This is a genomic window from Priestia sp. YIM B13552 (assembly GCF_042787775.1).
Taxonomy (GTDB): Bacteria; Bacillota; Bacilli; order Bacillales; family Bacillaceae_H; genus Priestia; species Priestia megaterium_E.
The window spans coordinates 626,126-741,468 of the sequence record NZ_JBHZOU010000002.1 but is presented as its reverse complement, the minus strand read 5'-3'; the positions used below and the strand labels follow the sequence as shown (position 1 = coordinate 741,468).

At 38.9% G+C, this 115,343-nt stretch carries 124 protein-coding genes and 1 riboswitch (2 of these 125 running past the window's edge); of the genes, 106 read left to right on the top strand and 18 right to left on the bottom strand.

The genetic code is table 11. The features are described from left to right. Positions 1-663, bottom strand: the 5' end (the start) of a protein-coding gene (locus tag ACFX40_RS09850; protein WP_013084983.1) for a peptide MFS transporter. Its footprint begins 669 nt before the window's first position; only the first 663 of its 1,332 coding nucleotides appear in the window; it begins with the start codon at positions 661-663; the stop codon falls past the left edge of the window. 312 nt (positions 664-975) lie between these two features. Beyond that, positions 976-1,128: a YycC family protein gene (locus tag ACFX40_RS09845; RefSeq protein WP_013059130.1), complete on the bottom strand. Its 153-nt coding sequence runs from the start codon at positions 1,126-1,128 to the stop codon at positions 976-978. Between the two features lie 125 nt (positions 1,129-1,253). Here ACFX40_RS09845 and ACFX40_RS09840 point away from each other — a divergent pair, with 125 nt between their 5' ends. Further along, entirely contained in the window at positions 1,254-1,982 is a 729-nt protein-coding gene (locus ACFX40_RS09840; RefSeq protein ID WP_028410665.1) for a glycerophosphodiester phosphodiesterase, read from the top strand. 12 nt (positions 1,983-1,994) lie between these two features. Here the strand turns inward: ACFX40_RS09840 and ACFX40_RS09835 are convergent, their stop codons facing one another. Continuing rightward, positions 1,995-2,246, bottom strand: a complete 252-nt coding sequence (locus tag ACFX40_RS09835; RefSeq protein WP_013059128.1) for a DUF2627 domain-containing protein — start codon at positions 2,244-2,246, stop codon at positions 1,995-1,997. 175 nt (positions 2,247-2,421) lie between these two features. On the opposite strand from ACFX40_RS09835, the gene ACFX40_RS09830 reads away from it, so the two are divergent. The 17 genes from ACFX40_RS09830 to ACFX40_RS09750 all read left to right on the top strand — a co-directional run bounded on the left by ACFX40_RS09830 (position 2,422) and on the right by ACFX40_RS09750 (position 22,975). Next, the gene (locus ACFX40_RS09830; RefSeq protein WP_377254855.1) at positions 2,422-4,491 is read left to right on the top strand and encodes a sigma 54-interacting transcriptional regulator; all 2,070 of its coding nucleotides are present in this window, start codon (positions 2,422-2,424) and stop codon (positions 4,489-4,491) included. A gap of 238 nt (positions 4,492-4,729) precedes the next feature. Continuing rightward, positions 4,730-5,641, top strand: a complete 912-nt coding sequence (gene yqiS / locus ACFX40_RS09825) for a phosphate butyryltransferase (protein ID WP_028410667.1) — start codon at positions 4,730-4,732, stop codon at positions 5,639-5,641. Positions 5,642-5,653: 12 nt separating this feature from the next. Beyond that, the gene (bcd, locus tag ACFX40_RS09820; RefSeq protein WP_013059125.1) at positions 5,654-6,757 is read left to right on the top strand and encodes a branched-chain amino acid dehydrogenase; all 1,104 of its coding nucleotides are present in this window, start codon (positions 5,654-5,656) and stop codon (positions 6,755-6,757) included. Positions 6,758-6,853: 96 nt separating this feature from the next. Beyond that, the gene (gene buk, locus ACFX40_RS09815) at positions 6,854-7,933 is read left to right on the top strand and encodes a butyrate kinase (RefSeq protein WP_377255017.1); all 1,080 of its coding nucleotides are present in this window, start codon (positions 6,854-6,856) and stop codon (positions 7,931-7,933) included. 28 nt (positions 7,934-7,961) lie between these two features. Then, a complete protein-coding gene (gene lpdA, locus ACFX40_RS09810; protein ID WP_028410669.1) occupies positions 7,962-9,383 on the top strand; it encodes a dihydrolipoyl dehydrogenase in 1,422 nt (473 codons plus the stop codon). A gap of 20 nt (positions 9,384-9,403) precedes the next feature. Beyond that, a complete protein-coding gene (locus tag ACFX40_RS09805) occupies positions 9,404-10,396 on the top strand; it encodes a thiamine pyrophosphate-dependent dehydrogenase E1 component subunit alpha (protein WP_013084976.1) in 993 nt (330 codons plus the stop codon). Between the two features lie 12 nt (positions 10,397-10,408). Continuing rightward, positions 10,409-11,392, top strand: coding sequence for an alpha-ketoacid dehydrogenase subunit beta (locus ACFX40_RS09800; RefSeq protein ID WP_013084975.1), 984 nt, complete (start codon positions 10,409-10,411; stop codon positions 11,390-11,392). Positions 11,393-11,407: 15 nt separating this feature from the next. Beyond that, the gene (locus tag ACFX40_RS09795; RefSeq protein WP_028410670.1) at positions 11,408-12,667 is read left to right on the top strand and encodes a dihydrolipoamide acetyltransferase family protein; all 1,260 of its coding nucleotides are present in this window, start codon (positions 11,408-11,410) and stop codon (positions 12,665-12,667) included. A 260-nt stretch (positions 12,668-12,927) separates the two neighbouring features. Continuing rightward, on the top strand, positions 12,928-14,964 hold the full coding sequence (locus ACFX40_RS09790; protein ID WP_377254852.1) for an acyl-CoA mutase large subunit family protein: 2,037 nt from the start codon (positions 12,928-12,930) through the stop codon (positions 14,962-14,964). After that, positions 14,957-17,107 (top strand): methylmalonyl-CoA mutase, encoded by a 2,151-nt coding sequence (scpA, locus tag ACFX40_RS09785; protein ID WP_028410672.1) that lies wholly within the window; start codon positions 14,957-14,959, stop codon positions 17,105-17,107. Before ACFX40_RS09790 ends, scpA begins: the two co-directional genes overlap by 8 nt. A 16-nt stretch (positions 17,108-17,123) precedes the next feature. Next, positions 17,124-18,119 (top strand): methylmalonyl Co-A mutase-associated GTPase MeaB, encoded by a 996-nt coding sequence (meaB, locus tag ACFX40_RS09780; protein WP_098331867.1) that lies wholly within the window; start codon positions 17,124-17,126, stop codon positions 18,117-18,119. A gap of 193 nt (positions 18,120-18,312) precedes the next feature. Beyond that, the gene (locus ACFX40_RS09775; protein ID WP_028410674.1) at positions 18,313-18,750 is read left to right on the top strand and encodes a BrxA/BrxB family bacilliredoxin; all 438 of its coding nucleotides are present in this window, start codon (positions 18,313-18,315) and stop codon (positions 18,748-18,750) included. Between the two features lie 281 nt (positions 18,751-19,031). Next, positions 19,032-19,835 (top strand): transporter substrate-binding domain-containing protein, encoded by an 804-nt coding sequence (locus ACFX40_RS09770; RefSeq protein WP_026106695.1) that lies wholly within the window; start codon positions 19,032-19,034, stop codon positions 19,833-19,835. Positions 19,836-19,866: 31 nt separating this feature from the next. Beyond that, positions 19,867-20,526 (top strand): amino acid ABC transporter permease, encoded by a 660-nt coding sequence (locus ACFX40_RS09765; protein ID WP_013059114.1) that lies wholly within the window; start codon positions 19,867-19,869, stop codon positions 20,524-20,526. Next, the gene (locus tag ACFX40_RS09760) at positions 20,519-21,241 is read left to right on the top strand and encodes an amino acid ABC transporter ATP-binding protein (RefSeq protein WP_028410675.1); all 723 of its coding nucleotides are present in this window, start codon (positions 20,519-20,521) and stop codon (positions 21,239-21,241) included. The genes ACFX40_RS09765 and ACFX40_RS09760 overlap by 8 nt, the downstream gene beginning before the upstream one ends. Positions 21,242-21,401: 160 nt before the next feature. Continuing rightward, a complete protein-coding gene (locus ACFX40_RS09755; RefSeq protein WP_377254849.1) occupies positions 21,402-22,352 on the top strand; it encodes an aromatic acid exporter family protein in 951 nt (316 codons plus the stop codon). A gap of 98 nt (positions 22,353-22,450) precedes the next feature. Then, positions 22,451-22,975, top strand: a complete 525-nt coding sequence (locus ACFX40_RS09750) for a L,D-transpeptidase (RefSeq protein ID WP_028410676.1) — start codon at positions 22,451-22,453, stop codon at positions 22,973-22,975. 75 nt (positions 22,976-23,050) lie between these two features. Here ACFX40_RS09750 and prli42 read toward each other — a convergent pair whose 3' ends face one another. After that, entirely contained in the window at positions 23,051-23,146 is a 96-nt protein-coding gene (prli42, locus tag ACFX40_RS09745) for a stressosome-associated protein Prli42 (RefSeq protein ID WP_149917156.1), read from the bottom strand. Between the two features lie 148 nt (positions 23,147-23,294). Between prli42 and mce the strand changes: the two genes are divergently transcribed. The 12 genes from mce (at position 23,295) to rnz (ending at position 37,465) form a co-directional block, all read left to right on the top strand. Next, on the top strand, positions 23,295-23,720 hold the full coding sequence (mce, locus tag ACFX40_RS09740; RefSeq protein ID WP_377254846.1) for a methylmalonyl-CoA epimerase: 426 nt from the start codon (positions 23,295-23,297) through the stop codon (positions 23,718-23,720). Further along, positions 23,713-25,263: an acyl-CoA carboxylase subunit beta gene (locus ACFX40_RS09735; protein ID WP_028410678.1), complete on the top strand. Its 1,551-nt coding sequence runs from the start codon at positions 23,713-23,715 to the stop codon at positions 25,261-25,263. The genes mce and ACFX40_RS09735 overlap by 8 nt, the downstream gene beginning before the upstream one ends. A gap of 25 nt (positions 25,264-25,288) precedes the next feature. After that, entirely contained in the window at positions 25,289-26,407 is a 1,119-nt protein-coding gene (locus ACFX40_RS09730; RefSeq protein ID WP_013084962.1) for a tripeptidase T, read from the top strand. A 225-nt stretch (positions 26,408-26,632) separates the two neighbouring features. After that, entirely contained in the window at positions 26,633-27,994 is a 1,362-nt protein-coding gene (locus ACFX40_RS09725) for an NAD(P)-dependent oxidoreductase (RefSeq protein ID WP_028410679.1), read from the top strand. Between the two features lie 21 nt (positions 27,995-28,015). Then, positions 28,016-29,296: an NAD-dependent dihydropyrimidine dehydrogenase subunit PreA gene (gene preA / locus ACFX40_RS09720; protein WP_013084960.1), complete on the top strand. Its 1,281-nt coding sequence runs from the start codon at positions 28,016-28,018 to the stop codon at positions 29,294-29,296. Between the two features lie 19 nt (positions 29,297-29,315). Beyond that, positions 29,316-30,734, top strand: coding sequence for a dihydropyrimidinase (gene hydA / locus ACFX40_RS09715; protein WP_377254843.1), 1,419 nt, complete (start codon positions 29,316-29,318; stop codon positions 30,732-30,734). Between the two features lie 33 nt (positions 30,735-30,767). Beyond that, positions 30,768-30,980 carry a hypothetical protein gene (locus ACFX40_RS09710; RefSeq protein ID WP_028410682.1) on the top strand — a complete coding sequence of 71 codons (213 nt, stop codon included), beginning with the start codon at positions 30,768-30,770 and terminating at the stop codon, positions 30,978-30,980. A 395-nt stretch (positions 30,981-31,375) separates the two neighbouring features. Next, positions 31,376-31,567, top strand: a complete 192-nt coding sequence (locus tag ACFX40_RS09705) for a hypothetical protein (RefSeq protein WP_013059103.1) — start codon at positions 31,376-31,378, stop codon at positions 31,565-31,567. A gap of 139 nt (positions 31,568-31,706) precedes the next feature. Then, positions 31,707-33,338, top strand: a complete 1,632-nt coding sequence (locus ACFX40_RS09700) for a PucR family transcriptional regulator (protein ID WP_034276881.1) — start codon at positions 31,707-31,709, stop codon at positions 33,336-33,338. 207 nt (positions 33,339-33,545) lie between these two features. Next, complete coding sequence (locus ACFX40_RS09695) at positions 33,546-35,015, top strand: CoA-acylating methylmalonate-semialdehyde dehydrogenase (RefSeq protein WP_028410684.1); 1,470 nt, start codon at positions 33,546-33,548, stop codon at positions 35,013-35,015. Between the two features lie 93 nt (positions 35,016-35,108). Next, a complete protein-coding gene (locus ACFX40_RS09690; protein ID WP_028410685.1) occupies positions 35,109-36,467 on the top strand; it encodes an aspartate aminotransferase family protein in 1,359 nt (452 codons plus the stop codon). Positions 36,468-36,535: 68 nt separating this feature from the next. Then, a complete protein-coding gene (gene rnz / locus ACFX40_RS09685; protein WP_060746996.1) occupies positions 36,536-37,465 on the top strand; it encodes a ribonuclease Z in 930 nt (309 codons plus the stop codon). A 28-nt stretch (positions 37,466-37,493) separates the two neighbouring features. Here rnz and namA read toward each other — a convergent pair whose 3' ends face one another. Both namA and proI read right to left on the bottom strand, forming a co-directional pair. Beyond that, complete coding sequence (namA, locus tag ACFX40_RS09680) at positions 37,494-38,510, bottom strand: NADPH dehydrogenase NamA (RefSeq protein WP_028410687.1); 1,017 nt, start codon at positions 38,508-38,510, stop codon at positions 37,494-37,496. Positions 38,511-38,647: 137 nt separating this feature from the next. Further along, positions 38,648-39,496: a pyrroline-5-carboxylate reductase ProI gene (proI, locus tag ACFX40_RS09675; RefSeq protein ID WP_013059097.1), complete on the bottom strand. Its 849-nt coding sequence runs from the start codon at positions 39,494-39,496 to the stop codon at positions 38,648-38,650. Between the two features lie 268 nt (positions 39,497-39,764). Between proI and ACFX40_RS09670 the strand changes: the two genes are divergently transcribed. After that, positions 39,765-40,721, top strand: a complete 957-nt coding sequence (locus ACFX40_RS09670) for an MBL fold metallo-hydrolase (RefSeq protein WP_028410689.1) — start codon at positions 39,765-39,767, stop codon at positions 40,719-40,721. A 23-nt stretch (positions 40,722-40,744) separates the two neighbouring features. Then, positions 40,745-41,539, top strand: coding sequence for an SDR family NAD(P)-dependent oxidoreductase (locus ACFX40_RS09665; protein WP_060746998.1), 795 nt, complete (start codon positions 40,745-40,747; stop codon positions 41,537-41,539). A gap of 73 nt (positions 41,540-41,612) precedes the next feature. Here the strand turns inward: ACFX40_RS09665 and ACFX40_RS09660 are convergent, their stop codons facing one another. Beyond that, positions 41,613-41,828 carry a CDGSH iron-sulfur domain-containing protein gene (locus ACFX40_RS09660; RefSeq protein ID WP_028410691.1) on the bottom strand — a complete coding sequence of 72 codons (216 nt, stop codon included), beginning with the start codon at positions 41,826-41,828 and terminating at the stop codon, positions 41,613-41,615. Between the two features lie 130 nt (positions 41,829-41,958). On the opposite strand from ACFX40_RS09660, the gene ACFX40_RS09655 reads away from it, so the two are divergent. After that, entirely contained in the window at positions 41,959-42,297 is a 339-nt protein-coding gene (locus ACFX40_RS09655; RefSeq protein WP_028410692.1) for an iron-sulfur cluster biosynthesis family protein, read from the top strand. Here ACFX40_RS09655 and ACFX40_RS09650 read toward each other — a convergent pair. Further along, positions 42,294-43,205 (bottom strand): alpha/beta hydrolase, encoded by a 912-nt coding sequence (locus ACFX40_RS09650; RefSeq protein ID WP_028410693.1) that lies wholly within the window; start codon positions 43,203-43,205, stop codon positions 42,294-42,296. The genes ACFX40_RS09655 and ACFX40_RS09650 overlap by 4 nt on opposite strands. Before the next feature lie 68 nt (positions 43,206-43,273). Beyond that, positions 43,274-44,170, bottom strand: coding sequence for a hydroxymethylglutaryl-CoA lyase (locus ACFX40_RS09645; RefSeq protein ID WP_028410694.1), 897 nt, complete (start codon positions 44,168-44,170; stop codon positions 43,274-43,276). Between the two features lie 177 nt (positions 44,171-44,347). Between ACFX40_RS09645 and ACFX40_RS09640 the strand changes: the two genes are divergently transcribed. The 4 genes from ACFX40_RS09640 (at position 44,348) to ACFX40_RS09625 (ending at position 47,462) form a co-directional block, all read left to right on the top strand. Next, a complete protein-coding gene (locus ACFX40_RS09640; protein WP_028410695.1) occupies positions 44,348-45,535 on the top strand; it encodes an acetyl-CoA C-acetyltransferase in 1,188 nt (395 codons plus the stop codon). 235 nt (positions 45,536-45,770) lie between these two features. Beyond that, positions 45,771-46,460: a CoA transferase subunit A gene (locus ACFX40_RS09635; RefSeq protein WP_025750456.1), complete on the top strand. Its 690-nt coding sequence runs from the start codon at positions 45,771-45,773 to the stop codon at positions 46,458-46,460. A 20-nt stretch (positions 46,461-46,480) separates the two neighbouring features. Next, positions 46,481-47,149: a 3-oxoacid CoA-transferase subunit B gene (locus ACFX40_RS09630; RefSeq protein ID WP_016765510.1), complete on the top strand. Its 669-nt coding sequence runs from the start codon at positions 46,481-46,483 to the stop codon at positions 47,147-47,149. Positions 47,150-47,213: 64 nt separating this feature from the next. Beyond that, on the top strand, positions 47,214-47,462 hold the full coding sequence (locus ACFX40_RS09625; protein ID WP_016765509.1) for a YqkE family protein: 249 nt from the start codon (positions 47,214-47,216) through the stop codon (positions 47,460-47,462). Positions 47,463-47,489: 27 nt separating this feature from the next. Here ACFX40_RS09625 and ACFX40_RS09620 read toward each other — a convergent pair whose 3' ends face one another. Together ACFX40_RS09620 and mciZ are read right to left on the bottom strand one after the other, a co-directional pair. Continuing rightward, positions 47,490-48,407: an aldo/keto reductase gene (locus ACFX40_RS09620; protein ID WP_098658775.1), complete on the bottom strand. Its 918-nt coding sequence runs from the start codon at positions 48,405-48,407 to the stop codon at positions 47,490-47,492. Positions 48,408-48,500: 93 nt separating this feature from the next. Further along, a complete protein-coding gene (mciZ, locus tag ACFX40_RS09615) occupies positions 48,501-48,665 on the bottom strand; it encodes a Z-ring formation inhibitor MciZ (protein ID WP_013059085.1) in 165 nt (54 codons plus the stop codon). Positions 48,666-48,736: 71 nt separating this feature from the next. Here mciZ and ACFX40_RS09610 point away from each other — a divergent pair, with 71 nt between their 5' ends. The 19 genes from ACFX40_RS09610 to lysA all read left to right on the top strand — a co-directional run bounded on the left by ACFX40_RS09610 (position 48,737) and on the right by lysA (position 63,890). Continuing rightward, positions 48,737-49,288, top strand: a complete 552-nt coding sequence (locus ACFX40_RS09610; RefSeq protein WP_013059084.1) for an NUDIX hydrolase — start codon at positions 48,737-48,739, stop codon at positions 49,286-49,288. Positions 49,289-49,615: 327 nt separating this feature from the next. After that, positions 49,616-50,260, top strand: a complete 645-nt coding sequence (spoIIM, locus tag ACFX40_RS09605; protein WP_028410697.1) for a stage II sporulation protein M — start codon at positions 49,616-49,618, stop codon at positions 50,258-50,260. Between the two features lie 112 nt (positions 50,261-50,372). Beyond that, positions 50,373-50,825 (top strand): ferric iron uptake transcriptional regulator, encoded by a 453-nt coding sequence (gene fur, locus ACFX40_RS09600; protein ID WP_013059082.1) that lies wholly within the window; start codon positions 50,373-50,375, stop codon positions 50,823-50,825. Positions 50,826-51,021: 196 nt separating this feature from the next. Beyond that, a complete protein-coding gene (locus tag ACFX40_RS09595; protein ID WP_013059081.1) occupies positions 51,022-51,249 on the top strand; it encodes a YqzK family protein in 228 nt (75 codons plus the stop codon). Positions 51,250-51,255: 6 nt separating this feature from the next. Next, entirely contained in the window at positions 51,256-52,149 is an 894-nt protein-coding gene (gene xerD / locus ACFX40_RS09590) for a site-specific tyrosine recombinase XerD (RefSeq protein WP_028410698.1), read from the top strand. A 197-nt stretch (positions 52,150-52,346) separates the two neighbouring features. After that, positions 52,347-53,528, top strand: a complete 1,182-nt coding sequence (gene deoB, locus ACFX40_RS09585) for a phosphopentomutase (RefSeq protein ID WP_028410699.1) — start codon at positions 52,347-52,349, stop codon at positions 53,526-53,528. Between the two features lie 16 nt (positions 53,529-53,544). Further along, positions 53,545-54,375: a purine-nucleoside phosphorylase gene (locus ACFX40_RS09580; protein ID WP_098249277.1), complete on the top strand. Its 831-nt coding sequence runs from the start codon at positions 53,545-53,547 to the stop codon at positions 54,373-54,375. Between the two features lie 116 nt (positions 54,376-54,491). After that, positions 54,492-55,658 carry a D-alanyl-D-alanine carboxypeptidase family protein gene (locus ACFX40_RS09575; protein WP_028410701.1) on the top strand — a complete coding sequence of 389 codons (1,167 nt, stop codon included), beginning with the start codon at positions 54,492-54,494 and terminating at the stop codon, positions 55,656-55,658. Between the two features lie 102 nt (positions 55,659-55,760). Continuing rightward, positions 55,761-56,111: an anti-sigma F factor antagonist gene (gene spoIIAA, locus ACFX40_RS09570; RefSeq protein ID WP_028410702.1), complete on the top strand. Its 351-nt coding sequence runs from the start codon at positions 55,761-55,763 to the stop codon at positions 56,109-56,111. Continuing rightward, positions 56,111-56,554 carry an anti-sigma F factor gene (gene spoIIAB, locus ACFX40_RS09565; protein WP_013084935.1) on the top strand — a complete coding sequence of 148 codons (444 nt, stop codon included), beginning with the start codon at positions 56,111-56,113 and terminating at the stop codon, positions 56,552-56,554. Before spoIIAA ends, spoIIAB begins: the two co-directional genes overlap by 1 nt. A 12-nt stretch (positions 56,555-56,566) precedes the next feature. Beyond that, positions 56,567-57,328 (top strand): RNA polymerase sporulation sigma factor SigF, encoded by a 762-nt coding sequence (sigF, locus tag ACFX40_RS09560; RefSeq protein ID WP_272766937.1) that lies wholly within the window; start codon positions 56,567-56,569, stop codon positions 57,326-57,328. A gap of 161 nt (positions 57,329-57,489) precedes the next feature. Beyond that, the gene (locus ACFX40_RS09555; protein WP_028410703.1) at positions 57,490-58,110 is read left to right on the top strand and encodes a stage V sporulation protein AA; all 621 of its coding nucleotides are present in this window, start codon (positions 57,490-57,492) and stop codon (positions 58,108-58,110) included. Then, positions 58,100-58,522, top strand: a complete 423-nt coding sequence (locus ACFX40_RS09550) for a stage V sporulation protein AB (protein ID WP_074677429.1) — start codon at positions 58,100-58,102, stop codon at positions 58,520-58,522. The genes ACFX40_RS09555 and ACFX40_RS09550 overlap by 11 nt, the downstream gene beginning before the upstream one ends. Positions 58,523-58,540: 18 nt before the next feature. Beyond that, positions 58,541-59,002 carry a stage V sporulation protein AC gene (spoVAC, locus tag ACFX40_RS09545; RefSeq protein WP_025750442.1) on the top strand — a complete coding sequence of 154 codons (462 nt, stop codon included), beginning with the start codon at positions 58,541-58,543 and terminating at the stop codon, positions 59,000-59,002. Positions 59,003-59,015: 13 nt separating this feature from the next. Then, positions 59,016-60,047, top strand: a complete 1,032-nt coding sequence (gene spoVAD / locus ACFX40_RS09540) for a stage V sporulation protein AD (RefSeq protein ID WP_098331875.1) — start codon at positions 59,016-59,018, stop codon at positions 60,045-60,047. Continuing rightward, positions 60,035-60,385 (top strand): stage V sporulation protein AE, encoded by a 351-nt coding sequence (spoVAE, locus tag ACFX40_RS09535; RefSeq protein WP_028410706.1) that lies wholly within the window; start codon positions 60,035-60,037, stop codon positions 60,383-60,385. The genes spoVAD and spoVAE overlap by 13 nt, the downstream gene beginning before the upstream one ends. Positions 60,386-60,391: 6 nt before the next feature. After that, a complete protein-coding gene (gene spoVAEA / locus ACFX40_RS09530; RefSeq protein ID WP_028410707.1) occupies positions 60,392-60,958 on the top strand; it encodes a stage V sporulation protein SpoVABEA in 567 nt (188 codons plus the stop codon). Then, positions 60,951-62,432 (top strand): spore germination protein, encoded by a 1,482-nt coding sequence (locus tag ACFX40_RS09525; RefSeq protein WP_028410708.1) that lies wholly within the window; start codon positions 60,951-60,953, stop codon positions 62,430-62,432. The genes spoVAEA and ACFX40_RS09525 overlap by 8 nt, the downstream gene beginning before the upstream one ends. A gap of 138 nt (positions 62,433-62,570) precedes the next feature. Then, complete coding sequence (gene lysA, locus ACFX40_RS09520) at positions 62,571-63,890, top strand: diaminopimelate decarboxylase (RefSeq protein WP_028410709.1); 1,320 nt, start codon at positions 62,571-62,573, stop codon at positions 63,888-63,890. Between the two features lie 51 nt (positions 63,891-63,941). Here lysA and ACFX40_RS09515 read toward each other — a convergent pair whose 3' ends face one another. After that, the gene (locus tag ACFX40_RS09515) at positions 63,942-64,817 is read right to left on the bottom strand and encodes a DUF1002 domain-containing protein (RefSeq protein WP_013059065.1); all 876 of its coding nucleotides are present in this window, start codon (positions 64,815-64,817) and stop codon (positions 63,942-63,944) included. A 388-nt stretch (positions 64,818-65,205) separates the two neighbouring features. On the opposite strand from ACFX40_RS09515, the gene ACFX40_RS09510 reads away from it, so the two are divergent. Then, a complete protein-coding gene (locus tag ACFX40_RS09510; protein ID WP_013059064.1) occupies positions 65,206-65,640 on the top strand; it encodes a peptidylprolyl isomerase in 435 nt (144 codons plus the stop codon). 244 nt (positions 65,641-65,884) lie between these two features. Continuing rightward, on the top strand, positions 65,885-66,238 hold the full coding sequence (locus ACFX40_RS09505) for a GNAT family N-acetyltransferase (RefSeq protein WP_013059063.1): 354 nt from the start codon (positions 65,885-65,887) through the stop codon (positions 66,236-66,238). A gap of 74 nt (positions 66,239-66,312) precedes the next feature. Here the strand turns inward: ACFX40_RS09505 and ACFX40_RS09500 are convergent, their stop codons facing one another. Beyond that, complete coding sequence (locus tag ACFX40_RS09500; protein WP_028410710.1) at positions 66,313-66,834, bottom strand: DUF309 domain-containing protein; 522 nt, start codon at positions 66,832-66,834, stop codon at positions 66,313-66,315. 132 nt (positions 66,835-66,966) lie between these two features. Further along, the gene (locus ACFX40_RS09495; protein WP_170836726.1) at positions 66,967-67,065 is read right to left on the bottom strand and encodes a YjcZ family sporulation protein; all 99 of its coding nucleotides are present in this window, start codon (positions 67,063-67,065) and stop codon (positions 66,967-66,969) included. Between the two features lie 198 nt (positions 67,066-67,263). Here ACFX40_RS09495 and ACFX40_RS09490 point away from each other — a divergent pair, with 198 nt between their 5' ends. The 12 genes from ACFX40_RS09490 to ACFX40_RS09435 all read left to right on the top strand — a co-directional run bounded on the left by ACFX40_RS09490 (position 67,264) and on the right by ACFX40_RS09435 (position 79,032). Beyond that, positions 67,264-68,019: a segregation/condensation protein A gene (locus tag ACFX40_RS09490; protein ID WP_013059060.1), complete on the top strand. Its 756-nt coding sequence runs from the start codon at positions 67,264-67,266 to the stop codon at positions 68,017-68,019. Continuing rightward, positions 68,016-68,588 (top strand): SMC-Scp complex subunit ScpB, encoded by a 573-nt coding sequence (gene scpB, locus ACFX40_RS09485; RefSeq protein WP_013059059.1) that lies wholly within the window; start codon positions 68,016-68,018, stop codon positions 68,586-68,588. Before ACFX40_RS09490 ends, scpB begins: the two co-directional genes overlap by 4 nt. A 118-nt stretch (positions 68,589-68,706) precedes the next feature. Continuing rightward, positions 68,707-69,855: a D-alanyl-D-alanine carboxypeptidase family protein gene (locus ACFX40_RS09480; RefSeq protein ID WP_028410711.1), complete on the top strand. Its 1,149-nt coding sequence runs from the start codon at positions 68,707-68,709 to the stop codon at positions 69,853-69,855. Next, complete coding sequence (locus ACFX40_RS09475) at positions 69,848-70,447, top strand: nucleoside recognition domain-containing protein (RefSeq protein WP_013059057.1); 600 nt, start codon at positions 69,848-69,850, stop codon at positions 70,445-70,447. The genes ACFX40_RS09480 and ACFX40_RS09475 overlap by 8 nt, the downstream gene beginning before the upstream one ends. After that, positions 70,444-70,977, top strand: coding sequence for a spore maturation protein (locus tag ACFX40_RS09470; RefSeq protein WP_013084923.1), 534 nt, complete (start codon positions 70,444-70,446; stop codon positions 70,975-70,977). Before ACFX40_RS09475 ends, ACFX40_RS09470 begins: the two co-directional genes overlap by 4 nt. A gap of 86 nt (positions 70,978-71,063) precedes the next feature. Next, entirely contained in the window at positions 71,064-71,789 is a 726-nt protein-coding gene (locus ACFX40_RS09465; RefSeq protein WP_013059055.1) for a pseudouridine synthase, read from the top strand. 199 nt (positions 71,790-71,988) lie between these two features. Then, entirely contained in the window at positions 71,989-72,510 is a 522-nt protein-coding gene (resA, locus tag ACFX40_RS09460) for a thiol-disulfide oxidoreductase ResA (RefSeq protein ID WP_377254838.1), read from the top strand. A gap of 12 nt (positions 72,511-72,522) precedes the next feature. Continuing rightward, a complete protein-coding gene (gene resB, locus ACFX40_RS09455; RefSeq protein WP_377254835.1) occupies positions 72,523-74,124 on the top strand; it encodes a cytochrome c biogenesis ResB family protein in 1,602 nt (533 codons plus the stop codon). Between the two features lie 32 nt (positions 74,125-74,156). Then, complete coding sequence (ccsB, locus tag ACFX40_RS09450) at positions 74,157-75,335, top strand: c-type cytochrome biogenesis protein CcsB (protein WP_028410714.1); 1,179 nt, start codon at positions 74,157-74,159, stop codon at positions 75,333-75,335. A 349-nt stretch (positions 75,336-75,684) separates the two neighbouring features. Beyond that, complete coding sequence (locus ACFX40_RS09445) at positions 75,685-76,401, top strand: response regulator transcription factor (protein ID WP_013059051.1); 717 nt, start codon at positions 75,685-75,687, stop codon at positions 76,399-76,401. After that, positions 76,401-78,173, top strand: coding sequence for an ATP-binding protein (locus ACFX40_RS09440; RefSeq protein ID WP_060747008.1), 1,773 nt, complete (start codon positions 76,401-76,403; stop codon positions 78,171-78,173). Before ACFX40_RS09445 ends, ACFX40_RS09440 begins: the two co-directional genes overlap by 1 nt. A 169-nt stretch (positions 78,174-78,342) precedes the next feature. Further along, the gene (locus ACFX40_RS09435; RefSeq protein WP_060747009.1) at positions 78,343-79,032 is read left to right on the top strand and encodes a peptidoglycan DD-metalloendopeptidase family protein; all 690 of its coding nucleotides are present in this window, start codon (positions 78,343-78,345) and stop codon (positions 79,030-79,032) included. Between the two features lie 33 nt (positions 79,033-79,065). On the opposite strand, the gene serA is transcribed toward ACFX40_RS09435, so the two are convergent. Next, positions 79,066-80,640: a phosphoglycerate dehydrogenase gene (serA, locus tag ACFX40_RS09430; RefSeq protein WP_060747010.1), complete on the bottom strand. Its 1,575-nt coding sequence runs from the start codon at positions 80,638-80,640 to the stop codon at positions 79,066-79,068. Positions 80,641-80,939: 299 nt separating this feature from the next. Continuing rightward, a riboswitch (FMN riboswitch) is annotated at positions 80,940-81,082 on the top strand. Between the two features lie 154 nt (positions 81,083-81,236). Here serA and ACFX40_RS09425 point away from each other — a divergent pair. After that, positions 81,237-81,812 (top strand): ECF transporter S component, encoded by a 576-nt coding sequence (locus ACFX40_RS09425; RefSeq protein ID WP_013059047.1) that lies wholly within the window; start codon positions 81,237-81,239, stop codon positions 81,810-81,812. Positions 81,813-81,890: 78 nt separating this feature from the next. On the opposite strand, the gene ACFX40_RS09420 is transcribed toward ACFX40_RS09425, so the two are convergent. Beyond that, positions 81,891-82,139 (bottom strand): ferredoxin, encoded by a 249-nt coding sequence (locus ACFX40_RS09420; protein ID WP_013059046.1) that lies wholly within the window; start codon positions 82,137-82,139, stop codon positions 81,891-81,893. Positions 82,140-82,396: 257 nt separating this feature from the next. Between ACFX40_RS09420 and ACFX40_RS09415 the strand changes: the two genes are divergently transcribed. The 10 genes from ACFX40_RS09415 to ACFX40_RS09370 all read left to right on the top strand — a co-directional run bounded on the left by ACFX40_RS09415 (position 82,397) and on the right by ACFX40_RS09370 (position 91,819). Further along, positions 82,397-83,446 carry a YpbB family protein gene (locus ACFX40_RS09415; RefSeq protein ID WP_098249266.1) on the top strand — a complete coding sequence of 350 codons (1,050 nt, stop codon included), beginning with the start codon at positions 82,397-82,399 and terminating at the stop codon, positions 83,444-83,446. 23 nt (positions 83,447-83,469) lie between these two features. Continuing rightward, positions 83,470-84,987: a RecQ family ATP-dependent DNA helicase gene (locus tag ACFX40_RS09410; protein WP_377254832.1), complete on the top strand. Its 1,518-nt coding sequence runs from the start codon at positions 83,470-83,472 to the stop codon at positions 84,985-84,987. Continuing rightward, entirely contained in the window at positions 84,987-85,592 is a 606-nt protein-coding gene (locus ACFX40_RS09405; RefSeq protein ID WP_025750425.1) for a CPBP family intramembrane glutamic endopeptidase, read from the top strand. Before ACFX40_RS09410 ends, ACFX40_RS09405 begins: the two co-directional genes overlap by 1 nt. A gap of 90 nt (positions 85,593-85,682) precedes the next feature. Then, on the top strand, positions 85,683-86,135 hold the full coding sequence (locus ACFX40_RS09400; protein ID WP_272801056.1) for a DUF2663 family protein: 453 nt from the start codon (positions 85,683-85,685) through the stop codon (positions 86,133-86,135). 54 nt (positions 86,136-86,189) lie between these two features. Further along, positions 86,190-86,564, top strand: coding sequence for a hypothetical protein (locus tag ACFX40_RS09395; protein ID WP_060747014.1), 375 nt, complete (start codon positions 86,190-86,192; stop codon positions 86,562-86,564). A gap of 20 nt (positions 86,565-86,584) precedes the next feature. Then, complete coding sequence (locus ACFX40_RS09390) at positions 86,585-87,352, top strand: metallophosphoesterase (protein WP_098331883.1); 768 nt, start codon at positions 86,585-86,587, stop codon at positions 87,350-87,352. Positions 87,353-87,459: 107 nt separating this feature from the next. Next, the gene (locus ACFX40_RS09385; RefSeq protein ID WP_025750422.1) at positions 87,460-88,371 is read left to right on the top strand and encodes a MerR family transcriptional regulator; all 912 of its coding nucleotides are present in this window, start codon (positions 87,460-87,462) and stop codon (positions 88,369-88,371) included. A gap of 127 nt (positions 88,372-88,498) precedes the next feature. After that, complete coding sequence (locus tag ACFX40_RS09380; protein WP_221840795.1) at positions 88,499-89,101, top strand: genetic competence negative regulator; 603 nt, start codon at positions 88,499-88,501, stop codon at positions 89,099-89,101. A gap of 357 nt (positions 89,102-89,458) precedes the next feature. Beyond that, positions 89,459-90,724, top strand: a complete 1,266-nt coding sequence (locus ACFX40_RS09375; RefSeq protein ID WP_377255014.1) for a Glu/Leu/Phe/Val family dehydrogenase — start codon at positions 89,459-89,461, stop codon at positions 90,722-90,724. Positions 90,725-90,847: 123 nt separating this feature from the next. Continuing rightward, on the top strand, positions 90,848-91,819 hold the full coding sequence (locus tag ACFX40_RS09370; protein WP_028410725.1) for a YpdA family putative bacillithiol disulfide reductase: 972 nt from the start codon (positions 90,848-90,850) through the stop codon (positions 91,817-91,819). A 19-nt stretch (positions 91,820-91,838) separates the two neighbouring features. Here the strand turns inward: ACFX40_RS09370 and ACFX40_RS09365 are convergent, their stop codons facing one another. Next, the gene (locus ACFX40_RS09365; protein WP_098433329.1) at positions 91,839-92,810 is read right to left on the bottom strand and encodes an asparaginase; all 972 of its coding nucleotides are present in this window, start codon (positions 92,808-92,810) and stop codon (positions 91,839-91,841) included. A 198-nt stretch (positions 92,811-93,008) separates the two neighbouring features. Between ACFX40_RS09365 and prsW the strand changes: the two genes are divergently transcribed. From prsW to ACFX40_RS09315, 10 genes are all read left to right on the top strand, one after another. Then, positions 93,009-93,659 (top strand): glutamic-type intramembrane protease PrsW, encoded by a 651-nt coding sequence (gene prsW, locus ACFX40_RS09360; RefSeq protein WP_028410727.1) that lies wholly within the window; start codon positions 93,009-93,011, stop codon positions 93,657-93,659. A 146-nt stretch (positions 93,660-93,805) separates the two neighbouring features. Continuing rightward, positions 93,806-94,738 (top strand): spore cortex-lytic enzyme, encoded by a 933-nt coding sequence (gene sleB, locus ACFX40_RS09355; protein ID WP_043976367.1) that lies wholly within the window; start codon positions 93,806-93,808, stop codon positions 94,736-94,738. A gap of 17 nt (positions 94,739-94,755) precedes the next feature. After that, on the top strand, positions 94,756-96,105 hold the full coding sequence (gene ypeB / locus ACFX40_RS09350) for a germination protein YpeB (RefSeq protein ID WP_028410729.1): 1,350 nt from the start codon (positions 94,756-94,758) through the stop codon (positions 96,103-96,105). Between the two features lie 155 nt (positions 96,106-96,260). Then, entirely contained in the window at positions 96,261-96,926 is a 666-nt protein-coding gene (locus ACFX40_RS09345) for a flagellar brake protein (RefSeq protein WP_060747017.1), read from the top strand. A gap of 69 nt (positions 96,927-96,995) precedes the next feature. Beyond that, positions 96,996-97,172 carry a YpfB family protein gene (locus tag ACFX40_RS09340; RefSeq protein ID WP_161968321.1) on the top strand — a complete coding sequence of 59 codons (177 nt, stop codon included), beginning with the start codon at positions 96,996-96,998 and terminating at the stop codon, positions 97,170-97,172. 162 nt (positions 97,173-97,334) lie between these two features. Continuing rightward, a complete protein-coding gene (gene cmk / locus ACFX40_RS09335) occupies positions 97,335-98,009 on the top strand; it encodes a (d)CMP kinase (RefSeq protein ID WP_013059029.1) in 675 nt (224 codons plus the stop codon). Then, on the top strand, positions 98,006-98,593 hold the full coding sequence (locus ACFX40_RS09330; RefSeq protein WP_034276893.1) for a lysophospholipid acyltransferase family protein: 588 nt from the start codon (positions 98,006-98,008) through the stop codon (positions 98,591-98,593). The genes cmk and ACFX40_RS09330 overlap by 4 nt, the downstream gene beginning before the upstream one ends. Positions 98,594-98,755: 162 nt before the next feature. Continuing rightward, the gene (gene rpsA / locus ACFX40_RS09325) at positions 98,756-99,892 is read left to right on the top strand and encodes a 30S ribosomal protein S1 (protein ID WP_377254828.1); all 1,137 of its coding nucleotides are present in this window, start codon (positions 98,756-98,758) and stop codon (positions 99,890-99,892) included. Positions 99,893-99,908: 16 nt separating this feature from the next. After that, positions 99,909-100,958: a type 2 isopentenyl-diphosphate Delta-isomerase gene (gene fni / locus ACFX40_RS09320; protein WP_377254825.1), complete on the top strand. Its 1,050-nt coding sequence runs from the start codon at positions 99,909-99,911 to the stop codon at positions 100,956-100,958. A 179-nt stretch (positions 100,959-101,137) separates the two neighbouring features. Beyond that, on the top strand, positions 101,138-102,352 hold the full coding sequence (locus ACFX40_RS09315; RefSeq protein ID WP_098249260.1) for an MFS transporter: 1,215 nt from the start codon (positions 101,138-101,140) through the stop codon (positions 102,350-102,352). A gap of 30 nt (positions 102,353-102,382) precedes the next feature. Here the strand turns inward: ACFX40_RS09315 and ACFX40_RS09310 are convergent, their stop codons facing one another. Continuing rightward, positions 102,383-102,520, bottom strand: a complete 138-nt coding sequence (locus ACFX40_RS09310) for a YpzI family protein (RefSeq protein ID WP_016765475.1) — start codon at positions 102,518-102,520, stop codon at positions 102,383-102,385. A 120-nt stretch (positions 102,521-102,640) separates the two neighbouring features. On the opposite strand from ACFX40_RS09310, the gene ACFX40_RS09305 reads away from it, so the two are divergent. The 15 genes from ACFX40_RS09305 to aroC form a co-directional block, all read left to right on the top strand. Further along, on the top strand, positions 102,641-103,246 hold the full coding sequence (locus ACFX40_RS09305; RefSeq protein ID WP_028410735.1) for a YphA family membrane protein: 606 nt from the start codon (positions 102,641-102,643) through the stop codon (positions 103,244-103,246). 297 nt (positions 103,247-103,543) lie between these two features. Beyond that, complete coding sequence (gene der, locus ACFX40_RS09300) at positions 103,544-104,854, top strand: ribosome biogenesis GTPase Der (RefSeq protein ID WP_014458340.1); 1,311 nt, start codon at positions 103,544-103,546, stop codon at positions 104,852-104,854. A 17-nt stretch (positions 104,855-104,871) separates the two neighbouring features. After that, the gene (locus tag ACFX40_RS09295) at positions 104,872-105,903 is read left to right on the top strand and encodes an NAD(P)H-dependent glycerol-3-phosphate dehydrogenase (protein WP_028410736.1); all 1,032 of its coding nucleotides are present in this window, start codon (positions 104,872-104,874) and stop codon (positions 105,901-105,903) included. A 315-nt stretch (positions 105,904-106,218) separates the two neighbouring features. After that, positions 106,219-106,422, top strand: coding sequence for a DUF2768 domain-containing protein (locus ACFX40_RS09290; protein ID WP_116073485.1), 204 nt, complete (start codon positions 106,219-106,221; stop codon positions 106,420-106,422). A gap of 24 nt (positions 106,423-106,446) precedes the next feature. Beyond that, on the top strand, positions 106,447-107,169 hold the full coding sequence (locus ACFX40_RS09285) for a hypothetical protein (RefSeq protein WP_028410737.1): 723 nt from the start codon (positions 106,447-106,449) through the stop codon (positions 107,167-107,169). A 229-nt stretch (positions 107,170-107,398) separates the two neighbouring features. Next, positions 107,399-108,877, top strand: coding sequence for a stage IV sporulation protein A (spoIVA, locus tag ACFX40_RS09280; RefSeq protein WP_013059017.1), 1,479 nt, complete (start codon positions 107,399-107,401; stop codon positions 108,875-108,877). A gap of 373 nt (positions 108,878-109,250) precedes the next feature. Further along, on the top strand, positions 109,251-109,523 hold the full coding sequence (locus tag ACFX40_RS09275; RefSeq protein ID WP_013059016.1) for an HU family DNA-binding protein: 273 nt from the start codon (positions 109,251-109,253) through the stop codon (positions 109,521-109,523). A 148-nt stretch (positions 109,524-109,671) separates the two neighbouring features. After that, on the top strand, positions 109,672-110,238 hold the full coding sequence (gene folE, locus ACFX40_RS09270) for a GTP cyclohydrolase I FolE (protein WP_013059015.1): 567 nt from the start codon (positions 109,672-109,674) through the stop codon (positions 110,236-110,238). Between the two features lie 25 nt (positions 110,239-110,263). Beyond that, entirely contained in the window at positions 110,264-110,494 is a 231-nt protein-coding gene (gene mtrB, locus ACFX40_RS09265) for a trp RNA-binding attenuation protein MtrB (protein WP_013059014.1), read from the top strand. 278 nt (positions 110,495-110,772) lie between these two features. Further along, positions 110,773-111,567 carry a heptaprenyl diphosphate synthase component 1 gene (locus ACFX40_RS09260; RefSeq protein ID WP_060745941.1) on the top strand — a complete coding sequence of 265 codons (795 nt, stop codon included), beginning with the start codon at positions 110,773-110,775 and terminating at the stop codon, positions 111,565-111,567. 4 nt (positions 111,568-111,571) lie between these two features. Next, complete coding sequence (locus ACFX40_RS09255) at positions 111,572-112,276, top strand: demethylmenaquinone methyltransferase (RefSeq protein WP_013059012.1); 705 nt, start codon at positions 111,572-111,574, stop codon at positions 112,274-112,276. 81 nt (positions 112,277-112,357) lie between these two features. Beyond that, positions 112,358-113,323, top strand: coding sequence for a heptaprenyl diphosphate synthase component II (gene hepT, locus ACFX40_RS09250; RefSeq protein ID WP_028410738.1), 966 nt, complete (start codon positions 112,358-112,360; stop codon positions 113,321-113,323). A 115-nt stretch (positions 113,324-113,438) separates the two neighbouring features. After that, on the top strand, positions 113,439-113,888 hold the full coding sequence (gene ndk / locus ACFX40_RS09245; RefSeq protein ID WP_377254821.1) for a nucleoside-diphosphate kinase: 450 nt from the start codon (positions 113,439-113,441) through the stop codon (positions 113,886-113,888). 206 nt (positions 113,889-114,094) lie between these two features. After that, positions 114,095-114,877 (top strand): CheR family methyltransferase, encoded by a 783-nt coding sequence (locus ACFX40_RS09240; RefSeq protein WP_028410740.1) that lies wholly within the window; start codon positions 114,095-114,097, stop codon positions 114,875-114,877. A 134-nt stretch (positions 114,878-115,011) separates the two neighbouring features. Then, positions 115,012-115,343 carry the beginning of a chorismate synthase gene (gene aroC / locus ACFX40_RS09235; RefSeq protein WP_377254818.1) on the top strand. It continues 841 nt past the right edge of the window, so the window shows 332 of its 1,173 coding nt (coding positions 1-332); the start codon lies at positions 115,012-115,014; its stop codon lies beyond the right edge, outside the window.

Sequence of the window (115,343 nt, the reverse complement as noted above, 5' to 3'; positions counted from 1 at the left end):
AGATGCCGCTGCGTGAACTTTTCCTGTAGGCTCTTTCCCGATATCACCTAAGTAGCGATTAGCCAGTAGGTTAAATAAAATTTGTCCAACAACCATTCCGATAGCTGCTGTTAAAAATCCGTATTTGTAACTCATTAATCCAACAACTAACGGTGCGAAAAATGCACCAAAGTTAATACCCATATAAAAAATGGTAAAAGCACCGTCACGGCGAGGATCATTTTCTTCATAAAGATCTCCGACCAATGTGGAGATATTTGGTTTGAAAAATCCGTTTCCGATAATTAATAAAGCAAGTCCGATATACAAAGCGGCTACACTTTGATGAATGAAGATGGAAAAATTCCCGAGTGCCATAATCACACCACCGATAGTGATGGCTAGCCTTCTTCCGAGGAAGCGGTCTGTTAAATATCCGCCAATCATCGGCGTAATGTAAACAGCACTAGTGAATGTTCCATATAAGCTCAGTGCAGTTGCTTTATCTACCCCTAGTCCACCTTGAGCAGCGGTAGCAGTTAAATAAAGAACCAGAATGGCTCTCATTCCATAATAACTAAATCTTTCCCATGCCTCAGTAGCGAATAATAAGTACAGTCCAGGAGGGTGTTTTTTCCTAGACCCATTTGGCTGCTGATTTTCGTGTTGTACAGCTGCTTGCATAATGAAGTCCCCCTAAATTTTTCTCATACTATTTAATTCTTTTGTTTGAATTGATCAAAAAATCAGAATATAAGTACTGGAATAAATATAATGTCTTTTTATTTTAGTAGAAAAACAATAATTTCGTCAATGAAATTATATGGAAAAATCAAAAAATAATTAAATATACACAAAAAAGTATTAAATTACTTATTTAAAAGCATTTTTAAAAATACATTTATATTATTAAATATTCTAATATATGTTATAGGGAATGAAATGAGAAGGTAATACTATTTTTGGAAATGAAAATTCAAAAGAAAAAAGGATCTGTTATTCAGATCCTTTTTTATCTTCGCTCGCATTTAATTCAGCAAGTTTCTGCAGCAAAATATGCTGAGGCATATGCATTAATTGCTCGAGGGGGATATTTAATTGTTCCGCTAATTTTACGGCTGTATCCGGTGAAATTTGCAGTGGTCTCATACACAACAACCTCCTTTTGCATATAAAGTAATGAAAGTAAAAAAAGTATAAACAGTAAATTCGTGCTTTCACTATTAAGTAATGCTAAAGTTAATAATAAGTGATAATAGAGGAGTTGAGCAAGTATGTTTGTAATAGGTCATCGCGGCGCAGCTGGAACGTTTCCTGAAAATACGATGATTTCCTTCAAAGAAGCAGCGAGAGTTGGAGCACATGGAATTGAACTTGATGTGCATATGACAAAGGATGGAGAACTTGCTGTAATTCATGATGAAAAAGTAGATCGAACGACGAATGGAAAAGGGTATGTAAAAGATTTTACGTATCAAGATTTAAAAAAATTAGATGCGAGCTATAAGTTCAAAAAAAAGTATGGAGTATGTAAAATCCCCACGTTAAATGAAGTAATGGAGTGGGCTTCAAGTGAAGGAATTAGCGTAAACATTGAGTTGAAAAACAATATATTTGACTATCCATACTTAGAAATGAAAGTCTTGGATTTAATTTATTTATACAAGATGAAGGATCGAACGATGATTTCATCTTTTAATCATAACAGCTTAGCCCGAATTGGTTCTCTGGATTCTACGATTGAAACAGCTATTTTATATTCTTATCCGATGTATGAGCCTTGGGTATATGCGCAGCATCTTGGCGCAAAAGCTCTTCACCCTAATCAGCGTACCGTTAATGAAGTAAATGTAGCGGCTTCAAAAGATTGTCAAATTCCAGTGCGACCTTACACAGTAAATGATGTAAAAGTAGCTGAGCAGCTTCGAAAATATGGATGTGAATCCGTTATTACCGATTATCCAGAAAAAATGGTGAAGCAATTTGGAGGACGCTTTTCGTAAAAAAACATCGCATTAATGCGATGTTTTTTTATCTTTTTGAAATCTGTTTTGAACTTTATTTCGCTTGCGGTCTCTGTGCAGAATAAAGCCGGCAACAAATCCAAGGCCGATTAAAAATAATAGAAGCCCGACTGAAAATTGCAAAAATAAAGAAGGGAACGGGGATTGCAGGATGCCAAAAATCATATCTCTCATAAGTTTAATGCCATAGCCAGCGAGTATACCGGGAATAAGTAAGATTAGCAGTGCGATAATTCGAACCATAAATGCTCCTTTCGCTTCTCTTTTTTAAAATGAATGCGTTTACATTTCGAAACCGTTATACTTGAATCATAAAAGAACTAAATAAATTGTCAAGAGCGTTTCTTTTTTTATATGATAGGTATATGCAATATTTTGCACGGGATATGTACATATTAAGTAGAAAAGGTGAAAAAATATGCAAAATGTGTTGATCGTTGGAGGAGGAAAAGGCGGATTAGCTCTTCTGAAAATCTTGTTGGAAACAGAATTTATGAAAGTGATTGGTGTAGTAGACGTACGAGCTAATGCGCCGGCTGTTTTGCATGCGCAAGAACAAGATATTTCAACCGGAATGAATTGGGAGCCTTATATGACAAAGCAGCTCGATGTCATTGTTGAAACAACAGGTAAACAAGGCGTCTTTCAACAATTGCAAAGAAGCAAACCCGCTGATGCACTGGTAGTGCCGGGATTGGTTGCTGAAATTATGGCAAATCTGATGGAGGAAAAAGAAGAGTTAATTCAGAGGTTAAAGCAAGAATCGTATAAATATGATCTTATTTTTAACGCAGCTCATGATGCGATGGTCGTGATTGATAGGAATGGATATATTACGCTATTTAATCAAAGTGCCGAGCGCTTGACGAACTTTTCACACAGAGATGTAATTGGCAAGCATCTTCATGAAGTCATTCCAAATAGTAAACTTATTGATGTTCTTCATACAAAAACGATTGATCAAAATAGTGAATTTGTGTTAGATAGCGGACGCAAGGTAATTACGACTAGAATACCAATACTCGACGAGAATGGAGAGCTGTTTGGGGCCTTTTCCATTTTTAAAGATATTACGGACGTTGTCGGATTGGCAGAAGAAGTTACGAACTTAAAAGAAGTACAAACTATGCTTCAAGCTATTATTCAATCTTCTGAAGAAGCTATTTCGGTTGTCGATGAAGAAGGAAGAGGGATTTTAATTAATCCTGCTTATACGAGAATTACGGGTTTAAAAAAGACGGATATTATTGGTCAGCCCGCGACTGCTGATATCTCTGAAGGAGACAGTATGCACATGAAGGTGCTGCAAACAAGGCGTCCTGTTCGAGGTGTAAGAATGAGGCTAGGTCCGAGTAAAAGAGACGTGGTTGTCAATGTTGCACCCGTTATTGTCGACGGGAAATTAAAAGGCAGCGTTGGCGTTATTCATGATATGTCTGAAATTCAAGAGCTTACAAATGAACTCAAAAGAGCGCGTCAAATTATCCGAACGCTTGAAGCAAAATATTCATTTGCTGATATCATTGGGCAATCTGAAGAGTTTCAGTTAGCAATTGAGCAGGCTAGACTTGCTGCTAAAACACCAGCTACTGTTTTGCTTAGAGGTGAATCTGGGACGGGTAAAGAGTTGTTTGCACATGCGATTCATAATGCGAGCAGCCGAAAATTTAATAAATTTGTCCGGATTAACTGTGCTGCGCTTTCTGAGTCTTTGCTTGAAAGCGAACTTTTTGGGTACGAAGAAGGAGCTTTTTCCGGGGCAAAAAGAGGCGGGAAACGCGGCGTTTTTGAAGAAGCCAATAACGGTAGCATCTTTTTAGATGAAATCGGGGAGCTCTCAGCTCATATGCAGGCTAAGCTGCTTCGGGTGCTTCAAGAAAAAGAGCTTATTCGCGTTGGAGGAACGACTCCTATTCCGGTGAATGTTCGCGTTATTGCAGCTACGAATGTGAATTTAGAAAAAGGAATGGCTGATGGAAGCATCAGACAGGACTTGTATTATCGGCTAAACAAAATTCCGATTCACATACCTCCTCTTCGGAAGAGAAAAGAGGATATTGGTGCGCTTGTTACACACTTAATTACAAAAATTAATCAAGATTACGGCCGGCATGTTGAAGGAGTAACAGAGCGGGCTTTACAGTCATTAAGATCATACGACTGGCCAGGAAACGTCAGAGAGCTTGAAAATATATTAGGCAGAGCGATTATTTATATGCACTATACAGAAACAATGATTGATTCTGTTCATCTCCCTTCACTTGAAGGTAAGGGCAAAAAAGAAAAAAATCAGGTGAATGAAGAGGTAGTATTCGAAGGGAAGACTTTAGCGCACATGATGGAAAATTACGAAGCGGAACTTATTCAAAAAGTGCTGCTTGCAAACGAATATAACCGAACGAAAACAGCAAAACAGCTCAATATTTCGCTGCGTTCTTTGTATTATAAGTTGGAAAAATACAATCTTGCAAATAACAGCATGCAATAAAATGCATGGTGTGCAATTTATTGCATATAAATAGAGAGGTATTCTTTTTTTCTATTTGGTGTTAGAATCAATAAAAAATTTTTTTTGTGCGTAAGAACCGATATAAGCAGCTATATTATGTAATATATGCAGTGGATGGCACAAATCTTGCATGTATTTTAGGTGACTGCATAAACGCGCAGTATGCTCTTTAAAACGGAGCAAAAGAAAGAATGAAAAAGGAGAGGTCGAACATTCCATGACTCTTGCTACCATCTTATCTCGGGTTGCTAAGCAGTCTTCTTTGACTGTTGCTGTTGCTGCAGCTGAAGACTTAGAAACAATTGAGGCAGTGTATGAAGCTGTGTCAAGGGAAGTTTCTGAATTTATTTTGTTTGGCAATGAAACGACAATTAATGAATTATTCAGGCAGTACCGCCCATCCTTACTCACTCATAAGGCTGTGACGGTCGTACATACGGAGTCCGTTTTAGAAGCGGCTCAATTGGCTGTGCGTTCAGTTCAGCAAGGTCAAGCTCATATCGTAATGAAAGGGAATTTATCCACATCGCTTATTTTAAAAGCTGTGTTAAATAAAGAGCATGGTTTGCGTACGGGAAATGTTTTATCACATGTAGCTGTGTTTGACGTTCCTCACTATGACCGTCCGATTCTTGTAACAGATGCAGCTATGAATATTACGCCGTCTCTGGAAGAGAAAGTTCAAATCATTCAAAATGCGGTGAACGTTGCCCACTCGATTGGGATCGAGATGCCAAAGGTAGCTCCTATTGCAGCGGTTGAAGTTGTGAACCCTTTGATGCCTGCAACAGTAGAGGCTGCACTTCTTACACAGATGAACCGCAGAGGACAAATTAAAGGCTGCGTTATTGATGGACCTTTAGCACTCGACAATGCCATTAATATAGAAGCAGCCAAGCAAAAAGGCATTCAAAGTGAAGTTGCCGGTCAAGCAGATATATTACTCGTTCCAGCAATTGAAACAGGGAACGTCTTATATAAATCCCTCATTTATTTTGCTAAAGCAAAAGTTGGAGCTATTCTAGCGGGAGCAAAAGCTCCGGTCGTCTTAACATCCAGAGCAGATTCATCAGAAAGTAAATTATACTCACTGGCGCTTGCTATCAGCGTCGCTCAACAGAATTCTTAGGAGGCACTAACAATGAAAATTTTTGACTATATGGAAACATACGATTATGAGCAGTTATTATTTTGCCAAGATAAAGATTCAGGCTTAAAAGCCATTATTGCGATTCACGATACAACAATTGGACCAGCCCTAGGCGGTACGAGAATGTGGACATATGAATCAGAAGAGGCTGCAATTGAAGATGCGCTTCGTTTATCACGCGGAATGACTTATAAAAATGCAGCAGCAGGCTTGAATTTAGGCGGAGGGAAAACGGTTATTATCGGAGATCCTCGCAAAGACAAAAATGAAGCGATGTTCCGTGCATTTGGTCGCTTTATTCAAGGATTAAATGGTCGATATATTACAGCAGAAGATGTGGGCACAACGGTAGAGGATATGGATATTGTATATGAGGAAACGGATTATGTAACGGGTGTATCTCCTGCTTTTGGTTCATCAGGCAATCCATCACCAGTCACAGCCTACGGTGTATACCGAGGAATTAAAGCAGCAGCAAAAGAAGCATTTGGAACAGATATGCTTGAAGGAAAAGTAGTAGCTGTCCAAGGCGTAGGAAACGTAGCATATAATTTATGCCGCCACCTTCACGAAGAAGGAGCGAAACTTATTGTAACGGATATTAATAAAGAAGCTGTTCAGCGTGCGGTAGAAGAATTTGGTGCGCAAGCAGTAGACCCGAATGATATTTATGGTGTAGAATGTGATATCTATGCTCCTTGTGCACTCGGAGCAACGATTAACGATGAAACGATCCCTCAAATAAAAGCAAAAGTTATTGCAGGGGCAGCTAATAATCAATTAAAAGAAACGCGTCATGGTGATTTAATCCATGAATTAGGCATTGTATATGCACCGGACTATGTTATTAATGCAGGAGGCGTTATTAACGTAGCTGATGAGCTAGTTGGATATAACCGTGAGCGTGCGCTGAAAAAAGTTGAAGGTATTTATGATAATATTGAAAAGGTAGTTGAAATCTCAAAACGAGATGGCATTCCAACCTATCTAGCAGCAGATCGCTTAGCTGAAGAAAGAATTGAAAAGCTGCGTCGTTCACGCAGTCAATTTTTACAAAATGGACAGCATATTTTAAGTAGACGTCATACGCGCTAATGTTTGAGCTGAAGGCTAGGCAAAAGGAATAAATGAAATCCTTTCGACCTAGCCTTCGTTTATGAGAATGATAAGGTAGGAGGACATTTGTTGGATATGCACGAATATCGAATGCTGATAATAAATCCGGGTTCAACGTCCACGAAAATTGGCGTGTTTCACAACGATAAACCAATTTTTGATCGAACAATCCGCTACGATTCACAGCAAATGAATCAGTTTGAGACGATATATGCACAGTATGAGTTTCGTAAAAACTCGATTTTAGAGGCACTTGATGAAGAAGGGATTAATTTATCTAAATTAAGTGCAGTATGTGGAAGAGGAGGGCTTTTACGCCCGATTGAAGGCGGCACATACGAAGTAAATGAAGCTATGCTCAAAGATTTAAAAGATGGTTATGCCGGCCATCATGCTTCAAATTTAGGCGGGATTTTAGCGTTTGAGATTGCGTCTGGATTAAATATTCCAGCGTACATTGTTGATCCAGTGGTGGTAGATGAGCTAAGTGACATCGCTCGTATCTCAGGAACTCCTTTTATGGAAAGGAAAAGCATCTTTCACGCGCTGAATCAAAAATCGGTTGCTCGAAAAGTGGCTAAAGAAATGAATAGCACATACGAACAACTGAACGTTATTGTTACCCATATGGGTGGAGGCATTACAGTCGGAGTTCATCAAAACGGAAAAGTAATTGATGTGAACAATGGCCTGCACGGTGACGGTCCTTTTAGTCCAGAGCGCGCTGGCGGTGTACCGGTTGGTGAATTAGTTCGTCTTTGCTTTTCAGGTCAGTATTACCGCGATGAGATTATGAAAATGCTTGTAGGAAAAGGCGGGCTTGTCGGTTATTTGGGCACATCTGACGTGCAGAAAGTCGAAGCGCTAGTGAAAAATGGAAACGAAAAAGCTAAGCTTATCTACGAAGCAATGGCTTATCAAATTTCGAAGGAAATTGGAGCTGCCAGTACGGTATTGCATGGAAAAGTAGATGCCATTATTTTAACGGGAGGCATTGCTTATTCAAAAGCGTTTGTTGAGCTGATTATTAATCATGTAAAGTGGATTGCAGATGTCATTGTTTATCCTGGAGAAAATGAGCTTCAAGCGCTAGCTGAAGGGGCTCTCCGAGTGCTTACAGGTGAAGAAGAAGTGAAGGAATATAAAGGCGCTTAATAGCGTTTGCAGAAAGGTGTGAAGCAGTGTGGCAAAAGAATATGATTTGGTCATTCTCGGCGGTGGAACCGGAGGGTACGTAGCAGCTATTCGTGCCTCTCAGTTAGGTCTATCAGTAGCGGTTGTGGAAAAAAATAAGTTAGGCGGCACATGCCTGCACGCAGGGTGTATCCCAAGCAAAGCTTTACTAAGAAGTGCAGAAGTCTATCAAACGGCTAAGAAAAGCAGTGAATTTGGCGTAGAAACGTCCAATGTACTATTGAACTATGCACGTGTACAAGAACGAAAGTCAGAAATTGTTTCACAGTTACATAACGGTGTTAAACAGCTAATGAAAAAAGGTAAAATTGACGTGTATGAAGGAATTGGACGTATTTTAGGACCTTCTATTTTTTCTCCTATGCCAGGAACCATCTCCGTCGAATTAAAAAGCGGTGAAGAAAACGAAATGCTTATTCCAAAGAATGTAATTGTCGCAACCGGGTCTCGTCCTAGAACATTACCTGGTTTAACGATTGACGGAGAGAAAGTAATCACTTCAGATGAAGCATTAAAGATGGAAACACTTCCTGCTTCTATTATTATTGTGGGAGGCGGCGTCATTGGAATTGAGTGGGCGTCAATGCTCACAGATTTTGATGTTGATGTAACGGTTGTGGAATACAGCGATCGTATTTTACCAACAGAAGATCAAGATATCTCCCGTGAAATGACGAAGCTTTTAAAAGCAAAAGGAGTTACCATTATTACTTCTGCTAAAGTAATGGCTGATACACTGTCTATTGATGGTCAGGTGAAAATTTCCGCTCAAGTAGGAGACGATATGCAAGAATATGAAGCAGAAAAGCTGCTTGTATCTGTAGGGCGTCAAGCGAATGTCGAAGGAATTGGTCTCGAGAATACTGATATTGTAGTAGAAAACGGTGTGATTGCCACGAATGATTTTTATCAAACGAAAGAATCTCATATCTACGCAATTGGAGATGTGATTGGCGGACTGCAGCTTGCACATGTAGCTTCTCACGAAGGAATTGTAGCTGTGGAGCATTTACATGGTGACAAGCCTTTGAAGATTGATTATACAACAATCTCTAAATGCGTATACAGCAGCCCGGAGGCAGCAAGTGTAGGATTAACAGAACAAGAAGCAAAACAGCAAGGATTTCAGCTGAAGGTTGGAAAGTTTCCGTTTAAGGCCGTTGGAAAAGCTCTTGTATATGGAGAGGCAGAGGGATTTGTTAAAATTATTGCCGATGCCGACACAAATGATGTTCTTGGTGTGCATATGATTGGACCTCATGTGACGGATATGATTTCTGAAGCGGGTCTTGCAAAGGTATTGGATGCTACACCATGGGAAATTGCTCATACCATTCATCCTCATCCTAGCCTTTCAGAAGCGATGGGAGAAGCTTCATTAGCTGTAGATGGAAAAGCGATTCATTTTTGATGATTAAAGGAGGTTTAAACATGACAAAAAACCGTCATGAATCATTAGGATTAACTGATGAACAAGTACTTGAAATGTACCGCACTATGCTGCTTGCAAGAAAAATTGATGAGCGTATGTGGCTATTAAACCGTGCAGGGAAGGTGCCTTTTGTTATTTCATGTCAAGGTCAAGAAGCCGCTCAAGTTGGCGCAGCTTTTGCCTTAAACAGAGAGAATGATTACATATTACCTTATTACCGCGATCTGGGTGTTGTACTAGCATTTGGAATGACCGCGCGCGATTTAATGCTTTCTGGGTTTGCTAAAGCAGAAGATCCAAACTCAGGAGGTCGTCAAATGCCAGGTCACTTTGGACATAAGGAAAAGCGAATTGTAACAGGATCTTCTCCAGTTACAACACAGGTGCCTCATGCAGTAGGAATCGCTTTAGCAGGACGATTGGAGAAAAAAGACTTAGTAACGTTTGTCACGTTTGGAGAAGGATCTTCTAACCAAGGAGATTTCCACGAAGGCGCGAACTTTGCAGGTGTTCATAAGCTTCCTGTTATCTTTATGTGTGAAAATAACAAGTATGCGATTTCTGTTCCGGTTGAAAAGCAGCTAGGATGCGCAAAAGTATCTGATCGTGCGATTGGATATGGTATGCCAGGCTACACAATTGATGGAAACGATGTCCTTGAAGTATACCGAGTGGTAAAAGAAGCAAGAGATCGTGCATCCAGAGGAGAAGGGCCTACTCTTATTGAAACTGTTTCAGAGCGTTTGACTGCCCATTCAAGTGATGATGATGATCGTGCATATCGCGGAGCAGAAGAATTGTCTGAAGCTAAAAAGAGCGATCCGCTTGCGTACTTTGCGACTTATTTAAAAGAGGTTAACGTGTTAACCGATGAACGAGAAAAGCAAATGCTTGATGATATTATGAACATCGTTAATGATGCAACAGATTATGCTGAAAACGCTCCTTATGCAGAAGCGGAATCGGCTTTAAAATACGTGTACGGTGAGTAAGGAGGAGAACATATGCCGGTTATTTCATATATTGATGCAGTAACAATGGCCATTCGTGAAGAAATGGAAAGAGATTCCCGCGTGTTTGTATTAGGAGAAGACGTAGGGAAAAAAGGCGGCGTATTTAAAGCAACCAACGGACTGTACGAACAGTTTGGGGAAGAAAGAGTTATTGACACACCTCTTGCAGAGTCTGCTATTGCAGGCGTAGGAATCGGAGCGGCAATGTACGGCATGCGTCCGATTGCTGAAATGCAATTTGCTGATTTTATTATGCCTGCAGTCAATCAAATTGTGTCAGAAGCAGCAAAAATTCGCTATCGTTCTAATAATGATTGGAGTTGTCCAATTACAATTCGAGCTCCTTACGGCGGCGGAGTTCACGGCGCTCTTTATCATTCTCAGTCTGTTGAAGCACTGTTTGCCAATACGCCAGGGTTAAAGATTGTGATGCCTTCTACGCCTTATGACGTAAAAGGATTATTAAAAGCAGCTATTCGTGATGATGATCCAGTTCTTTTCTTTGAGCATAAGCGTGCGTACCGTTTGATTAAAGGAGAAGTCCCTGAAGATGATTATGTACTTCCGATTGGCAAAGCAGATGTAAAGAGAGAAGGAGACGACATCACGGTTATTACATATGGTCTTTGTGTACACTTTGCTCTTCAAGCTGCTGAAAAACTGGAAGCAGACGGTATTTCAGCACACATCTTAGATTTAAGAACGGTCTATCCGCTTGATAAAGAAGCTATTATAGAAGCAGCATCTAAAACAGGTAAGGTTCTGCTTTTAACGGAAGACAACAAAGAAGGCAGCATTATGAGCGAAGTAGCAGCTATTATTGCTGAACACTGCTTATTTGATTTAGATGCGCCAATTCAGCGCCTTGCTGGCCCTGATGTTCCAGCTATGCCGTATGCACCAACAATGGAAAAATATTTTATGGTGAATCCAGATAAAGTAGAAAAAGCAATGAGAGAATTAGCTCAATTTTAAAAGGAGTTGTATCAATTGGCTATTGAAAAAATTACGATGCCGCAGCTCGGTGAAAGTGTAACAGAGGGTACAATTAGCAAATGGCTCGTTTCTGTTGGAGATCACGTAAATAAGTACGACCCGTTAGCTGAAGTCATGACGGATAAAGTAAATGCTGAAGTGCCTTCTTCTTTTAGTGGAACAATTAAAGAGTTAATTGCAGGTGAAGATGATACTTTGCCTGTAGGAGAAGTGATTTGTTTAATTGAAGTAGAAGGAACTGTACCTCAAGAAGAACAGAAAACGTCTGATAAGACTGTAGAAGAATCAGCGCCAAAAACAGCGGACAGTCAATCCAATAAAAGCCGATACTCTCCAGCTGTTATGCGCCTGTCGCAAGAGCATAATATTAATTTAGATGCCGTGACAGGAACAGGAGCGGGCGGCCGCATTACGAGAAAAGATATTTTAGCTGTTATCGAAAAAGGCGGAGCTGCTGAAGTGAAAGAAACACCTGCATCAACAGTTCAGCCAGAAGCACCTGTAGCAGCAGCTGCTCCAAAAACGCAGCAGCCCGCGCCGGTTGTGTCCGCAGCAGGAGATCAAGAAATCCCTGTTACAGGCGTGCGCAAAGCTATTGCAGCAAATATGCTTCGCAGCAAGCATGAAATTCCACATGCATGGACAATGGTTGAAGTTGATGTAACGAACTTAGTTTCTTATCGTGATGCATTAAAGACGGAGTTTAAACAAAAAGAAGGTTTTAACTTAACGTATTTTGCGTTCTTCGTAAAAGCAGTGGCTCAGGCTTTAAAAGAATTCCCTCAAATGAATTCAATGTGGGCAGGGGATCGTATTGTTCAGAAAAAGGACATTAATGTATCGATTGCTGTTGCAACAGACGATGCTTTATTTGTGCCGGTTATTAAACAAGCCGATGAAAAGACAATCAAAGGCATTGCGCGTGAAATTACCGAACTCGCGCAAAAAGTTCGTACGGGTTCATTGAAGTCTGAAGACATGCAGGGCGGAACGTTTACTGTTAACAACACAGGCTCATTTGGTTCCGTGCAATCAATGGGGATTATTAATTACCCTCAAGCGGCTATTTTACAAGTAGAATCTATTGTAAAACGTCCGGTTATTATTGATAATATGATTGCTGTTCGAGATATGGTTAACTTATGTTTATCACTTGATCACCGCGTGTTAGACGGCTTGGTGTGCGGCAGATTCTTGGCAAGAGTTAAAGAGATTTTAGAATCTACGTCTAAAGAGAATACGTCCGTCTATTAAAAAAGAGGCTGGCGCAAAACTGTTTTAGCTGAAGGAAGATCCGAACGATGAATTGAGATTCTTGATAGAGAATCCCACTCGTTCGGATTTTTTTATCGTGATGGTAAATGTAGGGTAATTATGTCCCCGTCTCGTTTTATTTTGAAGCAATGATTGAACAATTTGTAAAAGATGTATTAAAATAAAAGAAGAATCATCAAACTTCAAAGTGTAATCATCTAGGTCTAGCAGGCAGCTATTAACTGTAAAGGGGCATGGAAATGAAAACAAATACATTATCATTTCATGAATTTACACGTACACCTAAAGAAGATTGGGCACAGGAAGTTAGCAAAAACACCGCGCTCCGCTCAAAAGAAACGTTAGAAAACATCTTTTTGAAACCGCTTTATTTTGAAAGTGATACGGCACATTTAGACTACTTGCAGCAGAGTCCGGCGGAAATAGATTGTTTAAGAGGAGCCGGTAAAGAATCATACATACTAGGGGAATGGGAAATCACCCAAAAAATCGACTTACCTTCTATTAAAGAAAGCAATAAACTTCTTTTACACAGTTTGAGAAATGGACAAAATACGGCCGCTTTTACGTGCAGTGAAGCAATGAGGCAAGGAAAAGACATTGATGAAGCAACTGAAGCTGAAGTAGCCTCAGGCGCTACAATTTCTACTTTAGAGGATGTTGTTCATTTGTTTCAGCATGTAGCTCTTGAAGCTGTGCCTTTATTTTTAAATACGGGATGTACATCCGTTCCACTTCTTTCGTTCTTAAAAGCATACTGTGCTGATCATAACTTTGATATGAGACAGCTGACAGGTACGGTTGGAATGGATCCGCTCGGCACCCTTGCTGAATATGGAAGAGTTCCACTTTCTACTCGAGATTTATACGATCATTTAGCTTACGCAACGCGTTTGGCTCACAGTAATGTTCCAGAGATCAAAACGATCATTGTATCAAGTATTCCTTACCATAACAGCGGTGCAAACGCTGTTCAAGAACTAGCTTATATGCTTGCTACAGGAGTGCAGTATATTGATGAATGCATAAAACGCGGTTTGTCCTTACATCAAGTTTTACCTCATATGACCTTTTCGTTTTCAGTTAGCTCACATTTATTTATGGAAATATCAAAACTTCGTGCTTTTCGCATGCTTTGGGCAAATGTGGTTCGTGCTTTTGATGACACGGCCGTTTCAGTGCCGTTTATCCATACAGAAACGTCACATCTTACACAGTCTAAAGAAGACATGTATACAAATGCATTAAGGGGCACGGTTCAAGCATTTGCTTCTATTGTAGGAGGAGCCGATAGTCTGCATATTGAACCATATGATTCCGTCACATCTTCATCTTCTCAGTTCGCTCATCGCCTTGCCCGTAACACTCACTTAATTTTGCAGCACGAAACACATATATCAAAAGTAATGGATCCTGCCGGAGGCTCTTGGTACGTTGAAGCTTACACACATGAATTAATGACAAAAGCTTGGGAGTTATTTGGCAACATTGAAGACCACGGCGGAATGGAAGAAGCTTTAAAACAAGGGCGAATTCAAGATGAAGTTGAACAAATGAAAGTAAAAAGACAAGGGGATATAGAGTGCCGCATTGAGCGCTTGATCGGAGTCACACACTATGCTCCTAAGCAACAGGATGTATCTCAAGAGATAAAAAGCACGCCGTTTAAAAAAGAAGAAATAAAAATGCGTAAATACAGTGACCAGAACGCTTCGGAATTTTCATCAAACCTTTCGCTAGAGGACTATACAAAGCTAGCATCTAAAGGGGTAACAGCAGGGTGGATGCTAAAACAAATGGCGAAGCAGACACAGCCTGACAGTATTGTGCCGCTCACTAAGTGGAGAGCAGCAGAGAAGTTTGAAAAAATACGGGTTCATACAAAGGGGATGAGCATTGGCATTATGGAGCTCACAGATCCTAGCAGCCGTAAAAAAGCTGAGATTGCCCGGTCTTTATTTGAAAGCGCAGGCTTTGCGTGTGAAACAATTAAAAACATAGATTCCTATGTCGAGATAGCAGATTGGATGAATGAACAAGAGCACGAAGCATATGTGATCTGTGGAAGTGATGAACTCGTGGAAAAGCTCTTAACGAAAGCGATGACTTATTTTGAGGAAGATTCCGTTTATGTGTACGTAGTAGGGGAAGAACATGTATCACGCAAAACGCAGTGGCAGCAAAAAGGTGTAATGAGCGTCATACATCCTAAGACGAATGTTATTCAATGCGTTAAGAAGTTATTATGTGCTTTGGAGGTAGAAGTTCATGTATAAAAAGCCTTCTTTTTCTAATATTCCATTATCATTTTCAAAGCAGCAAAGGGAAGATGACGTGGCTCAAAGTTCATTCACTGCCTTTCAAACAAATGAACAAATTGAATTAAAATCAGTATATACAAAAAAAGACAGAGATAGCCTCGACTTTATTCACTTTGCACCTGGTGTCCCACCGTTTGTGAGAGGACCGTATGCAACGATGTATGTGAATCGGCCTTGGACGATTAGACAGTACGCAGGATACTCAACGGCGGAGGAAAGCAATGCCTTTTACCGCCGAAACCTAGCTGCTGGACAGAAAGGGCTGTCTGTTGCTTTTGACCTCGCTACCCACCGCGGCTATGACTCTGATCATCCAAGAGTTGTTGGAGATGTAGGGAAAGCAGGTGTGGCAATTGATTCAATGATGGATATGAAGCAGCTGTTTGAAGGGATTCCGCTTGATCAAATGTCTGTGTCGATGACAATGAACGGGGCGGTGCTTCCTATTTTAGCTTTCTACATCGTAACAGCTGAAGAACAAGGCGTAAAAAAAGAAAAGCTGGCTGGAACGATTCAAAATGATATTTTAAAAGAATATATGGTGCGCAATACGTATATTTATCCTCCTGAGATGTCAATGCGAATCATTGCGGATATTTTTAAATATACAGCGGAGTACATGCCGAAATTTAACAGTATTAGTATATCAGGCTATCATATGCAAGAAGCAGGTGCTCCAGCAGACTTAGAGCTTGCTTATACGCTTGCAGACGGACTTGAATATGTACGAACCGGCTTGAAAGCGGGGATTACAATTGACGCATTTGCTCCGAGGCTATCCTTTTTCTGGGCAATTGGAATGAACTATTTTATGGAAGTAGCGAAAATGAGAGCAGGAAGGCTGCTATGGGCAAAACTAATGAAGCAGTTTGAGCCGGATAATCCTAAATCTTTAGCTCTTAGAACGCATTCTCAAACGTCCGGCTGGAGCTTAACGGAGCAGGATCCATTTAATAATGTTATTAGAACATGCGTCGAAGCTCTGGCTGCAGTATCAGGACATACGCAGTCGCTTCATACAAACGCACTGGATGAGGCGATTGCTCTTCCAACTGATTTTTCAGCTAGAATTGCCCGAAATACGCAGCTTTATTTACAAAATGAAACGGAGATTTGTTCCGTTATTGATCCTTGGGGAGGCTCTTATTATGTGGAATCATTAACGAACGAATTAATGATAAAAGCGTGGAAGCACCTTGAAGAAATAGAGCAGCTCGGCGGAATGACAAAAGCAATAGAAGCAGGCGTACCTAAAATGAAGATAGAAGAAGCCGCTGCGCGCAGACAAGCAAGAATAGATTCGCAGGCAGAAATTATTGTAGGTGTGAATCAGTTTGAGCCGGAGCAAGAAGAACCGCTTGATATTCTTGATATTGATAACACAGCAGTTCGAATGAAGCAGCTGGAAAAGTTAAAGAAAATACGCAGTGAACGTAACGAACGAGCGGTAATCGAAGCGCTTAATCGACTTACCAATTGTGCCAAAACAGGTGAAGGGAATCTCCTTGCTTTTGCGGTTGAAGCTGCGAGAGCTAGAGCTACACTAGGTGAAATTTCAGAAGCTATTGAGAAAGTGGCTGGAAGACATCAGGCTACTTCTAAGTCAGTCAGCGGGGTATACAGTGCGGAGTTTGTGCATCGAGATCAAATCGAAGAAGTTCGAAAGCTCACGGCTGAATTTTTAGAGGAAGAAGGAAGGCGCCCAAGAATTTTAGTCGCAAAAATGGGGCAAGACGGTCACGACAGAGGATCGAAAGTGATTTCAACAGCCTTTGCTGACCTTGGATTTGACGTTGATATCGGTCCTTTATTTCAAACGCCTCAAGAAACAGCAAGGCAAGCTGTAGAAAACGACGTACATGTGATTGGCATAAGCTCTTTGGCAGCCGGGCATAAAACGTTACTGCCGCAGCTTGTTGAGGAATTAAAGAAATTAGAGCGCGACGATATCGTTGTTATTGTCGGAGGCGTTATTCCTAAACAAGACTACTCATTTCTTTTAGAACACGGCGCTTCTGCAATCTTTGGACCTGGAACAGTAATCCCAAAAGCGGCCGTTTCCGTTTTATATGAAATAAAGAAACGGTTAGAAGAATAGTTGGTGAAGACAATTGGTGAAATTAAAAACGGTACAAGATTATAAACAAGGGCTGCTTGAAGGAAAAAGAACAGCGTTAGCTCAAGCCATTACTTTAATTGAAAGTAAAGCGCCGAAGCATAAAGTACTAGCACAACAGCTGATTAAAGAAATCTATCCTCATACGGGGCATTCAGTGCGCATTGGTTTTACAGGCGTACCCGGAGCAGGAAAAAGTACGCTGATTGACAAATTTGGTTCGTACCTATGCAAAAATGGCCATTCCGTTGCAGTTTTGGCAGTCGATCCAAGCAGTACCTTGTCTGGAGGAAGTATTTTAGGAGATAAAACGAGAATGGAGCTTCTTACCAAACAAGAGAATGCTTTTGTCCGTCCTTCACCTTCTCAAGGAACGCTTGGAGGTGTTCATCTTAAAACGAGAGAAGCCATTTTTCTTTGTGAAGCGGCTGGGTATAACATCATATTTGTCGAAACGATGGGCGTTGGCCAAGGTGAAATGATTGTAAAAGAGATGGTAGACTTCTTTGTTCTTCTTGCTTTAACTGGAGCAGGAGATGATTTGCAAGGAATTAAAAAAGGGCTGCTTGAGTGGGTTAATTTGATTTGTGTAAATAAAGCAGACGGGGATAACCGCCTAAAAGCAGAAGTGACTGCAAAAGAATACGAAAGCATCATCGGTTTCCTTCACGGTCATTCTGGAGGATGGAACCCACAGGTCATCACAACTTCTGCTTATGAAGAAGTATCATTCCAAGACTTGTGGAAGATAATTTGTGACTATAAGGAATGGATGAATAAAAATGATCTGTTTTATACAGTAAGGCAAAAGCAAATGAAGGCATGGTTACAAGCAAGTGTTAATGAATATTTACAAGAATCATTTTATGAACATCCTTTAGTTAAGCAAACGTTAGGGGATGTTGAAAAACAAATGATGACGGGAGATGTCACGATGGCTGAAGCTCTCGAACACTTGATTAAAACCTACCGGCAGGCGATGAAGGAAATATAAAAAAGGATCCTGCATTTTATGCGGATCCTTCTACACTAGGGAGTTAAGAGTATGGTTTTCTAGCTATAAAAATAGTATCACCATTTCTTTTCTTGTTTAATCTTGATTACCAAGAAAAAATGAGTCAAAGCAATCGCCTTTTTAGTTTTCGTTTGCTATGATAAAGAATAGATAGCAAAAGGGAGGTATGAAAATGAATATCGATTTTAACTTGTTTATGAACGACGTTGTTCGTCAAGCCCGCAAAGAAATTACAGCTGCTGGTTATACAGAATTAACGACGGCTGAAGCGGTAGATGAAACGTTTAAAAAGCCTGGTACAACGCTTGTAATGGTGAATTCAGTTTGCGGTTGTGCAGGAGGTATTGCAAGACCTGCTGCAGCGCACTCTGTACATTATGATAAACGTCCAACAAACTTGGTTACAGTATTTGCTGGGCAAGATAAAGAAGCAACTGCACGTGCACGCGAATACTTTGAAGGTTATCCGCCTTCGTCTCCATCTTTCGCTTTATTAAAAGACGGAAAAATTATCACAATGGTAGAGCGTCACGAAATTGAAGGCCACGAGCCAATGTCAGTTGTGATGAAGCTGCAAGAAGCATTCGAACAGCACTGTGAAGAAGTGTAAGAGAGAAGCCGTTTTGAACGGCTTCTTTTTTTATGCGTTTTTTTACCTATCTGTATGCAGGCTTTCTAGAGAGTGGAAAATGTTAAGAAAAGGTATTTTCAAATAGTGAAACTTATATTTAAAAAAGATATTGCATATTTATAATGTTGTGTTAAAATACATTTATATGAATATATATTTAAATTTCGACATTTACTTGCAATAGCAAAAAACTTATTTCATAATATTATTAATTTTTAAAAAATAATGTAAGGAATAAACTAGGGGGAACGAAGATGAAATTGAAGAAGTGGTTATCGGTAACGGCAATTGGTCTTTTAACAGCAGGCGTTTTAGCTGCATGCGGAGCAGGAGAAGGAACGTCTAATGGCGGAGCAAGCAGCGACGACAAAGATAAAAAAGTACTAGTAATGGGAACATCAGCAGATTACCCACCATTTGAATATATTGATACGGCAAAAGGTGATAGTGAAGCAATCGGATTTGACGTAGATTTAGCAAAAACAATCGGTAAAAAGTTAGGTTATGACGTACAGGTGAAGGATATGGAATTTGGCGGATTAATTCCAGCTTTACAATCTAATAAAGTCGATTTAGTTTTAGCGGGTATGACGCCAACTGAAAAGCGTAAAAAGAACGTGGACTTCTCAGACGTATATTATGAAGCAAAAAACATGATTGTATCGAAGAAAGATGCGCCAATTAAAAATGCAGAAGAACTAAAAGGAAAAACAGTCGGTGTACAAACTTCTTCTATCCAAGCAGACGAAGCAAAAGAAATTGCAAAAGAAGTTGACGGAGTAAATGTAACAACGCGTGACCGTATTCCAGAACTAATTCAAGAAATGAAATCAAATCGTATCGATGCAGCAATTATTGAAGATACAGTAGCTAAAGGGTATGTGAACAAAGACAAAAGCTTGCAAATGTCTGATACAGGACGTCCAGATTCAAGTAAAGGATCAGCAATCGCATTTCCTAAAGACAGCAAGCTAACGAATGACTTTAACCGTGAATTAAAGAAAATGAAAGAAAACGGTGAATTAGATAAATTAATCGTTAAGTGGTTTGACGACCAAAAATAAGAATGATAGTTAGAGAGGAATGGAACTAGGCATGAATTTGGATTTTTCGCAAATCGTGCCTTCTATGCCTTATATTTTAAAAGGGATAGGGGTAACGATACAGATAGTCCTAGCTTCAGCAATTTTAGGGTTTGTGCTGGGAGTTATTTTATCTTTATGTAAAATCAGCCGCAATAAACCTCTTCAATGGTTTGCGGATGCATATACGTCCGTGTTTCGCGGAACACCGCTTGTACTGCAATTATTATTAATATACTTTGGATTACCTCAGCTGCTCGGGTTTGATATTGCCCCGTTTCCAGCGGCCGTTGCTGCGTTCGGGCTAAACTCTGCAGCATATATATCTGAAATTATTCGCGCTGGTATTTTAGCTGTTGATAAAGGACAGCGTGAAGCGGCATTAGCGTTAGGAATTCCTTATCGCCGCATGATGGGACAAATTATTTTGCCACAGGCACTTAAAAATATTTTACCTGCTTTAATGAATGAGTTCATTACATTAACAAAGGAATCAGCTATCGTTACAGTTATTGGAGCACTCGACATTATGCGCCGTGCTTACATTGTAGGTGGAGAAAAATTCGCCTACCTTGAACCGTTAATTTTTGCAGGGTTGATTTATTATGTAATGGTAATGGGCTTAACGCTCCTTGGTAAAGCAGTCGAGAGGAGAATGAGAAAAGGTGATTAACGTTGAAAATTTACACAAATCATTTGGCAATAATGAAGTTTTAAAAGGTATTTCAACTACGATTAAGGAAAAAGAAGTCGTAGCTGTTATTGGCCCTTCTGGTTCTGGTAAATCTACTTTTTTACGCTGTATGAACCTGCTTGAAGAACCGACGAGCGGAGTAGTTTCAATTAACGGTCAAGTGATTACAGATAAAAAAACAAACATTATGCGTGTGCGTGAAAACGTAGGAATGGTATTTCAGCATTTTCACTTGTTTCCACATATGACAGTGCTTGAAAATTTGACGTATGCTCCGATGACGGTAAAAGGCGTGTCAAGAGAAACGGCTGTTGCTAAAGGCAAAGAATTACTTCAAAAAGTGGGACTTGCTCAAAAAGCCAACGAGTTTCCAAGTCGCTTATCGGGCGGTCAAAAGCAGCGTGTAGCTATTGCCAGAGCACTGGCAATGGAACCGAAAGTGATGCTGTTTGACGAACCAACATCAGCATTGGATCCAGAGATGGTAAAAGAAGTACTAGATGTAATGAAGTCGCTAACAGAAACAGGAATGACGATGGTCATTGTAACGCATGAAATGGGATTTGCACGAGAAGTAGCGGATCGTGTGCTGTTTTTAGACGGCGGTGTGCTTGTTGAAGATGCGCCTCCGGCTGAATTTTTCTCAGCGCCTAAAAGCAAGCGTGCTAAAGATTTCTTAGAAAAGATTTTATAATAAAAAAAGTGCAGGAAGAGTACGATCTTTTCTGCACTTTTTTTATTGAAATTTATATGGTACAGCAAGATTTAAGGTTGTGTTATTTTTCTATTCGTGTTAATAAAGAATAGAGTATTTTATCACACTAAAAAGAAACTAACATGTAGGAGTCTAGAAAATGAAATTTAAAATTGGGTACCGGACAATTAAAACAGCCGTCGGTACATCACTGGCTATTATTATAGCTCAGTTCTTTCACCTTGAGTTTTTTGTATCAGCTGGAATTATCACCATTTTGTGCATTCAAAATTCAAAGAAAAAATCGTTGCGAAGTGCAAGCGATCGTTTTATTGCTTGTTCTTTATCCATTCTATTTTCATTTATATTCTTTGAAGGGATTGCTTATCATCCACTTGTTATAGGACTGATGCTGCTTTTGTTTATCCCGGTTACGGTTATATTCAAAGTTAATACAGGCATTGTTACAAGCTCCGTTATTTTGCTTCATATTTACTCCAAAGGCAATATGACATGGGGAATCGTTTTTAATGAACTTGGCTTAATTGTAATTGGGATAGGTGTTGCCCTGCTTGTGAATTTATACATGCCAAGTTTAGATCAAGAGCTTCGCACGTATCAGCAAGAAATTGAAGAGAATTTCCGGTCGATGTTAAAAGAAATTGCCCTATATCTCAGAACCAATGACAGCAGTTGGGACGGTAAGGAAATTGCAGATACGGTAAAAATTTTAGAAAAAGCAAAGAGCCTTGCGTTTCGTGATGTAGAAAATCATTTTGTGCGTGGGGAAAACTATTATTACCGCTATTTTAAAATTCGTGAAAAACAGCTTGAAATTATTGAGCGAACGCTTCCTCTCATTACCGCTATTGATTTAGTGGTAGAACAGCGCTACATGATTGCCGATTTCATTGAAGAATTAAGTCTATCCATCCACCCCGGTAATACAGCAAAATTATTTTTAGCCAAACTTCAGCATTTACGAGAAGCTTTTGCAGAGATGCCGCTTCCTAAAACGCGGGAAGAGTTTGAAGCGCGTGCCGATTTACTGCACGTAGTCAAAGAAATTGAACAATATTTGGTTATTAAACAAACCTTAAAAATAAGTTAAACAGCATGCATGTTGTTTATCTTGCTTACGAACACTAAATAAGACAAGAGAGATCTCTCTTGTCTTTTACTTAGGACTAACGTAAGGTGGTGGATTACGTGCATGTGTTTGCTTTTATCCTTTTACTACTATCTCCGGTTTGGCCATTAGGAGAAAATCCGTTGCCAAATGATCCTTATATTATTATTAATAAACAAAGCAATGAGCTTGCTTATATCCAAAATAAAGAAATTAAACAAATTATTAAAGTAGCAACGGGGAAAACAGTTAATCTGACGCCCGAAGGGGAGTTCACGGTAACAGTAAAAGCTGTTAATCCTTATTATCGGAGAAGTAACATTGAAGGAGGCGCTCCTCAAAATCCTCTAGGTGTAAGATGGATTGGGTTTGATGCAAGAGAGACTGACGGACGTATTTATGGCATTCATGGTACAAATCAGCCGGGTTCCATCGGTAAATATGTATCGAATGGCTGTATTCGCGTAGAAAATCGTGAAGTAAGCCATTTATATGATCAAGTCCCGTTAGGTACAAAAGTGTGGATTGTATCTACAGATCAATCTTTTGAAGAGTTAGCCGCTCAAAAAGGCATTGTGAATATACAGCAAAAGACTGGTGACTAGTCACCAGTCTTTTTTATATGTTTGCATTGCACACAGAAACGGCAGTGCAGCTATGTTTTTAGTCATCAGTCCCGATTAAAACCACATGGCAAGTCCCGCTAAAAGCGTAGATATTAACATGACAAGAAGCATTAAAAACACAATGGTTTTTTGGATTTTCTTATTAGACATACAACCAAAGTCCTCCTACACGTTTTTTTCTTATTTTACATGTCTTCCGCTGCTTAGACAAGCAACTTTCTGTAGATACGCGAGCAGGAGATTTCTTTTGTTTTCAAGAATATGTGTAAATGAAAACGCTTTTTTAAGAGGTGAGAAAGTGATAAAAGGAATTGAACACATAGGAATAGCTGTAAAATCAATTGAAGGCAGCCTCCCGTTTTATGAAAAGGTATTAGGACTGTCTCTATTAAAAGTAGAAGAAGTAGAAGAACAAGGAGTAAAAGTTGCTTTTATTCAGTGCGGCAACGTAAAAATTGAATTATTAGAGCCGCTCTTTGAAGACAGTGCGGTCGGCGCGTTTATCAAAAAGAGAGGTGAAGGTCTTCATCATGTTGCTTTAGGTGTGCGCACGATTGAAGAACGGATTAACGAGTTAAAGGAAAAGGGTGTACACATGATTGACGATGTTCCGCGAAAAGGCGCAGGGGAAGCATCCATTGCTTTTTTGCATCCAAAGTCAGCAAACGGTGTTCTTTATGAGCTCTGTGAAAAAACACTAGAGGAGGAGAAGAAACATGGTTGACATTTATGATAAGTTAAATGAATTGTACGATAAACGCCGAAAGATCGAGTTAGGCGGCGGAGACGAAAAGATTGAAAAACAGCACCATAAAGGAAAACTAACGGCACGCGAACGAATTGAAATTCTTTTGGATGAACATACATTTGTCGAATTAAATCCGTTTATTGAACATCGGTGTGCAGATTTCAGTATGAATAATCAAGTAGGACCAGGAGACGGGGTAGTAACAGGTTACGGCAAGGTAAACGGTCGCTCAGTCTACTTGTTTTCGCAAGATTTTACAGTATTCGGAGGCGCGCTAGGTGAAATGCATGCTAAAAAAATTGCGCACGTAATGGACTTAGCGGCTAAAACAGGCGTGCCGTTTATTGGCTTAAATGATTCAGGGGGAGCTCGTATTCAAGAGGGCGTCATGTCTCTTGATGGATACGGTCATATTTTTTATCGAAATGCCATTTATTCGGGTGTCATGCCTCAAATATCTGTTATTATGGGTCCCTGTGCAGGCGGAGCCGTGTACTCACCGGCGATTACTGACTTTGTTTTTATGGTAGAAGAAACAAGTCAAATGTTCATTACAGGACCAAAAGTAATTGAAACGGTAACGGGAGAAAGCATTTCCTCTGAAAATCTTGGAGGAGCAGCTGTTCATAACGAAATTAGCGGTAATGCCCATTTTAGAGGTGCAACAGAACAAGAGGTGCTAGAACAAGTACGAACGCTCTTAAGCTATCTTCCTCAGTCTAGCCAAGAGCAGCCTCCTTTAGCCTCAAAGGCAGAGTCTGATCATTATCGTCCGGATTTATTAGACGTTGTCCCGTTTGATGCCGTGCGCCCTTACGATGTGCGTCAAGTCATTCACCAAGTAGTGGACGAGCACTCATTTTTTGAAGTGCAAAAAGACTTTGCAAGAAATATTGTCATTGGTTTTGCCCGCATAGATGGAAAAGTTGTCGGACTTGTGTGTAACCAGCCTAAAGTAATGGCAGGCAGTTTAGATATTAACTCCTCAGATAAAGCAGCAAGGTTTATTCGATTTTGCGATTCATTTAATATCCCACTTATTACATTTGAAGATGTTACAGGTTTTTTCCCAGGTATCAAGCAGGAACATGGCGGAATTATACGTCATGGTGCTAAAATTTTATATGCATACTCCGAAGCTACCGTTCCGAAAATCACGGTGATTTTGCGAAAGGCGTACGGAGGTGCATACGTAGCTTTAAATAGTAAATCGATTGGAGCGGACCTTGTGTATTCGTGGCCGAATGCAGAAATCGCTGTTATGGGTCCTCAAGGTGCTGCGAATATTATCTTTGCAAACGACATTCGAGGTAGCGAAAACCCAGATAAAACAAGACACGAAAAAATTGAACAGTATCGCGAGAAATTTGCTAATCCTTACGTAGCGGCAAGCGCTGGAATGGTGGATGATGTTATTGATCCTAGGGAAACGCGAATAAAATTAATACAAGCGCTTGAAATGTTGCACAATAAAAAGGAAGAGCGTCCAGCAAAGAAACATGGTAACATACCATTGTAGGTTATTTTTGGAGGGATTACATATTATGATTAATGAACAACGAATCGTTGATTTATTTATTGAATTAGTACAAGTAGACTCAGAAACAAAGCATGAAGAAAAAATTGCTGTTGTACTAAAAGAAAAATTTACCGCATTAGGCGTCGAAGTAGTAGAAGATGATGCCAAAGAAAAAACGGGTCACGGAGCCAACAACTTAATCTGCACACTGCCAGCTACAAAAGAAGGCGTAGACACAATCTACTTTACGTCTCATATGGATACAGTCGTACCTGGAAACGGTATTAAACCATCTATTGAAGATGGCTATATTAAAAGTGACGGCACGACAATTCTTGGAGCGGATGATAAAGCAGGCTTAGCAGCAATGCTAGAAGCCATCACCGTATTAAAAGAAGAAAACATCGCGCACGGCAAAATTGAATTTATTATTACAGTAGGAGAAGAATCTGGCTTAGTGGGCGCTAAAGCTCTTGATTCTAGTCTCGTAACGGCAAAATTCGGCTATGCTTTAGATAGCGATGGCAAAGTGGGAGACATTATTGTTGCTGCGCCGACGCAGGCAAAAGTAAATGCAACAATTTATGGAAAAACAGCTCATGCAGGTGTAGCTCCTGAACGAGGCGTTTCTGCTATTACGATTGCTTCAAGAGCCATTTCTAAAATGCCCCTTGGACGTATTGATGAAGAGACTACAGCGAACATTGGACGTTTTGAAGGTGGAACGCAAACGAATATCGTATGCGACCGCGTCGATATTTTAGCAGAAGCTCGTTCATTAATTCCAGAAAAAATGGAAGCACAAGTAGCGAAAATGAAAGAAGCGTTTGAAACAGCTGCACAAGAAATGGGCGGACGTGCAGAAGTGGATATTAAAGTGATGTATCCAGGCTTTAAATTTGGCGATGGAGATCATGTTGTCGAAGTTGCTAAAAAAGCCGTGGCTAATATCGATCGTCCTTCACGCCTGCTTCAAAGCGGAGGCGGAAGCGATGCAAATGTAATCGCAGGCTTTGATATCCCAACAGTAAATCTAGCAGTTGGTTATGAAGACATTCATACAACAAATGAAAAAATTCCGGTAGAAGAACTGGTGAAGACATCTGAACTAGTAGTGTCGATTATTAAAGAAGTAGCAAAATAATAGTTGCAGCCTTGCTTTTATATAAAAGCAAGGCTTTTTACATAGTGAATAGTAAATAGTCTGAATTTTTTAACATAATGTATAATGAAGAAAAGACGGTCGTTTTGTACAATAAAGTTAGTAATACATTTTACCAAAGTAGAAGTTGAAAATAACGTATATAAAAAATATGTAAGCGCTTTCAATTTGAGTTTTATCAACAGATATCCTTGGGAGGTTGATGCAATGCGATCACAGGAAAGTTTGCAGTCCATCATTCAAAACTTTAATGAAGTAGAAAAAGGGTTGTCAAATAGAGAAGCAGTCGAAGAATCTAATCGATGTTTGTACTGTTATGATGCACCCTGTATTCAGGCATGCCCTACAGGAATTGACATCCCGACGTTTATTAAAAAAATTGCATCGGGCAATTTAAAGGGGTCTGCCGAAACGATTATGTCTTCTAATCCCGTAGGAGCAAGCTGTTCGAGAGTTTGTCCAACCGATGAACTATGTGAAGGAGCGTGTGTGCTTAACCACTCAACCAAACCAATTATGATTGGAGATTTGCAGCGCTACGCAACGGATTGGGCTATTCAAAATGAACAGGTGCTGTTTGAGAAAGGAAGAGCAAACGGTAAAAAGGTAGCAATTGTTGGTGGAGGTCCGGCTGGTCTCTCTGCAGCAAGAGAACTGGCCCGATTTGGGTATGACGTAACCATTTTTGAAGCGGAAAAACAAGCAGGAGGGTTAAATACATATGGAATCGTGTCGTTTCGTCTTCCTCAAGCGATTTCATTCTGGGAAGTTGAACAAGTAAAAAGCTTAGATGTAAAAATTAAAACAAACGTAAGAATTGGAGAAGATATTCTTCCAAGCGAATTGTTGCAGTCGTATGACGCGGTTGTATTAGCTATTGGTATGAGCAAGGTGCCTTCTCTACATGTTGAAGGTGAAGAGCTAGACGGTGTGTATGATGCGATTGATTTTGTGAAAAAAACGAAGTCGGAAGCATTATCAACAGAATTTGTGGGTAAGCGTGTTGCCGTCATTGGTGCGGGAAATACTGCGATTGATGGTGCTACGTGTTCCGTGCGCTTGGGGGCTGAAAATGTTCAAATTTTATACCGTCGTACACGAGAAGAAATGACGGCTTATGATTTTGAATTTGAATTTGCGAAACAAGATGGTGTTGAATTCCGCTGGTTAACGGCTCCTATACGAATTATTGGAGATGAAAATGGTAAGGTGAGCGGGATTGAATGTGTAAAAATGACTCTAACAGATCCAGATGCAGACGGCCGAAGAAAGCCTGTTCCTGTTGAGGGTTCAACGTTTACCATTCCAGTCGATGCTGTTGTTAAAGCAATTGGTCAAGAACGGTACCTGTCTTTGATTCAACAATTTCAGGTGCATCATGAAGACGGAGTTGTCTTAATTAATCAAGAGACGTTTCAAACATCCAATCCAAAAGTATTTGCTTGCGGAGACGTTATTTTTGGTAAAGGGCAAGGAGAAGCAATGGTTGTGACCGCTGCTCAGCAAGGAAAACAAACGGCGTTAAATATTCATATGCAGTTAACAAAAGAAACAATGGAAACAGCTTAAAATCAGGAGGAGGAGAAATCTATGGCAGATTTAACAACAAATTTAGCAGGTATTCAATCACCAAATCCGTTTTGGCTGGCATCCGCACCGCCAACCAATTCAGGTTATCAAGTGCAGCGTGCATTTGAAGCAGGATGGGGAGGCGCAGTTTGGAAAACGCTTGGTGATCCGATTTTAAATGTTTCCTCTCGATTTGCTGCCGTTGGCTTCAACGGTCAGCGCGTAGCCGGCTTTAATAATATTGAGTTAATCACCGATCGTCCGCTTGAAGTTAATTTGAAGGAAATCTATGAAACGAAAAAGAAGTTTCCTAACCACGCAATTATTGCCTCTCTTATGGTAGAGCCTCAGCAAGAAAAATGGCATGAAATTGTCAAAAAAGTAGAAGACGTAGGAGTGGATGGATTAGAGCTGAACTTTGGCTGTCCTCATGGAATGGCAGAACGAGGAATGGGTGCTGCCTCTGGGCAAGTCCCTGATTTAGTTGAAAAACAAACGTATTGGGCTAAAGAAGTTGCCCAAACGCCGGTCATTGTTAAATTAACCCCAAATATCACAGATATCACCGTTACAGCAGAAGCAGCGGTTCGAGGCGGTGCTGACGCTGTGAGCATGATTAACACTATTAATAGTTTAGCAGGAGTAGACATTCATTCATGGAATACGATTCCACACGTAGCAGGAAAAGGCGCTCACGGAGGTTATTGCGGCCCGGCTGTTAAGCCGATTGCATTAAACATGGTTGCTGAATGTGCAAGAAGTCCGTTTATTAACGTTCCAATATCAGGTATGGGAGGCGTTTCGAACTGGCAGGAAGCCGTCGAATTTATGCTCATGGGTGCTACAGGTGTGCAAGTATGTACAGCGGCTATGCATCACGGGTTCCGCATTGTAGAGGATATGATTCAAGGTCTCAATTATTATTTGGATGAAAGAGGAATCGAAAAAGTAAGTGATATTGTAGGGAAAGCCGTTTCAAAATATTCCGACTGGGGCAACTTAGATCTCAATTATAAAGTAGTGGCCCGCATCGATCCGGATACGTGTATTAACTGCAACAAGTGTCATATTTCTTGTGAAGATACTTCTCACCAATGTATTGATATGCTGAAAGATCCTTCAGGGAAATCTTATTTAAAAGTACGAGAAGAAGATTGTGTAGGATGTAATTTATGTTCGATTGTATGTCCGGTGGACGGGGCTATATCCATGGTTGAATTACCAAATGAACAGCCTCCAATGACGTGGAATGAACGCCAAGCTGCTTTACAAGCGACGGCTGCACAGCGATTAGACGTATAAAGACAAAGGGGATGAAGAAATGAAGAAAATCGTTAAAAATGGTGTGGTAGTCACAGCAACAGATACGTATAAAGCCGATATTTTAATTGAAAATGGAGTTATTTCGGCAATTGGCTCGGCATTTGAAGAGCAAGGCTGTGAAGTGATTGATGCAAAAGGCAATTATGTATTTCCAGGAGGGATCGATCCTCATACTCATTTAGATATGCCGTTTGGAGGCACCGTTACAAAAGATGACTTTGAAACAGGTACAAGAGCAGCAGCTTTTGGAGGTACGACAACTGTTATTGATTTTTGCTTAACCAATAAAGGCGAACCGCTGCAAAAAGCGATCGGCACATGGCATGGAAAATCAAAAGGGAAAGCGGCTATCGATTATAGCTTTCATCTAATGATTGGCGAAATCACGGAAGATGTATTAAATGAGCTTCCTACAATTATTGAAAAAGAAGGAATTACTTCTTTTAAAGTATTCATGGCCTATAAAAATGTTTTTCAAGCAGACGATGCTACCCTTTATCAAACGCTAGTGCAAGCTAAAAAACTAGGGGCGCTTGTGATGGTACATGCTGAAAATGGAGATGTGATTGAGTATTTAACGGCAAAAGCACTAGAACAAGGACAAACTGATCCTATCTATCATGCACTGACTCGCCCTCCAGAAATAGAAGGAGAAGCTACGGGAAGAGCCGCGGTGCTAACGGAACTGGCTGACTCACAGCTCTATGTTGTTCACGTGTCGTGCGCTGAAGCGGTTAAAAAGATTGCTGAAGCAAGGGAAAAAGGCGTAAATATCTGGGGTGAAACGTGTCCGCAGTATTTGACGCTTGACCAAACCTATTTAGAGAAACCGAATTTTGAAGGAGCAAAATACGTATGGTCACCGCCTTTACGTGAAAAATGGAACCAAGATGTTTTGTGGAATGCTTTGCGTAATGGCGACTTGCAAACGATTGGATCTGATCAGTGTTCATTTGATTTTAACGGTCAAAAAGATCTGGGGAAAGGAGATTTTACGAAAATTCCAAACGGAGGACCTATTATCGAGGATCGCATGAGTATTTTATTTTCAGAAGGAGTAGTGAAGAAACGAATTAATATCAATCAGTTTGTTGATATAACATCAACAAAAATTGCTAAGCTGTTCGGACTGTACCCGAAAAAAGGAACAATAGCGGTTGGCGCAGACGCGGATCTGCTTATATTTGATCCATCTGTTGAACGTACGATTTCAGCAAACACGCATCATATGGCAGTCGATTATAGCGCATTTGAGGGAATGAAAGTCACAGGTGAGCCGGTTTCAGTACTTTGCCGCGGGGAATTTGTCGTAAAAGATAAGCAGTTTGTCGGTCAAAAAGGCTACGGACAATTTACAAAACGAGCAAAGTTTAATGAGTCAAACACGGCTAACGAAGCTGAAAAATTAATGTTATAAAAACAGATGTAAAAATAGATCGGAGGCAGGGAAATGTCAAGTTACCATGAATATATGGCAGAGCGAGAAAAGATTGATTTTTTGCTGCAAAAAGGATTCAAAATAACGGCCGTAACAGAGAATCTAAGCGGGGCGTTTGTGACGTTTGAACGCAACGAAAATAACCAAACCGAACAAGAAACGCTTCATATATTGACGGCGGATGCTAGAAAATATTTTTCATCCGTACTGATTCAACAAGTATAAAAATGGAGGCTAGGACAAAATTATTTTAGCTGAAGGAAGATCCGAACGATGAATCGTTCGGATTTTTTTATTGGTAGAGTGAACGTAGATTCCATATATATAAGCGCTTTCAAATGTTGATTGGAGTAATTTAATTATGTTTCAATCTCTTTATTTGTTTACTAATACCTATAAGTTTTTTACTATATTGGCTGACAAAAGTGATCCGTTTGTGTGTTTTTTTCGTTTTGGATGTGAAACAAAATAACTAGATATTATCCATTCACTGTATTACAGTTGTTACATTTCGTTTACATCGAAAGAGAAAAGGTTTAGTTATCTAGTAAATTGTAGTAAATATTAGAGTAGAACGTTTTCAAACTAAATCTATTAAATACGAAAAGGGTGTGACACCGATGGATCAAGCTACGCAGTGTATGACACAAGAAGAAACAAAAATTATTGATAAATTAAAAATGGAAATGTTAAATGCAGTGTCACTACAAGATTTGCGTTTTTACAAAAAAGAAATTCACCGAATTAAAGAACAAGCGGTTAAACGCCACGGTTTTTTTAATAAATTACAGCAAACAGCTCAGAAGCTGTAACGATCCATTATCGTTACAGCTTTTTTCATTTCTTTCATTAAATATTTTATTTCTTCTAAATATTTAATATAATGTAAGAAGATATAGCTTTTGTTCTACACATATGCGAAATACGCGTTAATGATCCAGGAGACATGATGTGAAATTCGCTAGGGGCGGTGTTGACTTGAAATCATATTTAACAGTAACAGAGATTTTAACAAGGAAACATTTTGTAAACTGTGAAGTAATAGCTGGAGAGAAAGGGCTTACTAATTCTGTTAAGTGGGTGCACGTGATGGAAGTGACGCGCATTAATGAGCTGCTAAAAGGAAACGAGCTCATTTTATCGACAGGGGTAGGCTGGGGAGAAGATCCTCAATCTTGTTTATCATTTCTTCAGCAATTAATTTCTTGTAAGGCATCAGGACTGTGTATTGAACTTGGCACTTATACTTCTAAGATTCCGCAAATTGTCATTGATAAAGCGAACGAATGTGATTTTCCGATTATTTTATTTCACGAGGAAGTTCCGTTCGTTGAAATTACGCAAGATGTTCACTCGCTTTTAATTAATCAGCACTATCAAATGATTTCCGATTTAGAACAGTATTCTCATAGGCTAAATCAGCTGCTGTTAACAGTTAATGATCCGGCCCTCATCTTACAGTGTTTATATGAATCTACGGGGCTTCTTGTCGGCCTTAAAGTTTCAAATGAATTACTTACCTTTGCTCCGGAGATGGACTTGCTCAAACAGCAGCTTCTACTTCATTATATAAGCAGGGAAAATGAAAGTCCGCATTTTACTGAGCAGCCTATTCATTTATTAGGACAAGATTATGCTCAGCTGTATGTTGCTTCTATAAATGAAGCGTTAACAGAACTTGAAGTGCTCACTGTTGACCGAACGGCGACTGCACTTGCTCAGCATTTTTTGAAGGACCTGTATGTCGAAGAGAAAAAAAGAGTAGATGAAACCGAATGGATGACAAAATGGATGAACGGAGAGTTAACTCTTGAACAAATAAAAGACTCTATGCACGAAGTGTGTTCAGATTCGCCTATTCGCGGAGGTGTCGTTGTTTGCTGTAAGTGGCAAAGGCGGGAGAAGTTTGATCGAACGTATTTTAAGCTGATCTTGCGAAGCATTTTTGAACAAGAAGGCTTTCACTTATTAGTCTCCGAGCGAAATCGCGAAGTATTATTTATTCTTTTGAACAAACGAATGGTTAGCACATGGAGAGAGAGATTAGAAAACAGCCTTCATCGCTGGATGAATCAATATGAATCGGATGAAAATTCAAAGAGGAACGCCATTAGCTTTATCGGAATTGGCCAATACTGTGAACAGCTTGACTGCATGCATAAAAGCTATGAAACGGCTAAAGAAACAATTTCGATTCAAGAAATGCTGCAAAAACAAACCATTATTCATTTTTATGATGATTTGCATATGTACCGGATTATTTCGCTTTTACATCAGCATGAAGACTTACAGGAAGTGGTGTTTGAATATCTGCAGCCCGTTATTACATATGATGAAACGTATAATGCAAAACTCATGGAAACATTAAAAATTTATTTAGCATGCAACGGATCTAAACAAGAGACGGCTAAGCGTTTATACATTGTCCGGCAAACGCTGTATCACCGTATCGAAAAACTAGAAAAGCTGCTGGGTGAAGACTTTATGGAGCCGGAAAAACGACTGGCAATTGAGTTTATGATTATGGCATATGAATATTTGTTTATGATGAAAAAGTCGCGCGCGGAATTTATAAACGGATAAGTAAGCAGCTGGAAACAGCTGTTTTTTTATGTTGAGGCTGATTTTACTATATGTTCATTTTAGTTCATGCTTTCTCCTAGTTCACTGCGCAAAATGTGAAACGAGAATCTAGAGTTGTTTCACATTTTGTCTAATGCAACCACCATTTATTTATTCAATAATAAAGGTAGATTTGTCATTTCTTATTTTTTGAGGAGGCCAAGCGATATGTCAGTTGTGAATAATGATACGCAAGTTTTAAAAAATTACGTGGGCGGAAAATGGGTTGATACGGCAGGGGGAAAATTTGGAGAGGTAATTAACCCATCGACGGGCGAAGTCATTGCAAAAGTACCGCTTTCTACAAAAGAAGACGTAGCCAATGCGGTGGAAACAGCTCAAAAAACATTTGAAACATGGCGTAACGTTCCTGCTCCAAAACGAGCAAGATTAATGTTTGCGTTTCAGCATTTACTAGTTAAGCATCATGAAGAGTTAGCTAAATTAGTTGTACAAGAAAACGGCAAGGCTTTCAAAGAAGCTTACGGTGAAGTACAGCGCGGTATTGAATGCGTGGAGTTTGCCGCGGGTGCTCCTACTTTATTAATGGGGGAATCATTAAATAACATAGCGGAAGAAATTGATTCTGAGATGTTCCGTTTTCCACTGGGTGTCGTTGGCGGCATCACACCTTTTAACTTTCCGATGATGGTACCGCTTTGGATGTTCCCTCTTGCCATTGTATGTGGAAATGCGTTTGTATTAAAACCGTCTGAGCGAACGCCGCTTTTAGCAACGCGACTTGCTGAACTTTTTACAGAAGCAGGAGCACCGGATGGATTATTAAATATTGTGCACGGGGCACACGATGTTGTGAACGGATTAATAGAGCATGAAAAAGTTAAAGCGATTTCATTCGTCGGATCGCAGCCGGTAGCAAAATATGTTTATGAACAAGCTGCTGCTCAAGGGAAACGAGTTCAGGCTTTATCTGGAGCTAAAAATCACCATGTTGTGATGCCAGACTGCGATATGGATAAAGCGGTATCACATATTATCAGCTCGGCTTATGGAAGTGCCGGCCAGCGTTGCATGGCGTGCAGCGCCGTGGTCGTCGTGGGTGAAAAAGGCGATGAATTCGTCGCAAAATTAAAGCAAAAAGCAGATGAATTAATTATGGGAAGCGGATTTGATGATGAAGTGCTTCTAACGCCTGTGATTCGAAAAGAGCACCGTGATAAGGTGCTGGATTATATTGAACTTGGCATGAAAGAAGGAGCGGAACTCATTCGTGACGGACGTAAAGAAATGGATGAACATACAGAAGGCAATTTCTTAGGAGCAACAATTTTTGACCGCGTAACTCCTGATATGACCATTGCTAAAGAAGAGATTTTTGCACCTGTACTCAGCTTGCTTCGCGCTGACACATTAGATGAAGCACTTCGCTATATGGAAAAATCCCGTTTTGGAAATGGAGCAACGATTTATACAAAAGATGCAAAAGCCGTGCGTCAATTTAGAGAAGAAGCAGATGCGGGTATGCTCGGTATTAACGTAGGAGTACCTGCTACAATGGCCTTCTTCCCATTCTCCGGTTGGAAAGACTCTTTTTACGGAGATTTGCATGTCAACGGCAAAGACGGTTTGAACTTCTTTACACGTAAAAAGATGGTTACATCACGCTTTGACTTTTAACATATAGATGAATATAGCAAGTGGCTTCGGCATTTTGTCGAAGTCTTTTCATACAGAAAAAAATACCGCGCTAGCGATTTGGGAGTGGATAAGATGGTACAGGTCAGTCAAAATGAAAAAGATCTGCGTGCAAAAGATGAGCAGTATGTATGGCATGGAATGAAACCATACAGTCCGGATGCAACAATGGTTGCTACAAAAGCAAAAGGTGCTTGGATTACAGATGAACAAGGAAATCGCTATTTAGATGCAATGGCAGGGCTTTGGTGTGTAAATACCGGGTATGGACGGGATGAGTTAGCGCTCGCAGCCTATGAGCAGCTAAAAGAACTGGCTTATTTTCCACTCACTCAATCTCACGTACCTGCTATCAAACTGGCAGAGAAGCTAAATGAAATGCTAGGTGATGACTATGTTATCTTCTTTTCAAATAGCGGATCTGAAGCAAATGAAACGGCTTTTAAAATTGTGCGTCAGTACCATCAGCAAAAAGGAGAGCATTCTCGCTACAAATTTATTTCGCGTTACCGAGGGTATCACGGAAATTCAATGGGCGCACTAGCAGCAACGGGTCAAGCTCAGCGTAAATATAAATATGAACCGCTTGCCCCTGGCTTTATTCACGTGGCCCCGCCTGATTCGTACCGAGGGCAAGATGACTACGATGCACCGAAAGAAAATCTTCAATCTGTAAAAGATATTGACAACGTTATGACGTGGGAGCTAAGTGAAACGATTGCCGCTGTTATTATGGAGCCAATTATTACAGGAGGAGGAATTCTTTTACCGCCTCAAAATTATATGAAAGGCGTAAAAGAAACGTGTGAAAAACACGGTGCACTTTTAATTGCAGATGAGGTTATTTGCGGCTTTGGACGTACAGGAGAAGCCTTTGGTTTTATGAATTACGATGTAAAACCAGATATCATTACCATGGCAAAAGGAATTACAAGCGCATATCTTCCGCTCTCTGCAACTGCTGTTAAAAAAGAAATTTATGAAGCGTTCAAAGATAGCGATCAGTACGAGTATTTTCGCCATGTTAATACATTTGGAGGAAGCCCGGCTGCGTGTGCACTGGCATTAAAGAATTTAGAAATTATGGAAAGAGAAAATCTTTTTGACCGTTCTAAACGGCTCGGAGCTTACGTATTAAGTGAGCTAAAGCCGCTTATCGATAGCCACCCATACGTTGGAGACGTAAGGGGTAAAGGGCTTTTAATTGGAATTGAACTTGTAGCTGATAAACAAACGAAGGAACCGTTAGACGTTAATCTTGTAAATGAAGTGATTGCTAAATGCAAAAGCAAAGGAGTGATTATTGGGAAAAATGGAGCAACGGTGGCCGGCTATAATAATGTTCTCACGCTCTCACCGCCGCTTAACATTGAGGAAAGTGATATTGAGCTGTTATTAGCTACTATTACGTATGCGCTTGACAGCATCAAATAGGTAAGTTTGCAAAAAGCCTGTATAATATACTTACAGGCTTTTTGTGCGTGTGAAGGAGGAAGTAGAAAATGGAATTGTTATTTTTAGGGACGGGTGCAGGAGTACCGGCGAAACAGCGGAATGTTTCATCTCTTGCGCTCGAACTTTTGCAAGAAAGAGGGGCGGTGTGGCTTTTTGATTGTGGAGAAGCAACACAGCATCAAATTTTACATACAACCGTTAAACCGAGGCGAATTGAGAAAATTTTTATTACGCACCTTCACGGTGATCATATTTACGGATTGCCTGGACTCCTTGGAAGCCGTTCGTTTCAAGGCGGAGAATCGCAGCTTACTGTATACGGGCCAAAAGGAATTAAAGAATTTATTGAAGTCACGCTGGCTGTAAGTCAAACTCATCTGCAATATCCTCTAGAGGTTGTTGAAATAGAAGAGGACAGTGAAAGTGGAACGATTTTTGAAGATGAAACTTTTTCAGTGGAGTTTGGCAAGCTTGAACATGGCATTTTATCTTATGGATATCGAGTTGTCGAAAAAGATTTGCCAGGATCACTGGACGTTCAGCGTTTAAAAGAGATGAATATTCCCCCGGGGCCTCATTATCAGCAGTTAAAAGAAGGGAAAGAAGTAGTATTAAAAGATGGGCGTATAATCAATGGTCAAGAATTTGTAGGAGAGGCTAAAAAAGGGAAGGTCATCACGGTTTTAGGAGATACAAGAAAGTGTATGCAAAGTGTTCAGCTTGCTATGGATGCGAATGTATTAGTCCATGAAGCTACTTTTTCAGCGGGAGACGAGGAGCTTGCTTACAACTATTTTCATTCTACTGCAAAAGAAGCTGCTGAAATTGCTAAAACAGCATCTGCCGAGCGTCTTATTTTATCTCATATTAGTTCGCGTTACCAAGGAGACGCAGTCAGCCAGCTAGCAGAAGGAGCAAAAGAAATTTTTCCGAATACCGACATAGCAGAAGACTTGAAGCGGTTTACGATTTCATAAAAAAAGACGAGGATATCCTCGTCTTTTTTTACCATCCGCGTTCGTACTGAACGGGTGCTGAAATTGTTTCATTTAGCTCTTTTGCCGCCGTGCGCGGGAAGTACGGATCGCGCAGAAGTTCGCGCGCAACAAAAATTAAATCAGCGCGTTCGCTTTGTAAAATCTCTTCTGCTTGTCGTCCAGTTGTAATTAGCCCAACAGCGCCTGTATCAATATTAGCTTGCTGCTTGATTTTATCTGCAAACGGCACTTGATAGCCAGGGTATACGTTGATTGGAGCGTGTACTAGAGCACCGGAACTAACGTCAATTAAGTCGACGCCTTGTTCTTTCATCCATTTTGCAAATACAACGTGATCATCGACTGTTAATCCGCCTTCTGTATAGTCAGAAGCAGAAACACGGACAAATAAAGGGCCGTCCCACTCTGTTTTCACAGCTTCAATAATTTCCTTTAAGAAACGATAGCGGTTTTCAGCGCTGCCGCCATATTCGTCGCTGCGCTTATTGCTTAGCGGCGATAGAAATTGATGTACTAAATAACCGTGTGCCGCATGAAGCTCGATAATATCAAATCCAGCTTCTTTTGAACGTCGAGCGCTTTCTTTAAAGGCAGAAATCGTTTCATGAATTTGTTCTGTGGTCATTTCCACAGGTTTTTTACTTTTATCATCAAAAGCAATAGCGGAAGGAGCATAAATATCGCCTTCAACAGTTGCTTTACGTCCTGCGTGTGCAAGTTGAATAGCAGTTTTTGCACCGTTTTCTTTTAGCTGTGTCACAAGTTTCGTTAATCCATCTTTTTGTTCATCATTCCAAATTCCCAAGTCTTGAGCTGAAATACGACCTTGTGGCACGACAGCTGAGGCTTCAACCATAATGAGACCTACTTGTCCAACCGCACGAGTTGTGTAGTGAACCATATGAAAGTCAGTTATTACGCCGTCTTCCTTTTCACATGAATACATGCACATTGGTGACATTACAATTCGGTTTTTTAATGTTACATCTTTCACTGTATAAGGTGAAAATAGTTTTGTTGTCATTTGGTTTAACCTCCAATTATTTCGATACTCTAAACAAAAGTTATTATATCACCGCATTGAATTTTCTTTCACATAATCTGCTTATCCATTTTTAATCATAAAAAAACCTCTTTCTTTTTTTAGAAAGAGGTGAACCTTTACGAACGTTTACTCGAGATTTTTTCGTCAATCGTATCTCCTAAATATTTGGAGCGAATTGTAGCTTGTTCAATACACTGCATCATGGCTTCTTGGAAGTTATGAGAAATAAGCTGTTCGATTCCTGCTTCTGTTGTGCCGCCCGGACTCATCACTTCTTTTCGAAGTACGGCTGGCGTTTTAGGTGACTGTTTCAGCATTTCTGCAGCACCGATAAGAGTTTGAAGAATTAGTTCATTTGACACTGACGTATCCAAGCCTTGTTTTTCAGCTGCTTTTTCCATTGCTTCTACTAGATAGTAGACATACGCTGGGCCGCTTCCAGATAGTCCTGTTACAGCGTGAAGCTGCTCTTCCTCTACAGTTGTAACCGTACCAATCGTTTCAAATAAAGCAGTAGTAACGTTCATATGCTCTGCTGTAGCAAACTTGCCGGGTGCAATGGCTGTAGCCGATAATCCAATAGAGGCCGATGTATTTGGCATAGCTCTTACAACCGCTACTTCTTGGTCAAACAAGTTTACAATTGTGGCAGTCGATACACCTGCTAAAACAGAGAGAACGAGGTGGTGGGGACGAATATAAGACTTAATCGTATCGATGCTTTCCGCTACGTCTTTTGGTTTAATAGCAAGCACGACGATATCGCTTTTTTCGATTAACAAGGCATGATTACGCGTAATGTTAATTTCATAGGCGTTTCGAAGTTCGTGAAGTCTTTTATCGTTGCTATGATTTGTTACGGTGATTTGATTGGGGCGAAGCTTTTTATCTGACAGCAGCCCTGAGATCATGGCTTCAGCCATTGATCCAGCTCCAATAAAGGCGATGTTTAGATCCGTTTTCATTAAAAGTTCCTCCAGTCATTTGCTATCCAATGAAAACAGATACTGAGATTTCAGTATCTGTTAAAGGCTTGTGTTTGTGTATCTCTTCTTTATAAAATGCATAGTTATCTAAAGATATGAATAAAACTTCACTATATTTCTGTCATTATGCAATGAAAAAGAGAGGGATGTCAATGTAATTTTCAGAAAACGAATGCAATTGTATAAATAACAGGGAAAATCGTGTAAACTTAAAAGAAAATGCGATGGTAAAGGAGCAAAAATACAGATGAATGAGCAATTATATAAAATTGTGCTGCCTACTCCTTTTGCGGTAGGAGATGTGAATGTTTTTGTTATAAAAGGTCAGACCGTTACGCTAATCGATGCTGGTATTAAAACGGAGGCAGCGTGGTCTGTATTTAAAGAAAAGCTTAATGAAATAGGATTAAAACCAGATGATATTAAGCAAGTTGTCCTAACTCATCACCATCCTGATCACGTAGGAATGCTTGATTTTTTTGATAAAGATATCGCCATAGTCGGTCATGCAAAAAATCAGCCTTGGATCTCCCAAAATCCAGATTTTTTTGAGTGGTACGATGCGTTTTTTGAAGACCACTTTATGAAAGCCGGCGTAGATGAAAGGTTTCGCCCTTATTTAAAACGTTTAAAAGCATCAATGAAGTATTCATGTCATCGTTCTCTTACAACTTCTGTGCAGGAAGGAGATTACATTCCGGGCCTAGAGAGTTGGAAAGTACTTGAAGTACCAGGTCATGCTCAAAGCCATATTGCATTATACAATGAAAGAACAGCGGTTATGATTGGAGGAGATTTATTGTTAAAGCATATTTCATCTAATCCGCTTATTGAACCTCCTATGAAACCAAGCGGCGAGCGACCTAAAACGCTTCTTCAATATAATCATTCATTAAGACGTCTGCTTGATTTAGAGATAAACTGTATCTATACAGGTCATGGAGATGAAGTGTTACGTGTTCGCGAACTTGTACAAGAGCGGTTACAAAAGCAGAGCGACCGAGCGGATAAAGTGCTTAGCATGATAAAAGAACGTCCTCAAACAGCGTTTGATATTTGCAAACAGCTATTTCCTACTATTTATGAAAAAGAACTAGGGCTAACTCTTTCTGAAACAATTGGTCAGCTCGATTTTTTAGAAGACGCAAATAAAATCAGTACACATGAAAAAGAAAGTACGCTTATTTATTCTGTGTGCTCTTAACTTATAAAAAAGGTGTGTTATATTTGAAATCCTCGTTAAAGAACCAACATGTCGTGATTACAGGCGCTTCAGGAGGTCTTGGAGAACATTTAGCTTACGAAGTGGCTAAAAGAGGGGGCGTCCCCGTTTTACTTGCACGTACAGAAGAAAAGCTGCACCGAGTAGCTGAGCAAATTAGTCAACAGTATGGGATTACCTCTTACATATACAAAGCTGACGTAGCGAACGTAGAGGAAGTCAAAAGAGTGGTTCAGAAAATGATGAGTGAAATTAAGCGTGTTGATGTCCTGATTAATAATGCAGGCTTTGGTGTATTTGAAGAAGTGAAAGAAGCATCGATTAAGACCATTGCCTCAATGTTTCAAGTCAATGTTATTGGATTAATTGCATGTACACAAGAAATTTTAGCTTATATGCTAAAAGAAAACAAAGGACATATTATTAACATTGCTTCTCAAGCAGGCAAACTTGCGACGCCTAAATCCAGTGGCTATTCAGCTTCTAAACATGCCGTGCTAGGGTTTACCAACAGCCTGCGAATGGAATTAGCGAAAACAGATATCTATGTAACGGCAGTGAATCCAGGTCCTATTCAAACCAACTTCTTTTCAATAGCAGATCAATCAGGAAACTATGAAAAAAGCGTAGAAAAGTTTATGTTAACCCCTCAATACGTAGCTGAAAAAACGGTCAATATTATTGGAAAACCAAAACGAGAAGTCAACTTGCCTAAGTGGATGAATATAGGCTCGAAGATGTATCAGCTTGCCCCGGGGATCGTAGAAAAATTGGCAGGGGATGCGTTTAATAGAAAATAACCTGTGCTTTAACCACAGGTTATCAAAGTTTTTTGTTAATGGTTTCGTTCAGTAAGGCTGTAATTCTATAAATCTACTGCTCGTCCAAAACTTTTGCAGCGCGCACACAAGAGTCGAATTTTCCTTTATGATTTCCGTCGCAAAAGGGCATCTTTTGCGACTGGCCACATCGGCATAGTGAAAATGTCGGCTTTGTTTCAAATTTGTTGCCGTCTGCATCAATTAATTCAACGTCTCCAGTGACACGGAAAGAACCGTTATCCATTACTTTAATTTGTACTTTTGACATAAAAAAACCTCCTTTTTGTACACATCTATATGAATCGCCAGAGTTTAATGAAAGCGAGATGTGTATTATACTCATTATATAAGCAATTTTCGTTTGTTTATACAATTAGTTTAAAAGGAGTTAAAGGAAAATGAATATTACCTTTACTGATAAAGCGATAGCAAAAGTACAAGAAAAGTACGGGAAAGATTCTTCACTATATTTAAAATTAAAATACGATACGGATGGATGCGGCTGTGTTGTGAGCGGCGTAACGACGCTATGGATTGTTGATGAAAAAGAGAGCGATGATGTAACCATTGAGACGAATTTTGTTCCTGTTCTTGTCGAAAAAACAAAGCAAGTATTTTTAGATGATAATATGACGATTGACTACAATGAAAGTGCATATGCGTTTATGCTAAAATGTCCTTCTCAAATTTTAAATCCGCGCATGTCATTTATCGATAAAACAAAAGAAGCGCTTTAAAGCGCTTCTTTTTGTATTTTTTCTAAAAATGATTCAATAACTTGTTCATATTCCTCTGGATTATCAGCATACGAGCGGGCATGAGTGCCTACAGGTGCTAAATACATCCGTTTTTCTCCCATTTTTTTGGCATGCAGCTGCTCCGTCATTTTAGGAAGAATATAGTCATCTTCTCTGCTGTGAATAAACAGAACAGGATGTTTGATTTGATTTACGACTGAAATAGGTGATACGTCTTTAAATGAGTAGCCTTCTCGCCATTTTAAAATAATATTAGCTGCTGGCATCACAAGCTGTTTTGGTAAGTGGAAATCTTGTTTTAAGCGATAGGCAAGAAGTTCTTCCAAGTCAGAAAAAGGGCAGTCGACAATATAAAAATCAGCTCCGTCTTCCATTCCAGCATACAAAAGAGTGGTCGCAGCTCCCATAGATTCCCCGTGAATCCCGAGGGAAATAGTTGAACCGAATTGTTCTTTTACCCAATGAACAACGGATTGAAGGTCTAGTTTTTCATAATAGCCGTAGCTCGTTGTTTTCCCTTCAGACTTGCCGTGGCGGCGGTGATCATAAAGAACGACGTTCCATCCAAGCTTTAGAAAAAGCCGAGCATATTTCATAGAGTTGAGTGAATGAACTGTAACTCCGTGCGAAAGAATCATAAATCGGTTGTTTTCGTGTTGTTTAATAACGGTCCCAGCTATGTTATAGCCTAGAGAAGAAGGAAGCACAAATGCTTCTTTAGGAAGAGTGCTATAGACTTTCTCATCATAAAAGCCATCTTCCGTATCGCGGTCAATAATAACTTTGTCGGTCTTTTTACGGATGTACATCATTTGATTTGTAAAAAAGATGCCAAGAGCGGCAAATGCTCCGAAAATACTTCCTATTAATAATAGCCATTTTTTCATGATTAGCGGCTCCTTTTGTTAATATAGCTATTATTTATTATAGCATCGCTCTCATAAAAACCTAATTTTTAACGCTGTGCAAACAAAGAGTATTGCTTGCTTTCAATCGGTCTTGAAATGTGAGGAGCGATAAAAGCGACCGCTTCGAGCAGCTTTTCTTCATTAATAGAAGTGGAAATACCCATTTCATGAAGCATAAAGACGAGATCTTCTGTAGCTACGTTTCCCGTTGCTCCCTTAGCGAATGGGCATCCACCTAACCCCCCAGCCGATGAATCGAACCTGTTAATACCGGCTTGCAAAGCTGCATAGATATTTGCAATGGCTAATCCTCTCGTATCGTGAAAGTGCGCAGCCAGTAGCGTGTGGGGAAAGTTTTGTTTTAATTTCGAAAAAAGTGAAAATACATCTTTAGGGTTTGCCATGCCAATTGTATCAGCAACGCTTAGCTCATTAACTCCAGCCTCCACAAAGCTTTCGCAAAGGGCCAGCACGTCGCGTTCATGTATTTTTCCTTCATACGGGCAATAAAAGGCGGTGGAAATGCAAGTTCGAATAAAACATTCTTGCTGCTTGAGCTGCTGAATGAGAGGAAGCAGCGTTTGTACAGCTTCTTTGGTGTTTTTGTTAATATTTTTTTGATTAAAGGTATTGCTTACGCCAATAAACAGCGCAACGGAGCGGCAATTAGCTTGCAGTGCTTTTTCCAAGCCTTTTTGGTTTGGCACAAGTACAATGTTTCGGCACGTATCAGACTGAAATGTATTTGCAACAGTAGAAGCATCTTTCATTTGAGGAACCCATTTTGGAGAAACAAAGGATGTAATTTCGATTTCGGATAGTCCAGCTTCTTTTAATTTTTTGATAAAATTAATTTTTTTTTCAGTTGGAACAAAATTTTTTTCGTTTTGAAGTCCATCTCGTGGACCAACTTCTATAATTGTTACTTTTTCAGGAAATCCCATAAACCGCTCTCCTCCCACATTGTAAACGCTTACTAATATTCATTTTAATTCTAAAAAATTAAAATTCAATAAAAATTATAAATTTTTACAAAAAAAGAGGAATTTCGCAAGCGATGTCGAAATTAATACAGGTGACAGTTAATCACAGTAATCAAACAGTAAGGAGAGGTTTTCGACATGGGTCAAACAGAAGTAGTCATTGTAAGCGCTGTACGTACAGCAATCGGCAGCTTTGGGGGAAGCTTACAAAATGTATCCGCAACAACTTTAGGTGGTACTGTAATTAAAGAAGCTTTAAACAAAGTAGGGGTATCAGCAAACGAAGTAGATGAAGTTATCATGGGAAATGTCCTACAAGCAGGTTTAGGACAAAATCCAGCACGACAAGCAACTTTAGCAGCAGGTTTACCTGAAACTGTTTCAGCATTAACCATCAATAAAGTATGCGGATCAGGACTAAAAGCAGTACATCTCGCTACACAAGCGATTCTTGCTGGGGATGCTGATGTGATTGTTGCTGGTGGAATGGAAAACATGAGCCAAGCACCATACTTATTAAAAAATGCACGCAACGGGTTTAAAATGGGCGACCAAAAAGTAGTTGACAGCATGATTCAAGATGGATTATGGTGTGCATTTAACGACTACCATATGGGCGTTACAGCTGAAAATCTGTGTGATAAATATGAAATTACTCGTGACGAACAAGATGCGTTTGCAGCTTCAAGTCAGCAAAAAGCAGAAGCAGCTATTCAATCTGGTCGTTTCAAAGATGAAATCGTACCAGTAGAAGTGCCTGGAAGAAAAGGTCAAGTAACTGTTTTTGAACAAGATGAGTTCCCACGTGCAGGCACAACGGCTGAAAGCTTAGGGAAACTACGTCCAGCCTTCAAAAAAGACGGTTCTGTAACAGCTGGTAATGCATCTGGTATCAATGACGGTGCAGCGGCAGTAGTGGTAATGAGCCGTAAAAAAGCAGACGAGTTAGGCCTAACACCATTAGTGTCAATTAAAGGTAATGCAACTGCGGGAGTAGACCCAAGCATTATGGGAATCGGTCCTGTAAGCGCAGTGAAAAAGGCGCTTGAAAAAGCTGCTGTTTCATTAGAAGATGTTCAATTAGTAGAAGCAAACGAAGCATTCGCTGCACAGTCAATCGCTGTGGATCGTGAACTTCAATTTAATCATGATATTTTAAATGTAAACGGTGGAGCAATTGCGCTTGGACATCCTATTGGTGCAAGTGGTGCACGTGTCCTAGTTTCACTTATTCATGAAATGCAAAAACGCGACGCAAAACTTGGGTTAGCAACGTTATGTATTGGCGGAGGCCAAGGCGTTGCAACAATCGTTGAACGTCCTTAATTTGATATAGTTTTAACAAACATTAAAGCTATATCACAACGCCACAGATTCCAAACATACAGCTTTGGAACTCGTGGCGTTTTTGTTTTTCCTTTAATTTGTCTAGTAATATAACTTTTTTGACAAAAAAATGATTAAATTATAATTTTCAGTTATATATATATTTAAAAAGAAATAAAAATCTTTTATAATAGATTAGAAAGCGTTTTCAAAAATAACGAAGGGGTGGTTATGTATGAAACAAGTACATACGTCGTTTAAAGAAGCGGTGAAAGATATTCACGACGGTGCTACGATTATGGTCGGTGGTTTTGGTTTATGTGGAATTCCGGAGAATTTGATTTTAGCGTTAGTTGAAACAGGGGTAAAAGATTTAACCGTAATTTCAAATAACTGCGGCGTAGACGACTGGGGACTTGGACTGCTTCTGAAAAACAAACAAATTAAAAAGATGATTGGTTCTTACGTGGGAGAAAATAAAGAGTTTGAAAGACAAGTATTGTCAGGAGAAATTGAAGTAGAATTGCTGCCTCAAGGCACGCTAGCTGAAAAGATTCGCGCCGGCGGAGCGGGCATACCTGCATTTTATACACCAGCGGGAGTGGGAACACCCATTGCTGAAGGAAAAGAAGTTCGCGTGTTTGAAGGAAAAGAATATTTACTAGAAGAGGCGTTAAAAGCTGATTTTAGTTTGGTTAGAGCTTGGAAAGCCGATCATATGGGGAACTTGGTGTATAACAAGACAGCGCGCAATTTTAGCCCAATGATTGCAGCAGCAGGAAAAGTGACGATAGCAGAAGTAGAGGAACTTCATCCAACAGGCTCACTCGATCCAAATATTATTCACACACCTAGTGTATATGTTCAATCGTTAATTATTGGTGAACAAGAAAAACGTATTGAGCGTTTAACCGTTCAAAAATAACAAAAGGGGAGAGATTTTTCATGATTGAAAACGGCGTGAACGTGAGAGAGCGAATTGCAAAACGTGCTGAAAAAGAAATTTTGGACGGATTTTATGTAAACCTTGGAATTGGTATTCCAACGCTTGTGGCTAATCATATCTCAGATAATAAAACGGTGGTGCTTCAGTCCGAAAACGGTTTGTTAGGCATTGGACCATATCCGAAAGAAGGAGAAGTAGATCCTGATTTAATTAATGCAGGTAAAGAAACCGTAACGGCGACAAAAGGCGCCTCTTACTTCGATAGTGCTGAATCGTTTGGAATGATTCGCGGAGGGCATATTAACATTGCGATTTTAGGAGGAATGGAAGTCTCAAAAACTGGTGACTTGGCAAACTGGATGATTCCTGGAAAAATGATTAAAGGAATGGGCGGTGCAATGGATTTAGTTCATGGAGCACAGCGCATCATTGTTATTATGGAACACGTGACGAGAAAAGATGAGCCTAAAATCTTAAATGAGTGCAGCCTCCCTCTGACAGGAAAAGAGGTAGTGGATCGTATTATTACAGATCGAGCGGTCATTGATATTACGGCAGAAGGTCTAAAGCTTGTTGAAGTAGCGAAAGGCTATACGGTAGAAGATATTCAACAATCTACAGAGCCAACTTTAATCATTGATGAACATGTAAAACTAGATGCATTTTGATTTTTGGTAACAAAAGCAAGAATATGATACAATATCTCTCAATTAAAGTAGCGGGGGAATTGTGATGGCTAAAAAAAAGCAAAAACAATCAGCACAAAAACAAAATGATCAGCTTAGTATTAAAGATCAGCTAAATGATAGCTTATTAAAACAGCTTCAAGCTAAAAAACAGGCGCTTTCTTTAAAAGAAGAAGAGCAGAAAGAAACAGAACGTAAAGAAGCTGCTCGAATTCGAAAAGAAAAAGAAAAAAATAAGTCGTTTGAAGAACTGTTAAATGAAAGTGATTTGAACTGGTCTGAATTTAAAAAATAAAAGCGCCTTTATCGGCGCTTTTATTTTTTAACGGTGAGCTTCGTATTGATTTGCTTTAAAGATCGATTGCAGCTTGCTGATTTCAGTAGGCTGAAGCGGGGAAGCCTCGACAGCTTTGATGTTTTCACGAAGCTGTGAAGAAGAGCTTGCTCCTGCTACAACCGAGGCTACCGTAGGATTAGCTAAACAGTATTGAAGTGCCGTTGAGTTTAGCGAGTGAGTTGGTCGTACGTGACAAAATTCTTCTATCGTTTTTGCTAATTCCGTACCGCTATAATCTAAGTAGCCCTTGCCCTCGAATGCAGCAAGCTTTTGCTCTCCTTTTTCGGTTAGCAGCCCTTTGGCTACTGGACCTCTCGCTACAACGCTAATGCCGTTATCATGTAAAAGCGGAAGTGCACTTTCTTCAGGACGTCTGTCTAACAAGCTGTATTGCATCATGACGCTGACAATAGAAGAATTTTGCACATACTCTCGAATCACATTTGGGCGAATAGATGAAATACCATAGTAGCGAATGACGCCTTCTTGTTTTAATTCTTCAAATGCTTCAATCGTTTCCTCAATATTGTCTTCAACAGTTCCTCCGTGCAGTTGATATAAATCGATGTAATCTGTTTGAAGACGGCGCAGGCTTTCTTTTACTTCGTCTTTTATGTAAGCTTTAGACGGATCCCACGTCCAGCTGTCTTTTGCATCATTCCAGCGATTCCCCACTTTTGTGGCTAAAATAATATCATTTCTGCGTTTTTTTAGGGCTTGTCCCACAAACTCCTCGTTTAAGCCAAAATCATATAAATCTGCTGTATCGAAATAATTAATGCCATATTCGAGAGCTTCATCAATCATATTGACAGCGTGTTTTTGTTCCGTTCCAAGAGACATGCACCCTAAACCTAATGTACTGACAAGCAAGTCTGAAGTACCTAAGCGTCTTTTTTCCATCTATGTCACTCCTTATTTTTTACTTGTTTCTATCTATTGTAGCGCTATGATAGAGGGAAACTCAAATAAGAAGATTAGAAAACTGCAGCACAATTAGTGTCTGCAGTCTGCTTGTTTGTAAGAATTGAAATTTTGAGAGATAGCGTTCGTCCATTCATCAACATACTGAAATTGTTCACCGTATTCTTTTAACTTTTGTTTGATTTCCCATGCTTTACCAACCAAAATGATTTGCTTCTCGTGAACATAAACTTTCATTTTTTCTACCTCCCAAGATTCGTATGATAGAATATATGTAAGAGTCAAAAAAATAGAACGAGGTGTAGAAAATGGATCATTTAACAGAAAAAATGCTGTCTTCTGAAAAGCTGTTTGGAGGCAGAGTGATTGATTTGTACTTAGAAGAAGTAGAGCTTCCAAACGGAAAAACGAGTACAAGAGAAGTAGTTAAGCACCCTGGAGCCGTAGCTGTCATTGCATTAACAAGCGATCATAAAATGGTTATGGTCAAACAGTATCGCAGGCCGATGGATCGTATTTTAGTCGAAATTCCAGCCGGCAAGCTAGAAAAAGGAGAAGAGCCGATTGTGACAGCAAAACGTGAGTTAGAAGAAGAAACGGGCTATACGACAGATTCGCTTAGCCATATTATTTCTTTTTATACATCACCAGGTTTTGCGGATGAGTTGGTGCACCTTTATTTAGCGGAAGATTTAAAAGTGATGACCACCAAAGCAGAATTAGACGAAGATGAATTTGTTGAAGTAATGGAAGTTACGGTAGATGAGGCCCTTACTCTTATTCAAAACAAGGAAATTTATGATGCAAAAACAGCCTATGCCGTGCAGTACTTACAGTTAAAAAGCGGATTAGGAGAGTAAGAGAGTTTTTTCTTTTACATACGAACGGCAATCTAGCAATTTAGAGGTTTACATTGAAACGTCATTTGATGTGAGAAAAAACAGGCATGCGTATATCTCTAACTTAAAAAAATGTGTGACAACCATATCTTAGTTTAAGGAACATCCGAACGATGAATAGAGATTCTTGATGGAGAATCAAATTCGTTCGGATTTTTTTAAGGTGATGGTGAATGCAGATTTCATTATGTCTCATTCTCTTTTTTTATTTGATAGATTCAAAAGATTCTTGGCATAGTTTTTGTACTCTATCATACACTCTATTAAGCGATTAATAGGAGGAAGACGATGAGAAAAAAACAATTGCCATTATCGTATGCAAGACATTTTCAAGAAAACAGTTCTATTTATTTGTTTGTGACCGTGCTGTTTTTAATGGGAATCATTTTTGGGGCTATTGTTGTAAATAGTTTGACGCTTGATCAAAAAGAAGACCTGTATTTTTATTTAAACCGGTTTTTCGGACAGGTAAAGAGTGGAGAAGTAGCAAGCAGCGTTGAAATGTTTCAGCAAAGTTTTTTTCATAATGTTAAATACTTAGGGCTCATTTGGATATTAGGAATCGCCATTATTGGTTTGCCTGTAGTGTTAATTCTGCTGTTTTTAAAAGGAATGGTGATTGGTTTTACCGTAGGCTTTTTAGTCAATCAAATGGGACTCTCTGGTTTTGCGCTATCTTTTGTATCTGTTATGCCGCAAAATATCTTTCTCATCCCGGCGTTTCTAATCTTGTCTGCAGCTTCCGTTGCCTTTTCTTTGAAGCTTGTGCGGCAGCAATTCTTTAAAAAAGCAGCGGAGCCAATTTCCGCATCCTTTTTACGCTATGGCGGCACGATGATTGCAATGATATGTTTGGTTGCCTGTGCGGCTACAGTTGAAGCCTACGTATCACCTACTTTAATGAAAAGTGTAATGGCTCTATTAAATAAATAAGAATAAGTATTAAGTAAAAAGAATTCTTTTTTCTTATTAATAATAACTTTATTTTGACACCCTCGACACATCTGATATAATGGATTAGTGAATGGCGAGGGAGGGAATAATTATGGAAAGTCGAATTGAGCGAATTAAGCAGCAGTTGCACTCAGCTAGCTATAAATTGACACCTCAACGTGAGGCGACTGTAAGAGTACTTCTTGAACATGAAGAGGATCATTTAAGTGCCGAAGATGTATATCTCCTCGTCAAGGAAAAGTCTCCGGAAATTGGATTGGCAACTGTTTATCGTACGTTAGAATTGTTAACTGAACTTAAAATTGTTGATAAAATAAACTTTGGCGATGGCGTTTCTCGCTACGATTTAAGACAAGAAGGAGCCGCACACTTTCATCATCACCTTGTGTGTATGGAATGTGGATCTGTGGACGAAATTCAAGAAGATTTGCTTGAAGACGTTGAAGAAATTGTGGAAAAGCAATGGAATTTTAAAATTAAAGATCACCGCTTGACATTTCATGGCATTTGCCATCGCTGTCAGGATAAAGAAGACAAGCAGTAAAAGCCTTTTCCCTAATGGAGAAGGTTTTTTGTTGTACATAAATAGAAAAAAATAACGAGATTACAAGCTACATGGTTTTATAGAAAGAAAGGAAATGACCAGGAGAGCACTCAGCGTGTAAAGGCAAGAAACATGTATAAAACCTGTCCCAATTGGCATATCTTCTAATAGAATCAAAAATTGGAGGAATTGTTTCATGAAATCATGGGCTGAAATGGTATATAATACATGTAAAGTATTTATCTTATTTACCGGGTTTACTCTTTTGTTTTATTTTGGAATGATATGGGTATCTCAAGAGTATCAAAATTATAAACGTTATGATGAGCCGTCGGGTTCAGCAGTTAAGGTCATGCAAGCAAGTGTGAACAAAGATCAGACGTGGCTAGAGCGTTTATTTATGTTTTATCAAAACGGGGAGTAGAGGCTATTGAATGATCAAATTCAAGATTTTATTCATTATTTAGTAGTAGAGCGGGGACTGGCGAAAAATACGATTGACTCATATGAGCGAGACTTAAAAAAGTATGCTCAATATTTAGAGCATGTAGAGCAGCTGAAATCATTTAATGAAGTAACAAGACTTCACATCGTTAATTTTCTGAAATATTTAAGTGATCAGCAAAAGTCATCTAAAACGATTGCGAGACATGTGGCTTCAACTAGATCCTTTCATCAATTCTTACTAAGAGAAAAAGCAGCGGATACAGATCCATCCGTTCACATTGATACTCCGCAGCTTGAGCGCAAGCTGCCAAAAGTGCTAAATGCAGAGGAAGTAGAGGCGCTGTTAAATGTGTTTGATACTTCGACGCCTTTTGGCGTGCGAGACAAAGCGATGCTTGAGTTGCTTTATGCTACTGGAATTCGTGTGTCTGAACTCGTTAACTTAAATATTGATGATGCACATTTGACGATGGGATTTATTCGTTGTATCGGAAAAGGGAATAAAGAAAGAATTGTCCCTATCGGAAGGTTGGCAACGGAGGCAATTGAAGAGTATCTACAGCATAGCCGGAGTGTTTTAACAAAGCAAAAGGAACAGGACAAAGCACTTTTTGTTAATCATCACGGAAGGCGTTTAACAAGGCAGGGGTTTTGGAAAATATTAAAAAAATTAGCTTCTGAAGCAAAAATTGAAAAAGAATTAACTCCTCATACGTTACGGCATTCGTTTGCTACTCATTTGTTAGAGAACGGCGCGGACTTGAGAGCTGTTCAAGAAATGCTCGGGCATGCGGATATTTCGACCACTCAAATTTATACACATGTTACAAAAGCACGTTTAAAAGATGTATACAATCAGTTTCATCCGCGAGCGTAGGAAGATTCCAATGTCCAGTGAGTTCATAGACATTGGTTTTTTTGATTGAAAACACTTTCATTCATGTGTACAAAAAAATAAAAAGCGTCTATACTAATAGAGAGGTCAGACTTCTGACCAATAAGAGAAGATGGTTAAATTATTTCCAAACGGGAATTTTATAGAGAATAAATAAATTGATATTTGGAGGGAATAAAATGGCGCATACATATAAACGCGTATTTTTAATTGTCATGGATTCAGTAGGTATCGGTGAATCGCCGGATGCTGAAAAATACAATGATAAAGGTGCTGATACGTTTGGTCATATTGCAGAGCACTGCAACGGTCTTCATATGCCCAATATGGCTAAGCTTGGCCTAAGCAATATCCGTGAAATTAAAGGAATCGATAAAGCCGAAAAACCGTTGGCTTACTATACAAAAATGCAGGAAGCTTCTGCAGGAAAAGATACAATGACAGGCCATTGGGAGATTATGGGTCTTAATATTGATACGCCTTTTAATGTATTTCCAGACGGATTTCCAGAAGAGCTGATTTCACAATTAGAAGAAAAAACAGGTCGGAAAATCATTGGGAACAAACCAGCGTCTGGTACAGAAATTTTGGATGAGCTAGGAAAACAACATATGGAAACAGGTGACTTAATCGTCTATACGTCAGCAGATTCTGTTTTGCAGATTGCTGCTCATGAAGAAATTGTTCCAATTGATGAATTGTACAAAATTTGTGAGATTGCTCGTGAATTAACGCTTGATGATCCATATATGATTGGACGTGTTATTGCTCGCCCGTTTTTAGGTGAACCAGGTAACTTTACACGTACATCCAATCGTCATGACTATGCATTAAAGCCTTTTGGACGTACAGTAATGAATGAATTAAAAGACAATAACATCGATGTTATTGCTATCGGTAAAATTTCTGATATTTACGACGGAGAAGGGGTAACAAAATCTCTTCGTACCAAATCGAATATGGACGGCATGGATAAGCTAGTTGATACATTAAACATGGACTTCACAGGCTTAAGCTTCTTAAATTTAGTTGATTTTGATGCTCTCTATGGTCATCGCCGTGATCCACAAGGATACGGGCAAGCGCTTGAAGAATATGATGCACGCTTAGAAGAAGTATTTGATTTATTAAAAGAAGATGATTTATTGATTATTACAGCTGATCATGGAAATGACCCAGTTCATCATGGGACAGACCATACGCGTGAATACGTGCCGCTTCTTGTGTACAATAAAGGCATGCAAGAAGGAAAAGAACTTTCTATTCGTCAAACGTTTGCGGATATTGGCGCAACGGTAGCAGAAAATTTTGGCGTAGCAATGCCTAAGCATGGAAAAAGTTTTTTAAAAGAGCTGAATTAAGCAGGGGGAATGGAGTATGAAAAAAGAATATATCGAAAAAGCAGCAGCATATATTAAAAATCAATCAGCTGTTACACCAACAATTGGACTTATTTTAGGTTCTGGGCTAGGGGTATTAGCTGACGAAATTGAAGGCGCGGTAAAAATTCCGTATAACGACATTCCTGAGTTCCCGGTTTCAACAGTTGAAGGTCACGCAGGTCAATTAGTAATAGGTACTATTCATGACGTACCAGTTGTAGCTATGCAAGGACGTTTTCACTTTTATGAAGGGTATGCCCTTGATAAAGTAACATTTCCAGTGCGCGTAATGAAAGAAATCGGTGTAGAAACGTTGATTGTAACGAATGCAGCGGGCGGAGTGAACGAATCCTTTAATCCAGGAGACTTAATGATTATTTCTGATCATATTAATAACTTTGGAACCAACCCTTTGATTGGACCTAATGACTCTGATTTTGGAGTAAGGTTCCCGGATATGTCAACTGCTTACTGCAAGGATCTTCGTCAATTAGCGAAGAAAGTAGGAGCTGATTTAAATATCGCCTTACAAGAAGGTGTATATGTAGGAAATACAGGTCCAACATATGAAACGCCTGCTGAAGTACGCATGCTTCGCATTATCGGGGGAGACGCGGTCGGCATGTCTACAGTGCCGGAAGTTATTGTCGCACGCCATGCAGGTATGAAAGTACTAGGTATTTCTTGTATTTCTAATATGGCAGCTGGCATTTTAGATCAGCCGTTAAATCATGAAGAAGTGATTGAAACGACTGAAAAAGTAAAGCAGCAGTTTTTATCTCTTGTAAAAGAAGTAGTAAAGCAGCTTCCAGCTTATCAACAATAAGAAGAAAATATGACTTCAAGCATCGAGAATTTCTCGATGCTTTTTTTATTTGGTTTAGTATAAATCGATTATACCTTGGAAAAAATAGGTTGTATAAAGAATGGAGGTTTGTGGAGATGAAGCGAACTATTGTAAAGTTACTCGTTGTCATATTTTTATTTCCACTTATGACGCAACCTGTTTTAGCCGCAGAAAAAAAGAATTCTGAGCTTGCTGACAGTGCTAGGTCAGCTATTTTAATTGAACGGGATACAGGAAAAATTCTATACGAAAAAAATAGTAATCAAGAACTTCCCCCTGCCAGTATGACTAAAATTATGACAATGATTTTAATTATGGAGGCTTTGGATAAAGGGAAAATTACCTTAAAAGATAAAGTGCGGGCAAGTGAATATGCCGCTTCAATGGGGGGCTCACAAATCTTTTTAGAGCCCGGAGAAGAAATGACGGTAAATGATTTGCTAAAAGGGATTGCGATAGGTTCCGGTAACGATGCTTCTATGGCAATGGCTGAATATTTAGCTGGATCAGAAGAAAAATTTGTAGCAAAGATGAACCAAAAAGCGAAAGAGCTTGGTTTGACTCATACAAAATTTCAAAATCCGACAGGCCTGCCCGTAGAAAATCACTATAGTACAGCTCATGATATGGCCATGATGGGCAGAGAGCTGCTAAAGTATGAAAAAATTATTAACTATACAAGTAAATATGAAGCTTATTTACGCACGGATACAGATAAGAAGTTTTGGTTAGTAAATACAAATCGCTTAGTGAAGTTTTATCCCGGCGTTGATGGACTCAAAACCGGATTTACAGGTCAAGCTAAATATTGCCTAACAGCTACCGCTAAAAAGGGAAATATGCGTGTGTTAGCGGTTGTATTCGGTGCAAGCACGCCAAAAGATCGCAATAATCAAGTAACCAAAATGTTAGATTACGCGTTCAGTCAATATACAACGAAGCCTTTATACAAAAAAGGAGACGTCATTACCAAGATAGATGTAAACAAGGGTAGCGAAGATCAGGTAACAGCTGTTACGTCCGAGCCTATTTCTGTTTTATTGAAAAAAGGAAATGCAGCCAAAGATGTTAAAACAGAAGTGAAAATGAACGAGAAGTTAAATGCGCCTATTCAAAAAGGCGACAAAATTGGAACGTTGACCATTAAGAAGGATAACAAAGTAGTTAGTTCTTCACCACTTCTTGCAAAAGAAGATATCGATGCTGCTTCTTGGTGGAAGATATTCAAACGTACATTCTCTATTTTCTCTCAAACATCTTAAACAGCTAAATGTGACGAAATAGAACTAGTTTTGTCGGTGAGAAGGATTCTATTCTGTCGGCAGCGAAAGACTGACTATAAGATTTCCGAGGAGGTTTGTATAGTGAGTCTTTCGATTGAATTGGAATTCAAACAAGATGTCTTGTTGGTTCGATTAACTGGAGAATTAGATCATCATGCGGCAGAAGAGCTAAGAAGCAAAATCACCGAAGCGATAGAGAAGGAATCTATCAGCCATTTGATTTTAAATTTACAGCATTTAACCTTTATGGACAGCTCTGGCTTGGGGGTTATTTTAGGGAGATACAAACAGGTTCATAATAACGGCGGGGAAATGGTTGTATGTGCTATTTCTCCTGCCGTAGAACGTTTGTTTAATATGTCAGGCTTATTTAAAATTATTCGTTTTGAACCTAATGAAGAAAACGCGCTTCAAAAATTGGGGGTGGCATAATGAAAAATCAAATGAACCTCCAATTTTCCGCGCTTAGTCAAAATGAATCGTTTGCCCGCGTCACGGTAGCATCATTTATTACGCAGTTAGATCCAACAATGGATGAGCTAACAGAAATTAAAACAGTCGTATCTGAAGCAGTAACAAATGCTATTATTCACGGCTACGAAAGCAATCCGGATGGTGTGGTATACATTTCTGTGACGCTTCATGAAGATGGTGTAGTCGAGCTGATGATTCGTGATGAAGGAATTGGTATCGATAACGTGGATGAAGCCAAACAGCCTTTATACACAACGAAGCCAGATCTAGAACGTTCTGGAATGGGTTTCACCATAATGGAAAACTTTATGGACGAAATTCGAGTGGAATCAACTGTATTAGAAGGTACGACCTTATATTTAAAAAAGCACTTAACAAATAGTAAAGCGCTATGTAATTAAGGAGACTTGCCAATGGATGTGGAGGTCAAAAAAAATAAAAACGAACCGTATTTAAAGGATCATGAAGTTAAAGACCTCATCAAGCGCAGTCAGCAAGGTGATCAAATTGCACGAGATACAATCGTCCAAAAAAATATGCGGCTCGTTTGGTCGGTTGTTCAACGTTTTATTAACCGCGGTTATGAGCCCGATGATTTATTTCAAATTGGATGTATAGGGCTATTAAAGTCCGTTGATAAATTTGACTTATCGTATGATGTTAAATTTTCAACATATGCTGTTCCAATGATTATTGGTGAAATTCAGCGATTTATTCGTGATGATGGCACGGTAAAGGTTAGCCGTTCTCTGAAAGAAATGAGCAATAAAATACGTAAAGCAAAAGACGAGCTTTCCAAATTACTTGGACGCGTCCCTACAGTCGTTGAGGTTGCAGAACATTTGGATCTCACTCCTGAAGAAGTAGTGCTAGCTCAAGAAGCTAATCGTGCTCCTTCGTCTATTCACGAGACCGTCTATGAAAATGATGGGGATCCAATTACCCTTCTTGACCAAATTGCTGATCATACGGAAGCGAAGTGGTTTGATAAAATTGCCTTAAAAGAAGCAATTGAAGAACTTGATGAGCGTGAAAAGCTCATTGTCTATTTGAGGTATTACAAAGATCAAACTCAGTCTGAAGTGGCGGCAAGGCTGGGAATTTCTCAAGTTCAGGTATCGAGGCTTGAGAAGAAAATCTTAAAACAAATGAAGCTGCATATGAATGATACGTAATACTTAAGAAGCAATCCGTTTTGCTATTCAAAGAAGAATAGTGAAACGGATTGCTTTTTTTATTTGGTAATTAATGGTCTGTTCAGAAACGTGAATTAGAAAATTTAAGAAAATCCATACTACTCGTACAGGGAGATAATGAATCGTAAGGTGTGATATGAATGGAAAACGTTCTTTATCTTAAAATGAGGCATCGTATTCAAGTAAAACCTGATGAGGCTGTAAATATTGGACAATTAGCAATGGTTATAGCAGGAGATTCTGTTCAAAAGCAAATTGAAACGCTAGTTGTATATCAAGTAAGTATGAGTGATCGAAATATTATCATTGTTGATTTAATGAAGGTAATTGAAAAAGTTACCTCTCAGTATCCGCATTTAGACATTCAGACGATTGGACCCGCTCAAACGATTGTAGAGGTCGTGTATAAAAAGAAACAATATTCCTTTTTGTTTTTTCTAGCTGTTTGGTTTCTTCTCTTCATCGGAGCTGCTTTGGCAATTATGAACTTTCACGAAGATGTGAGTATGAAACAAGTACATCAAAAATTGTTCTATATGCTGACCGGTCTGAGAGACAAGCAGCCTTTGCTGATTCAAGTGCCTTACTCTATCGGTTTAGGCTTGGGAATGATTCTGTTTTTTAACCATGTCTTTAGAAAACGAATTAATGAAGAGCCTAGTCCTCTCGAAGTCGAAATGTTTAATTACCAGCAAGACTTAGATCAATACGTCATTATGCACGAGAATAAAGAAAGTATGAAAAAAATTGATGATCATTAACATTGTGATGACCATTGTAATTGGACTTGCGGGAGGACTGGCTGCAGGTGCTGGGTTTGTAGCATTTTTGACGGTGCTGGGCATTATTCCGCGTTTGATGCAGCTGACCAAAACCATGAAATATATTCAAGCATATGAATGGGGAGTAGTAGGGGGTGCTGTTACAGGCGGTTGGTGCAGTCTTCATCAATACACGTGGCAGTTTCCTGTGGTGTTCATTATGATCATAGGTCTAACGAGCGGTATTTTTATTGGAATGTTGGCAGCAGCGTTAACAGAAGTGCTTAATGTATTGCCGACGTTAACGAAACGAATAGGAATGGAAGGCAAGCTTATTTTATTGTTAATGGCCATTGTACTAGGCAAAGTATGCGGATCATTATTTCATTGGATTTATTTTGTTAATCAATAAGAAAAGGATGTATGTAACATGGCAAATAATCAAAAATTAAAAGATAACTATCAAGAAAGCATTAAACCATTTCAGCCTAAACCTTCATATGTGGCAAATTGCCTAAAAGCCTTTTTGGTAGGGGGAATCATTTGTACACTAGGACAGGCAATTCAAAATTTCTATATTGCATTTTTTGACTTTAATGAAAAAAATGCAGGTAATCCTACCGTTGCAACTCTTATTTTAATATCTGCGCTCTTAACCGGGTTTGGGATATACGATCGTATTGGTCAATTCGCAGGTGCAGGTTCAGCCGTTCCTGTTACGGGTTTTGCCAATTCCATGACGAGTGCAGCGCTTGAACATCGAAGTGAAGGGATTGTTCTTGGAATTGCGACGAACATGTTCAAACTGGCTGGAAACGTCATTGTATTTGGAACGGTTTCGGCTTACGTTGTAGGAATCATTCGCTACCTTTTTAAAACTTATTTGCTATGAAAAGAGGGGGATTATGAGAAAAACTGGGAAGCAAACGTGGGTTTATGAAAATCCTATTTATATTAACGCCACGGGAACAGCTGTAGGACCAAAAGAAGCAGATGGACCGTTAGGAGAAACATTTGATATTACACATAAAGATTTGCACTGTGAAGAAGACAACTGGGAGTTGGCTGAAAGAAGGCTGATGACGGAGTCCATTGATTCCTGCTTGCAAAAAATAAATTTATCCTATGAAGACGTTGATTTGTTTTTGGCTGGAGATTTATTAAATCAAAACGTAACGGCTAATTTTGTAGCCCGGCATAACCAAATTCCATTTCTATGCATGTTTGGCGCTTGCTCCACATCGATGGAAACACTTGCAACAGGAGCAGCTCTTGTAGATGCAGGGTTTGCTAATCGTGTTATTGCATCAGCGAGCAGTCATAACGCAACGGCTGAGCGCCAATTTCGAAATCCTACCGAGTACGGAGGACAAAAACCAGATACAGCAACGGCAACCATTACGGGAGCAGGGGCAGCGCTGGTCTCGAAAGAAAAAGGTATTGTGCGTCTGACGTCTGCAACGATTGGTCGGGTAATGGATTACGGGATTAAAAATGCAAACGACATGGGTTCTGCTATGGCACCAGCTGCTGCAGATACCATTCAAAGACATTTGGAAGACTTAAACGTTGCTCCAAGCGAGTATGATCTTATTTTAACAGGAGATTTATCTGGTGTAGGAAGTCCAATCTTAAAACAGCTGCTCAAGGATGAAGGCTACGATATATCAACCAATCATAATGATTGCGGATTAATGGTATACCGCCCTGATCAAAATGTATTTGCAGGAGGAAGCGGCTGCGGCTGCTCGGCCATTGTCACGTATGGGCATATTTTAAATGAATTAAAATCAGGAAACTTAAAAAAAGTGTTTATGGTAGCAACAGGAGCTCTTTTAAGTCCAACGATGATTCAGCAAAAAGAGTCAATTCCAACAATTGCTCATGGCGTCGTCTTAGAACATATTAGGGAGGGGGATGATCAATGGAGTATGTAATAGCTTTTGCTGTAGGAGGAATCATTTGCGTTATTGGGCAGCTGCTGCTAGATCTTGCTAAGCTTACTCCAGCACATGTTATGAGTTCATTTGTAGTTGCAGGAGCGATTTTAGATGGATTTGGTCTTTATGATAAGTTAATTGAATTTGCTGGCGCCGGAGCGACGGTTCCAATTACAAGCTTTGGTCATTCTTTGCTGCACGGAGCGATGAAGCAAGCGGATGACCATGGACTTATTGGAATTGGGATTGGGATTTTTGAACTTACCTCCGCTGGAATTTCAGCAGCTATTTTATTTGCTTTTATTATCGCGTTAATCTTTAAACCGAAAGGATAAAAGATTATGAAAAAAAGAAGGGTCATTATTGTAACCGATGGGGACGAATATGCACGCAAAGCAATTGAGCATGTAGCTAAATCGGTTGGTGGCAGATGCATTTCGAGGTCATATGGAAACCCTACTACGTTAACAGGCAGTCAAACGGTAGAGTTAATTCTTCAAGCACCATATGATCCCGTCTTTGTGATGTTTGACGATAGCGGTTTCTTAGAGGAAGGGCCTGGGGAAGTTGCTTTGCTCCATGTAGCAAAGCATCCTCAAGTAGAAGTTCTTGGAGTGATTGCCGTTGCATCACGTACTCATCAAAGCGAATGGACAAGAGTGGATGTGACCATTGATCGTTTTGGGGAAATATCGCATTACGGAGTGGATAAAAGCGGAATTCAAGAGTTAGAAGTCGGACGAATTAATGGAGATACAGTTTACTGCTTGGATCAGCTTGATATTCCCTTAGTTGTAGGAATAGGGGATATCGGCAAAATGGCTAGGATGGATGATGTTAAACTGGGATGTCCTATTACAGAAAAAGCAGCAAGACTTATTTTAGAAAGGAGTGGTTCGTTTGGATAAGCTAGCAGAGCAGAAAACAGCTATTTTTTCGAAAGTACAAAAAAACGATCAGTGGTTCAAAGAAAATGCTAGTATGAACACAAGTTTTGATGTGGGCGTGCGTAAACTGCTTATTTTGGATCGAGAAGTTCACGTTTACTATGTAACAGGACTGTGCGATAGTTCATTTATTATTGAAATTACAAAAGTGCTCGTTCAAATTAATGATAATGAAGTTGAACGGGCAAAGCTGAAGGATATTGTTGAAAACCGTCTTATTCATCAGCAAGTCAAGCCTCTAAAGACGCTGGATGATGGAATGGTGTCGGTTTTATCAGGACTGCTATTCGTTTTAATTGACGGTGAAGAAGTTGGCTTTGAAGTCGATGTGCGTACATATCCTGGCAGATCCCCTGAAGAAGCCGATACAGAGAAAGTAATTCGCGGAGCAAGAGATGGATACACTGAAAACATCATTATCAATACAGCGTTAACAAGAAGACGAATTCGTGACGGAAGATTTCGTTTTGAAATTATGAAGGTAGGCGAACGATCAAAACTGGACGTAGCGATTGGGTACATAAATGGCGTAGCTGATCCAGGGCTGGTTAAACTGATAAAAGATGAACTTGAAGCAATTGATATAGATGGTTTGCCGATGGCTGACAAATCAATTGAAGAGTTTTTAGTCAAACAAGGAATTAATCCTTTTCCAATGGTACGTTATACAGAACGTCCGGACACAGCAGCAGCTCATGTACTAGAAGGGCATGTAATCATTATTACCGATACGTCTCCAAGCGTTATTATTACGCCAACTACGCTGTTTCATCACGTACAGCATGCAGAAGAATACAGGCAGTCTCCTTCTGTAGGAACGTTTATTCGCTGGATACGTTTTTTAGGAATTCTAGCTTCTCTTTTCTTATTACCGCTATGGCTATTATTTGTACTTGAGCCAGACTTGCTGCCGTCAAAACTGCAGTTTATTGGACCAAACGAAGCAACAAATATTCCAACTGTTGTTCAAATTTTCTTAGCTGATTTTGGGATTGAATTTCTGAGGATGGCGGCGATTCATACGCCGACGCCGCTTGCCACGGCGATGGGCTTGATTGCCGCCGCGCTTATTGGGCAAATTGCTATTGATGTAGGTCTCTTTGTTCCGGAGGTTATTTTGTATGTGGCTATTGCAGCAATTGGTTCGTTTGCAACGCCAAGCTATGAGTTAGCAGTAGCAAATAAAATGCTGCGATTGTTTCTGTTAATTTTTGTGGCGGCCTTTCATACTCCAGGGTTTCTTATTGCAACAACGTGTATCATTCTCTATATGGCGCGATTAAAATCGTTGAATACGCCTTATTTGTGGCCGTTTCTTCCATTCAACCCGCAGGCTTTATGGCAGATTATCATTCGCACACCGGTTCCTGGAGCAAATCCGCGTCCTAGTATTGTACATCCGCAGGACAAAGACCGCCAGCCTGCAAAACCTTAAACAAAATATGTGGTTGAAACCTGTATGAAGATGTGATAGATTTGTTTTAAATATGGAAAATAATAAATATTTAGACAGTTAGCAGCGAATTGCCGTTAACTGTCTTTTTTACACTATACACAGGAACGGGGTCTAAACATGTTTTTACACGGAACAAGTCGCATAAATAAGCAGGGTCATCTTGAAATTGGTGGAGTTGATACGGTTGAATTAGCATCAAATTTTGGGACACCCCTTTACGTATATGACGTGGCTTTAATTCGGCAGCGTGCTAGAGGATTTAAAGAAACATTTGAAAAGCATGGGGTAAAAGCACAGGTCGCTTATGCAAGCAAAGCTTTTTCTACAATTGCCATGGTCCAAGTCGTTCATGAAGAAGGTCTTTCGTTAGACGTTGTTTCGGGAGGAGAACTGTACACGGCTTTAGCAGCTGACTTTCCGAAAGAACGGATTCATTTTCATGGAAACAATAAAAGCCGAGCAGAACTAGAAATGGCTATCAAAGAAGATGTAGGATGTATTGTAGTTGACAATTTTTATGAGATTTCATTACTTCAGGAAATAACGGAACAGTATCAAAAAAAGATGCCTGTTCTTCTCAGATTAACACCCGGAATTGAAGCTCATACACATGATTATATCTTGACAGGGCAGGAAGACTCGAAGTTTGGGTTTGATCTTCAAAACGGTCAAGCAGACGAAGCTGTGCGTCTTGTACAAAATAGCAAGGGGCTAGAACTTTTAGGTATTCACTGTCATATAGGATCTCAAATTTTTGAAACAACCGGATTTATTATGGCGACTCAAAAGCTTTTTGCAAAAATGAAAGAGTGGAAACAACGTATAGAATTTGTTCCGCAAGTATTAAATTTAGGCGGGGGCTTTGGTATTCGTTATACGGAAGAAGATCAGCCTATTCCTGTTTCGCAGTATGTGGAAGTTATTATAGAAGAGGTCAAAAAGCAGTCTAAACAGTTAGAGGTAGAAATTCCTGAAATTTGGATTGAACCCGGCCGCTCTCTTGTAGGAGATGCTGGAACGACCCTGTATTCAATTGGTTCTCGTAAACATGTGCCTAATGTACGTGAATATGTAGCGATTGATGGAGGAATGAACGACAATATCCGTCCGGCGCTGTATCAAGCGAAATATGAAGCGGTCATTGCCAATCGAATGAATGATGAGAGTGATGAGCTTGTATCTATTGCGGGTAAGTGCTGCGAATCGGGGGATATGCTGATGTGGGATGTACATCTTCCAAAAGCAAACCCAGATGATTTATTAGCGATGTTTTGTACAGGCGCATACGGTTATTCTATGGCAAGTCACTATAACCGTTTGCCAAAGCCAGCTGTCGTGTTCGTAGAAGATGGAGAAGCACAGCTAGTCGTAAAACGCGAAACGTATGAAGACATTGTAAAAAATGACGTGAAATACAAAGTGACGGTAAAAAAGTAACGAGTGATTAACGTAAAAAAAAAGAGCCTCTTGTTCAAGAGGCTCTTTTTTTTATGAGAATAACGATTTAATAGCATTAATAATATCAACAAAGAATTGCTTTAATTTATCAAGAAATGATTGGCCTTCTTCTGACTGAAGAAATGTTGTTACTTTTTCCTTTGTCGCGGAAAGTTGGTCTTTTACTTGATTCCAATCGATGTTCATATCTTTTAAACGATTGAAAAAATCAACAAGTGTATTAAGCTCTGAATCTGTTAATTTAATACCTAAATCATCAGCCACTCGCTGAATTAACGTGCGTAAATCATCCTTTGTTTGAGGATTTTCTTTGGCAATTTCTTCTTTAATCGTTGCCATAAACTGCGCTGCTTTTTCTTTACCGATTTTTTCACCAAGCTCAGATGTCTGGACCATCTCTTCATTGGCTGCTTTTTTTACTTCTTCTGGGATTTTTTGATCTGTTTGAACTTCATATGCTTTCATAATACCTGTTAAAGCAGCTGTACCAGATACTTCAAATGGAGCGGTAATCTGGATTTTTGCATCTTTAACGCCGGCGGTCATCAAAGCATTAATATACATGTCGTCTGTAATACCATTAATATTTTGAGTTGATACGCTTAAACCTGAATCTTTTGAACCAAGGGTAATACTAGAAGATGAAATAGCACGAGATCCAATAGTAGCCTTTGGAATAAAGTCACCTAAATATTCATGCTCTTCTTGGTTTGTCACGGTTACTGTTTGAGCATTGCTTGGTGCATCGAGGTCATTTAATACCTGTTGCTTCTGAGAGCTGGTTAAGTCCTGACCTAATGTAATAATAACATCGCCCGGCGCAGCATCTGCAAAACTTTTTAAGGGTGCGGTTAGGAATAGAAGAAGACCTAATGTCACCATCATTGCTTTTATCGTTAATTTCAAACCTTTTTCCTCCTTTAATCCCATACTTGCCCTATTATAATACGGGCAGGTCTGAAGTAACAGAGTCAATTCATCATTTTCCCATAAATCAGTCTAGAGGCGTAGATTTCTATATGAAATGAAATCTATGTATCTCTATCACTGTATTAGACGGATGATACTATAAAAAGTTTCATCTCACAACTACTATTTTTTATTTAGAGCCCTACGAGAAGAAAGTGAAGAAGTGCATTCATTGAATTCATGAGCTTGTTTGTAGTAGAATAGAGTGAGTTTATAAATGTAAGTGTTCTACTCTAGGTGGCACTTACAACTTTTACGTTTTGCCGCTTTGATAGGGAAAACAGAGCCTATAGCGGTACTAATACATATATTGGAGGTCATTTATATGAAAAAAGCAAGTATTCTAATGGAAAATGGCGAAAAAATTCTAATCGATTTATTTCCGAACGAAGCACCAGGAACAGTAGAAAACTTTGAAAAGTTAGCTAATGAAGGATTCTACAACGGCGTAACGTTCCACCGCGTTATCCCTGGATTTGTTTCTCAAGGAGGAGACCCAACTGGTACAGGTGCTGGCGGCCCTGGCTACTCAATTAAATGTGAAACAGAAGGAAACCCTCACAAACATGAAGCGGGTTCTCTATCAATGGCACATGCTGGTAAAGACACAGGCGGCAGTCAGTTCTTTCTTGTTCATGAGCCACAGCCTCATTTGAACGGTGTTCACACTGTATTTGGGAAAGTAACAGAAGGACTTGATACAGTGTTAAAAATGAAAAATGGCGACGTAATGAAAGAAGTAAAAGTCTGGGAAGAATAAGAGCATATTGCTATAAATGGATATTAGCTGATAAAACGTCATAACAACCTTTTACAGGGGGTTACGGCGTTTTTTCTTCGCGCAACAGCTCAAAAAGCGTAATAGATTAGGTTTCTCATACACGCATGACATAGGACAAGCTTTTGTGTAATATTGCTATTTACTTATAAATTTTGTATGATAAAAGCAGTAAAAAACGCAGCGCATTAATTTGTAGGAAAGTTTGAGGACGAGGGAGAATCGTATGCTTATTCGCTATAAACGAAACTATGAAAAAATTGCCATGGGTCTTCTATCGTTTGTACCTACGGAAAAAGATTTAAAAAAACTTCAACAAACGATGAAAGAATATGAGCAAAACGAACATTGGCAGCTGTATCTTTGGAAGCAAGAAGAAGATATTATTGGGATTGTTGGCATTTCCATGCTCGATAAAAGTTTGATTGAGGTTCAACACGTCAGTGTAAACCCTTCACACCGCCAACAGGGTATTGGCAAAAAAATGATTAAAGCTCTTAAAGAAATGTATACGACTGCACAAATTAAGCCGAGTGAAATCATCGCTCCGTTTTATGAAAAGTGTCAGGCGGATGAATAAAAAAAGCATGATTAGGCGAGGTGTGAAAGCTTCTTTCACATCTTAGTCATCATAAAACAACAGGTAGCTTCTAGCTACCTGTTGTTTTGTTTTGCCAATAAGTTCGCTTGTCTTTCCGCAATCACATCTGACCGATCTCGCGTGCTGTGACGATGAACAATCGCATCATTTTGCAGATTAGAAGCTGATAACCAGACAAGCTGTTTATCAGTGCTTCTTTGTTTGCAAGCCCGTAATAATGCTGGATCTTCAATGGGCAAGTTAATACTTTTATATGGCTGATAGGTATCGGTTAAAGCTAATTGTTTGCGAAGAAGTTTAAGCAGTGAAGGATAATTAAGTCCAAGCTGTGCAATATTTTCTTCTTCCTTCGTTAAAATTGCCAGCGCCTTTTGCATCGTTCTTTTGGCTCCAGCGAAATTTTGGCGTCGATGATGATAGAGTGAAACAGCAATTTGAATAAGGCCAACCCAAATAATATTGCGGCGTCCTCTTTCGTCTTTTTTCCAGTGTTCTTCTAGCAGTTCATGACATTCAAAGTAATCCCGGTCGCCATGAAAATGAACTAAATAATCAATATAGGCTTGTGAATACAATCTTGTTCCCTCCTGGTAAGACTCTATATGTAGTGTATCACAAAAATTAGCTATTCATCAGCGCGGTGCCTTTAAAGAGACAAACGTGCTCAAGGTATGGCGAACACGTTTGTTTTTATTCAATATGTGTGGTTAGAAGCGTAAGCAAGAACAACCAACAATAATTAATAAAATAAACAGTACAACAATTAAAGCGAAACCGCTACCGTATCCACAAGATTTTTCACCCATGCGAGTTCCTCCTTCAGCCATTTCAAAATCTTATTACCTTGACATCATATGTATGTTTAAACTTTTTGTATGGGCAAATGACCTATTTTTACGTTAATTTGTATTGGACATGTGTCTATAATCCTCTATACTAATGATAGTAACGTTATATAAAGCAGCAGAAATGATAAGCAATTGAAAAGTGTTGGTGAGATAAAAGTGGAGTATAGTGTAAAAGTAGATGCGTTTGAAGGACCTTTAGATCTTCTTCTGCATTTGATTAACCGATTTGAAATTGATATTTACGATATCCCAGTAGCGACAATTACTGAGCAATATATGATGTTTATACATACAATGAATGAGCTTCAGCTAGACGTTGCCAGTGAATATCTAGTCATGGCAGCAACTTTGCTTCAAATTAAAAGTAAAATGCTTCTGCCTACGTATGAAGAAGATATGGATGAAATTGAAATGGTCGATGAAGAAGATCCGCGTGAAGAATTGATGCAGCGCTTAATTGAATATCGAAAGTTTAAAGAAGCGGCTGTAGAGCTTCAAAAGCTGGAAGAAGACCAAAGTCATGTGTATACAAAACCTCCAAGTAATGTGCAAATAAATGCAGAAGAACGTACGCAGCCTCAGGATGAAGGATTGGATATATCACTGTATGATATGCTAAGTGCTTTTCAAAAGTTGATGAAGCGAAAGCAAAACAAAAAGCCTATGCAGACGAAAATAGCAAGGCAAGACATTCCAATTGATAAGCGCATGAGTGAAATTGTGAATGAATTAAAAGCCTTTAAAGGGAAAAAAAGTTTTTATCAGCTGTTTCCTTATCAAGAGCGTGATCATATTGTTGTAACGTTTTTAGCTGTGCTGGAATTAATGAAAGAAAATGAAATCGTTGTGGAACAGCAGCACAATCTAGACGAGCTTTATGTATCGTATCGAGAAAGGAATGAAGAGGAATGACAACGAATAATCTACAGGCTATTATTGAGAGCTTACTTTTTGTTTCTGGTGATGAAGGTCTATCCATTAGCCGGTTAGCTGAGATTATAGAAAAGCCTCATGAAGACATTCAAGGTGCTCTGGAGAGCTTAGAGCAAGAGTGTAAGTTCAGAGGAGTTACACTTGTTGAAATAGGAGGGGCCTATCAGCTTGTTACAAAAAAAGAGTATGCACCATATATTGAGAAGCTCGTAGAAGCTCCTGCTAATCAATCGTTATCACAAGCAGCGCTTGAAACGTTAGCAATTGTAGCGTATAAGCAGCCAATTACAAGAGCTGAAATCGAAGAGATTCGCGGAGTGAAAACGGAAAGACCTCTTCAAACTTTAATTGGAAAGGTTTTATTAAAAGAAGTGGGACGAGCGGAAGGCGCAGGTCGGGCCATCTTATACGGAACGACAAAAGAATTTTTAGGCTATTTTGGTCTTAAAAGTATCGAAGAGCTGCCGCCGCTTCCAGAAGATTTATTACAAGAAGGAACCGATCAAGAAGCAGATTTGTTTTTCCAATCGTTTCAAGAAATGAAGTGAAAATGTAAAAGAACATAGAGTTTTTTCTATGTTCTTTTTTGTATGGACAAATCTTTTCATTCATAACCAAAAAAGACGAGCATAAACTTGTACAAACAGGTAGAGGGACGGGGATGACATGAAAAGAAGCAAAAAAAGTATCATCTATCTATTTATTGTATTGCTATGTCTCAGCGGTTGGCCTTCCACATCATCTGCAGCGGGGAGCGTAAGTGCTCATAGTGCTATTTTGATGGAACAGAAATCAGGGAGAGTATTATATGCTAAAAATGCAGATCAAGTTAGCCGAATTGCTAGCATTACAAAAATTATGACAGCAATACTGGCGATTGAATCTGGCAAAATAAATAAAACAGTTACCGTTAGCCACAGCGCAGTTGGTGTTGAAGGTTCTTCTGTGTATTTAGTTGAAGGTGAAAAAATAAAATTAAAAGATTTAGTATATGGCCTGATGCTTCGTTCAGGTAATGATGCTGCTGTAGCTATCGCAGAAGCCGTTGGAGGAAGCGAAGATGGATTTGTTTATTTGATGAATAAAAAAGCAGAAGAAATTGGCATGACAAATACAACATTTAAAAATCCGCATGGATTAGACGATCATGAAAATCATCGCTCAACAGCGCACGATATGGCTCTGCTCATGCGCTATGCAATGAATAATAAAATTTTCAAAGAGATTTCAGGAACAAAAGTCTATCGAATGAAGCATCCTGAAGAGAAATGGGATCGAGTGTGGAAAAACAAAAATAAACTGCTGACAACACTGTATGCATACTGTACTGGCGGAAAAACAGGGTATACAAAATTAGCAAAACGAACGCTTGTAACAACTGCTACAAAAGATGGAATGGATTTAATCGCCGTAACGATTAATGCCCCAGATGATTGGAACGATCACATTTCCATGTATGAAAATGCATTTGATAAATATGATATGACCAGTTTAGCTGCAAAAGGCGAGTTGGCAGATATAAAAGATTCTTTTTATAAAGATCAGCTGTATATTAAACGAAATGTTGTCTATCCGCTCACCAAGAAAGAACAAAGCTCTGTAGAAGTGAAAACAACGTTGATTCAGCCTAAAAAGCAGTGGAAAGAAACAGGAGAAGTTCCAAATGTGGTAGGAAAGCTCGATATTTATAGAAGTGGAGAGACGATTGACAGTGTTCCAATTTATTTCGAAAAGCAGTCCGAGCAGCAAAAAGGTTTCTTTGATAAAGTGAAGCGATTAATGTTTATTCAGTCTGGAGCCAAAACAGATGGTTAATATTATTTGGATGCTGCTGACCATTATCGGAATTGTTTTTGCGATTATAAATGGAAAAATTGGTGATGTAAACAAAGCAATTTTTCAAGGAGCAGGCGAAGCAGTGACCATCAGCATTGGGTTAATCAGCGTGCTGGTCTTTTGGTTAGGGATGATGAATATTGCTCAAAGTGCAGGGCTTCTCGACAAGTTAGCGAAACTGTTTCGACCCATCATTACAAGACTTTTTCCTGATGTTCCAAAAGATCATCCGGCCCTAGGGTACATATTGTCCAATATGATGGCGAATATGTTTGGACTCGGGAATGCGGCAACTCCTCTTGGCATTAAAGCGATGGAGCAGCTTAAAAAGCTAAACGGCGATAGAGACGAAGCAAGCCGTTCTATGATCACACTTTTAGCACTTAACACCACCAGTTTAACACTTATACCAACCACAGTTATTGCCATTCGGATTACGTATAACTCGGCTAATCCTACTGAAATTGTCGGTACCACGCTTTTAGCAACTGTTGTAGCTACGATAGGAGCTATCATCATTGATCGCTTCTTTTATTATCGACGTACACGAAAAGGAGGAAAACGAAAATGACTATGCTTAATCAAGTATCATTGATGTTTATTCCTCTTATTGTAGGATGCATTTTACTTTATGGGACCTATAAAAAAATTCCTACGTATGAAAAGTTTGTAGAGGGAGGGAAAGACGGATTACAAATTGCTTTTTCCATCATTCCTTACTTAGTCGGCATGTTAGTGAGCATCTCTATTTTTCGAGCTTCAGGAGCGCTTGATTTTTTCTTATCTGTTTTAAAACCTATGCTGCAAGCAGTCGGCGTTCCGGCTGAAATTGTACCTTTAGCTCTTATCAAACCGATATCTGGAACGGCTGCTCTTGGTATCACGACGGATTTAATTTCTACATACGGACCTGATTCTTTTATCGGTCGTTTGGCATCGACCATGCAGGGAAGTACAGATACCACATTTTATATTTTAACGGTTTATTTCGGAGCGGTTGGCATTAAAAAAATGGGAGATGCGCTGAAGGTTGGTTTACTGGCAGATTTGGTAGGAATTATTGCCTCAGTTGTCATTGTAATCCTTGTGTTTGGCCGGTAAGAAATCGAAAATTCTACCTCTGAGTGGCAAATAGACTTGTGTATTACTTCGTAAACAAGTAAGATGTTACAAGAGGTGAAGTGTTAATGGAACGATTACAAAAAGTGATTGCTCACGCAGGTGTAGCATCAAGACGTAAAGCTGAAGAATTAATCGGCCAAGGCCGAGTGAAAGTAAATGGAAAAGTTGTAAGAGAATTGGGCACGAAAGTAGGTCCTAACGATAAAATTGAAGTAGACGAAGTGCCGGTAGAAAGCGAAGCGCCCGTTTATTTTATGTTATACAAACCAAGAGGCGTCATTTCAGCTGCTAACGACGACAAGGGAAGAAAAACAGTCGTTGACTTCTTTCCACATGTAGAAGAAAGAATTTATCCGATTGGACGTCTGGACTATGATACGTCGGGTTTACTTCTTTTAACAAACGACGGTGAATTTGCCAATCAGCTAATGCACCCTAAATTTGAAGTGGACAAAGTGTATGTGGCTAAAATTAAAGGAATTCCAAGTCGTGAAAAAATCAGACAGCTGCAGCGCGGTGTGATGCTTGAGGACGGAAAAACAGCACCAGCTCGTGCGAAAGTTCTTTCTATTGATAAAAGCAAGCAGACGGCAATTGTGGAATTGACGATTCACGAAGGGAAAAATCGTCAAGTACGTCGTATGTTCGATGCAATCGGACATTCTGTCTTAAAATTAAAACGTGAGCGCTACGGACCTTTAGATTTACGCGGATTAAATGCAGGAGAAGCTCGTGAGCTTACAGCGCATGAAGTCAAACAATTATATTCAATGTCTCAAACAGGTAAGTAATTTTCACTTACCTGTTTTTTTTTATGAAAAATGTCGTGAATTAGAAAAACAAGCAAGGTTTTTTGAAAAAATGTCGAACTTGTAGAATGAGAGGAAGACTTCACAGAAACGTCGAAATATTATCGGAAAGCCACTACCAAAAAAATGATATAATGGTAGAAAAAAAGCGTATTGAAAGCGGTTAAAAGGAGTTCGTGCCATGAAAAAAAAGCGCTTGATTATTCGAACAGTGATATTAGCAGTTTTGCTGTGCGCGGTTGGATATACCCTTTATGCTCAATTTTTTGCTGATAAACAAAAGGTATCGGTAGGAGATAAGGCACCTGACTTTATATTAAGAGATATTAATGGAGAAACTCATCAGCTATCAGATTACAAAGGTAAAGGAGTTTTTTTGAATTTTTGGGGAACTTGGTGCAAGCCCTGTAAACAAGAGATGCCTGCTATGGAAAAGCAGTATGCAGCATATAAAAAGCAAGGCGTTGAAATTTTAGCTGTTAACGTTGCAGAAACGAATATAGCGGTAGAGCAGTTTGCTAAACAATACGGGCTATCGTTTCCAATTTTGATGGATAAAGATTCACAAGTTTTGGGTGCGTACGGAATAGATCCTCTTCCGACTACATTTTTAATTGATAAAAACGGAAAGATTGTAGACAGCTTTATTGGCGGGTTGGAAGAATCTAAAATAAAAGAATATATGGAAGAAATTAAACCATAGGGAGTGTTGACAATGAAACACGTGAAATGTGAGTGTGGACACGTTAACCCGCATGGTACGATTTTGTGTGAAGCCTGTGGTAAGCCGATTGCAGAAGAAACGACTGATAAATTAGTAGATATGCGTTATGAAGGAAGCGCAAGGCGATCGCAAACGTACAATAAAACAGTTATCGATAAAGTATGGAATTTTTTCTCTTCTGTAAAGGTAGGCATTTGGATCATTATTGTGACGCTTGTTGCGTCTGCAGTCGGAACCATTTATCCTCAAGAAGCTTACATACCACCTAATGTGACAGCCGATGAGTATTATCAAAAGGAATATGGATGGACAGGAGAGCTTTATTATAAGTTAGGTTTTCATCATTTATATGAATCATGGTGGTACTTGCTTTTAATTGCTGCTTTAGGAATGTCGTTAGTCATTTGCAGTTTAGATCGAGTAGTGCCTTTGTACCGAGCTCTAAAAAAGCAGAGTGTAACAAAACATCCAAACTTCTTAAAAAGACAGCGTTTATATAGCATTTCATCATCGTGGACGGATCAAGATTATGAACATGTAAAAAGCATGCTCAAAAAAAGAAGATACTCTATTCGTGAAGAAAACGGCAATCTGCTGGCTGAAAAAGGACGCTTCTCAAGATGGGGTCCATACGTTAATCATATCGGTCTCATTATCTTTTTACTAGGTGCTATGCTTAGATTTGTACCAGGTATGTATATAGATGAAGTTCTTTGGATCCGTGAAGGTGAAACAAAAGTTATTCCTGGGACGAACGGAGAGTATTTTTTGAAAAACCATCGTTTTACTGTTGAAACGTATGATAAAGATAGCGAAAGCGCCGTGTTTCAAGAAGCAATCGATCGTGCAGGGAATAATAAAGTAGCCAAAAAATATGAAGCGGATGTTAGTTTGTATAAGCGCGAAGGAAAGCTTATACCGGGAGCAGATCCAAAGTTAAAGAAAATAAAAGATTCAGAGATTCGTGTGAATCAGCCGCTTAAGTTTGAAGGATATGCCATGTACCAAGTGGATTTTAAGTTAAATGAATTTAGCTCTATGTCTTTCCATTTAACAGATAAAAATGCAAATAGAAACGTTGGTTCACTTACAGTAGATTTACATAATCCAAAAGAAACATATAATTTAAAAAACGGATATAAAGTCAAGCTCATGAGCTACTTTCCAGACTTTTTCTTTGATGATGAAGGAAATCCAAATACAAAGACCAGAGTGCCTAACAATCCTGCTTTTGTATTTAAAATGATTACGCCTCAGCATAAAAAAGGGGAAGTTGCTTTTGTTGGAATTAGAGAGAACTTGGAGCCGCTAGGAAATAACGATTATAAAATGACCTTTGCTGGTGTGGAAACGAAAAATGTAACAGGGTTAACCGTTCGCAGAGACTATACGCTTTGGTTTTTAGGAATTGGCGGAGCCATCTTTATGATTGGTGTAATTCAAGGGATGTATTGGAATCATCGCCGCATGTGGATTCAAAAAGTCAATAATGAGATATGGTTGGCCGCACATACAAATAAAAACTGGTATGGGCTTAAAAAAGAACTAAATGGTTTATTAGAATCAACATCTCTTACACAGCTGAAGGACTAAAATGATAAAGAAACAAAATAGGAGGAAAAAGCATGGATTACGCGAGTATAAGTAGTAATTTACTGTATGTGGCGTTTATTGCTTATTTAGTTGCAACCTTTTTTTTCGGAGGAGCTATTCGAGATAAGCGAGCAGCTCAAAAGAAAACAAAGTGGGCAACGTTTGGAATTGCGGTTACCATCATCGGCTTTATTGCACAGATTGGCTACTTTATTACAAGGTGGATTGCATCAGGCCACGCTCCTGTTAGTAATTTATTTGAATTTACGACGTTTTTTGGCATGATGCTTGTTGGCGCATTTATTGTTATTTACTTTATTTATCGTCTTAGCATGCTTGGACTTTTTGCATTGCCGGTGGCTCTTTTAATCATTGCCTATGCAAGCATGTTTCCAACTGAAATTACGCCGCTGATACCGGCTCTCCAAACGAATTGGCTGCATATCCACGTTACAACCGCAGCTACCGGTGAAGCCGTGCTTTCCATTAGCTTTGTTGCAGGATTGATTTATTTAATCAAAACGATTGACCAATCCAAGCGAAATAAAAAAGCATTTTGGCTGGAATTCATCCTGTATACGCTTATTAGTACGCTTGGGTTTGTAGCGGTGACGCTGGCTTTTAATGCGGCTCACTACGAGTCATCATTTAATTGGGTTAATAAAAGTGGAGAACAAGAGCAAGTCGTATATCATATGGTTCCGCTAGTGGGACCGCATCAAAGTGAGTGGACAGATGGGAACGATATACAGCCACTTATTGATATGCCCGCTATTATCAATGCTAAAAAATTAAATACGGTTATTTGGTCGTTAGGCGGTGGCTTTGTATTATATTGGCTGATTCGTCTTATTTTACGGAAGCGAATTGGAGCCGCGCTGCAGCCGCTTGTGAAGCAGGTAAACAGCGACTTGCTTGATGAAGTAAGCTACAGAGCAGTGGCGATTGGATTTCCTATTTTTACACTAGGAGCACTTATTTTTGCTATGATTTGGGCTCAGATGGCCTGGACGCGCTTTTGGGGGTGGGACCCTAAAGAGGTGTGGGCGCTGATCACCTTTTTATTTTACGCCGCTTTTCTTCATCTTCGGCTGTCGAAAGGGTGGCACGGTGAAAAATCAGCTTGGCTGGCAGTTGGCGGGTTTGCCATCATTATGTTCAACTTAGTGGCTGTGAACCTAATTATTGCAGGTTTACATTCATATGCGTAACCTTTAATAATAGAATAGAGGCTGAAATGAAGATATTTTAGTTGAAGGAAGATCCGAACGAATGAGATTCTTGATGGAGAATCTCATTCGTTCGGATTTTTTCATTGAGATGGTGAACGCAAGGTTCGTGTATGTAGGTGCTTATAGCCTTGAAACAAGCGATCCCTACTAGCTTCTTTATTTTATTTATTCAGCTGTAGATTACATGGATTTCGTTGCGTCTCAGCCTCTTTTTGGTAAAAAAAGCTGTTTTTCGTAAAGGTGTTCACGAATTGTCACATTGTTTGGGTATCATAAGTAGAACTCGCCGGTTTTTTTTTGTACACTAAGACTAGGAGGTTGAAAATACATGCAAAACGAACAAAGATTACTGCTAGTAGACGATGAAGATCGCATTAGACGATTGTTAAAAATGTACTTAGAAAAAGAAGGATACATCATTGAAGAAGCAGCCGATGGGCATGAAGCAATCGAAAAAGCGTTACACATAGATTATGATTTGATTGTATTAGATTTAATGATGCCCGGCATAGATGGTATTGAGGTTTGTAAACAAATTCGGGAGAAAAAAGCAACTCCTATTATCATGCTTACAGCTAAAGGGGAAGAAGTAAACAGAGTCCAAGGATTTGAAGTAGGTACAGATGATTATATCGTTAAGCCATTTAGCCCAAGAGAAGTGGTTCTTCGCGTAAAAGCACTGCTTCGACGTTCTTCTCAAGCAACGTTTATTCAGCCAGAAACGAGCGTGAAAAATCTTATTGTCTTTGATCACTTAACGATTGATAATGATGCACATCGCGTTACAGCAGACGGAAAAGAAGTTAACTTAACTCCAAAAGAATATGAATTATTATGCTACCTTGCAAAAACGCCAGATAAAGTATATGACAGAGAGCAGCTGCTGCGTGAAGTATGGCATTATGATTTCTTTGGAGATCTTCGTACGGTAGATACGCACGTCAAGCGTTTGCGTGAAAAGTTAAATCGTGTATCGTCACAAGCGGCGAAAATGATTGTAACCGTATGGGGAGTAGGGTATAAATTTGAGGTTGAAAATAACTGATGTTTTGGAGAAGTGTAGTTGGTAAACTATGGTTTACTATCCTATTGCTCGTCACGCTTGTTTTATTTATTTTGACTATTTTATTGCTTCAGTTTTTTGAAAATTATCATGTTGTAGATGCAGAAAACCGTTTAACTAAAACGGCTGCTAAAATCTCTACCATTGTGCAGGAAACGGACGATGAAAAACTAGGACTATCCATTGCTCGTGAACTTGCAGACCAAGCAAGTGTAGTTATTGTTCAAGACAAAGATTTTTATTGGCATTCCACACATCCTGATAAAGAAAATAAGAAAGCTATTTCGGCCATTGTTAAACAAAACGATCAGCTAAATCAAGTGGTTGAAAAAGGTAAAGTAATACGGGAAAAAATGTACATGACCACAAAGAAAGACACGAGTGATGAACCTTTAATGTTTGTTGTCGGTGTACCTTTAATGAAAGATAACAAACCGACAGGCGGCGTTTATTTGTATCAATCTCTTTCTGAAATTGAAGAACCCGCTCAATATACGACTAAGTTCATTTTATTGGCTGCAGGTATTGCTATTATTTTAACTACTATCTTTGCTTTTTTCTTATCCACTCGAATTACAGCGCCTCTTAGAAAAATGAGGCAGGCGGCATTTGAAGTAACAAAAGGCAACTTTGATACAAAAGTACCTATTTTAACTCACGATGAAATTGGAGAGTTAGCGATTGCTTTTAATCAAATGGGCAGGCAGTTAAAGTTTAACCTCAATGCGCTTAATCAGGAAAAAGAGCAGCTTTCAAGTATTTTAAGCAGTATGGCAGACGGTGTTATTACGTTTAGTAGAGACGGATCGATTTTAATTACCAATCCCCCAGCGGAGCATTTTCTTCAGACTTGGTATTACGAGCAGGATGTCAACAATCAGCAGGTGCCTGAGCTTCCAGCAAACGTTGTCCATTTGTTTCAAACGGTAGTAGAGACTGAAACGGAGCGAAGTGCAGAATTGAAAATTCAAGGGAAAACGTGGGTCATTTTAATGTCACCGCTCTATAATCAAACGAAAATTCGCGGTGCTGTAGCCGTACTACGGGATATGTCTGAAGAGCGTAAACTTGATAAATCGAGAAAAGATTTTATTGCAAACGTGTCTCATGAATTGCGTACACCTATTTCTATGCTTCAAGGTTATAGTGAAGCTATTATTGACGACATTGCAAGTACGGATGAAGAAAAGAAAGAAATTGCACAGGTGATTTATGATGAATCACTCCGTATGGGCCGGCTTGTAAATGAACTTTTAGATTTGGCGCGAATGGAAGCGGGACATGTGCAGCTTCACTTAGAATCTGTAGCAATGGTTGAATTTACAGAACGTGTTTTGCGTAAGTTTCAAGGATTAGCTAAGGAAAAACATATTAAACTGTCTCTTAGTGGAAAAATAGAAGATGAATTTGAAGCGATGATTGATTCAGACCGTATGGAACAAGTGCTGACAAACTTAATTGATAATGCTATTCGTCATACGGATGACTACGGAGAAGTAAAGCTGCATCTTGATAAAAGTCAATCCGAAATCCATCTTTCTGTTCAAGATACAGGAGCAGGCATTCCGAAAGAAGATCTTCCATTTGTATTTGAACGATTTTATAAAGCGGATAAAGCCAGAACGAGAGGGAAGTCAGGAACTGGTCTTGGGCTTGCAATCGCCAAAAATATCGTGGAGGCACATCAAGGGATCATTGCGGTTGAAAGTGAATTAAATGAAGGAACAACTTTCTTTATCAAATTGCCAAAGTAAAAACATGCTAAATAACAGTTTGTTCGGCTGAAATAATAAGAATAACAAAGAGATGTGATTCTCCACTGAATCACATCTCTTTATTTTTTCTATAAATAAGTCTAAAAGAGAAGGAATTGGCATATAGTATGTTTTGTGTGCAATGATCTACATAGGAGGTTCTTTCTTCATGATTGACGTGTTAAGAAGAATATTGGTTGTATTAGTAATGGGATTGTGTATAGGTCTTTTATTTTTGGGCGGGCAAATGGTAAAAGCAGAAGAGAAGCAGTGGGAGTGGCCGGTTGAAGGAGTCTTAACTGATATATTTGGTTCACGTCACGCCAAACACTTTGGAATTGATATAGCAGCACCTGTTGGTACACAGGTGTATGCTGTTGCAAAAGGAGTGGTGAGCCGCTCTTATTATTCAAATACATACGGACAGGTTGTTTTTATCAAACAAACAAATGGATACGAAACGGTCTATGCTCATCTAGAGGAACGTTTTGTTACAGAAGGAAATCGTGTAGCCGCAGGTCAAAACATTGGACGAGTTGGCAATACAGGGCGATCTTCAGGTGCACATTTGCATTTTGAAGTTCATCAAGGAAGTTGGAATCCGGATAAAACCAATGCAGTAAACCCACTTGCCAAATTGGACAATCAAAAACTATTGGCATACGTAAAAAGCGATTTAGCTGCCACGGTTTTTCAGCAGTTACATCAGACTTCTGATAACTGTATTCTTATCCATCAAGGAGATACATTATCTGAGCTCGCAGTCAAATATGAAGTAGATATGGATCAGCTAAAAAAGTGGAATCATTTAGAAAATACGATGTTAAATGCAGGACAAGTATTAAAAATAAGTCCATAAAAAAAGAGCCGCTCAGGCTCTTTTTTCTCAATGTCACAATTCAATACGCTGTATGGTCACAATTTCGCTTGTTTGTTTTAACGAAGCAATGACAGAATCATCTAAAAGTTTATCAAACGTAAGCATCATAATGGCTTCTCCGCCTTTTTGCTTACGGCCCACTTGCATGGTAGCAATGTTAATACGTAAATCTCCAAGTACTTTCCCTACATTTCCAATAACTCCGGGCTGATCACTGTGACGGATATAAAGAAGATGTCCTTCCGGATAAAAATCAATATCAAACGAATCAATATTAACAATTCGAGGTCCATAGCCGGCTATATAGGTACCCGTAATGGTAAATGTACGCTGTTCGCCTGTTACAGTAACGTCAATCATATTGGAATATCCTTGCGTATCTTCCGATGTTTTTTCACCAAATGTAATTCCTCGTTCTTTGGCAATCATAGAAGCATTGACTTCGTTAACAGGTGAGTCGATACGATGAGTTAAAAAGCCTGATAATAAGCTCCGTGTAATATAAGTGGTTTCCAAATCCGTCACTGTACCTCCGTAGGAGATAGAGATATGCTGAACAGGTTCTCGCATGCATTGAGATAAAATAGCTCCCATTTGTTTAGTAAGGCTCGTAAACGGCTGAATTTTTTCAAAAACTTCTTTAGAAAGCGTCGGTAAATTAATGGATGAGCTTACAGGATTACCTTCTAGAAAACGCAAAACGTCATGTGCCACGTCTTCAGCAACGTTAAGCTGGGCTTCTTTTGTAGAAGCTCCTAAATGGGGAGTTGTAATAACTTGATCAAAATGTAACAAAGGGTTATCAATCGGCGGCTCAACTTCAAATACGTCAATAGCTGCACCTTGAACATGGCCAATTTCTAAATAATGAACTAAGGCTTTTTCATCAATGATCCCGCCGCGTGCGCAGTTTAATAAAAACACGCCCTTCTTTGTTTTGGCTAACGTGTCATGATTGAGCAATCCCTTTGTTTCTCTCGTAAGCGGAGTGTGCACGGTAATAACATCCGCTGCTGCTAGTAATTCATCCAGGGATAATAGTTCTACGCCTAGCTTTTCAGCTCGGGAAGATGTTAAAAAAGGATCGTAAACGTGAACGCTCATATTGAAGGCTTTTGCGCGTTTGGCAAGCTCTGAGCCAATTCGTCCAAATCCGATAATGCCCAGGTGTTTGCGATTAAGCTCTGTTCCAACAAATGCTGAGCGGTTCCATTCGCGCGCTTTAACTGAAGCATTACCTTGGGGAATATGCCGAAACAAGCTAGCCATCATAGCAAATGTATGTTCCGCCGTTGAAATGGTATTTCCGTTCGGCGCATTAATAACGACAACCCCTCGTTTGGTTGAGGCTTCAATATCAATATTATCGACACCTACTCCAGCCCGGGCAACAATTTTTAAATTCGGCATTTTTGCCAGCAAATCCTCTGTAACCGTCGTAGCACTCCGTACTAAAAGCGCATCGTACGTATGCAAATCATTCTCAACTTCTTCAACTTTTTTTCGCGTAAGATTCACATGAGGAGCTTCAAGTAGTGGAGCAAGACCTTCATTGCTAATTGAATCAGCTACTAATACATTATACATGACGTGAACATCTCCCTTGGATTTTACTATCATCAAATATTTGATAATTTACCATGTTAAAAAAATTGTGTCAATTATCTTTTTCAAACTTTACGATTAGTTATCAAATACACTATTATAAACGTAAAATTGAAACTATAAATATGTCATAATGCTGTTGGTTATGCACTTATTTCCTTATTTTTCATATAAAAACAGTAATGAAGTTTATAAAATACATCAATTTAATAGGAATTAAAGAACTTCTTTATTTACTTTTAATTCGAGATAACATATAATAAATTCATAATTAAATATTGGTCTATCTTCGGGGCAGGGTGAAATTCCCGACCGGCGGTAAAAAACAAATTGTTTTGAGCCCGCGAGCTTATATGTAATACATACGAGCAGATTTGGTGAAATTCCAAAGCCGACAGTACAGTCTGGATGGGAGAAGGTGGAGGTTCAGCGTTCAAAACCTAATGTGATGAACGTTTATTAAATATGCCTGCCATGTCTCCTCTCAACGAATCATTTGTTGGGAGGTTTTTGCGTGGGGATATAAAGTTGAACCTTTCTTCTTTGAAGAGTGGATCACAAAGAAGGAGAGAGGCAAGATGCAACAAAGTAAGAAAACTCAAAAGCTGGTTGTACTAGGAATGTTAAGTAGTATTGCTTATATTTTAATGATGATTAATTTTCCAATTCCTGGATTACCTCCGTTTTTAACAATTGATTTTAGCGAAATTCCTGCACTCGTAGCAGCACTTGTATTTGGACCGATGGCTGCTGTTATAGTAGAAGGAATAAAAAATTTATTGAATTATTTAATTCAAGGAAGTGCTACAGGGGTTCCAGTTGGTCAAGTGGCGAACTTTGTGGCTGGTTTACTGTTCGTTCTTCCTGTATCATACATGTTCAACCGATTTAAAACGGCTAAAGGCGTAACGATAGGTTTGGTTACGGGTACGGTGGTAATGACGGTACTCATGGCTGTCTTAAATTATTATGTCTTCTTACCAGCGTATACAATCTTCTTACAATCGCCAGAAATGTCTAGTGAACAAGCACGTCAATATATCGTTGCAGGTATTTTGCCGTTTAACTTAATAAAAGGAGCAGCAACAGGGGTTATCTTTGTCTTATTGTTTTCAAAAATGAAGCAATGGATCACGCGTCGCATTGCTGTTTAATTCAATCGCTCTCCCGGGGAGAGCGATTTTTATATATAAAAAAACCTGCAGCATGTACACTACAGGTTTGCTCCACACTTATTCGAATTTATTAGCATCGCCTTCGAATTTTTCATCCGCTACGCGAATTGAATCCGTAGGGCAGCCTTCCATTGCATCCATCATATCATCTTCTAGATCTTCTGGAATTTCTACTACACCTTGGTTATCATCTAATGTTACGAATGCAATACCTTCATCATCATAATCATAAATGTCTGGTGCTGCTGCTCCGCAAGCGCCGCATGCGATGCAAGTATCTTTATCAACAATTGTATATTTTGGCATAACAAGACCTCCTGTAAAGTGTTCGAAAATTTCTCATTATATAATCTCTTCGCGAATCAAGAGTGAAATTTCTCCTTATTCATTGTAAAATGATTTATAAAACTTTTCAATAGAAAAGTCACTGAGAATGCTTATCAAATCAAGGTTTCTTCACTTACCCAAACGTTTTGATACATAAAGGAAAGAGCTGAAAAGCCTTTATCTCACATGCTATTGGTCACTTTTGGTACAATGAATGAGAAAGGAAGTTGACACCTTTGAATTATATTCAAGTTAGCATTTTATTTTGTATAAAACAGTTAAAAGGTGAGCGAACCGCCTATGGTATTTATCATTTATTAACAGGTAAAAAGTCAGCTCAAACGATTCAAGACGGAAAAATTTTTGGAATTTCGTTTCTTTTTCAGTCATTTGTTTACTTAGATAAACGGTCTTTTGAAACCTGCGTTGCATATTTAAAAGAACAGCAGTATATTGAAGAAACTGAAAATCAAAAGTATGTGATGACAGATAAGGGACAAGCACGCCTTGAAGATGAACTGACGGCTCGACCCTTTCATCCAGCTTTAGACGGATGGAAATTCGCAAGCAGTACTCAATTATTTTTAGCAAGAATCACTTTGTTCATTCAGACCTTATCAAACCTACAGTATTTTCAAAAAGGGTTTTTACCCATTTCCAAAAATCCTGAGGTCATTCAATGGGTCAAAACGTATATTATGTCTCAAAAGCAAACGCGTCAAGAGTTAGCCGCCGAGCTATTCGAAGAGCTCCGAACGTGCTTGAAAGGTTGTACGGAACGGGACGCGTCTCTTTTTGTTTTGCAGCTGACTGGATACCAAAGAGTAGGCTTTACAAAAAATCAGTTAGCATATCAATATGAACTCGATGAGCATTATGTTCATATTCAACTGTTAGGGGTTATTCACCATATCATTGAAAAAGTGAGTAAAAATAATGAACGCTTTCATGTACTTTCTTCTTTTTTACGTGATCTATATTTAGAATTGCCTTTGACAAGCTCGACGTTAAAAACGTATAGCTGGCTTCAAAAAGGCAAGACGCTTGAAGAAATTGCTTATATAAGGCGTTTAAAAGAAAGTACCATTGAAGATCATATTGCAGAATTAGCTCTATTTGTTCCATCTTTTTCAATCGATGCATACGTATCGCCTAAGCAGCAGGAAAAAATTATCGCAGCCTTTGAAGGTTTACGGACAAATAAATTAAAGGTGATAAAAGAAGAAGTAAAAGACGACGTTACCTATTTTCAGATTCGTCTCGTATTAGCAAAACATTTTACCTGATACTAAAAAAAGTGGTGTTTGATGTGAAGATAGAACAACTTCTACAGAAACAATTCGGCTATAGCCAATTTCGACTAGGACAAAAAGAGATTATTCAAGATATTTTAACAGGTCATAATGTGTTAGCGGTTCTTCCTACAGGAACAGGGAAATCATTGTGCTATCAGCTCCCAGCTTATTTGTTGAACCGACCGGTGCTGATTGTATCTCCTTTAATTTCACTGATGGAAGATCAAGTTCAACAACTAAAGGCAAGCGGAGAAAAGCGAGTTATTGCCTTAAATAGTTTCCTACAACAAGAAGAAAAACAACGAGCGCTAAAAAATTTAGCTTTTTATCGTTTTATTTATGCATCTCCTGAAATTTTGCAAAATGGTTTTGTAGTAGAAGCATTAAAGCAGGCAAAGGTAGGCCTTTTCGTTGTGGACGAGGCGCACTGTATTTCTCAGTGGGGACATGATTTTCGTTTAGATTATCTACAGCTAGGAGATATATGGAAGGAACTTGGCAGTCCGCTATGTCTGGCACTAACGGGAACTGCGACTAGGGAAGTAGTGGAAGATATTAAGCGCTACTTATCGCTTCCTGCTGTCAACGAGCACATCTATTCCATGAATCGAAGTAATATTGCGATGAAAGTTGATTTTGTTGCAAGTATTGAAGAAAAAAAAGAGAAGTTACTGATGTACGTTAGTGAACTGCAAGGTCCGGGAATTATCTATTGTTCCAGCCGATCTTGGACAGAAGCATTAACACAGCTTCTAAAGGAAAATGGGATACAGCGAGTGCAGTATTACCACGGAGGAATGGAACCGAATGAAAGAATGCTTGTTCAACAGCAATTTTTAGAAAATCAGCTTGATATCATTTGCTGCACAAGTGCATTTGGAATGGGGGTTAACAAATCGAATGTTCGGTTTGTTATTCATTTTCATACACCTACGCAGCTAGAAGCATATGTACAGGAAATTGGAAGAAGTGGACGCGATCAGCGAAACAGTATTGCGATCTTGCTTTATGCTGAAGGAGACGATAATTTTGCTCATTCTTTACTTGAAATTGAGCTTCCTTCTTCAGATAGCATCTTATACTGCTTGTCGTATTTACGAAACCATGATCAGGCCATTCCTTTAAAACAAGTAGAGTCTCACTTTCTTTATACAGTGGGTGTTCAAGAAACACATTGGCGATTTATTCGTTATTATTTGTACAGAGAAAATGTAGTGAAAAATGAACATGTTGAACCCTGGAAAATTCCTGAATCGCTGCATGAAACGATTGTTGCTGCTGTAAATAAACGTCTTCGAAACAAACATGACAAGTATCGTGCGATGAAGGGGTTTATTGAGACAAAAGAATGCCGTCGTCACGTGCTGCTTGGCTATTTCGATGAAACGGGAAAATCAGAGCTTGAGAACTGTTGCGATTGCTGCGGCCTGGATTTAGAAAACTATAAAGAAACAAATGGTGAGCAGGAGCAATGGACATTTCAAGGCTGGGAATTAGAATTAGCTCGTTTGCTTCGTCAAGGAGAGATATAATGGCAAAATCACAGCAAGAGCTTATTTCATCCATGACAGATGCAGAGCTAGTTAAAAATTTATATGTAACACAGCTGCTCATCTGCTTCATTGCTTTAGGCATCGGTTTTTTCACATTCGATTCATGGAATTCCTTTTTGCAGTTTTTTCAGCTGGATTGGTCTTCTATTTTATTGTACGGGGGAGGAACAGCTCTCTTGGTAGTAGGAGGAGATATACTTCTAATGAAATGCGTACCTGAGCATTTATACGATGACGGAGGGATCAATGAACGTTTATTTGCTAATCGTTCTGTTCCTCATCTGATCCTTATTTGCCTAATCGTTGCATGTTCAGAAGAAATATTATTTCGAGGGGTTATACAAGTTCAGTTTGGCCTCTTTTGGGCGAGTATTGTATTTGCACTCGTTCACATTCGATATTTAAAAAAGTGGTTTCTTTTTATTTCGGTTGTGTTTTTAAGCTTTTTAATAGGGTTACTTTTTTGGTGGACTGAAAATTTGTATGTCACGATTTTTACTCATTTTCTCATTGATTTTTTATTGGGCCTGCAGATACGAAAATCAAAAGGGGAATCTGCACAGCCAGAAGAACTAATTCAGTAAAGTTAAGGAAACAGCCATTATTTTCAGTACTACCCACATAATCTTTTATGTTCCCTCATATGTTGTACTAGCATACGAGGGGGTGGAATGATGGAAAACAAAGTGATAGACTTTGAAAGCGATGAAACACTTCAATATATATTAGCGAGCGTTATTAAAAGAAAAGAGACAGTTAATAAGCTGAAAGCTAAAGAGAAAAAATGGAAGCTTTTGTTTTTAGCCAGTGTAACGGCTGTTATTAGCTACTTTTTTTTCCTATTTCAAAGCGATTTTTTTACGACGTTTAGCGAATTTTTTTCATTTTTGTTAGGCAACATGGGACATTTGATGTTTCTATTGCTTACCGTCTCACTTTACTTTTATACTGTACAGCTGCAGAAAAAAAGCGAGAAAGCAGAAAAGACTTTCCAAGATTTGCGCTGTGAGATTATTAAAAGAAGCAAAGAGCTATGGGCGACGCCTGAAACATGGGAGCACCGAAAAGAAACGTTCCGCTGGATGCAGTCAACCTATGGAATTAATTTATATCATGAAAACAAATAGAATCGCATGAAAAAGCCTCTTTTTACATAGAAGTTTAGTGAAGGGGGTTTTTTTGTGAGGGATTGGTTTAACTTGCTGGCTGCGTGGTTATGCAGTTATTATATCAGCAGTTTAACGGCTGTAGGCTCAAAAGCTTCGTTAACCTATTTACTTATTCAAATGATTTTACATCCGTTAGATGTGTTTAGTGTTATAATCTTGTTTTTCACGGCTCTTTTTTGTCTGTCGACGGCAGTTCGTAAAGTGTTTCTGCAAAGTCGGTTGCTTCTAAAAGGCTATAAGGTAAAATGGCATGAATACCTTGTTTCATGTCTATGTGTGATAGGAATTTTATGGTTAAGTGCAATTGCGCTTTATCAAGTAGTAGGTTTGTTAACAATTGCGATAATTTATGCCCTTTCTTCTTTAAGAGAAACACATCGGGTATAAAATGAAAAGAAGGAGAATATATGGTTATTCTTTTAATGGTTTTAGCGTTAGGCATAGGCTTGCTGATTTTTATGTTTTCAGAAGCCCATCGTACACATGTGGAAGAAAGAACGATTCATTTATCAAGATTTCCTGAAAATCAGCAGCCTTTGCGCCTGTTTTTTATATCAGATATACATAAGCGAACAGTTTCGTCGAAGCTGGTGGAAAAAATACCGGGCGAAGTAGATTTTGTGATCATAGGCGGTGATTTACTAGAAGGAGGAGTCCCTTTATTACGGGCTCGTCAAAATATTCAACAGCTTAAAACGCTAGGACCCGTCTATTTTGTGTGGGGAAATAATGATTACGAAGTAAGTCAAATGCAATTGAAGCAGATGCTTACAGATGAAGGAGTTATTGCCCTTAAAAATGAGCATGTCTTTGCCGTTTCTAAAGATGGTACTACATGCCACTTTGCGGGGGTAGATGATTTATCAGAAGGTCAGATGAATCTAAAAAGAGCTGTTTCTTCCATTGAACCTGAGCAGCTTACCATTCTTCTAAGCCATAATCCTGATGTTATCTATTATGTAGATGAAGAATCAAAAGTAGATTTAATTTTGAGCGGGCATACACACGGGGGACAGATACGCTTATTTAATTTGGGTATGTATGAATTAGGAGGACTGAAAGAAAAAAGAAAGATTCCTCTTTTTGTCAGTAACGGATATGGTACAACCTCTTTGCCTCTCCGTTTACAAGCTAGAGCTCAAACGCATTATATCACTTTAAAAAGGAAAGAATAGCCTTGAACAAACTCTTTACATAGCATATACAAATTTTACACACAGGATAACTTATCCTATAATTCAATTAATAGATACAGTTCACGAAGAGTAGTTGGAGGTTACGTATGGCTCACGAAGGGAAGTATAATATTAAAGCCATCTCAAATATGGTCGGAATCCAGCCGGGAACTTTGCGCGCATGGGAACGACGCTATCAAATTTTAAATCCTGTCCGCAACGATTCGGGGCATCGGTTATATACAGAGGAAGATTTGCGGAAATTAAAATGGCTCACGGAAAAAGTGAGCGGAGGTTTTACCATCAGTCAAGCGGTTTCGCTATTAGAAACGGAAAGCAGTACAGTAGGAACGTTTGAAGAAGAAGGAGAAGTAGATTCCCCTCAAAAAATTAGGGATGAGCTGTTAACGATGCTTTTATCTTTTGAAGAAGGAAAAGCACAGGATTTAATTAATCATGCTTTTAGCCTGTATTCGGTAGAAAAAGTGGTTATTGATATTTTGGGTTCTCTACTCGTGACGGTTGGAGACATGTGGGAAAAAGGGCAAATCACAAGTGCTCATGAGCATTATACGACTCAAGTATTAAAAACGCGTATCAGCATGATTTTTTATTCGCTGCCTTCAAATGGCTTATTGCCTAAAGCGATTGCTGTATGCGGACCTAATGAGACACATGAAGTGGGACTCCTAGTTTTTACGCTATTTTTACGCCGTAAAGGGTTTGAGGTTATTTATTTAGGAAGCAGCATTGAAGATAAAGATGTTGAGTTAATTGTTAAAGAAGTAGACCCAACGTTTTTATTTATGTCATGCACAATGATGGAAAATGCCGAGAAAACACTAAATTTGACGAACCAAATGATAAAGAAATTCCCGCATCTCAAAGTAGGATTAGGCGGTTATGTGTTTGATGGTTTAGATAGCAAAAGAAAAGGCGAGGCTCAGCCGTTTATTTTAGGAAATACAAAAGAAGAGTGGAACAGCTGGCTAACAAAAAAATTAGCAGAAATTGATTGAGAATAGCTTGTCTTTCCTATCATAAACCTGTAAACTCGTAAGTAAACATCACGAACCGTTTTCCAAAAAATACATATACTGCATTATCGAACCATGTGGTTATGAGTGCAAGCGGGGAGGGACGCTAATGAGGCTTGAACGACTAAACTATAATAAGCTAAAAGTTTTTTTGACCTACGATGATTTAAAAGAAAGAGGGTTAACAAAAGAAGATCTATGGACAGATACATTCAAAGTAAAACAGCTTTTTCGTGAGATGATAGAGCAAGCTTCTCAAGAACTGAACTTTGAACCTACAAATTCTCTTTCTGTAGAAGTTTTTTCACTTCAAGCACAGGGAATGGTTGTATTTGTGACAAAGCAGTATGAAGAAGAAACCAGCTACGGTGAGTTCAATGAAGACGAGTTCGAGGACTTCATTGAAATGCAGGTCATGCTAGATGAAAGCGAAGACATGTTTTTTGAGTTTGATTCATTTGAAGATGTCATTCAGCTGACCAAACGCATGTCAAACTTTTACGATACGGATAGCGTGCTCTATTCATTTGAAAAACGTTTTTACGTGCTGTTGGATTATCACATGCTGTCACCGGCTGAAGTTGGGAATATGATTGCGGTTTTGGCGGAGTATGGAAATCCCTCTACAATTACAAAGCACCGCGTAAATGAATATGGAAAAATGTTAGTAGAAAAGAGAGCTTTGGAGTATATTAATTCTGTCTTTTCTTAACTGTTTAATTGAAATAATTACACCCGTGAAGGATAAAGCACTTTTATTAAAATAAGAGTGGCTGCACTTTCAGCTTGTACAAAGTTGTTGAAAGTGTTCTTTATCACCGGGTGTTTTTTATTTTTTTAAAACGATTAAAGCATACTAGAAAAGAGGCAGACTTAAAACATTGTAGCATACCTTGCAAAGTTATTGGAAGCGTTTTCTTAGAAGAACACAAAAAATACTAAAAGTTCGATATTTTCCTTTGCAATGTAAAACTAAGGGTGTATACTATGTCATGAAAGAAGCACCATTCAATTAAAAACGAATAATTTTCGATACATTTTAGGAGGTTTACAGATGGTAGCCGACAAGATGCAAGACAGTAAAAATAGTCAAGAAGAGAAGCATGATGTTTTAAAATCTACACAAACAGTGATACATAAAGCGTTAGAAAAACTAGGCTATCCTGATGAAGTGTATGAACTATTAAAAGAGCCATTACGAATGATGACAGTAAAAATTCCTGTTCGTATGGATGACGGATCAGTTAAGATTTTTACAGGTCACCGAGCGCAGCATAACGATGCAGTTGGTCCTACGAAAGGCGGAATTCGTTTTCACCCAAACGTAACTGAAAAAGAAGTAAAAGCTCTATCTATATGGATGAGTTTAAAATGTGGAATCGTTGACCTTCCTTACGGTGGAGGAAAAGGTGGAATTGTTTGTGATCCTCGAAATATGTCTTTTGGAGAATTAGAGCGTTTAAGCCGCGGATATGTTCGTGCGATTAGCCAAATTGTTGGACCAACAAAGGATATTCCAGCGCCGGATGTGTTTACAAATTCACAAATTATGGCTTGGATGATGGATGAATACAGCCGGATTGATGAATTTAACTCACCGGGCTTTATTACTGGAAAGCCCCTTGTCTTAGGTGGTTCACACGGCCGTGAAACAGCGACTGCAAAAGGAGTAACTATTTGTATTCGTGAAGCAGCGAAAAAACGAGGCATTGAATTACAAGGTGCACGGGTAGTAGTACAAGGGTTTGGAAATGCAGGAAGCTTTTTAGCTAAGTTTATGCACGACGCTGGCGCTAAAATTGTAGGGATATCCGATGCGTACGGAGCGCTGCATGATACTAACGGTTTAGACATTGATTATTTATTAGATCGACGCGATAGCTTTGGTACAGTAACGAAATTATTCAATAATACAATCAGCAATAAAGAGCTGCTTGAACTTGACTGTGACATCCTAGTTCCAGCTGCGATTGAAAATCAAATTACAGAAGAAAATGCCCATAACATTCAAGCGAGTATTGTAGTAGAAGCAGCAAATGGACCAACAACTCTTGAAGCAACGCGCATCTTGTCAGAGAGAGGAATTTTATTAGTTCCAGACGTTTTGGCCAGTGCCGGCGGTGTAACAGTCTCTTATTTTGAATGGGTGCAAAATAACCAAGGTTATTATTGGACGGAAGAAGAAGTAGAAGAAAAGCTTGAAAAAGTAATGGTTAAATCATTTAATAACATCTACGAAACCTCTACAACTCGAAAAGTCGACATGCGTCTAGCTGCTTATATGATAGGCGTAAGAAAAATGGCAGAAGGCTCTCGTTTCAGAGGCTGGATTTAAAAACAGAACAGCAGAACAATTGCGTAAATAGAAAAAATCTCCTATCATTAATGAGGAGATTTTTTTGTTTTACACTGCGTTAAAATAAAAAAAGGTGCGTTTACAACTGAAGGAGTGACAGGCATGAAGAAAGAAAAAGTAATTATTGTTGGGGGAGGACCATGCGGCCTTTCAGCGGCTATTGAGCTTCAACATACAGGTATTGATGCCCTTGTAATTGAAAAAGGAAATATCGTGAATGCCATTTATAACTATCCGACCCACCAAACGTTTTTTAGTTCGAGTGAAAAACTAGAAATTGGGGATGTCCCTTTTATTACGGAAAATCGTAAGCCTGTGCGCAACCAAGCTCTTGCTTACTACCGAGAAGTGGTGAAGCGCAGGCAAATTCGAATTCAGCCGTTTGAACGTGTCTTGCAAGTAGACAAACAAGCGGAAAACCAATTTATTGTCACAACATCTAAAGAGACGTATGAAGCGGAGAATGTCATTATAGCTACGGGCTATTACGATCATCCTAATTATATGAATGTTCCTGGTGAAGAGTTATCAAAGGTATTTCATTATTTCAAAGAAGCGCATCCGTACTTTGATAAAGATGTAGTCGTTATAGGCGGAAAAAACTCTAGCGTCGATGCAGCTCTGGAATTGGTGAAGTGTGATGCAAGGGTGACGGTTATTTATCGTGGCTCAGATTACTCCCCTAGCGTAAAACCTTGGATATTGCCTGAATTTGAGGCACTGGTTCGAAATGGAACAATTGGGATGCATTTTAATGCTCATGTAACGAAAATAACGGATGAAACGGTAACATATGAGCAGGAAGGGAAAGAATCTACGATTCGTAACGACTTCGTTTTTGCGATGACTGGCTATCATCCTGATCATTCGTTCTTAACAAAAATGGGTGTGGAATTAGATGCTGAAACAGGCCGCCCTTCTTTCAACGAAGAGACAATGGAAACAAACGTGGAAGGAATTTATATCGCTGGTGTGATTGCTGCAGGAAACAATGCTAATGAGATTTTTATCGAAAATGGACGTTTTCATGGAAAATCCATTGCTTCTCATATTATCAACAAAAACAACGCATAGGCTTCTATGCGTTGTTTTACTAATGATTAAATAGCTGCTGCAGCTCATCATGATTCGTTGTTACTTGGAGAGCAACTAACAGTTTAATGCGTGCTTTAGGACCATTTAAGCCATTTGAAAAAATAACGCCCATCTCTTTCAACTGCTTGCCGCCGCCTTCATATCCATATACATCTTGAGCAATTCCATTAAAACAGCGAGAAACGAGCACGATGGGTATCTTTCGCTTCAAAAGCAATTGAATGCCTGGAATTGTGAGAGGGGGTAGATTTCCTTGACCGAGGGCTTCAATTACAAGTCCATCAACATTCATTGAAGCCACTGCTTGAAACAAGTGGTCGTCCATACCTGCATAAGCTTTTAATAAGGTGATTTGTTTATCTATTTGATTAACAGGATAAAATTCATGTTCTGTAGGCATGTGGTGAAAAGATACGCCGCGTTTTGTAATTAATCCTATTGGTCCATACTGAGGACTTTGAAATGTCGCCACGTTGCTTGTGTGGGTCTTGGTCACATTTTCAGCGGTATGAATTTCATCGTTCATCACAACTAAGACACCTTTTCCTTTTGCACCGTCACTAATAGCCACCCGAACCGCAGATATAAAATTATAAGGACCGTCTGAACCAATTTCATTGCTTGATCTCATGGCTCCAGTTAAGACAATTGGAATATCTGTATGCACTGTTAAATCTAAAAAATAAGCGGTTTCTTCCAGGGTGTCCGTACCGTGAGTTAACACGACTGCATCAATTTTGCCTTCATTAATTTTATCGCGTATTTTCTTTGAAAGTATAAGCATTTCCTTAGGAGTAATGTGAGGAGAAGGCAGATGAAATGCTTCTTCTACGATTGCATTGGCCATACCTGAAACAGATGATGTTGAGCGGTGAAGCGGGTTTTGAATATCTGGTGTTACCGATCCAGTTGCCATGTCTTCTTTCATAGAGATTGTGCCGCCGGTGTGAAGAATATAAACAGTTTTCATAGAGAGCTCCTTTCAATTTTTCATATAAGTATGATACATTTTTTGGTATACTTGTTTAAGGTCTTTGTTAGGCTTTGTAAATCGACAGCAAGTTATGTGAGCATTTACATATAAAGATAAGGACATTATAGACGGAGATTTTCATCCTAAAGATAACATGTTACTATTAAAAAAAATAGAGGAGATGAGGCGCTATTTATGTTGGCGATTGTATCTGCAGGCATTGCGCCAGGATTGGCATTGTTAAGTTTTTTTTATTTGAAAGATGAATATGAAACTGAGCCTATTTCAATGGTATTAAAAACATTTATTTTTGGAGCAATGCTTGTTTTGCCAATTATGTTTATTCAATATGTATTTGGTGAAGAACACGTTTTTCAATCACCTTTTCTTCAAGCATTTTTTACGACAAGCTTTTTAGAAGAATTTTTCAAATGGTTCATTTTATATTTCACGATTTATCAGCATGTGGAATTTGATGAGCATTATGATGGAATTGTTTACGGAGCAGCTGTTTCATTAGGTTTTGCTACCGTTGAAAATATTTTATATTTATTTGCAAATGGTTTAGAATCAGCGCTAGGAAGAGCCTTTTTACCTGTATCTAGTCATGCTTTATTCGGCGTCATTATGGGGTATTATTTAGGGAAAGCAAAGTTTTCTGAAGGAAAGGAAAAAACGAAGTGGACGCTGTACTCCGTATTTGTGCCGCTCATTTTACATGGAACATATGATTATATTTTAAAAACAATGGATCATTGGGTATTTATTATTATTCCATTTATGATTTATTTATGGTGGCTGGCATTAAGAAAAGTAAAAAAGGCCAAACAGCCATCGATTGTCTAGGCTCAGCTTGTAAATCTTTTTTGAGAGATTTATGAGCTGAGTTTTTTTCATTTCGGTAAATTTTGCGCATCTTGTATAAAAAAACAACCTTTACAAAAAATACTCCTATCATCTTATCAGTTACATACGATGTAGGAGGTTTTGTCATGTTATCATTTCGATGTTTTAAAAAGTATGCATGTCTCATATGCATATGTTCATTTATTGCAGCGTCCGTGGTGAGTCCAAAGGCCGCTCACGCGTTTTCAAATCAAGTCATTCAACACGGAGCAGTTGGAGATGATGTTATTGAGCTGCAGTCGAGACTTCAGTATTTAGGTTATTATAACGGGAAAATTGACGGTGTATTTGGATGGAGCACATACTGGGCACTGCGCAATTTTCAATATGAATTTGGCATTAAAAAGATTGACGGTTTAGCAGGCTGGCAAACAAAGATTAAATTAGCCAACGCAACAAAATATCACGAAAACTATGTGAAAAATCAAATTAGAAAAGGGAATAAGTTTACGCACTATGGCGGTCAGCCTCTTGATCAACAGTCTAAAGGAAGCGGTAGCAGTGGGAAAAGCAGGGGGAACAATGGTCAGCAAAAAGCACAAAGCGGATCTTCTCAAGCAAAAAAACCTGCCAGTCAGCCGCAGCGTAATACGTCTAAAGGAAATTCTGAACAACAGAAAGAAAAAGCACAAAAGCCAACAGCGGTGAATGTACCAAGCGGCTTTTCACAAAATGATATTCAGCTCATGGCAAATGCCGTGCATGGTGAAGCACGGGGTGAACCATATAATGGCCAAGTAGCCGTAGCGGCCGTTATTTTGAACCGAGTTAACAGTCCGTCATTTCCAAATACAGTCGCTGGAGTTATTTTTGAACCGCGTGCATTTACTGCCGTAGCAGATGGACAAATCTGGCTTGAACCCAATCCAACATCTAAAAAAGCGGTTATGGATGCGATTAACGGATGGGATCCTACTGGGAATGCGATTTATTACTTTAATCCGGATACAGCAACAAGCGCATGGATTTGGTCACGTCCTCAAATTAAGCAAATCGGGAAACACATTTTCTGTCGATAAAGAGAGGTGAAGGAAACATGATTCGCACAATTTTAATTGTATTATTAGCTATTGGTGTTGTAGGTGTAGGGTATTGGGGGTACAGCGAACATCAAGAAAAAGATGCTGTGCTGCTTCAAGCCGAGAATACGTATCAACGAGCATTTCATGATTTGTCATATCAGCTAGATTTATTAAATGATAAAATCGGTGGCACGCTCGCCATGAGTTCGAGAGATCAGCTTTCGCCCGCGCTTGCAGAAGTATGGCGTTTAACTTCTGAAGCTCATAACAATGTAGGACAGCTGCCTTTATCGCTTTTACCGTTCAATAAAACAGAAGAGTTTCTTTCAGATGTTGGTGACTTTACGTATAAAGTGGCGGTAAGGGATTTAAGCAAATCCCCCTTAACAGATAAAGAGTATAAAACGTTAAATTCGCTTTATGATCAGTCAGGCGAAATTCAAAATGAAATGCGCCAAGTACAGCATCTAGTCATTGATAATAACTTGCGCTGGATGGATGTTGAGCTAGCCTTAGCGACAAAAGAAAAGCAAGGGGACAATACGATTATTGACGGATTAAAAACCGTTGAAAAAAGTATGGATTCTTTTGCCGAAACAGATTTAGGCGTTATGAATGCAACGAATGAGCAGGAAAAAAACGCTTTTCACCAATTAAAAGGTAGAGAAGTTAGTGAAGATGTTGCAAAACAAGTGGCGCGTTCGTTTTTGAATTTAAAAGGAAATGAACAAATTCATATTGTAAAGAGCGGAAAAGACGCTGATTATGAGGCGTACAGCTTAACCATTACAGATCCAAAGACTAAACAAGAGACGTATATGGATATTACACAAAAAGGTGGATATCCGCTTTGGGTGCTCGAAGATCGAGATATTAAAAAACAAAATATTAGTTTAAACGATGCTATGAACAAAGCGAATAAGTTTTTAAAAGATCATCGTTTTGAAAGCCTAGTGATGGCTGAAAGTGCTCAATACGATAACATGGGAGTCTTTACATTCGTAGAGCAAACGGAAAGCGGAGTTCGGATTTATCCGGATTCAGTTAAAATGAAAATGTCTTTAGAAGATGGATCTGTGATTGGTTTCTCAGCTAAAGACTTCTTATTAAAACATCGTACGAGAGATATTCCAAAACCTAAAATTTCGAAAGAACAGGCAAAAACCAAGCTGAACTCGAACGTAAAAGTGATGGAAGACCGCTTGGCAATTATTACGAATGATTTAAACGAAGAAGTGCTATGCTATGAGTTTTTAGGGACAATAAAAAATGACACGTATCGAATCTTTATCAATGCCGATACGGGTTTTGAAGAAAAAGTCGAAAAACTGCAAAACTCAGAACCTTTATATAATGAAGTGTAAAGTTGATAAAAACCGGTGTCTATAGACACTGGTTTTTGTGTTTTTTAATATTTTATTGAGTCTAAATAACTAATTTTTATTTACAAAATAAACATATTTGACTATGTTTGAATAAAGGGAAAAAGTGTATATAGTGGAACTGAAGGAGAGAGAAGATGATAAAAGCGGGAATGAGGTTGACGTTAGAGAGCGGGCACAGAGAGTCTACATTACAAAAAACATATCGATGTAAGGTAGTTGAGTTTACGGAAGAAGTGATTTATATTAGCTATCCGCTAAATGAAGAAACGCAGCGAAGTGCTTTTTTACTAAAAGGTACAAAATTGTTTGCCACGTTTATTGGATACGATCAAAATGTATATACCTTTCCAACTGAAGTAACAGGGCGTGAAATAAAAGGCATGCCTGTTGTGAAGCTCTTTTACCCGGGCGATAAAAAGTTAAAATCGATCCAAAGAAGAAATTTTTTCCGTGTGCCGCTTACAGTGAAGGCGGTGGTAGAAAGTGAACAAGAACAGCAGAACGTAATGGAAATCATGACTAAAAACATCAGTGCAGGTGGAATAGCCGGCTCCTTCCATCACTCGCTGCTTTTTAATGAGAAAGATTCGGTTGTTGTACGATTAAGTCTTCCTAATCGTGAGGGAGCTTTGCTGCATCTTGAATTAAAAGGGGAAGTTGTACGAATTACCGCCCCGACTTCTTGTAAAGTAGGTCAGCTATCTATTAAATTTATGGGTATGGAAAAACAAACGAAAGAAATGATGATTCGTTATACCTTAAAGCGTCAGCTCGACCTAAGAAGAAAAGGACTTCTTTAGCGTATAAAAAAAACTTCTCTTTCCTAAACTGTAAGCAAAGGTATTACTTCTTACAAAAGGAGAAAAAAGGTGAATCGAGTAGAACGAATTTTAATTAAATTAGTGGTTATTCAATTTGTATTTTTAATAATTGCTCAATGTATTTTACTATCTAGCAGTCACAGTACATATTTCTCAAAGGTTATTCAGTATGAGGGAGTGAGCAAAAATAATTTTAATAAAATTATTGAAACATTCGACCAGTAGTCGGACGTATGGTAGAATAACTAGGAAAGAAACATGCAGTGAACACCAGGCAGGAGAAGACCCCCTGCTCTTTTTTTCGTTTATAAACGTTTCATATAAAATGGCTCATTGTATAAAAGATGAAAGTGGTTTGTTCCTGTTTTGAAATTAAGGGAGGCACTTATGGAAAAACAAATTTCAATCGCAATTGACGGTCCTGCAGCTGCTGGGAAAAGTACAGTGGCAAAGATTATAGCAGAAACCTTATCATATATTTATGTTGATACAGGAGCGATGTATCGTGCTCTAACGTATCAAGCGCAGAAAAACCAGGTAGATTTACAAAATGAAGAAGAGCTATTGCATTTACTTAACGAAACAGTAATCGATTTAAAGCCGTCTGAATCTGGACAGGTAGTCATCTTAAATGGACAGAATGTTACAAGTGAAATTCGTTCCGCAGAAGTAACTAACTCTGTATCCATCGTAGCGAAACATCGTGCAGTTCGTGAAGAGATGGTAGCGAGACAGCAGGGCCTTGCTAAAGATGGAGGCGTTGTAATGGATGGACGTGATATCGGTACACACGTGCTTCCTCACGCAGAAGTTAAAATCTTTTTATTAGCGTCTGTGGATGAAAGAGCACAGCGACGCCATGACGAAAACATAAAAAAAGGTTTTGAATCAAATTTAGAACGTTTAAAAGAAGAAATTGCCCGCAGAGACAAGCTGGATTCTGAGCGCGAAGTAGCACCTCTTAAAAAAGCTGAAGATGCAATTGAAATCGATACAACTTCCCTATCGATTGAAGGAGTTGTAGAAAAAATACTTTCTATTACAAAAGAAAGGATTGGATGATTTTGAGCTTTTATATGTTTGCACGTGCCATTGTAAAAGGCATTTTAACACCAGTTTATCGTTATGAAGTAATCGGTGCAGAAAATATCCCTTCAGAAGGCGGAGTTTTGCTTTGTTCAAATCATATTGACAACTTAGATCCGCCTACTGTAGGTGTGACATGTCCAAGGCCTATTTCGTTTATGGCAAAAGCAGAGCTGTTTAAAGCACCTTTTCTGAAGACGGTTCTGCCAAAGTTAGAAACATTCCCCGTAAAGCGCGGGATGGCAGATCGTGAAGCTTTGCGCCAAGGGTTAAAGATTTTAAAAGAAGGAAAAGTGCTTGGATTATTTCCAGAAGGAACAAGAAGTAAAGATGGAAAATTAGGAAAAGGAATGGCTGGAGTAGGCTTTTTTGCTTTGCGTTCAAAAGCAGCTGTTGTTCCTTGTGCTGTTATTGGTCCATATAAGCGTTTTGCAAGGTTAAAAGTAGTGTACGGACCGCCAATTCAGATGGATGAACTTCGTGAACGAAAGGCATCAGCCGAGGAAGTAACCGAAGTTATTATGAAAAGCATTGGTGAATTAATTGAAAAATATCAATAGTTTGTAACCTTATGACTTGACAAAAGATTCTATTTATTAGAAGTTAGTAACAAAGAGAGTTTTTTCTATACAGAGCTATATACAATAATGATGAGCTAAAAGAGTGAAGAACTCTTACAAGGGAATACATATTGTAGATGGATATTGGAGGAGGAAAAGACGATGACAGAAGATATGAATCAAGTAGAGGTAACGTCATTAGAAGTAGGGGAAACAGTAAAAGGTACTATTACAAAAGTAGAAGAAAAGCAAGTGTATGTAGATGTACCTAACAGCAAACTAGACGGTATTATTCCAATTAGTGAATTAGCGAGCTTACATATTGAAAAAGCAGGGGATGTAATCCAAGAAGGTGCCGAAGTCGAAGCGAAAGTAATTAAAGTGGAAGACGATGTGCTTGTGCTATCTAAACGGGCTGTAGATGCTGAAAAAGCATGGGACGGTTTAGAAGCAAAACTTTCTTCAGGTGAAGTGTTTGAAGCGGTAGTCAAAGAAATTGTCAAAGGCGGATTAGTAGTAGATATTGGTGTAAGAGGGTTCATTCCAGCTTCTCTTGTTGAAACTCATTTCGTTGATGATTTCGCAGAATATCAAGATCAAACTCTTACAGTCAAAGTAGTGGAATTAGATAAAGAAAAAAATCGCGTGATCCTTTCGCATCGTGCAGTTGTAGAAGAAGAGCTTGTACAACAAAAAGAAAATGTTCTTGAGTCATTAAAAGAAGGTCAGGTTTTAGAAGGAACCGTTCAGCGCTTAACAGACTTTGGTGCGTTTGTAGATGTAGGCGGAGTAGATGGGCTAGTGCATATCTCTCAGCTTTCACATACGCGTGTAGAAAAGCCTTCAGACGTAGTAGCTGAGGGAGATACTGTGAAAGTCAAAGTATTATCTGTTGACAAATCAACGGGTCGTGTTTCATTATCTATTAAAGATACGTTAGAAGGTCCATGGTCCAACATTTCTACGAAGCTTCGCCAAGGTGATGTAGTAGATGGAACCGTTAAAAGACTTGTATCTTTTGGAGCTTTTGTGGAAGTTCTACCTGGAGTAGAAGGACTTGTACACATTTCTCAAATTTCACATAAGCATATCGGGACACCGCATGAAGTGCTTTCTGAAGGCGAAACAGTGACGGTGAAAGTACTTGATGTGAATGAACAAGAACGACGCGTTTCGTTAAGCATTCGTGACCTTGAGGAAGAAGAGCAAGAAGATTACGGTGACTATGAATTACAAGAAGAGTCAAAAGGCTTCCAATTAGGTGATATGATTGGAGATCAATTAAAAAAATTAAGATAAGTAATGGTGATGATTTGTGAGCAGAGCAAAACGTAAAATTGATCACATTCATCATGCGATTCAAACGGGACAGCATCGGCTGCATGGGCTAGATGATATTCGCTTCGTTCATAATAGCTTACCAAATACAGGTGTGCACGATGTTCATATTGATACAAAAATTGGCGAACTTTTGTTAAGTTCGCCAATTTTTATAAATGCTATGACGGGCGGAGGCGGACAAGAAACGGAACGGATTAACCGTTCGTTTGCTCAAATTGCTCATCATGGTCAATTAGCAATGGCCGTTGGATCGCAGATGGCTGCGATTAAAGATGAAAAGGAAGAACAATCATACAGAGTAGTGCGTCAAGAAAACCCTAACGGAATTATTTTTGCCAACCTAGGCAGTGAAGCTACAGTTGAACAAGCTAAAAAAGCGGTTGATATGCTTGAAGCAAATGGACTTCAAATTCATTTAAATGTTATACAAGAACTGGTCATGCCAGAGGGAGATCGTGATTTTACCGATGCATTACGTCGTATTGAACGCATTGTCCGAGAAGTAACCGTTCCTGTAATTGTCAAAGAAGTAGGTTTTGGGATGAGCGCTCAAGCAGTGCAAAAACTTAAAGATGTTGGTGTTGAAATCGTTGATATTGGTGGGTACGGTGGTACCAATTTTTCGAAAATCGAAAATGAAAGACGAGCAAAACATTTTCACTTCTTTAATGATTGGGGAATTTCCACAGCAGCTTCTTTAGCGGAAGTATCTCAGCACGTAGAAGGTATGTCCATTATTGGTTCAGGAGGTATTCAAACCTCTATGGATATTGCTAAGTCTATTGCGTTAGGAGCTTCTGCAACGGGAATGGCAGGATATTTTCTATCCATTTTAATGAAGTCTGGTTTAGAGGCAGTCGTAGAAGAGATAGCCGAGCTGCATGAGGAGTTAACGTTTATCATGGCTGCGCTAGGAGCAACTTCTATTGCTAAACTTCAGCAAATGCCTCTAGTTATTACAGGGGACACCCATAGCTGGCTGACTCAGCGAAATGTTTCCATAGATACATTTAATAACAGATGATAAAAAAGCATGCAGTTAACTGCATGCTTTTTTATTTCTTTAGAAGATGAATGATCGCGTTCTCATTAAAAAAACAAAAAATGTTGGCAGAAGAAGTGACAAAAAGCATGAAATCCCAAACGTTAGCCACTTATAATAAGTTAAATAAACAGAAAAATCAGAAAAAAAGAGGTGGCGTAATGAAAAAGGGACATCCTATATTTACAATTTTTCTTTTCTTTTTAGGCTGGGTTTTCATGTATGCAGATCGTAATATTTTATCTCCAGTTATGGGAGATATCGGTGCGCAGTGGGACCTTAATAAAGCTGAACTTGGGCTAATGTCTACGGTATTTTTTGCAGCGTATGCAGCTATGCAAATTCCAACGGGTTTTTTGGCAGATCGATTTGGTCGCGTTAAGATCTTAGTAGCTGGATACATCTTGTTTGGAGTTGCCACATTTTTTACAGGACTTACAACTACTTTCGGTATGTTCTTACTCATGCGGGCGCTGACAGGACTTGGAGAAGGAACGTATTATGGTTCACAATACGGAATTTCTTCAAGTATCACGTCTGAACGATACCGAGGTCTAGTGTCGGCGCTCATCAATAGTGGAATGGCTTTTGGTATATCGCTTGGTTTTATCGGTTCTACATACATTACATATACGTTAGAAAAAGACTGGCAGTTTACTTTTTACTTATTTGCTATTCCGACTATAGTAATAGCTGTTTTAATAGCTTTCTTTGTAAAAGATAAGCAAAGGGATCAAGAAAAAAATTCGCCAAATAAAGAAACAAAGCAGTCGCTAAAAGTATTATTTACAAAAAATCATATTTTCGTATACATTTTAATCTTCTGCTCTCTTTACGGATTTTTTGGGATGCTGACGTGGCTTCCTTATTATTTGCAGCACTCGCGCGGCTTAGAAGGGTCTCAAACAGGCATCATAGCATCTTTAGTACCGTGGGCGTCTATTCCAGGAGCAATCTTCTTTGGATATATATCTGATCGAATTGCAAATAAAAAAGCATTAATTGTGAGTTTGTCAGTAGCGGGCGCTTTATGTCAATTTTTTATTCCCTATACAGAGAGCTATTCTTGGCTATTAACCGGCTTAATTGTGTACGGTCTGATAGGGAAATTAGCATTAGATCCGATTTTGATTTCGTATATGGCAGATATTACTCCATCGTCCATGTACTCTAAAGTGTACGGTTTTTTCAACTTCAGCGGCATGCTGTCATCGATCTTTGCACCTTACATTACCGGATATTTTGCAGATAAACTTGGAAGTATGGAATTTGGATTTTATTTGTCAGGAGCACTATTGTTAGTGGGAGGAGTTCTCTTTTTGTTTACAGGAAAGAAAGAACGTTCCTATCCTGTTTCACATCCAGTTTTAAAATAAAAAATGCGCTGACTTAGTCAGCGCATTTTTTTATTTATGATCATTTAACTCGCGCGCTTCTTCAGGACTTTGCAAGCTGGTGGCTCCCGGATAGTGAAGTCCTTGATCACGGTCAGATTCAACTCGTTTTGATTCCTTTAATTTTTTCTCTTGACGATCTTTTCCCATTTTATATTCCCTCCTTTTTTCTGATAGGTTGTCCAAAATAAGGGGTTCTATTCTAAAACTCCGATTAAGTTTGCCAAAATTGATACATACTGATGACAGGTAGAGGAGGTGCCATATTCAGTGGACGGAATTTTCTTTTATTGGCTTTCGTGGATGGGATGGATTGTTGCGACTTTTCTTATGCCCAAAACACCTAGGCGTTGGAAGGTAGCAGCCATTATATTAATCAGTATACTCCTAAGCGGAATGAACATGCATACGGCTCAGTTTTCATGTAGCTACACCGCTTTGTTTTTAGTGGGGGTAGCGTGTATTTATGCTTCAGGCTACAGCAGGTTTCAGCAGTTATATTATGTTATTGTATGCGGCATTATAATAATTGCCTATGCTGGTTTTTGTTTACTTGAGCTCTATGATCCTGTGTGGATTTTTATTGATCGTAAGTGGATTTTGACTGGACTTATCTTATATATTTGCTTTATGGTGATTAAAGATGCTGAAAAAAGATTCGCAGCGATCATTTTAGGTGTAGTTGGAGGAGATTTTTTATACGCAGTTGTCATTCGAGATATTGCATCTTATGAAGTAGGGTCTCTTCGGACGCTCGACGTTTTAGCAACAGCAGTAGGAGCTATGTTTATTTGGGAGATGCTGGTTTATTTCTCTGCTTATTTAGATTTGTACGTGCTGAAGTCTCACAGGCAAAAGCAAAGTACTTACAAATAGAAGAAGAGATTTCGTAAAATTATATTGTTGTTACCGGTGATTTTTGATAAAATTGTTTGATTGAAAGAGTAATGCTTATTCAGCGGATAGGCAGTTAATCAGCTTGGTGTAAAATAGAGCTGATAAAAAGCCTGCTTTATCGCTTATGATCGATTAGTAGAGGTCATGCCACGCTGCATGGCCTCAATTTTTGAAAAACGAATGATCTTATTTATTTGTACATGTAGATAAATACCTTTAGTCGATTAAAGACTGGTTGCCTATACATAAAAAAGATCAAGGAAAGGGAAGAATCGTATGCCAAAACCAATTATTGCGATTGTTGGTCGTCCCAACGTAGGAAAATCAACAATTTTCAACCGAATTGTAGGAGAGCGAGTATCTATTGTAGAAGATATTCCGGGTGTAACTCGTGATCGTATCTATAGTTCAGGTGAGTGGCTGAATTTGGACTTTAATATTATTGATACTGGCGGTATTGATATTGGAGATGAGCCATTTTTAGAACAGATCAAACAGCAGGCAGAAATTGCAATTGATGAAGCGGACGTAATCATTTTTCTAGTGAATGGACGCGATGGAATTACTGCAGCTGATGAAGAAGTGGCGAAAATTTTATATAAATCCAAAAAGCCCGTTGTCCTAGCTGTTAATAAAGTAGATAATCCTGAAATGAGAGAATTAATCTATGATTTCTACGCACTAGGATATGGAGAACCGTTCCCAATCTCAGGAACGCATGGTTTAGGTTTAGGTGACCTGCTAGACGAGGCAGCTAAGCACTTTCCAAAAGAAAAAGACGAAGATTACGGAGAAGAAGTCATTAAATTTTCATTGATTGGTCGTCCTAACGTAGGAAAATCTTCATTAGTTAATGCTCTTCTAGGTGAAGACCGTGTTATTGTCAGTGATCTTGCCGGCACGACACGCGATGCCATTGATACAAAGTTTACAAAAGAAGATCAAGAATATGTTGTTATTGATACAGCTGGAATGAGAAAACGTGGAAAAGTGTACGAGAGTACTGAAAAATACAGCGTACTGCGCGCATTAAAGGCAATTGAACGCTCAGATGTTGTCTTAATTGTATTAAATGCTGAAGAAGGTATTATTGAACAAGATAAGAAAATTGCTGGTTATGCACAAGAAGCTGGAAAAGCTGTTGTCATCGTTGTGAACAAATGGGATACAGTAGAAAAAGATGAGAAAACAATGAAAAAATTTGAAGAAAATATACGTGAGCATTTTCAGTTCTTAACATATGCTCCAATTGTATTCCTTTCAGCTAAAACGAAAAAACGTACGCATACGCTATTGCCAATGATTGATCTTGCAAGCGAAAGCCATGCGGTGCGTGTAGAAACAAGCATCTTAAACGATGTGATTATGGATGCAGTAGCAATGAACCCTACGCCTACTCACAACGGCAACCGCTTAAAAATCTATTACACAACTCAAGTAGCGATCAAGCCGCCAACTTTTGTTGTGTTTGTAAATGATCCTGAGCTAATGCATTTTTCATATAAGCGTTTCTTAGAAAATAAGCTTCGTGAAGCTTTTGGATTCGAAGGAACTCCAATTAAAATTATTGCAAGACCAAGAAAATAACAGAGGATGTGATCGGCGTGGAAAGAATAGCTGTACTAGGAGCAGGAAGCTGGGGAACTGCATTAGCTTTCGTATTGGCGGAAAATGGACACGATGTTCGCATTTGGGGACATAGACAACAAGTCATTGATCAAATCAACGAGACGCATCAGAATGAAAAATATTTGCCTGGTGTAGAGCTTCCTCATCAGATTAAAGGTTTTACGTCATTAGAAAAGGCAATAGAAGGTGTTGAAACCCTTATTTTAGCTGTTCCAACGAAGGCCATTCGTGAAGTGTTGCAGCAGCTAAAATCCCTTACCGATGAACTATTTACAATTGTTCACGTAAGTAAAGGGATTGAACCGGATTCTCTTTTACGTATATCTCAAATGATTCAACAAGAAATTGATACAAAAGACATCGTTGTCTTATCAGGTCCGAGTCATGCTGAAGAAGTAAGTAGAAGGCAGCCGACAACCGTGACGTCAGCTTCAGCAAATATACAAGCAGCAGAAAAAGTGCAGGATTTATTTAATAATCAGCAGTACTTCCGTGTTTATACAAATCCTGATGTGATTGGTGTGGAAATTGGGGGAGCGTTAAAAAATATTATTGCTCTTGCTGCTGGTATCACGGATGGACTTGGATATGGTGACAATGCGAAGGCCGCTCTTATGACTCGTGGCTTAGCTGAAATCGCTCGTTTAGGTACTGTGCTTGGTGCCAATCCTCTGACGTTCTCAGGTTTAACCGGGATTGGAGACTTGATTGTAACGTGTACAAGCGTTCATTCTCGAAATTGGCGCGCTGGTAATCTTCTTGGAAAAGGCAAAAATTTAGACGAAGTATTAGAAAATATGGGAATGGTTGTAGAAGGTGTACGCACGACGAAAGCAGCTTACCAGCTATCTCAAAAATATGACGTGAAAATGCCGATTGCTGATGCTTTATATAATGTACTGTTTAATGATGTGAAGGCAAAGGATGCAGTAGACGCCCTTATGTCTCGTACTAAAACACATGAAATGGAAGATTTAGCGAATGTTTTAGGAGAAAAATTAAATTAAGTGCAAAGAAATATGAAAAAATAGGCAATTAGTGATACCCAAAATCATTTACTTGCATAAAATAACGTGTAAATAAAGATGAGTAGAACTGTTAGTGTGGGAATATTTAGTTATGGTCGAAGCGAAGAGCCCCCTTCGCTTCGATTTTTTTTATGCGAAAAAGCAGGAATTTGTCAATTTAATAGGAAAGTAATTACTATAGACCATGAATCGATGGAAGATAAATAAATAGTAAATTTAGAAAGTTCTATCAATATCCGTCTTAACTATAAGTCCTTATGTTATAATAACGGTGAAAAAAGGAGTGGATGCAATTTGTCGCCAGGTTTGTTAAAGATGTGGATTTCATTGGGTTCCATTGTATTTATGTTTATTTCGGTATTTTCTATTTACTTTAGTCGTTATAAAATTACGAACCGCGTTGGTAAAATTGTACTCGCTTTCATTGCCTATTCGCTCATGATTGTAGCAGGTCTTATTATGGTAATTGTTGTATTCAGCGGTCCGACAGATGCTTAATGTACATATGGTAGGGTGAGAAAAATGAAAAAATTCATGCTAACGTCTATTGTTGGGTTAACCATTTTTGTATTATCCGGTTGTTTGTACCCGGCGGAAAGAATGTCTCAAAATCAAGTTCCTTATAAAGATCAAGTTGCTTCCGTGCAAACGGCGGTTGATCAATTTAAACAAGAAAGCGGAGGCTTATTACCAATAAAAACGAAAGATATGGACACGCCGATTTATCAAAAATATCCAATTGACTTTACGAAAATTGTTCCTAGATACATGCAAGACGCACCTGGGAATTCGTATGAAAGCGGAGGGATATTTGCGTACGTACTTGTGGATGCAGAAACAAACCCCACGGTTAAATTATTAGACTTACGGATGGCGGATACGATTCAAGATGTTAACGTACATTTGAATATATACCGTCAAAATCATAAAGGGTACGTACCGTTTAAAGACGTCATCGCTCCCGGCGTATTCTCTATTAATTATAAAAAATTGAATATGAAAGAGCCTCCTGTCGTTACTAGCCCATATACAGGGAATAGTCTTTCTTTAATTGTTAATGGACAGGGAGATGTATTTGTAGATTATCGTCCTGATTTGTATGATGCCATTCAAAAGCATAAAAGCTCCTACAAACCTGGTGAAGATATACGAAAGCTCCTTGTGGAAAACAGTGATTTTGTACCTGCTTACTCTCTTCCTTATACAGTCAACGATAAGAATGAACCAATATTTTTTAAAAAATAAGTCATGAACCCCTTCTCCTTGAATAATATTCAGAGAGAAGGGGTTTTCTCTTTCTTGTACACCAATAATGATAATCAGAATGACTAAGTCAGCATGTGCATGAAAAAAATCATAAATTTTTCTATCAAAAGTCATATTTTAATAGGACAACGTCATAACTATATAGTGTCCTAATTTACTCTCGCAATGGATGTCATATTCCATGAACTCATAGATCGGAGGGGATCTTTTGGAAAAGGTGGATGTATTTAAAGATATCGCTGAACGTACAGGAGGCGATATATATTTAGGTGTGGTGGGAGCAGTTCGAACAGGAAAATCTACATTTATTAAAAAATTTATGGAGCTGGTGGTCCTGCCTCACATCGAGAACGAGGCAGAAAGAGCTCGCACACAAGATGAACTACCACAAAGTGCAGCTGGAAAAACGATTATGACAACTGAGCCGAAATTCGTACCGAATCAAGCAGTTAATGTTTTGGTAGATGACGGGCTAGAAGTTAACATACGGTTAGTAGATTGTGTAGGATATACGGTGCCTGGGGCTAAAGGGTACGAAGATGAAAACGGACCTCGAATGATCAATACACCTTGGTATGAAGAACCAATTCCATTTCACGAAGCGGCTGAAATTGGAACGAGAAAGGTAATTCAAGAACACTCAACGATTGGTGTCGTCATTACAACTGATGGTTCAATTGGAGATATACCTCGTCAAGATTACGTCGAAGCAGAAGAGCGCGTCATTAATGAGCTAAAAGAAGTAGGCAAACCATTTATCATGGTTATTAATACCGTACAGCCATATCATCCTGATACAGAAAAGCTTCGTGCAAAACTTAATGAAAAATATGATATTCCAGTATTAGCGATGAGTGTGGAAAGCATGCGCGATACTGATGTGATGAACGTATTAAGAGAAGCACTCTATGAGTTCCCTGTATTAGAAGTTAACGTTAATCTACCAAGCTGGGTAATGGTTTTAAAAGATAAACATTGGCTGCGTGAAAGCTATCAAGAAGCCGTTAAAGAAACGGTAAAAGATATTAAGAGGCTGAGAGACGTTGAACGGGTAGTAGAGCAATTTAGTCAGTTTGAGTTCATCGATCAGGCTCGATTAGCCGGAATTGAGATGGGGCAGGGAATTGCCGAAATTGACTTATACGCTCCAGATGACTTATACGACCAGATTTTGAAAGAAATCGTGGGAGTAGAAATTCGCGGAAGAGATCATTTGCTGCAGTTAATGCAAGACTTTGTTCATGCAAAAACCGAGTATGATCAAGTCTCTGATGCCCTTCGTATGGTTAAACAAACGGGTTATGGTGTAGCTGCACCTTCGCTTTCGGATATGAGCCTTGATGAACCTGAAATTATTCGCCAAGGATCGCGTTTTGGAGTTCGTTTAAAAGCAGTGGCACCTTCTATACACATGATTAAAGTGGATGTAGAATCAGAATTTGCGCCGATTATCGGAACGGAGAAGCAAAGCGAAGAATTAGTTCGTTATTTGATGCAAGACTTTGAAGATGATCCGCTTTCAATTTGGAATTCAGATATATTTGGCCGCTCTCTAAGTTCAATCGTAAGAGAAGGGATTCAAGGAAAGCTGTCTCTGATGCCTGAAAATGCGCGATATAAGTTAAAAGAAACGCTAGAACGGATTATTAACGAAGGATCCGGAGGTTTAATCGCGATTATTCTATAAGCATGTAACGTTAGGCTCCTCATAAAGGAGCCTCTTCTTTTTGGATAGATCATACAAAACTTTACATATATTGTGATAGATCGCGTGGTTATCCTATTCCTGCGTTATTTTCTGCTTGCTATGCCTTGTTCAATATGTTAATCTTTTAACAGAAATCGATCGATCATACTGTTTTCACTACATACATACGGCAGATGAATGAAAAACATTGAATTATTTAGTTCAATCGTTTATGATTAGGCTTGTCGATACATAGGTTATGTATAATATCCATTTGTTTTGTTAAAGAATGAGATATAACGAATTACTAGATTCCTTTTCTAACAAGGTTTTTAGTTATTATATGATCCGATTTTGGGAGGAGGTGAATGGCATGAACAAGACAGAATTAATTAATGCTGTTGCAGAAGCAAGTGAGCTTTCAAAAAAGGATGCTACAAAAGCAGTTGATGCTGTTTTCGATACAATCTTAGAAGCTTTAAAAGCTGAGGACAAAGTTCAACTTATCGGTTTTGGTAACTTCGAAGTACGTGAACGTGCTGCTCGTAAAGGACGCAATCCACAAACTGGCGAAGAAATCGAAATTCCTGCTAGCAAAGTTCCTGCATTCAAACCAGGTAAAGCTCTTAAAGATGCTGTAAAATAATATCTACATAAAATGGCTTTATTCATAGCCGTTGATGAAGAGCTTTGAAAGGTCGCACATTTGCGACCTTTCTTTTTTGCCTTTGGTATATACATATGCTAGAATTTTTTTCATAAAGTCGTAATGCAACGAATTGGAGGGCAACAACATGTCATCTGTAAATAAACCACAGATCGAACAAGCCGTGAGACTAATTTTAGAAGCAATTGGCGAAGATCCAAACCGTGAAGGATTATTAGATACACCAAAGCGAGTAGCTAAAATGTATGAGGAAGTCTTTTCCGGGTTGAATGAAGATCCAAAAGAGCATTTTAAAACAGTTTTTGGAGAAGACCATGAAGAGCTAGTGCTTGTAAAAGATATTCCTTTTTACTCTATGTGTGAACACCACTTAGTGCCTTTTTACGGAAAAGCTCATGTTGCGTATATTCCAAAAGGCGGACGAGTGACCGGTTTAAGTAAGCTGGCAAGAGCGGTAGAAGCTGTTGCGAAACGTCCTCAGCTTCAGGAGAGAATTACATCTACAGTGGCGGATTCTATTGTAGAAACATTAGAGCCGCACGGGGTAATGGTAGTAGTGGAAGCAGAGCACATGTGTATGACCATGCGAGGCATTAAAAAGCCTGGAGCTATGACAATCACTTCTGCTGTACGCGGAGTGTTAGAACACGATGCAAGTTCTAGAGCTGAAGTTTTATCACTGATTAAATCATAATGTGGATGATGAAGGAGAAGAGAATATGACACAAAAAGGAACGCCGGAGTATATTGTCATTAAAGCGGTCGAAGATGGAGTTAACGTAATTGGCTTAACGCGAGGAGCAGATACGCGATTTCATCATTCAGAAAAACTAGATAAAGGCGAAGTAATGATTGCGCAGTTTACTGAGCATACATCCGCAATTAAAATTCGTGGCAAAGCCGTCATTCAGACTGTTCACGGAGAAATTGAATCCGATACGAAAAAATAAGCAGGGATTTTCCTGCTTTTATTTATATTTAAAATAAATGAATAAGAACAGGAAAAACATGGTGAAACTAAAAGCAATATCTTAAATTACTGTCTAAGGAATCCAGATGGTATGTAGATGAACGGTGTTCAAGCGGATGAGCAGCTAAATGATTTAAACCGTGAAAAAGCTTCAAAAGAATTTAAAGGATATTTTATAATGTAATTATGTTATAATTGACACTATCGATTTGGAGTTAAAAGAACTTTAAACAAATAGTGATGGAAAGGGAGACAAGGATGATGAGCGTAAAAACCATCTATGATATTGTGGCCAACATGAAAGAACAGCTTCATGTTGAATTAAGTCATCCATATGTAAAAAAATATATTCATCATCCGCGTATTGATGAAAATAGATTACTGTACATGTGTTCGTTCTTAGATACTCTTTCAATGGAAGAAGAAAAAAAGAACAGCTCTGTGCTATCTGTGATGCTCGTTCAAACCGCACTTGATACCCACGATCTAGTCTCCACTCAAAATGTTAGCGGAAATGAAGGAAAGCTGCATGAGCGGCAGCTGGTAGTTTTGGCCGGAGATTATTACAGCGGCCTGTACTATTACTATTTAGCTCAAAGCAACCAGCTGAATTTAATGAAAGTTATAGCATCTGCTATTAAAGAAATCAATATCGCTAAGATACACATTTATAACAATCGCTCTACTAATCCACACGACGTTATGAATAGTTTTTTAGCAGCAGAATCATCGTTTGTAAGATGCTTATGTGACTATTTTGAACGTGAAGAGTGGAAAGAACTTTTAAAACATGCAGCGTATTTGAACGGGATATTAAAGCAATTAAAGTCATTACAGCATAAAGAGCCTACTCTCTTGCTAAACTATTGCAAACAAATTGGTATGAATCAAGAACAAATAAAAGAATACCTTTATTCGTATACTCAACAGTCTGTAAACATTGTTAGAGGATACTTACGAAGTGAATTTGTGATGAATAAGTTTTTAAGAGAGCACTTAGATGAACTTACATCTAGCTTAGAAGTGCTGAAAAATGTCGTAGGAGAAGGATAGAGATATGCAGCAATCAAAAGAACAGCGTGTCCATGGCGTATTTGAAAAAATATACAAAAATTATGATCAAATGAATTCTGTTATTAGTTTTCAGCGTCATAAGGCATGGCGCAAAGATACGATGAAGCGAATGAATGTTCAAAAAGGAACAAAAGCTTTAGATGTTTGTTGCGGAACTGCGGATTGGACGCTAGCTATGGCGGAAGCAGTTGGAGAAACAGGAGAGGCAGTTGGCCTGGATTTTAGTCAGAATATGCTAAAGATTGGTGAAGAGAAAGTAAAAAACTCACCTTTTTCAAATATTACCTTACTACATGGCAATGCAATGGAACTTCCTTTTGAAGATAATTCATTTGACTATGTAACGATTGGATTCGGACTGCGCAACGTGCCCGATTACCTTCAAGTGTTAAAGGAAATGCAGCGCGTCGTGAAACCTGGCGGAAAAGTGGTTTGCCTTGAAACGTCTCAGCCCACGATGATCGGCTACCGACAAATGTACTTGCTTTATTTTAAGTATATTATGCCTGCGCTTGGAAAGATGGTCGCTAAAAGCTATGATGAATATTCATGGCTTCAAGAGTCAGCTAGGGACTTTCCGGGTCAAAAGCAATTGGCTGATATGTTCCGTGAAGCCGGTTTGACAGATGTTGAAGTGAAATCTTACACAGGTGGAGTAGCAGCGATGCATCTAGGGTACAAACGATAAAAGAGAAAAAGCTTGTCCTACAGGTGCAACAGCCTGTAGGATAAGGAGTAAAGAATGAATATATAATGCAAGGTGAGTCCAATGAAACTAAAAATGATGTACGCTTTTTTGAATACGGATATTACCCTTATTGAGAAAGAACTTGAACAAACTGTTCATACCGATGAAACACTTATCACAGATGCTTCTCTTCACCTTTTACAAGCAGGGGGGAAACGAATTCGCCCTGTATTTGTTTTGTTGGCAGCTAAATTTGGGGATTACAACATCGACCAAATCAAACACGTGGCAGTAGCGCTTGAGCTGATTCATATGGCGTCCCTTGTTCATGATGATGTTATTGATGACGCTGATAAGAGACGCGGAAAACCAACAATTAAGGCAAAATGGGACAATCGTATTGCTATGTATACAGGGGATTACATCTTTGCTCGTGCGCTTGAAGTTATGAGTGAGGTTAAAGATGTGGAAGCACATAAAATTTTATCTAATACGATGGTGGAATTAACGCTCGGTGAAATTGAACAGATTAAGGACAAATACAACCTAAACCAAAACTTACGCGTGTATCTGCGTAGAATTAAACGTAAAACGGCACTGCTAATTGCTGCAAGCTGTCAGTTAGGTGCAATTGCAGCGGGAGCTCCTGAAGATATACATAAACGTTTATTTTGGTTTGGATATTACGTGGGAATGTCATTTCAAATTACCGATGACATTTTAGATTTTATCTCATCAGAAGAACAGCTTGGGAAACCAGTTGGCAGCGACTTACTGCAAGGAAATATTACGCTGCCAGTTTTGTATGCCATTGAAAATGCTGAGTTTCGAGATAAAGTAGAACAGCTTTTCGAGAGGGAATATGAGCAAGAGCTGATCAATGAAATTATTTCTGATATTAAATCTTCTAACGCCATTGAACGTTCATTTGAGATGAGCGATCGTTATCTGCAAAAAGCGATGAGCATTTTAGAAGAACTGCCGCCAAACAAGGCGAAAAAAACGCTGCATCAAATTGCGAAGTACATTGGAAAACGGAAATTTTGATTTATTTACTTTCATAAGTTGTAAACTGCTCGAAACAATGTTAATATCTTCATGAGGTGTGATTGCGCTTTCAAAACTTGTTTACATATCATGAACTTCAGGGGTGGAGAGTAAAATGATACAAAAAACGTTTTTAATGGTCAAACCAGATGGGGTACAAAGAAGCATTATTGGTGAGGTTATTTCTCGCTTTGAGAAAAAAGGTTTTCAATTAGTCGGAGCTAAGCTTATGCATATTTCGCAGGAATTAGCTGAAACACACTACGGTGAACATAAAGAGAAAGCTTTTTTCGGTGAGTTAGTGAAATTTATCACATCAGGTCCAGTTTTTGCTATGGTATGGGAAGGTGAAAACGTGATTTCAGTATCACGTCAAATGGTGGGGAAAACTAACCCTCAAGAAGCCCTTCCTGGAACTATTCGAGGTGATTATGGACTGATTGTCGATAAGAATATTATTCACGGCTCAGATTCACCAGAAAGTGCGGAGCGTGAAATCAGCTTATTCTTTGAAAGTGAAGAGCTGTCTTTCTATAAAAAAGACGCAGACGCTTGGATTTACTAATTTAGATAGCGCAAGGAGACGAATGAATTTTCATTCGTCTTTTTTATTGTTTTTATAAATAGGTCCTAGGCTATAGATTGCGAATATCTCTCTACATAAACATTTTCACAATGTATTCCGATATATTAGTAAGAAGATAAGCATATATAAAGGTTTTATTTCTTTATATAGCATCAACGTATAGAAATAAGAAAGGAGAGTCAAAAATGATAGATGAATACGACGCCTTTGTGGAGAAAATAAAAATAAAAACAGGCATTGATTTATCACTATATAAGCAGTCTCAAATGCAACGCCGCCTTACCTCCCTATATGAAAAAAAAGGTTTTTCTAGTTTTTTTGAATATTATCGAGCAATGAGCAGTAATAACGAACTGCTTGAGGAGTTTTTAGATCGGATGACGATTAACGTGTCAGAGTTTTATCGCAACTATCAGCGGTGGGATATATTGGAGCAAAAAATTTTACCGGCTCTTGTAAAAGGAAAAACAGACCTGAAAGTGTGGAGCGCTGCCTGTTCAACAGGGGAAGAGCCATATACACTAGCGATGGTTTTATCAACATTTTTTCCTCTTTCGCGTATTTCTATATTGGCGACTGATTTGGATGAAAAAGTGATCGAAAAAGCAAAAATAGGCTTTTATGATGAACGTTCACTTCAGGAAATGCCTGTTTCGATGAAAAATAAGTACTTTCAACAAAGAGGAACCGGGTACTTATTAGATGAAAAAATCAAAAAAACAGTTGTTTTTCAGAAACATAACTTACTGTCAGACTCTTTTCCAAAAAACGTTGACTTGATTGTTTGTCGAAATGTGCTTATTTATTTTACAGATGAAGCAAAGCATGCTTTATATGAAAAATTTAGCAGATCTTTAGCACCTGGCGGCATCTTGTTTGTAGGTAGCACAGAACAGGTTTTTACTCCGCAAAAGTATGGATTTGAAACGGCTGATACGTTTTTTTACAGAAAAGTAAAGACCATTTAATCGAGACAACCAGAAGCGGTTTCTTAAAAGCTGAGGTGAAACTTTTTGTACATTCTTATGTTATAGTATGGTATAGTCATATTTAAAAATGGAAAAATTCTGACGAATAATACATATTAAGCGGAGGTACGATTATGCGATATTTAACAGCAGGAGAATCACATGGTCCACAATTGACTACTATTTTAGAGGGTGTTCCGGCAGGGCTTCCTTTAACAGCCGAAGACATCAATACAGATTTAGCGCGAAGACAAAAAGGTCATGGTCGCGGAAGACGTATGCAAATTGAAAAAGATCAAGCGGAAATTTTAAGCGGTGTCCGCCACGGCTATACGCTAGGATCTCCTATTACGTTAGCGGTAGAAAATAACGACTGGAAACACTGGACAAAAATTATGGGCATCGAGCCAATTTCTGAAGAAGAGTCAGAAGAAGTAAAGCGTAAAATCTCAAGACCAAGACCAGG

Bases quoted from the DNA above. Each gene is read 5' to 3' on its own strand.
- ACFX40_RS09495 (WP_170836726.1), bottom strand. From the start codon at position 67,065: ATGGGTGAAAAATCTTGTGGATACGGTAGCGGTTTCGCTTTAATTGTT.
- ACFX40_RS09550 (WP_074677429.1), top strand. From the start codon at position 58,100: ATGATCATTAACATTGTGATGACCATTGTAATTGGACTTGCGGGAGGA.
- ACFX40_RS09735 (WP_028410678.1), top strand. From the start codon at position 23,713: ATGGTTGACATTTATGATAAGTTAAATGAATTGTACGATAAACGCCGA.
- ACFX40_RS09640 (WP_028410695.1), top strand. From the start codon at position 44,348: ATGGGTCAAACAGAAGTAGTCATTGTAAGCGCTGTACGTACAGCAATC.
- deoB (WP_028410699.1), top strand. From the start codon at position 52,347: ATGGCGCATACATATAAACGCGTATTTTTAATTGTCATGGATTCAGTA.
- ACFX40_RS09475 (WP_013059057.1), top strand. From the start codon at position 69,848: ATGGTTAATATTATTTGGATGCTGCTGACCATTATCGGAATTGTTTTT.
- ACFX40_RS09800 (WP_013084975.1), top strand. From the start codon at position 10,409: ATGCCGGTTATTTCATATATTGATGCAGTAACAATGGCCATTCGTGAA.
- ACFX40_RS09830 (WP_377254855.1), top strand. From the start codon at position 2,422: ATGCAAAATGTGTTGATCGTTGGAGGAGGAAAAGGCGGATTAGCTCTT.
- ACFX40_RS09775 (WP_028410674.1), top strand. From the start codon at position 18,313: ATGAATATCGATTTTAACTTGTTTATGAACGACGTTGTTCGTCAAGCC.
- ACFX40_RS09240 (WP_028410740.1), top strand. From the start codon at position 114,095: ATGATAGATGAATACGACGCCTTTGTGGAGAAAATAAAAATAAAAACA.
- ACFX40_RS09435 (WP_060747009.1), top strand. From the start codon at position 78,343: ATGATTGACGTGTTAAGAAGAATATTGGTTGTATTAGTAATGGGATTG.
- spoVAEA (WP_028410707.1), top strand. From the start codon at position 60,392: ATGAAAAAAAGAAGGGTCATTATTGTAACCGATGGGGACGAATATGCA.
- fur (WP_013059082.1), top strand. From the start codon at position 50,373: ATGGAAAGTCGAATTGAGCGAATTAAGCAGCAGTTGCACTCAGCTAGC.
- ACFX40_RS09465 (WP_013059055.1), top strand. From the start codon at position 71,064: ATGGAACGATTACAAAAAGTGATTGCTCACGCAGGTGTAGCATCAAGA.
- ACFX40_RS09620 (WP_098658775.1), bottom strand. From the start codon at position 48,407: ATGGAAAAAAGACGCTTAGGTACTTCAGACTTGCTTGTCAGTACATTA.
- ACFX40_RS09845 (WP_013059130.1), bottom strand. From the start codon at position 1,128: ATGAGACCACTGCAAATTTCACCGGATACAGCCGTAAAATTAGCGGAA.
- ACFX40_RS09695 (WP_028410684.1), top strand. From the start codon at position 33,546: ATGTCAGTTGTGAATAATGATACGCAAGTTTTAAAAAATTACGTGGGC.
- cmk (WP_013059029.1), top strand. From the start codon at position 97,335: ATGGAAAAACAAATTTCAATCGCAATTGACGGTCCTGCAGCTGCTGGG.
- yqiS (WP_028410667.1), top strand. From the start codon at position 4,730: ATGACTCTTGCTACCATCTTATCTCGGGTTGCTAAGCAGTCTTCTTTG.
- spoVAD (WP_098331875.1), top strand. From the start codon at position 59,016: ATGAGAAAAACTGGGAAGCAAACGTGGGTTTATGAAAATCCTATTTAT.
- ACFX40_RS09690 (WP_028410685.1), top strand. From the start codon at position 35,109: ATGGTACAGGTCAGTCAAAATGAAAAAGATCTGCGTGCAAAAGATGAG.
- ACFX40_RS09275 (WP_013059016.1), top strand. From the start codon at position 109,251: ATGAACAAGACAGAATTAATTAATGCTGTTGCAGAAGCAAGTGAGCTT.
- ACFX40_RS09555 (WP_028410703.1), top strand. From the start codon at position 57,490: ATGGAAAACGTTCTTTATCTTAAAATGAGGCATCGTATTCAAGTAAAA.
- ACFX40_RS09725 (WP_028410679.1), top strand. From the start codon at position 26,633: ATGCGATCACAGGAAAGTTTGCAGTCCATCATTCAAAACTTTAATGAA.
- ACFX40_RS09375 (WP_377255014.1), top strand. From the start codon at position 89,459: ATGCAAGACAGTAAAAATAGTCAAGAAGAGAAGCATGATGTTTTAAAA.
- ACFX40_RS09260 (WP_060745941.1), top strand. From the start codon at position 110,773: ATGATGAGCGTAAAAACCATCTATGATATTGTGGCCAACATGAAAGAA.
- resB (WP_377254835.1), top strand. From the start codon at position 72,523: ATGAAACACGTGAAATGTGAGTGTGGACACGTTAACCCGCATGGTACG.
- ACFX40_RS09710 (WP_028410682.1), top strand. From the start codon at position 30,768: ATGTCAAGTTACCATGAATATATGGCAGAGCGAGAAAAGATTGATTTT.
- ACFX40_RS09650 (WP_028410693.1), bottom strand. From the start codon at position 43,205: ATGAAAAAATGGCTATTATTAATAGGAAGTATTTTCGGAGCATTTGCC.
- ACFX40_RS09755 (WP_377254849.1), top strand. From the start codon at position 21,402: ATGAAATTTAAAATTGGGTACCGGACAATTAAAACAGCCGTCGGTACA.
- buk (WP_377255017.1), top strand. From the start codon at position 6,854: ATGCACGAATATCGAATGCTGATAATAAATCCGGGTTCAACGTCCACG.
- ACFX40_RS09730 (WP_013084962.1), top strand. From the start codon at position 25,289: ATGATTAATGAACAACGAATCGTTGATTTATTTATTGAATTAGTACAA.
- ACFX40_RS09505 (WP_013059063.1), top strand. From the start codon at position 65,885: ATGCTTATTCGCTATAAACGAAACTATGAAAAAATTGCCATGGGTCTT.
- ndk (WP_377254821.1), top strand. From the start codon at position 113,439: ATGATACAAAAAACGTTTTTAATGGTCAAACCAGATGGGGTACAAAGA.
- hydA (WP_377254843.1), top strand. From the start codon at position 29,316: ATGAAGAAAATCGTTAAAAATGGTGTGGTAGTCACAGCAACAGATACG.
- ccsB (WP_028410714.1), top strand. From the start codon at position 74,157: ATGGATTACGCGAGTATAAGTAGTAATTTACTGTATGTGGCGTTTATT.
- bcd (WP_013059125.1), top strand. From the start codon at position 5,654: ATGAAAATTTTTGACTATATGGAAACATACGATTATGAGCAGTTATTA.
- ACFX40_RS09400 (WP_272801056.1), top strand. From the start codon at position 85,683: ATGGAAAACAAAGTGATAGACTTTGAAAGCGATGAAACACTTCAATAT.
- ACFX40_RS09315 (WP_098249260.1), top strand. From the start codon at position 101,138: ATGAAAAAGGGACATCCTATATTTACAATTTTTCTTTTCTTTTTAGGC.
- ACFX40_RS09645 (WP_028410694.1), bottom strand. From the start codon at position 44,170: ATGGGATTTCCTGAAAAAGTAACAATTATAGAAGTTGGTCCACGAGAT.
- ACFX40_RS09575 (WP_028410701.1), top strand. From the start codon at position 54,492: ATGAAGCGAACTATTGTAAAGTTACTCGTTGTCATATTTTTATTTCCA.
- prli42 (WP_149917156.1), bottom strand. From the start codon at position 23,146: ATGTCTAATAAGAAAATCCAAAAAACCATTGTGTTTTTAATGCTTCTT.
- preA (WP_013084960.1), top strand. From the start codon at position 28,016: ATGGCAGATTTAACAACAAATTTAGCAGGTATTCAATCACCAAATCCG.
- spoVAE (WP_028410706.1), top strand. From the start codon at position 60,035: ATGGAGTATGTAATAGCTTTTGCTGTAGGAGGAATCATTTGCGTTATT.
- ACFX40_RS09805 (WP_013084976.1), top strand. From the start codon at position 9,404: ATGACAAAAAACCGTCATGAATCATTAGGATTAACTGATGAACAAGTA.
- ypeB (WP_028410729.1), top strand. From the start codon at position 94,756: ATGATTCGCACAATTTTAATTGTATTATTAGCTATTGGTGTTGTAGGT.
- ACFX40_RS09790 (WP_377254852.1), top strand. From the start codon at position 12,928: ATGAAAACAAATACATTATCATTTCATGAATTTACACGTACACCTAAA.
- resA (WP_377254838.1), top strand. From the start codon at position 71,989: ATGAAAAAAAAGCGCTTGATTATTCGAACAGTGATATTAGCAGTTTTG.
- ACFX40_RS09420 (WP_013059046.1), bottom strand. From the start codon at position 82,139: ATGCCAAAATATACAATTGTTGATAAAGATACTTGCATCGCATGCGGC.
- ACFX40_RS09705 (WP_013059103.1), top strand. From the start codon at position 31,376: ATGGATCAAGCTACGCAGTGTATGACACAAGAAGAAACAAAAATTATT.
- ACFX40_RS09345 (WP_060747017.1), top strand. From the start codon at position 96,261: ATGATAAAAGCGGGAATGAGGTTGACGTTAGAGAGCGGGCACAGAGAG.
- ACFX40_RS09480 (WP_028410711.1), top strand. From the start codon at position 68,707: ATGAAAAGAAGCAAAAAAAGTATCATCTATCTATTTATTGTATTGCTA.
- ACFX40_RS09835 (WP_013059128.1), bottom strand. From the start codon at position 2,246: ATGGTTCGAATTATCGCACTGCTAATCTTACTTATTCCCGGTATACTC.
- proI (WP_013059097.1), bottom strand. From the start codon at position 39,496: ATGAAAACGGATCTAAACATCGCCTTTATTGGAGCTGGATCAATGGCT.
- scpA (WP_028410672.1), top strand. From the start codon at position 14,957: ATGTATAAAAAGCCTTCTTTTTCTAATATTCCATTATCATTTTCAAAG.
- ACFX40_RS09610 (WP_013059084.1), top strand. From the start codon at position 48,737: ATGGATCATTTAACAGAAAAAATGCTGTCTTCTGAAAAGCTGTTTGGA.
- spoVAC (WP_025750442.1), top strand. From the start codon at position 58,541: ATGGCAAATAATCAAAAATTAAAAGATAACTATCAAGAAAGCATTAAA.
- sigF (WP_272766937.1), top strand. From the start codon at position 56,567: ATGGATGTGGAGGTCAAAAAAAATAAAAACGAACCGTATTTAAAGGAT.
- ACFX40_RS09765 (WP_013059114.1), top strand. From the start codon at position 19,867: ATGAATTTGGATTTTTCGCAAATCGTGCCTTCTATGCCTTATATTTTA.
- ACFX40_RS09330 (WP_034276893.1), top strand. From the start codon at position 98,006: ATGATTTTGAGCTTTTATATGTTTGCACGTGCCATTGTAAAAGGCATT.
- ACFX40_RS09510 (WP_013059064.1), top strand. From the start codon at position 65,206: ATGAAAAAAGCAAGTATTCTAATGGAAAATGGCGAAAAAATTCTAATC.
- ACFX40_RS09365 (WP_098433329.1), bottom strand. From the start codon at position 92,810: ATGAAAACTGTTTATATTCTTCACACCGGCGGCACAATCTCTATGAAA.
- folE (WP_013059015.1), top strand. From the start codon at position 109,672: ATGTCATCTGTAAATAAACCACAGATCGAACAAGCCGTGAGACTAATT.
- sleB (WP_043976367.1), top strand. From the start codon at position 93,806: ATGTTATCATTTCGATGTTTTAAAAAGTATGCATGTCTCATATGCATA.
- ACFX40_RS09425 (WP_013059047.1), top strand. From the start codon at position 81,237: ATGCAACAAAGTAAGAAAACTCAAAAGCTGGTTGTACTAGGAATGTTA.
- ACFX40_RS09380 (WP_221840795.1), top strand. From the start codon at position 88,499: ATGAGGCTTGAACGACTAAACTATAATAAGCTAAAAGTTTTTTTGACC.
- ACFX40_RS09255 (WP_013059012.1), top strand. From the start codon at position 111,572: ATGCAGCAATCAAAAGAACAGCGTGTCCATGGCGTATTTGAAAAAATA.
- spoIIAB (WP_013084935.1), top strand. From the start codon at position 56,111: ATGAAAAATCAAATGAACCTCCAATTTTCCGCGCTTAGTCAAAATGAA.
- ACFX40_RS09670 (WP_028410689.1), top strand. From the start codon at position 39,765: ATGAATGAGCAATTATATAAAATTGTGCTGCCTACTCCTTTTGCGGTA.
- serA (WP_060747010.1), bottom strand. From the start codon at position 80,640: ATGTATAATGTATTAGTAGCTGATTCAATTAGCAATGAAGGTCTTGCT.
- ACFX40_RS09635 (WP_025750456.1), top strand. From the start codon at position 45,771: ATGAAACAAGTACATACGTCGTTTAAAGAAGCGGTGAAAGATATTCAC.
- mciZ (WP_013059085.1), bottom strand. From the start codon at position 48,665: ATGAAAGTTTATGTTCACGAGAAGCAAATCATTTTGGTTGGTAAAGCA.
- ACFX40_RS09660 (WP_028410691.1), bottom strand. From the start codon at position 41,828: ATGTCAAAAGTACAAATTAAAGTAATGGATAACGGTTCTTTCCGTGTC.
- ACFX40_RS09655 (WP_028410692.1), top strand. From the start codon at position 41,959: ATGAATATTACCTTTACTGATAAAGCGATAGCAAAAGTACAAGAAAAG.
- ACFX40_RS09385 (WP_025750422.1), top strand. From the start codon at position 87,460: ATGGCTCACGAAGGGAAGTATAATATTAAAGCCATCTCAAATATGGTC.
- ACFX40_RS09595 (WP_013059081.1), top strand. From the start codon at position 51,022: ATGAAATCATGGGCTGAAATGGTATATAATACATGTAAAGTATTTATC.
- prsW (WP_028410727.1), top strand. From the start codon at position 93,009: ATGTTGGCGATTGTATCTGCAGGCATTGCGCCAGGATTGGCATTGTTA.
- ACFX40_RS09405 (WP_025750425.1), top strand. From the start codon at position 84,987: ATGGCAAAATCACAGCAAGAGCTTATTTCATCCATGACAGATGCAGAG.
- der (WP_014458340.1), top strand. From the start codon at position 103,544: ATGCCAAAACCAATTATTGCGATTGTTGGTCGTCCCAACGTAGGAAAA.
- ACFX40_RS09630 (WP_016765510.1), top strand. From the start codon at position 46,481: ATGATTGAAAACGGCGTGAACGTGAGAGAGCGAATTGCAAAACGTGCT.
- rpsA (WP_377254828.1), top strand. From the start codon at position 98,756: ATGACAGAAGATATGAATCAAGTAGAGGTAACGTCATTAGAAGTAGGG.
- ACFX40_RS09285 (WP_028410737.1), top strand. From the start codon at position 106,447: ATGAAAAAATTCATGCTAACGTCTATTGTTGGGTTAACCATTTTTGTA.
- rnz (WP_060746996.1), top strand. From the start codon at position 36,536: ATGGAATTGTTATTTTTAGGGACGGGTGCAGGAGTACCGGCGAAACAG.
- spoIIM (WP_028410697.1), top strand. From the start codon at position 49,616: ATGAGAAAAAAACAATTGCCATTATCGTATGCAAGACATTTTCAAGAA.
- ACFX40_RS09440 (WP_060747008.1), top strand. From the start codon at position 76,401: ATGTTTTGGAGAAGTGTAGTTGGTAAACTATGGTTTACTATCCTATTG.
- lysA (WP_028410709.1), top strand. From the start codon at position 62,571: ATGTTTTTACACGGAACAAGTCGCATAAATAAGCAGGGTCATCTTGAA.
- ACFX40_RS09580 (WP_098249277.1), top strand. From the start codon at position 53,545: ATGAAAAAAGAATATATCGAAAAAGCAGCAGCATATATTAAAAATCAA.
- ACFX40_RS09625 (WP_016765509.1), top strand. From the start codon at position 47,214: ATGGCTAAAAAAAAGCAAAAACAATCAGCACAAAAACAAAATGATCAG.
- ACFX40_RS09470 (WP_013084923.1), top strand. From the start codon at position 70,444: ATGACTATGCTTAATCAAGTATCATTGATGTTTATTCCTCTTATTGTA.
- ACFX40_RS09840 (WP_028410665.1), top strand. From the start codon at position 1,254: ATGTTTGTAATAGGTCATCGCGGCGCAGCTGGAACGTTTCCTGAAAAT.
- ACFX40_RS09390 (WP_098331883.1), top strand. From the start codon at position 86,585: ATGGTTATTCTTTTAATGGTTTTAGCGTTAGGCATAGGCTTGCTGATT.
- hepT (WP_028410738.1), top strand. From the start codon at position 112,358: ATGAAACTAAAAATGATGTACGCTTTTTTGAATACGGATATTACCCTT.
- ACFX40_RS09445 (WP_013059051.1), top strand. From the start codon at position 75,685: ATGCAAAACGAACAAAGATTACTGCTAGTAGACGATGAAGATCGCATT.
- namA (WP_028410687.1), bottom strand. From the start codon at position 38,510: ATGACAACAAAACTATTTTCACCTTATACAGTGAAAGATGTAACATTA.
- ACFX40_RS09310 (WP_016765475.1), bottom strand. From the start codon at position 102,520: ATGGGAAAAGATCGTCAAGAGAAAAAATTAAAGGAATCAAAACGAGTT.
- mtrB (WP_013059014.1), top strand. From the start codon at position 110,264: ATGACACAAAAAGGAACGCCGGAGTATATTGTCATTAAAGCGGTCGAA.
- ACFX40_RS09370 (WP_028410725.1), top strand. From the start codon at position 90,848: ATGAAGAAAGAAAAAGTAATTATTGTTGGGGGAGGACCATGCGGCCTT.
- scpB (WP_013059059.1), top strand. From the start codon at position 68,016: ATGACAACGAATAATCTACAGGCTATTATTGAGAGCTTACTTTTTGTT.